The organism is Mesorhizobium sp. B1-1-8, assembly GCF_006442795.2.
Lineage (GTDB): Bacteria > Pseudomonadota > Alphaproteobacteria > Rhizobiales > Rhizobiaceae > Mesorhizobium.
The window spans coordinates 1,922,241-2,034,202 of the sequence record NZ_CP083956.1; the positions used below are offsets into that span (position 1 = coordinate 1,922,241).

The 111,962-nt window shown below is 63.8% G+C and carries 109 protein-coding genes, 1 tRNA gene and 1 pseudogene (1 of these 111 only partly in view); 47 read left to right on the forward strand and 64 right to left on the reverse strand.

The genetic code is table 11. From position 1 onward, the window contains the following. The 8 genes from FJ974_RS09395 to FJ974_RS09430 form a co-directional block, all read left to right on the forward strand. Window positions 1-55, forward strand: partial view of a DUF2126 domain-containing protein gene (locus tag FJ974_RS09395; RefSeq protein ID WP_140529983.1) — the end only. It extends 3,305 nt beyond the left edge of the window; only the last 55 of its 3,360 coding nucleotides appear in the window; the start codon falls outside the window, past its left edge; it ends in the stop codon at window positions 53-55. A gap of 6 nt (window positions 56-61) precedes the next feature. Beyond that, a complete protein-coding gene (locus tag FJ974_RS09400; RefSeq protein ID WP_140529985.1) occupies window positions 62-2,473 on the forward strand; it encodes a circularly permuted type 2 ATP-grasp protein in 2,412 nt (803 codons plus the stop codon). Window positions 2,474-2,593: 120 nt separating this feature from the next. After that, window positions 2,594-3,478 carry a transglutaminase family protein gene (locus FJ974_RS09405; RefSeq protein WP_140529986.1) on the forward strand — a complete coding sequence of 295 codons (885 nt, stop codon included), beginning with the start codon at window positions 2,594-2,596 and terminating at the stop codon, window positions 3,476-3,478. Window positions 3,479-3,575: 97 nt separating this feature from the next. Then, window positions 3,576-4,535: a glycosyltransferase family 2 protein gene (locus tag FJ974_RS09410; protein WP_140529988.1), complete on the forward strand. Its 960-nt coding sequence runs from the start codon at window positions 3,576-3,578 to the stop codon at window positions 4,533-4,535. A gap of 74 nt (window positions 4,536-4,609) precedes the next feature. Further along, window positions 4,610-5,701 carry a DNA topoisomerase IB gene (locus FJ974_RS09415; RefSeq protein WP_140529989.1) on the forward strand — a complete coding sequence of 364 codons (1,092 nt, stop codon included), beginning with the start codon at window positions 4,610-4,612 and terminating at the stop codon, window positions 5,699-5,701. A gap of 109 nt (window positions 5,702-5,810) precedes the next feature. Beyond that, on the forward strand, window positions 5,811-6,185 hold the full coding sequence (locus FJ974_RS09420; protein ID WP_140529991.1) for a YciI family protein: 375 nt from the start codon (window positions 5,811-5,813) through the stop codon (window positions 6,183-6,185). Then, window positions 6,182-7,456, forward strand: a complete 1,275-nt coding sequence (locus tag FJ974_RS09425; RefSeq protein ID WP_140529992.1) for an RNA polymerase sigma factor — start codon at window positions 6,182-6,184, stop codon at window positions 7,454-7,456. Before FJ974_RS09420 ends, FJ974_RS09425 begins: the two co-directional genes overlap by 4 nt. A 173-nt stretch (window positions 7,457-7,629) precedes the next feature. Next, window positions 7,630-9,144: an aldehyde dehydrogenase family protein gene (locus tag FJ974_RS09430; protein ID WP_140529994.1), complete on the forward strand. Its 1,515-nt coding sequence runs from the start codon at window positions 7,630-7,632 to the stop codon at window positions 9,142-9,144. Between the two features lie 46 nt (window positions 9,145-9,190). On the opposite strand, the gene FJ974_RS09435 is transcribed toward FJ974_RS09430, so the two are convergent. The 7 genes from FJ974_RS09435 to FJ974_RS09465 all read right to left on the reverse strand — a co-directional run bounded on the left by FJ974_RS09435 (window position 9,191) and on the right by FJ974_RS09465 (window position 15,415). Continuing rightward, the gene (locus FJ974_RS09435) at window positions 9,191-10,267 is read right to left on the reverse strand and encodes an ABC transporter ATP-binding protein (RefSeq protein ID WP_140529995.1); all 1,077 of its coding nucleotides are present in this window, start codon (window positions 10,265-10,267) and stop codon (window positions 9,191-9,193) included. Beyond that, window positions 10,254-11,192 (reverse strand): PfkB family carbohydrate kinase, encoded by a 939-nt coding sequence (locus tag FJ974_RS09440; RefSeq protein ID WP_140529996.1) that lies wholly within the window; start codon window positions 11,190-11,192, stop codon window positions 10,254-10,256. The genes FJ974_RS09435 and FJ974_RS09440 overlap by 14 nt, the downstream gene beginning before the upstream one ends. After that, window positions 11,192-12,208, reverse strand: a complete 1,017-nt coding sequence (locus FJ974_RS09445) for an SIS domain-containing protein (protein WP_413468337.1) — start codon at window positions 12,206-12,208, stop codon at window positions 11,192-11,194. The genes FJ974_RS09440 and FJ974_RS09445 overlap by 1 nt, the downstream gene beginning before the upstream one ends. Window positions 12,209-12,210: 2 nt before the next feature. Further along, the gene (locus FJ974_RS09450; protein WP_140530000.1) at window positions 12,211-13,056 is read right to left on the reverse strand and encodes a carbohydrate ABC transporter permease; all 846 of its coding nucleotides are present in this window, start codon (window positions 13,054-13,056) and stop codon (window positions 12,211-12,213) included. Beyond that, complete coding sequence (locus FJ974_RS09455) at window positions 13,056-13,940, reverse strand: carbohydrate ABC transporter permease (protein ID WP_140530001.1); 885 nt, start codon at window positions 13,938-13,940, stop codon at window positions 13,056-13,058. The genes FJ974_RS09450 and FJ974_RS09455 overlap by 1 nt, the downstream gene beginning before the upstream one ends. 78 nt (window positions 13,941-14,018) lie before the next feature. After that, window positions 14,019-15,257, reverse strand: coding sequence for an extracellular solute-binding protein (locus FJ974_RS09460; protein ID WP_140530003.1), 1,239 nt, complete (start codon window positions 15,255-15,257; stop codon window positions 14,019-14,021). Further along, window positions 15,257-15,415, reverse strand: a complete 159-nt coding sequence (locus tag FJ974_RS09465) for a hypothetical protein (protein WP_181177011.1) — start codon at window positions 15,413-15,415, stop codon at window positions 15,257-15,259. Before FJ974_RS09465 ends, FJ974_RS09460 begins: the two co-directional genes overlap by 1 nt. A 65-nt stretch (window positions 15,416-15,480) precedes the next feature. On the opposite strand from FJ974_RS09465, the gene FJ974_RS09470 reads away from it, so the two are divergent. Together FJ974_RS09470 and FJ974_RS09475 are read left to right on the forward strand one after the other, a co-directional pair. After that, window positions 15,481-16,683, forward strand: coding sequence for an ROK family transcriptional regulator (locus FJ974_RS09470; protein ID WP_140530005.1), 1,203 nt, complete (start codon window positions 15,481-15,483; stop codon window positions 16,681-16,683). A gap of 245 nt (window positions 16,684-16,928) precedes the next feature. Further along, a complete protein-coding gene (locus tag FJ974_RS09475) occupies window positions 16,929-19,400 on the forward strand; it encodes an EAL domain-containing protein (RefSeq protein WP_140530007.1) in 2,472 nt (823 codons plus the stop codon). Window positions 19,401-19,456: 56 nt separating this feature from the next. On the opposite strand, the gene FJ974_RS09480 is transcribed toward FJ974_RS09475, so the two are convergent. The 3 genes from FJ974_RS09480 to FJ974_RS09490 form a co-directional block, all read right to left on the reverse strand. After that, window positions 19,457-20,323 carry a hypothetical protein gene (locus tag FJ974_RS09480; protein WP_181177012.1) on the reverse strand — a complete coding sequence of 289 codons (867 nt, stop codon included), beginning with the start codon at window positions 20,321-20,323 and terminating at the stop codon, window positions 19,457-19,459. A 235-nt stretch (window positions 20,324-20,558) separates the two neighbouring features. Further along, on the reverse strand, window positions 20,559-21,098 hold the full coding sequence (locus FJ974_RS09485; protein WP_140530010.1) for a DUF2937 family protein: 540 nt from the start codon (window positions 21,096-21,098) through the stop codon (window positions 20,559-20,561). 342 nt (window positions 21,099-21,440) lie between these two features. After that, window positions 21,441-21,517 (reverse strand) — tRNA-Met (locus FJ974_RS09490). A gap of 241 nt (window positions 21,518-21,758) precedes the next feature. Here FJ974_RS09490 and FJ974_RS09495 point away from each other — a divergent pair. Beyond that, complete coding sequence (locus FJ974_RS09495) at window positions 21,759-22,724, forward strand: Gfo/Idh/MocA family protein (protein ID WP_140530012.1); 966 nt, start codon at window positions 21,759-21,761, stop codon at window positions 22,722-22,724. A gap of 33 nt (window positions 22,725-22,757) precedes the next feature. On the opposite strand, the gene mnmA is transcribed toward FJ974_RS09495, so the two are convergent. Continuing rightward, on the reverse strand, window positions 22,758-23,948 hold the full coding sequence (gene mnmA, locus FJ974_RS09500; protein ID WP_140530014.1) for a tRNA 2-thiouridine(34) synthase MnmA: 1,191 nt from the start codon (window positions 23,946-23,948) through the stop codon (window positions 22,758-22,760). Window positions 23,949-24,205: 257 nt separating this feature from the next. Here mnmA and FJ974_RS09505 point away from each other — a divergent pair, with 257 nt between their 5' ends. Further along, window positions 24,206-24,481: a DUF1153 domain-containing protein gene (locus FJ974_RS09505; protein WP_006203587.1), complete on the forward strand. Its 276-nt coding sequence runs from the start codon at window positions 24,206-24,208 to the stop codon at window positions 24,479-24,481. Window positions 24,482-24,544: 63 nt separating this feature from the next. On the opposite strand, the gene FJ974_RS09510 is transcribed toward FJ974_RS09505, so the two are convergent. Continuing rightward, a complete protein-coding gene (locus FJ974_RS09510) occupies window positions 24,545-25,471 on the reverse strand; it encodes an NADP-dependent oxidoreductase (protein ID WP_140530016.1) in 927 nt (308 codons plus the stop codon). Between FJ974_RS09510 and FJ974_RS09515 the strand changes: the two genes are divergently transcribed. Continuing rightward, window positions 25,461-25,748, forward strand: a complete 288-nt coding sequence (locus FJ974_RS09515; RefSeq protein ID WP_226891538.1) for a winged helix-turn-helix transcriptional regulator — start codon at window positions 25,461-25,463, stop codon at window positions 25,746-25,748. The genes FJ974_RS09510 and FJ974_RS09515 overlap by 11 nt on opposite strands. 223 nt (window positions 25,749-25,971) lie before the next feature. On the opposite strand, the gene FJ974_RS09520 is transcribed toward FJ974_RS09515, so the two are convergent. Beyond that, window positions 25,972-26,349 carry a flagellar export protein FliJ gene (locus tag FJ974_RS09520; RefSeq protein WP_140530018.1) on the reverse strand — a complete coding sequence of 126 codons (378 nt, stop codon included), beginning with the start codon at window positions 26,347-26,349 and terminating at the stop codon, window positions 25,972-25,974. Between the two features lie 447 nt (window positions 26,350-26,796). Between FJ974_RS09520 and ctrA the strand changes: the two genes are divergently transcribed. Then, entirely contained in the window at window positions 26,797-27,492 is a 696-nt protein-coding gene (gene ctrA, locus FJ974_RS09525) for a response regulator transcription factor CtrA (RefSeq protein ID WP_006203583.1), read from the forward strand. Window positions 27,493-27,618: 126 nt separating this feature from the next. Here the strand turns inward: ctrA and FJ974_RS09530 are convergent, their stop codons facing one another. Both FJ974_RS09530 and chpT read right to left on the reverse strand, forming a co-directional pair. After that, window positions 27,619-27,987, reverse strand: coding sequence for a response regulator transcription factor (locus FJ974_RS09530; protein ID WP_140530164.1), 369 nt, complete (start codon window positions 27,985-27,987; stop codon window positions 27,619-27,621). Between the two features lie 227 nt (window positions 27,988-28,214). After that, window positions 28,215-28,844, reverse strand: coding sequence for a histidine phosphotransferase ChpT (chpT, locus tag FJ974_RS09535; RefSeq protein WP_140530019.1), 630 nt, complete (start codon window positions 28,842-28,844; stop codon window positions 28,215-28,217). A 335-nt stretch (window positions 28,845-29,179) separates the two neighbouring features. On the opposite strand from chpT, the gene FJ974_RS09540 reads away from it, so the two are divergent. Together FJ974_RS09540 and FJ974_RS09545 are read left to right on the forward strand one after the other, a co-directional pair. Next, window positions 29,180-29,761 carry an EipA family protein gene (locus FJ974_RS09540; RefSeq protein WP_140530021.1) on the forward strand — a complete coding sequence of 194 codons (582 nt, stop codon included), beginning with the start codon at window positions 29,180-29,182 and terminating at the stop codon, window positions 29,759-29,761. Window positions 29,762-29,916: 155 nt separating this feature from the next. Further along, window positions 29,917-31,059 (forward strand): hypothetical protein, encoded by a 1,143-nt coding sequence (locus tag FJ974_RS09545; RefSeq protein ID WP_140530023.1) that lies wholly within the window; start codon window positions 29,917-29,919, stop codon window positions 31,057-31,059. A 33-nt stretch (window positions 31,060-31,092) separates the two neighbouring features. Here FJ974_RS09545 and FJ974_RS09550 read toward each other — a convergent pair whose 3' ends face one another. From FJ974_RS09550 to FJ974_RS09575, 6 genes and pseudogenes are all read right to left on the reverse strand, one after another. Then, a complete protein-coding gene (locus FJ974_RS09550) occupies window positions 31,093-31,890 on the reverse strand; it encodes a TrmH family RNA methyltransferase (protein WP_140530024.1) in 798 nt (265 codons plus the stop codon). Window positions 31,891-31,944: 54 nt separating this feature from the next. Then, complete coding sequence (locus FJ974_RS09555; RefSeq protein WP_140530026.1) at window positions 31,945-32,283, reverse strand: ArsR/SmtB family transcription factor; 339 nt, start codon at window positions 32,281-32,283, stop codon at window positions 31,945-31,947. A 175-nt stretch (window positions 32,284-32,458) separates the two neighbouring features. Beyond that, the gene (locus FJ974_RS09560) at window positions 32,459-33,220 is read right to left on the reverse strand and encodes a HugZ family protein (RefSeq protein ID WP_140530028.1); all 762 of its coding nucleotides are present in this window, start codon (window positions 33,218-33,220) and stop codon (window positions 32,459-32,461) included. A gap of 36 nt (window positions 33,221-33,256) precedes the next feature. After that, window positions 33,257-34,447 (reverse strand): CaiB/BaiF CoA transferase family protein, encoded by a 1,191-nt coding sequence (locus tag FJ974_RS09565; protein WP_140530029.1) that lies wholly within the window; start codon window positions 34,445-34,447, stop codon window positions 33,257-33,259. Between the two features lie 7 nt (window positions 34,448-34,454). Further along, window positions 34,455-35,216 (reverse strand): 3-hydroxyacyl-CoA dehydrogenase, encoded by a 762-nt coding sequence (locus FJ974_RS09570; protein ID WP_140530031.1) that lies wholly within the window; start codon window positions 35,214-35,216, stop codon window positions 34,455-34,457. A 114-nt stretch (window positions 35,217-35,330) separates the two neighbouring features. Beyond that, window positions 35,331-35,852, reverse strand: a pseudogene (locus FJ974_RS09575) (GNAT family N-acetyltransferase); the annotation flags it as partial. Between the two features lie 269 nt (window positions 35,853-36,121). Between FJ974_RS09575 and FJ974_RS09580 the strand changes: the two are divergent. Continuing rightward, window positions 36,122-37,108, forward strand: a complete 987-nt coding sequence (locus tag FJ974_RS09580; protein WP_140530034.1) for a glutathione S-transferase family protein — start codon at window positions 36,122-36,124, stop codon at window positions 37,106-37,108. 19 nt (window positions 37,109-37,127) lie between these two features. Here the strand turns inward: FJ974_RS09580 and FJ974_RS09585 are convergent, their stop codons facing one another. Together FJ974_RS09585 and FJ974_RS09590 are read right to left on the reverse strand one after the other, a co-directional pair. Further along, the gene (locus tag FJ974_RS09585) at window positions 37,128-37,526 is read right to left on the reverse strand and encodes an ABZJ_00895 family protein (protein WP_210240688.1); all 399 of its coding nucleotides are present in this window, start codon (window positions 37,524-37,526) and stop codon (window positions 37,128-37,130) included. 152 nt (window positions 37,527-37,678) lie between these two features. Beyond that, window positions 37,679-38,182 carry an NUDIX domain-containing protein gene (locus FJ974_RS09590; protein WP_140530036.1) on the reverse strand — a complete coding sequence of 168 codons (504 nt, stop codon included), beginning with the start codon at window positions 38,180-38,182 and terminating at the stop codon, window positions 37,679-37,681. Between the two features lie 50 nt (window positions 38,183-38,232). On the opposite strand from FJ974_RS09590, the gene FJ974_RS09595 reads away from it, so the two are divergent. Beyond that, entirely contained in the window at window positions 38,233-39,168 is a 936-nt protein-coding gene (locus tag FJ974_RS09595) for a metallophosphoesterase family protein (RefSeq protein ID WP_140530037.1), read from the forward strand. On the opposite strand, the gene FJ974_RS09600 is transcribed toward FJ974_RS09595, so the two are convergent. The 4 genes from FJ974_RS09600 to leuA form a co-directional block, all read right to left on the reverse strand. After that, window positions 39,158-39,775 (reverse strand): hypothetical protein, encoded by a 618-nt coding sequence (locus FJ974_RS09600; RefSeq protein ID WP_140530166.1) that lies wholly within the window; start codon window positions 39,773-39,775, stop codon window positions 39,158-39,160. The two genes, FJ974_RS09595 and FJ974_RS09600, sit on opposite strands and share 11 nt — an antisense overlap. A gap of 76 nt (window positions 39,776-39,851) precedes the next feature. Beyond that, the gene (locus FJ974_RS09605; RefSeq protein WP_140530167.1) at window positions 39,852-40,649 is read right to left on the reverse strand and encodes an alpha/beta fold hydrolase; all 798 of its coding nucleotides are present in this window, start codon (window positions 40,647-40,649) and stop codon (window positions 39,852-39,854) included. A 218-nt stretch (window positions 40,650-40,867) separates the two neighbouring features. Next, window positions 40,868-42,646, reverse strand: a complete 1,779-nt coding sequence (locus FJ974_RS09610) for a tetratricopeptide repeat protein (RefSeq protein ID WP_140530039.1) — start codon at window positions 42,644-42,646, stop codon at window positions 40,868-40,870. 184 nt (window positions 42,647-42,830) lie between these two features. Beyond that, window positions 42,831-44,507 carry a 2-isopropylmalate synthase gene (gene leuA, locus FJ974_RS09615; RefSeq protein WP_181177018.1) on the reverse strand — a complete coding sequence of 559 codons (1,677 nt, stop codon included), beginning with the start codon at window positions 44,505-44,507 and terminating at the stop codon, window positions 42,831-42,833. A 319-nt stretch (window positions 44,508-44,826) separates the two neighbouring features. On the opposite strand from leuA, the gene FJ974_RS09620 reads away from it, so the two are divergent. From FJ974_RS09620 to FJ974_RS09630, 3 genes are read left to right on the forward strand one after another with little or no spacing between them, the layout of a single operon-like run. Beyond that, complete coding sequence (locus FJ974_RS09620; protein ID WP_226891540.1) at window positions 44,827-46,128, forward strand: ATP-grasp domain-containing protein; 1,302 nt, start codon at window positions 44,827-44,829, stop codon at window positions 46,126-46,128. 4 nt (window positions 46,129-46,132) lie between these two features. Beyond that, entirely contained in the window at window positions 46,133-46,909 is a 777-nt protein-coding gene (locus FJ974_RS09625; protein ID WP_140530042.1) for an esterase family protein, read from the forward strand. Continuing rightward, window positions 46,909-47,223 (forward strand): nuclear transport factor 2 family protein, encoded by a 315-nt coding sequence (locus tag FJ974_RS09630; RefSeq protein WP_140530044.1) that lies wholly within the window; start codon window positions 46,909-46,911, stop codon window positions 47,221-47,223. Before FJ974_RS09625 ends, FJ974_RS09630 begins: the two co-directional genes overlap by 1 nt. An 8-nt stretch (window positions 47,224-47,231) precedes the next feature. Here FJ974_RS09630 and FJ974_RS09635 read toward each other — a convergent pair whose 3' ends face one another. From FJ974_RS09635 to FJ974_RS09660, 6 genes are all read right to left on the reverse strand, one after another. Beyond that, window positions 47,232-47,984: an SDR family NAD(P)-dependent oxidoreductase gene (locus tag FJ974_RS09635; protein ID WP_140530170.1), complete on the reverse strand. Its 753-nt coding sequence runs from the start codon at window positions 47,982-47,984 to the stop codon at window positions 47,232-47,234. 52 nt (window positions 47,985-48,036) lie between these two features. After that, entirely contained in the window at window positions 48,037-49,140 is a 1,104-nt protein-coding gene (locus FJ974_RS09640) for an AbrB family transcriptional regulator (protein WP_140530045.1), read from the reverse strand. 81 nt (window positions 49,141-49,221) lie between these two features. After that, window positions 49,222-49,467, reverse strand: coding sequence for a type II toxin-antitoxin system Phd/YefM family antitoxin (locus FJ974_RS09645; protein ID WP_140530047.1), 246 nt, complete (start codon window positions 49,465-49,467; stop codon window positions 49,222-49,224). A gap of 54 nt (window positions 49,468-49,521) precedes the next feature. After that, window positions 49,522-49,830: a putative quinol monooxygenase gene (locus FJ974_RS09650; RefSeq protein ID WP_140530049.1), complete on the reverse strand. Its 309-nt coding sequence runs from the start codon at window positions 49,828-49,830 to the stop codon at window positions 49,522-49,524. A 38-nt stretch (window positions 49,831-49,868) separates the two neighbouring features. Then, window positions 49,869-50,684, reverse strand: a complete 816-nt coding sequence (locus tag FJ974_RS09655) for an SDR family NAD(P)-dependent oxidoreductase (RefSeq protein WP_226891541.1) — start codon at window positions 50,682-50,684, stop codon at window positions 49,869-49,871. Between the two features lie 41 nt (window positions 50,685-50,725). Then, window positions 50,726-51,160, reverse strand: coding sequence for a DsrE family protein (locus FJ974_RS09660; RefSeq protein WP_140530050.1), 435 nt, complete (start codon window positions 51,158-51,160; stop codon window positions 50,726-50,728). A 98-nt stretch (window positions 51,161-51,258) separates the two neighbouring features. Here FJ974_RS09660 and FJ974_RS09665 point away from each other — a divergent pair, with 98 nt between their 5' ends. Continuing rightward, the gene (locus FJ974_RS09665) at window positions 51,259-52,338 is read left to right on the forward strand and encodes a hypothetical protein (protein WP_140530051.1); all 1,080 of its coding nucleotides are present in this window, start codon (window positions 51,259-51,261) and stop codon (window positions 52,336-52,338) included. Window positions 52,339-52,393: 55 nt separating this feature from the next. Here the strand turns inward: FJ974_RS09665 and FJ974_RS09670 are convergent, their stop codons facing one another. From FJ974_RS09670 to FJ974_RS09690, 5 genes are all read right to left on the reverse strand, one after another. Next, entirely contained in the window at window positions 52,394-53,341 is a 948-nt protein-coding gene (locus tag FJ974_RS09670; protein WP_140530053.1) for a cation diffusion facilitator family transporter, read from the reverse strand. A gap of 5 nt (window positions 53,342-53,346) precedes the next feature. Further along, complete coding sequence (locus FJ974_RS09675; RefSeq protein WP_140530055.1) at window positions 53,347-55,536, reverse strand: anthranilate synthase; 2,190 nt, start codon at window positions 55,534-55,536, stop codon at window positions 53,347-53,349. 229 nt (window positions 55,537-55,765) lie between these two features. Further along, window positions 55,766-56,821: a succinylglutamate desuccinylase/aspartoacylase family protein gene (locus tag FJ974_RS09680; protein WP_140530057.1), complete on the reverse strand. Its 1,056-nt coding sequence runs from the start codon at window positions 56,819-56,821 to the stop codon at window positions 55,766-55,768. A gap of 86 nt (window positions 56,822-56,907) precedes the next feature. Then, window positions 56,908-58,284, reverse strand: coding sequence for an FAD-containing oxidoreductase (locus FJ974_RS09685; RefSeq protein ID WP_140530058.1), 1,377 nt, complete (start codon window positions 58,282-58,284; stop codon window positions 56,908-56,910). Beyond that, window positions 58,281-58,742 (reverse strand): DUF4126 domain-containing protein, encoded by a 462-nt coding sequence (locus tag FJ974_RS09690; RefSeq protein WP_140530060.1) that lies wholly within the window; start codon window positions 58,740-58,742, stop codon window positions 58,281-58,283. The genes FJ974_RS09685 and FJ974_RS09690 overlap by 4 nt, the downstream gene beginning before the upstream one ends. 133 nt (window positions 58,743-58,875) lie before the next feature. Between FJ974_RS09690 and FJ974_RS09695 the strand changes: the two genes are divergently transcribed. Next, window positions 58,876-59,433 carry a sugar O-acetyltransferase gene (locus FJ974_RS09695; RefSeq protein ID WP_140530062.1) on the forward strand — a complete coding sequence of 186 codons (558 nt, stop codon included), beginning with the start codon at window positions 58,876-58,878 and terminating at the stop codon, window positions 59,431-59,433. On the opposite strand, the gene FJ974_RS09700 is transcribed toward FJ974_RS09695, so the two are convergent. Next, entirely contained in the window at window positions 59,420-60,430 is a 1,011-nt protein-coding gene (locus FJ974_RS09700) for a helix-turn-helix domain-containing protein (protein WP_140530063.1), read from the reverse strand. The genes FJ974_RS09695 and FJ974_RS09700 overlap by 14 nt on opposite strands. 123 nt (window positions 60,431-60,553) lie before the next feature. Here FJ974_RS09700 and FJ974_RS09705 point away from each other — a divergent pair, with 123 nt between their 5' ends. Then, on the forward strand, window positions 60,554-61,195 hold the full coding sequence (locus FJ974_RS09705) for a cysteine hydrolase family protein (protein ID WP_140530065.1): 642 nt from the start codon (window positions 60,554-60,556) through the stop codon (window positions 61,193-61,195). Between the two features lie 159 nt (window positions 61,196-61,354). Here the strand turns inward: FJ974_RS09705 and FJ974_RS09710 are convergent, their stop codons facing one another. The 7 genes from FJ974_RS09710 to FJ974_RS09740 all read right to left on the reverse strand — a co-directional run bounded on the left by FJ974_RS09710 (window position 61,355) and on the right by FJ974_RS09740 (window position 71,096). Then, on the reverse strand, window positions 61,355-63,034 hold the full coding sequence (locus tag FJ974_RS09710; RefSeq protein WP_140530067.1) for a formate--tetrahydrofolate ligase: 1,680 nt from the start codon (window positions 63,032-63,034) through the stop codon (window positions 61,355-61,357). A gap of 313 nt (window positions 63,035-63,347) precedes the next feature. Next, entirely contained in the window at window positions 63,348-64,466 is a 1,119-nt protein-coding gene (locus FJ974_RS09715; protein ID WP_140530068.1) for a DUF2333 family protein, read from the reverse strand. A gap of 15 nt (window positions 64,467-64,481) precedes the next feature. Beyond that, window positions 64,482-65,780 (reverse strand): DUF6638 family protein, encoded by a 1,299-nt coding sequence (locus FJ974_RS09720; protein WP_181177014.1) that lies wholly within the window; start codon window positions 65,778-65,780, stop codon window positions 64,482-64,484. A 225-nt stretch (window positions 65,781-66,005) separates the two neighbouring features. After that, complete coding sequence (locus FJ974_RS09725; protein ID WP_140530070.1) at window positions 66,006-67,916, reverse strand: AAA family ATPase; 1,911 nt, start codon at window positions 67,914-67,916, stop codon at window positions 66,006-66,008. A gap of 24 nt (window positions 67,917-67,940) precedes the next feature. After that, window positions 67,941-69,089 carry a hypothetical protein gene (locus FJ974_RS09730; RefSeq protein WP_140530072.1) on the reverse strand — a complete coding sequence of 383 codons (1,149 nt, stop codon included), beginning with the start codon at window positions 69,087-69,089 and terminating at the stop codon, window positions 67,941-67,943. Window positions 69,090-69,113: 24 nt separating this feature from the next. Then, on the reverse strand, window positions 69,114-70,202 hold the full coding sequence (locus tag FJ974_RS09735; RefSeq protein ID WP_140530073.1) for a hypothetical protein: 1,089 nt from the start codon (window positions 70,200-70,202) through the stop codon (window positions 69,114-69,116). Between the two features lie 282 nt (window positions 70,203-70,484). Continuing rightward, entirely contained in the window at window positions 70,485-71,096 is a 612-nt protein-coding gene (locus tag FJ974_RS09740; protein WP_140530075.1) for a thymidine kinase, read from the reverse strand. Window positions 71,097-71,326: 230 nt separating this feature from the next. Here FJ974_RS09740 and FJ974_RS09745 point away from each other — a divergent pair, with 230 nt between their 5' ends. The 5 genes from FJ974_RS09745 to FJ974_RS09765 all read left to right on the forward strand — a co-directional run bounded on the left by FJ974_RS09745 (window position 71,327) and on the right by FJ974_RS09765 (window position 75,980). After that, window positions 71,327-72,262, forward strand: a complete 936-nt coding sequence (locus tag FJ974_RS09745) for a choline ABC transporter substrate-binding protein (protein WP_140530077.1) — start codon at window positions 71,327-71,329, stop codon at window positions 72,260-72,262. A gap of 221 nt (window positions 72,263-72,483) precedes the next feature. After that, the gene (choW, locus tag FJ974_RS09750; RefSeq protein WP_140530078.1) at window positions 72,484-73,338 is read left to right on the forward strand and encodes a choline ABC transporter permease subunit; all 855 of its coding nucleotides are present in this window, start codon (window positions 72,484-72,486) and stop codon (window positions 73,336-73,338) included. Then, the gene (choV, locus tag FJ974_RS09755; RefSeq protein ID WP_140530080.1) at window positions 73,335-74,516 is read left to right on the forward strand and encodes a choline ABC transporter ATP-binding protein; all 1,182 of its coding nucleotides are present in this window, start codon (window positions 73,335-73,337) and stop codon (window positions 74,514-74,516) included. The genes choW and choV overlap by 4 nt, the downstream gene beginning before the upstream one ends. Before the next feature lie 41 nt (window positions 74,517-74,557). Further along, window positions 74,558-74,839 (forward strand): hypothetical protein, encoded by a 282-nt coding sequence (locus FJ974_RS09760; protein ID WP_140530081.1) that lies wholly within the window; start codon window positions 74,558-74,560, stop codon window positions 74,837-74,839. Between the two features lie 103 nt (window positions 74,840-74,942). After that, window positions 74,943-75,980: an MBL fold metallo-hydrolase gene (locus tag FJ974_RS09765; protein WP_140530083.1), complete on the forward strand. Its 1,038-nt coding sequence runs from the start codon at window positions 74,943-74,945 to the stop codon at window positions 75,978-75,980. 63 nt (window positions 75,981-76,043) lie between these two features. On the opposite strand, the gene FJ974_RS09770 is transcribed toward FJ974_RS09765, so the two are convergent. Next, window positions 76,044-78,026 carry a BTAD domain-containing putative transcriptional regulator gene (locus FJ974_RS09770; RefSeq protein ID WP_140530175.1) on the reverse strand — a complete coding sequence of 661 codons (1,983 nt, stop codon included), beginning with the start codon at window positions 78,024-78,026 and terminating at the stop codon, window positions 76,044-76,046. Window positions 78,027-78,269: 243 nt separating this feature from the next. On the opposite strand from FJ974_RS09770, the gene FJ974_RS09775 reads away from it, so the two are divergent. Further along, window positions 78,270-79,355, forward strand: coding sequence for a PLP-dependent cysteine synthase family protein (locus FJ974_RS09775; protein ID WP_140530085.1), 1,086 nt, complete (start codon window positions 78,270-78,272; stop codon window positions 79,353-79,355). Window positions 79,356-79,460: 105 nt separating this feature from the next. Then, the gene (locus FJ974_RS09780; protein WP_140530086.1) at window positions 79,461-80,942 is read left to right on the forward strand and encodes a pyridoxal phosphate-dependent decarboxylase family protein; all 1,482 of its coding nucleotides are present in this window, start codon (window positions 79,461-79,463) and stop codon (window positions 80,940-80,942) included. 14 nt (window positions 80,943-80,956) lie between these two features. On the opposite strand, the gene FJ974_RS09785 is transcribed toward FJ974_RS09780, so the two are convergent. From FJ974_RS09785 to FJ974_RS09795, 3 genes are all read right to left on the reverse strand, one after another. Then, the gene (locus tag FJ974_RS09785; protein WP_140530088.1) at window positions 80,957-81,334 is read right to left on the reverse strand and encodes a YciI family protein; all 378 of its coding nucleotides are present in this window, start codon (window positions 81,332-81,334) and stop codon (window positions 80,957-80,959) included. A 92-nt stretch (window positions 81,335-81,426) separates the two neighbouring features. Beyond that, complete coding sequence (locus FJ974_RS09790; RefSeq protein ID WP_140530089.1) at window positions 81,427-82,836, reverse strand: ATP-binding protein; 1,410 nt, start codon at window positions 82,834-82,836, stop codon at window positions 81,427-81,429. After that, window positions 82,833-83,549 (reverse strand): response regulator, encoded by a 717-nt coding sequence (locus FJ974_RS09795; RefSeq protein WP_140530176.1) that lies wholly within the window; start codon window positions 83,547-83,549, stop codon window positions 82,833-82,835. Before FJ974_RS09795 ends, FJ974_RS09790 begins: the two co-directional genes overlap by 4 nt. Window positions 83,550-83,786: 237 nt before the next feature. Between FJ974_RS09795 and FJ974_RS09800 the strand changes: the two genes are divergently transcribed. From FJ974_RS09800 to clpS, 4 genes are all read left to right on the forward strand, one after another. Next, the gene (locus FJ974_RS09800; protein ID WP_140530091.1) at window positions 83,787-84,089 is read left to right on the forward strand and encodes a hypothetical protein; all 303 of its coding nucleotides are present in this window, start codon (window positions 83,787-83,789) and stop codon (window positions 84,087-84,089) included. Window positions 84,090-84,127: 38 nt separating this feature from the next. Continuing rightward, window positions 84,128-84,400: a hypothetical protein gene (locus FJ974_RS09805; protein WP_140530093.1), complete on the forward strand. Its 273-nt coding sequence runs from the start codon at window positions 84,128-84,130 to the stop codon at window positions 84,398-84,400. A gap of 151 nt (window positions 84,401-84,551) precedes the next feature. After that, window positions 84,552-84,914: a hypothetical protein gene (locus tag FJ974_RS09810; protein ID WP_140530095.1), complete on the forward strand. Its 363-nt coding sequence runs from the start codon at window positions 84,552-84,554 to the stop codon at window positions 84,912-84,914. A gap of 134 nt (window positions 84,915-85,048) precedes the next feature. Beyond that, the gene (gene clpS / locus FJ974_RS09815; RefSeq protein ID WP_140530097.1) at window positions 85,049-85,354 is read left to right on the forward strand and encodes an ATP-dependent Clp protease adapter ClpS; all 306 of its coding nucleotides are present in this window, start codon (window positions 85,049-85,051) and stop codon (window positions 85,352-85,354) included. Between the two features lie 20 nt (window positions 85,355-85,374). Here the strand turns inward: clpS and FJ974_RS09820 are convergent, their stop codons facing one another. Genes FJ974_RS09820 through FJ974_RS09835 form a run of 4 tightly spaced genes read right to left on the reverse strand, consistent with a single transcriptional unit; the run spans window position 85,375 to window position 92,242 of the window. Then, window positions 85,375-87,462 (reverse strand): hypothetical protein, encoded by a 2,088-nt coding sequence (locus FJ974_RS09820; protein WP_140530099.1) that lies wholly within the window; start codon window positions 87,460-87,462, stop codon window positions 85,375-85,377. Window positions 87,463-87,465: 3 nt separating this feature from the next. Next, window positions 87,466-90,294, reverse strand: a complete 2,829-nt coding sequence (locus FJ974_RS09825; protein WP_140530101.1) for a DUF4159 domain-containing protein — start codon at window positions 90,292-90,294, stop codon at window positions 87,466-87,468. Beyond that, window positions 90,291-91,238, reverse strand: a complete 948-nt coding sequence (locus tag FJ974_RS09830; RefSeq protein ID WP_140530102.1) for a DUF58 domain-containing protein — start codon at window positions 91,236-91,238, stop codon at window positions 90,291-90,293. Before FJ974_RS09830 ends, FJ974_RS09825 begins: the two co-directional genes overlap by 4 nt. Then, window positions 91,238-92,242, reverse strand: coding sequence for an AAA family ATPase (locus tag FJ974_RS09835; RefSeq protein ID WP_140530104.1), 1,005 nt, complete (start codon window positions 92,240-92,242; stop codon window positions 91,238-91,240). The genes FJ974_RS09830 and FJ974_RS09835 overlap by 1 nt, the downstream gene beginning before the upstream one ends. 145 nt (window positions 92,243-92,387) lie before the next feature. On the opposite strand from FJ974_RS09835, the gene FJ974_RS09840 reads away from it, so the two are divergent. The 3 genes from FJ974_RS09840 to FJ974_RS09850 are packed head-to-tail and all read left to right on the forward strand — an operon-like array spanning window position 92,388 to window position 94,929. Beyond that, window positions 92,388-93,032, forward strand: a complete 645-nt coding sequence (locus FJ974_RS09840) for a DUF1285 domain-containing protein (protein ID WP_140530106.1) — start codon at window positions 92,388-92,390, stop codon at window positions 93,030-93,032. Further along, window positions 93,032-93,664: a CoA pyrophosphatase gene (locus tag FJ974_RS09845; protein ID WP_140530178.1), complete on the forward strand. Its 633-nt coding sequence runs from the start codon at window positions 93,032-93,034 to the stop codon at window positions 93,662-93,664. Before FJ974_RS09840 ends, FJ974_RS09845 begins: the two co-directional genes overlap by 1 nt. Continuing rightward, entirely contained in the window at window positions 93,661-94,929 is a 1,269-nt protein-coding gene (locus FJ974_RS09850) for a CCA tRNA nucleotidyltransferase (protein ID WP_140530108.1), read from the forward strand. Before FJ974_RS09845 ends, FJ974_RS09850 begins: the two co-directional genes overlap by 4 nt. Before the next feature lie 28 nt (window positions 94,930-94,957). Here the strand turns inward: FJ974_RS09850 and FJ974_RS09855 are convergent, their stop codons facing one another. The 5 genes from FJ974_RS09855 to hemF all read right to left on the reverse strand — a co-directional run bounded on the left by FJ974_RS09855 (window position 94,958) and on the right by hemF (window position 98,758). Next, entirely contained in the window at window positions 94,958-95,938 is a 981-nt protein-coding gene (locus tag FJ974_RS09855) for a S8/S53 family peptidase (RefSeq protein WP_140530109.1), read from the reverse strand. Window positions 95,939-96,015: 77 nt separating this feature from the next. Continuing rightward, window positions 96,016-96,591 (reverse strand): hypothetical protein, encoded by a 576-nt coding sequence (locus tag FJ974_RS09860; protein WP_140530111.1) that lies wholly within the window; start codon window positions 96,589-96,591, stop codon window positions 96,016-96,018. A 296-nt stretch (window positions 96,592-96,887) separates the two neighbouring features. Then, complete coding sequence (locus FJ974_RS09865) at window positions 96,888-97,073, reverse strand: DUF1059 domain-containing protein (protein ID WP_112126764.1); 186 nt, start codon at window positions 97,071-97,073, stop codon at window positions 96,888-96,890. A gap of 262 nt (window positions 97,074-97,335) precedes the next feature. Further along, window positions 97,336-97,596, reverse strand: a complete 261-nt coding sequence (locus FJ974_RS09870) for a DUF1344 domain-containing protein (RefSeq protein WP_140530113.1) — start codon at window positions 97,594-97,596, stop codon at window positions 97,336-97,338. Window positions 97,597-97,843: 247 nt separating this feature from the next. After that, complete coding sequence (gene hemF / locus FJ974_RS09875) at window positions 97,844-98,758, reverse strand: oxygen-dependent coproporphyrinogen oxidase (protein ID WP_140530115.1); 915 nt, start codon at window positions 98,756-98,758, stop codon at window positions 97,844-97,846. A 132-nt stretch (window positions 98,759-98,890) separates the two neighbouring features. On the opposite strand from hemF, the gene FJ974_RS09880 reads away from it, so the two are divergent. Further along, entirely contained in the window at window positions 98,891-99,148 is a 258-nt protein-coding gene (locus FJ974_RS09880; RefSeq protein WP_140530117.1) for a hypothetical protein, read from the forward strand. Between the two features lie 220 nt (window positions 99,149-99,368). Here FJ974_RS09880 and soxR read toward each other — a convergent pair whose 3' ends face one another. Both soxR and FJ974_RS09890 read right to left on the reverse strand, forming a co-directional pair. Next, the gene (soxR, locus tag FJ974_RS09885) at window positions 99,369-99,812 is read right to left on the reverse strand and encodes a redox-sensitive transcriptional activator SoxR (RefSeq protein WP_140530118.1); all 444 of its coding nucleotides are present in this window, start codon (window positions 99,810-99,812) and stop codon (window positions 99,369-99,371) included. A gap of 148 nt (window positions 99,813-99,960) precedes the next feature. Next, on the reverse strand, window positions 99,961-100,419 hold the full coding sequence (locus FJ974_RS09890; RefSeq protein WP_140530120.1) for a tRNA (cytidine(34)-2'-O)-methyltransferase: 459 nt from the start codon (window positions 100,417-100,419) through the stop codon (window positions 99,961-99,963). 445 nt (window positions 100,420-100,864) lie between these two features. Between FJ974_RS09890 and FJ974_RS09895 the strand changes: the two genes are divergently transcribed. The 5 genes from FJ974_RS09895 (at window position 100,865) to FJ974_RS09915 (ending at window position 107,411) form a co-directional block, all read left to right on the forward strand. Beyond that, complete coding sequence (locus FJ974_RS09895; RefSeq protein ID WP_226891543.1) at window positions 100,865-101,263, forward strand: hypothetical protein; 399 nt, start codon at window positions 100,865-100,867, stop codon at window positions 101,261-101,263. Window positions 101,264-101,288: 25 nt separating this feature from the next. Next, window positions 101,289-103,175, forward strand: coding sequence for an ABC transporter ATP-binding protein (locus FJ974_RS09900; protein ID WP_140530121.1), 1,887 nt, complete (start codon window positions 101,289-101,291; stop codon window positions 103,173-103,175). Between the two features lie 141 nt (window positions 103,176-103,316). Continuing rightward, window positions 103,317-105,209 (forward strand): ABC transporter ATP-binding protein, encoded by a 1,893-nt coding sequence (locus FJ974_RS09905; protein ID WP_140530123.1) that lies wholly within the window; start codon window positions 103,317-103,319, stop codon window positions 105,207-105,209. Then, a complete protein-coding gene (locus FJ974_RS09910) occupies window positions 105,206-107,089 on the forward strand; it encodes an ABC transporter ATP-binding protein (protein WP_140530124.1) in 1,884 nt (627 codons plus the stop codon). The genes FJ974_RS09905 and FJ974_RS09910 overlap by 4 nt, the downstream gene beginning before the upstream one ends. 10 nt (window positions 107,090-107,099) lie before the next feature. After that, entirely contained in the window at window positions 107,100-107,411 is a 312-nt protein-coding gene (locus FJ974_RS09915) for a DUF6665 family protein (RefSeq protein WP_140530126.1), read from the forward strand. A gap of 12 nt (window positions 107,412-107,423) precedes the next feature. On the opposite strand, the gene FJ974_RS09920 is transcribed toward FJ974_RS09915, so the two are convergent. From FJ974_RS09920 to FJ974_RS09930, 3 genes are read right to left on the reverse strand one after another with little or no spacing between them, the layout of a single operon-like run. Next, window positions 107,424-107,768: a cupin domain-containing protein gene (locus FJ974_RS09920; protein ID WP_140530128.1), complete on the reverse strand. Its 345-nt coding sequence runs from the start codon at window positions 107,766-107,768 to the stop codon at window positions 107,424-107,426. Next, entirely contained in the window at window positions 107,769-108,188 is a 420-nt protein-coding gene (locus FJ974_RS09925) for a type II toxin-antitoxin system VapC family toxin (RefSeq protein ID WP_140530129.1), read from the reverse strand. It abuts the gene before it with no gap. Further along, window positions 108,188-108,481: a type II toxin-antitoxin system Phd/YefM family antitoxin gene (locus tag FJ974_RS09930; RefSeq protein ID WP_140530131.1), complete on the reverse strand. Its 294-nt coding sequence runs from the start codon at window positions 108,479-108,481 to the stop codon at window positions 108,188-108,190. Before FJ974_RS09930 ends, FJ974_RS09925 begins: the two co-directional genes overlap by 1 nt. 319 nt (window positions 108,482-108,800) lie before the next feature. Here FJ974_RS09930 and petA point away from each other — a divergent pair, with 319 nt between their 5' ends. The 3 genes from petA to FJ974_RS09945 are packed head-to-tail and all read left to right on the forward strand — an operon-like array spanning window position 108,801 to window position 111,537. Beyond that, window positions 108,801-109,301 carry a ubiquinol-cytochrome c reductase iron-sulfur subunit gene (gene petA / locus FJ974_RS09935; RefSeq protein ID WP_264296822.1) on the forward strand — a complete coding sequence of 167 codons (501 nt, stop codon included), beginning with the start codon at window positions 108,801-108,803 and terminating at the stop codon, window positions 109,299-109,301. A 16-nt stretch (window positions 109,302-109,317) separates the two neighbouring features. Next, window positions 109,318-110,658 (forward strand): cytochrome b, encoded by a 1,341-nt coding sequence (locus tag FJ974_RS09940; RefSeq protein ID WP_140530134.1) that lies wholly within the window; start codon window positions 109,318-109,320, stop codon window positions 110,656-110,658. 21 nt (window positions 110,659-110,679) lie between these two features. Further along, the gene (locus FJ974_RS09945; RefSeq protein WP_140530136.1) at window positions 110,680-111,537 is read left to right on the forward strand and encodes a cytochrome c1; all 858 of its coding nucleotides are present in this window, start codon (window positions 110,680-110,682) and stop codon (window positions 111,535-111,537) included. Window positions 111,538-111,962: the final 425 nt, after the last annotated feature.

Below are 111,962 nucleotides of genomic sequence, written 5' to 3' on the forward strand. Positions count from 1 at the left end.
AGCCCCTGAAGAATTCCCCATGACCCTTGACCTCAGGCGGCCGGCAAGACTCTGATCAGCGATGGCAAAAGGGAATCATAAACGGGCGGGCGGAAAGCCGCAGGCGCACAGCCTGCTGCAGCACTATCAGCCGATCGACGGCGTCATCGACGAGATGGTCGACGCCGCCGGCAATCCGCGCCCCGCCTGGCGGCCTTTCATCGAAGCGCTGGACGATCTGGGCGCGGACCAGCTCGGGCAGCGCTTTGCCCGCGCCGACCAGTATCTGCGCGATGCCGGCGTCTATTACCGCGTCTACGACAAGGCCGGCGCCAAGGAACGCGAATGGCCGCTGGCGCACATCCCGCTGCTGATCGAGGAAAAGGAATGGGCCGAGATCAGCGCCGGCCTCGTCCAGCGCGCCGATCTGTTCGAGGCGATCCTGGCCGACATTTACGGGCCGAACCGGCTGATCGAGAAGGGCATCGTGCCGGCCGGGCTTATCGCGGCCAGCCCGGAATTTTTGCGGCCCGTGGCCGGCACCCGACCGGCCAGCGGCCATTTCCTGCATTTCTGCGCCTTCGAGCTTGGCCGCGGTCCGGACGGCCGCTGGTGGGTGCTGGGCGACCGCACCCAGGCGCCGTCGGGCGCCGGCTTCGCGCTGGAGAACCGTGTCGCCACGACGCGCGCGCTTTCCGACATCTATGGCGAGATGCATGTGCATCGGCTTGCCGGCTTCTTCCGCCGCTTCCGCGATGCGCTGAACGGCATGGCGAAGGAGTCCGGCGGCCGCGTCGCCATCCTGACGCCGGGGCCGCTCAACGAGACCTATTACGAGCACGCCTATATCGCCCGCTATCTCGGTATCATGCTGCTCGAGGGCGAGGACCTGACCGTCTCCGGCGGCCGGCTGATGGTGCGCACCGTTTCCGGCCTGATGCCGATCGGCGTGCTGTGGCGGCGGCTCGACGCTGCCTTTGCCGATCCGCTGGAGCTCAGGCCGGAATCGCAGATCGGCACGCCGGGGCTGGTCGAGGCGATCCGGCGCGGCACCGTCTCGGCGGTCAATGCGCTGGGCTCGGGCCTGATGGAGACGCGGGCGCTGCTCTCCTTCCTGCCGCAGATTGCGCGGGAATTGCAGGGCGAGGATCTCAAGCTGCCGAACATCGCGACATGGTGGTGCGGGCAGGAGGCAGAGCGCGCCCATGTGCTCGCCAACATCGACCGCATGGTTATCGGTCCGGCGCTGTCGACGCGGCTCGCCTTCGAGGATGATGGCGCGACGCGCCTGGGCTCGGTGCTTTCAGCCGGCGAGCGGGCGGAACTTATCGCGCGGATCGAAACCGACGGCGCCGGCTTCGTCGGCCAGGAAGCGGTGACGCTCTCGACCACGCCCGTCTTTGTCGACGGCTGGCTGGAGCCGCGGCCGGCCAGCCTGCGCGTCTATCTGGCGCGCACGCCGCAAGGCTGGACGGTGATGCCCGGCGGCTTTGCCCGCGTCGGCCTCTCGCTCGACCCGACGGCGATCGCCATGCAGCGCGGCGGCCAGGCGGCAGACGTCTGGGTGGTCAGCGACAGGCCGGTAGAGCGAGAGACGCTGCTGCCGCAGGAGCATGAGGGCTTCACCCGCACCATGCCGGGCAGCCTGCCAAGCCGGGCAGCGGAAAACTTGACATGGCTTGGACGCTACATCGAACGCTCTGAAGACACGGTGCGCGTGCTGCGCGCCTATCACGTCAGGCTTGCCGAGACCTCCGATCCGGAAATGCCGCTGCTTGCCGACATAGAGGATTATCTCGAGCCGTTCGGCATCGACGTCCATTCGGCGATCCCGTCGGGGCTGATCGGCACGCTGGACAGCGCCGTCTACAGCGCCGGGCAGATCCGCGACCGTTTCTCGCCCGATGGCTGGCTGGCGCTGAAGGATCTGTCGAAGACCATCCATAAATTCGCCGAAACGGTCGCGCCCGGCGATGACGCGACGCGGGCCATGACGGTGATGCTGCGCAAGCTCGCCGGCTTTTCCGGCCTGCTGCACGAGAACATGTACCGCTTCACCGGCTGGCGCTTCCTGGAGATCGGCCGCCGGCTGGAGCGGGGCATCCAGATCGCACGCACGCTTGCCCGGCTGACCGCAAAAGGCGCGCCGGATGGTGCGCTCGACATGATGCTGGAGATCGGCGACAGCGTCATGACCCATCGCCGGCAATATCCGGTGCAGGCCGGGCGGCGCACGGTGATCGACCTCCTGGCGCTCGATCCGCTCAATCCGCGCTCCATCCTGTTCCAACTCGAGCGGCTGAAGGCCGAGATCGGCATGCTGCCTTCGATCGGCGGCGAGGGGCACATGTCGCCGGCCGCCAAGGAAATCCTGCAGCTCAACACCGCGATCGCCATCATGGAGCCGTCGGACATGACCGAGAAGGTGCTCGACGACCTCGCCAACCAGATCGGCGACCTCTACAGCAGCCTCGCCAAAGCCTATTTCGGGTAGAGCATTTCCAGCGAAAAGGGATCGCCTCCAATGCTTTGTCTATTTGCGCAATTCCGGACGCAAGGCTACGGCGAAGCCGCCGAGCCCAACCGCTACGCACTTTTGCTGGAATTGCTGTAGATGCTCTACGACATCAGGCTGCACCTGCACTACGACTACGCCGGCGCCGCCGGCGGCGGCCGGCACCAGGTGCGGGTGCTGCCGCAGACGATCGCCGGCGTGCAGCGGGTGATCGCCGCCTCGCTTTCGTTCGCGCCGATGCCGGCCGAGCGCGCCGATTTTGCCGATTTCTTCGGAAACAACGTCACCGCGATCGCCTTTCGCGAGGCGCATGAGGAGCTCGACATCCGGATGAGCGCGCGCGTGTCGGTCGCGCGGCCGGAGCCCGGCCTCGACGTCTCGCCCGACATCCATAGGCTGACAATGGAAATCGATGCGGTGCGCTCGCTTTCGCCCGCCGCGCCGCATCATTTCCTCGCCGCCAGCGACCATGCCGGCATTGATGCGGCGATCACCGCCTATGCCCGCGACAGCCTCGCCGGTTCGACCGTCGCCACCGCGATCGATCTCTGCAACCGCATCCATCGCGATTTTGCCTATGACAGCAAGGCAACCACCGTGCAGACACGAGCCAGCGATGCCTACGCGCTGAAACGCGGGGTCTGCCAGGATTTTTCCCACATCATGATCGCTGGCTTGCGCGGGCTTGGCATCCCCGCCGGCTATGTCAGCGGCTTCCTGCGCACCATTCCGCCGAAAGGCAAACCGCGGCTCGAAGGGGCGGATGCCATGCATGCCTGGGTCAAGGCCTGGTGCGGCCGCGACGCCGGCTGGCAGGAATTCGACCCGACCAACGGCATGCGGGCCAGCAACGACCATATCACCGTCGGCTATGGCCGCGACTATTCCGACGTGGCGCCGATCGTCGGCGTGCTGAAGACCACCGGCGGCCAGGTCGGCGAGCAAGCGGTCGACGTCATTCCGGCGGCGGCCGAGAAGGTGTGACGCGTCGACAGGCAAGGATTTCTTCTTGCTATACGGCCGATATCCTGACAAATGAAGGTTCTATGCTGCCGCTATATTAGCTGCAGGGGGTTCTTCATTGACAGCAGTCAGCATCATCATTCCGGCACACAACGCGGCTTCGACCATAGTTAGGACGCTGGCATCGCTTGCTTCGGAATCTGAAGTCATCGGCGAGGTGCTTCTGGTTGACGATTCCTCGTCCGACGATACAGCGGCTGTCGCTACGGATGCGGCCTCCCGCCTGGCATTGCCGCTGCGCATCATCAAGTCGAGCTGCCGGGACGCGGGCGGATCCAGGAATCTGGCGCTGGAGCAGGCTCGCTTTCCCTGGATCTACATGATCGATGCCGACGATCTGCATCTGGAAAAAGGCCTGCGGACATTGGTTTCCAGGACCAGGACCCGGCCAGGCGCCGACATGGTGGTCGGCGCTTATTGCCGGCGGACGGATGGCAGGGATCGGCAGGTCAAGACACCCTTTGGTTACACAGACGCCGGGCTGGCCAATGCCTCGGCATATCTCAACGGCCAGATACGGTCGATCGCTGTCGGCAGCGCGCTTGTTTCGCGCGGCGTCATCGGCGAGACGCGATTCCCGACCGGGCTCGCTTATGATGAGGATACGTTGTTCTGGGCGTGTGTGATGAGCAGGGCCTCGCTTGCGGTCGTGACACAGCCGATCCTCATCTATTTCGTATCGGCGGAGCGCTCCGACGACCGCTTCACCATCAGGCCTGCACAGCGCTTCCTCGAATGGCGCCTGGCGCTGCGCGAACTCGAGACCTGCGGCATCGCAAAATCATCCTTGAAGGCCAGGGAAGGGCTCGTCGCCCTGAAGATCGCGCGTGTCCACTATGCGCGAGGCGATTTGCATATGGCCGCGAAATTCCTGGCGGTTGCCGAGGCTGCGCCGAAGGCTCCAGCCGACATCTGGCGCTGTATTCGCTATCGGCTGAAGATCGCGGCGCGGCGCTACTTTTCGATATCGAAGCCGAACGGTGCGCACCTGACCCGTCCCGCGAACCGGCAAGCCTGACAGAGCCGTCGCCTGCGGCACGGAACCAGCGCCGCTTGCGGAGCTTATCTGTGGACGAGTTCCACGGAGCCTTCATGCTGCAGCGATCCCAATCGTCCCTTGACCGTTCGGCGCCCGAGGACGACGCCCAGGAGAACGGTGCGCAAAATTCGGCCGAGCGCGCTTCGCTGACCTATGTCAGCGACGCCGATCCCGGCATCCGTCGGCTGAGGAAAGGCAAGGGCTTTTCCTATCTGGGGGCCAACGGCCGCCCTGTCGATGAGGCGACGCTTGCCCGCATCAAGTCGATCGTCATTCCGCCGGCCTGGACGGATGTGTGGATCTCGCCCGATCCGGACGGCCATATCCAGGCGACCGGCCGCGACCAGCGCGGCCGCAAGCAATATCGCTATCATTCGCAATGGACCGAGGAGCGGGACGGCGCCAAATATTCCAGCCTCGTCGCTTTCGCCGAGGCGCTGCCTGGTCTCAGGCGACAGATCGACGCCGATCTGCGCCGCCACGGGCTGCCGTTCGAGCGCGTCGTCGCCGCGGTCGTCTGGCTGCTCGACAACACCATGATCCGCGTCGGCAATACGGCTTACGCCCATGACAACAAGAGCTTTGGGCTGACCACGCTGCGCGACCGTCACGTCGACATCGAGGGCTCCAGTCTGCGCTTTGCCTTCAAGGGCAAGTCCGGCAAGGAATGGAAGCTGAAGCTCGTCGACCGCCGTATCGCCAGGATCGTGCGCGGAGCGCAGGATCTGCCGGGCCAAAAACTGTTCCAGTATCTCGACGAGGACGCAAACCGGCGGCCGCTGCGCTCCGACGACGTCAACCGCTACATCCACGATGTTGCCGGTCCGATGTTCAGCTCCAAACATTTCCGGACCTGGGGCGGCACCATTCACGCCGCATCGCTGTTTGCCCAGACGGAGCTTCCCGAAAGTGCCGCGCAGCAAAAGCGGGTGGTGAACACCATCATCGACAAGGTCGCCGAACGGCTGGGCAACACGCGCGCCGTCAGCCGCAAATGCTATATCCACCCGCTGGTGTTCGAGGCGTGGTCGCAAGGCCGGCTGCTCGGCGAAATGGCGGAAGCCAGCAGGCGAAAACACCTGATAGAGGGCCTCGACGAGGAGGAGACGCTGGTGCTCAGATGGCTGCAATCGCGCGGCGCCTGACGCGCGGCTGCGTGGACAGGCAAGCCGGTGATCGCCCGGCAAATTTTTTATCGACGTGGTGTCGGGAAGGGTCTTACTGTCTCGTCCTTTGATATGGAAAGGACCCGCCATGCTTTACGCCATCCTCTGCTATGCCTCCGAAGACGTCGTCTGCTCCTGGAGCAAGGAACAGGACGACGAGGTCATGGCAAAGCTTCTCGACGTGCAGGACAAATATGCCAGGGCCGGGCGGCTTGGGCCGGTGGCGCGGCTGTTGCCGACTACCGCCGCGACGACGCTGAGGAAGGTCAAAGGCGAATCGATCGTGCTCGACGGCCCGTTCGCCGAAACCAAGGAACAGTTCCTCGGTTTCTACACGCTAGAATGCAATGATCTCGACGAAGCCGTGGCGTTCGCGCGCGAGCTTTCCGAAGTAAATCCGAGCGGTGGCTCCTACGAGATCAGGCCGATTTCCATCTTCAACCCCGCCAAGGCCGCAGCATGAGCGAACTTGCCTGGATCAGCAACGCGATCAGCACCGCCCGTCCGCAGGCGATGGGCGCGCTGCTGCGCTACTTCCGCGACCTCGACGCCGCGGAAGAGGCTTTCCAGGATGCGTGCCTGAGAGCGCTCAAGAACTGGCCGAAAAACGGCCCGCCGCGCGATCCGGCTGCCTGGCTGATCTTCGTCGGCCGCAACAGCGGCATCGACGCGGTGCGCAAGCGCGCCAAGCAGGCGCCGATGCCGGAAGAAGACCAGATCTCCGATCTCGAAGACGCCGAGAGCGACATCGCCGAGCGGCTGGACGGCGCGCATTATCGCGACGACATCCTGCGGCTCTTGTTCATCTGCTGCCATCCGGACCTGCCGCCGACGCAGCAGATCGCGGTGGCGCTGCGCATCGTCTCCGGCCTCACGGTCAAGCAGATCGCGCGCGCCTTCCTGGTCGGCGAAAGCGCCATGGAACAGCGCATCACCCGCGCCAAGGCGCGCATTGCGGATGCCGGCGTGCCGTTCGAGACGCCGGGCGCGGTCGAGCGCTCGGAGCGGCTCGCCGCGGTCGCCGCCATGGTCTACCTGATCTTCAACGAGGGCTACTCGACCAACAGCGGCGAGGCGCCGGCGCGCGCGCCGCTCTGCGAGGAGGCGATCCGGCTCGCCCGGCTGCTGCTCAGGCTGTTTCAGCAGGAACCGGAGATCATGGGCCTGACCGCGCTGCTTTTGCTGCAGCATGCGCGGGCGCCGGCGCGCTTTGACGAGAATGGCGAAATCATCCTGCTCGAGGACCAGGACCGCAGCCTGTGGAGCCGCAAGATGATCGATGAGGGTCTGGCGCTGGTCGACAAGGCATTGCGCCATCGCAAGCCCGGTCCCTACCAGGTGCAGGCGGCGATCGCGGCACTGCATGCGCGGGCGGCAACCGCCGAGGACACCGACTGGACGGAGATCGACCTGCTTTACGGTTTGCTCGAACAGATGCAGCCATCGCCGGTGGTGACGCTGAACCGCGCCGTCGCGGTCAGCAAGGTGCGTGGTCCGGAGGCGGCACTTGCCATGATCGAGCCGCTGGAAGACAGGCTGTCGGGCTATTTCCATTTCTTCGGCCTGCGGGGCGGCCTGTTGATGCAGCTTGGCCGCAACGAGGAGGCGCGTGTCGCCTTCGACCGTGCGATCGCGCTCGCCAACACCGCTGCCGAGGCGGCGCATATCCGCATGCATATCGACCGGCTGATCAAGGAAAGCACCGAGCGTTCCCTGACTCAAAAGGCACACTGAATCTGCCTGGCCCAATTTCGCGCTTCCGGCTTGGACCATGCCGGGGTGGCGGTTCTTCCCTGAAACGAGTAATGCCACGCCATCAAGGCGCCGCGTGCCGGACGGCAGGACAAGGCATGGCGCAAGGCTTCCACTCTCGCCATATGAATGGCGGAATCCGAAAGGGACAAAATATGACGATAGCGACGGAAACGGCCTCACTTCTGGAAAAACTCGGCGTCGCCAGGGATGCGCTTTCCGGCGGCGATCTCATCGTGCGCAGCCCGGTGACGGGCGAGCAGATCGCGGCGCTGAGGTCGATTTCGCCGGCCGATGCCGGCAAGGCGATCGATGCCGCGCACCAGGCCTTCCAGGCCTGGCGGCTAGTGCCGGGGCCGAAGCGCGGCGAGTTGGTGCGCCTGCTGGGCGAGGAATTGCGGCAGCACAAAGCCGAGCTCGGCCGGCTGGTGTCGATCGAGGTCGGCAAGATCCCGTCCGAAGGCCTTGGCGAAGTGCAAGAGATGATCGACATCTGCGATTTCGCGGTAGGCCTGTCGCGGCAATTGTACGGCCTGACCATCGCCACCGAGCGCCCGGGCCACCGCATGATGGAGACCTGGCATCCGCTGGGCGTCGTCGGCGTCATCTCGGCCTTCAACTTCCCGGTCGCGGTGTGGTCGTGGAATGCAGCACTTGCACTGGTCTGCGGCGACGCCGTGGTGTGGAAGCCGTCGGAGAAGACACCGCTGACCGCGCTTGCCTGCGAGGCGATCTTCAGGCGCGCCGCCAAGCGTTTCGGCGCCGATGCGCCGGAGGGTCTGCTTCAGGTGCTGATCGGCGATCGCGTCGCCGGCGAGGTGCTGGTCGATCATCCGAAGGTGCCGCTGGTCTCGGCCACCGGCTCGACCCGCATGGGCCGCGACGTCGGTCCCAGGCTGGCCAAACGCTTCGCCCGCGCCGTGCTTGAGCTCGGCGGCAACAATGGCGGCATCGTGACGCCCACCGCCGATCTCGATATGGCGCTGCGCGCCATCGCCTTCGGCGCCATGGGCACGGCCGGTCAGCGCTGCACGACGCTCAGGCGCCTGTTCGTGCATGACAGCGTCTATGACGCGCTGCTGCCGCGGCTGAAGAAAGCTTACCAGACCGTCTCGGTCGGCGATCCGCTGGAAGGCAAGGCGTTGGTCGGCCCGCTGATCGACAAGGCAGCCTTCGACAATATGCAGAAGGCGCTCAAGGAAGCCGAGGCGCATGGCGGCAAGGTGACCGGCGGCTCGCGCGTCGAGAACGGCCATCCGGATGCCTATTACGTGCATCCGGCGCTGGTCGAGATGCCGAAGCAGGTTTCGCCGGTTACGGAGGAGACCTTCGCGCCGATCCTCTATGTGATGAAATATTCCGATTTCGATGAGGCGCTCGAATTGCACAATGCGGTCGGCGCCGGACTATCGTCGTCGATCTTCACCCGCGACCTGCAGGAATCGGAGCGCTTCCTCGGCGTCGACGGTTCGGATTGCGGCATCGCCAACGTCAATATCGGCACCTCTGGTGCCGAGATCGGTGGCGCGTTCGGCGGCGAGAAGGAGACCGGCGGCGGCCGCGAGAGCGGCTCGGATGCCTGGAAAGCCTATATGCGCCGGGCCACCAACACGGTGAACTTCTCCAAAGCGCTGCCGCTGGCGCAGGGCGTGTCGTTCGACATCGATTGAGGCGTGCGCATTGCGGCATCTCCCGCGCGTGAGGTGCGCGAGCGGATCAAAGGGCCTTGCCGCTTGCCGGATCGAACAGGCGAAGCGCGTCTTCGTCGAAGGCGAAGCGGCACGGCTCGCCCTTGGCAAGAGGCGTCCGCGGCGGCAGGGTCGCGGTCAGCCGCTGCGCTCCGATCCGGGCGGTTGTGACCAGCTCGGGCCCGGTCAGTTCGATGACGTCGATCTCGACCGGGAACGCCGGTTCAGAAGCGCCGCCGCTTGCCAGGCGCAGCGCTTCGGGCCGCACGCCGACGATGACATCGGCGCCCTCCCGTACGGCGTCTTTGAAACGCACCGGCACCGCCACCCGCGCATCGGAGCCGGCAATGGCGAGTTGGCCTGCGTTGACGGTGGCGTTCAGCATGTTCATCGACGGCGCGCCAACGAAGCCGGCGACGTAGAGCGTCGCCGGATGATCATAGATCTCTTCGGGCGTGCCGAGCTGTTCGATGCGGCCGTCGCGCATGACGGCGATGCGGCTCGCCAGCGTCATGGCTTCGATCTGGTCGTGGGTGACATAGACGACCGTGGTCTGCAGCATCTGGTGCAGGCGCTTGAGCTCGGTGCGCATTTCAAGACGCAGCTTGGCGTCGAGATTGGACAGCGGCTCGTCGAACAGGAACACCTGCGGCTTGCGCACCAGCGCCCTGCCGATGGCGACGCGCTGGCGCTGGCCGCCGGAGAGCTGGCCAGGCTTGCGGTCGAGCAAGGCCTCGATCTGCAGCAATCTCGCCGCCTCGCGCACCGCCTTGTCGCGCTCGCCCGCGGCAACCTTGCGCATCTCCAGCCCGAAGCCGATGTTGCGGTGAACGGTCAGGTTCGGATAGAGCGCGTAGGACTGGAAGACCATGGCGATGTCGCGGTTCTTCGGATGCACGCCAAGCACCGAGCGGCCACCGATCAGCACATCGCCGCTCGTCGCCTCGGCCAGCCCGGCGATGATGTTGAGCAAGGTCGACTTGCCGCAGCCGGATGAGCCGAGCAGCACCAGGAATTCGCCGCTTTCCAAGGCGATGTCGATGCCTTTCAGCGTTTCGACGGCGCCGTAGTTTTTGCGGATATCGCGGATTTCAAGCGCGCTCATTGACGGCGTCCTCGAATTCTATCGGCCCGCCATAGTCGCGGGGCAAGGTTGAGATGGCGCGCGACGCCACCTGGACGGCCGCGGAAAGGCAGCTCATCAGCGGTCGCTCCTGCGCCAGTGCGGCCAGGAAAGCGGCATTGAAAACATCGCCGGCGCCGATTGTGTCGATGACTTTCACGCGCGGCGCCGCCTGTTCAATAAGTCGGCCGTCGCCGCCGATGGCGATCGCGCCCTCCGGCCCCCGCTTTACGACGACGACAGCACCTTTCTTCATGCCGTCACGGATCTTGCGCGCGGCTTGCGCCGGGCTCTCCAGCCCCGCCAGTGCCGTCGTTTCCACCTCATTGAGCAGCGCCAATTCGCAGCGTGACAGCCAACCACGCGCGGCGGCGCAGTTCGCCGCTGTCCAGCCGTCGATCGGCCAGCCGGTATCGAGCGCGACGGCGATATGATGCGCCTCTGCCCAGTCGAAAAACCTGTCGTAGTCGCGGGTGAGATCGTCGGTCAGGAAGGAACCACACAGCAGCGCATACCCGCCGGCAAGCCGCTTGCCGTCCAGCACGGCAAGCACGTCGTCCAGGCTGAAGCGGGGCAGGTGGCCGCGCGTGGTGAAGAAGGTGCGCTCGCCATCGGGATGGGTCATGCCGACCGACAGTGTCGTGCCTTCCGGATGGACCGGCCATTTTTCCGCGCGGGCGCCAAATGCCTCGCGCAGCCAGCGGCCGAACTGGTCGTCGCCGAGATTGGCGGCGATGTCGAAATCGATGCCGAGCGCCTGCCAGGCGAGCGCCGTGTTGCCGGCCTGGCCGCCGACGCGCAAATCGTCGTGGTCGACGACGGTCTCTGTCCCTGCCTTCGGCCAGGGCGCCACCGGGCCGACGATCAGGTCGACATTGACGTTGCCGATCACCGCGAGCGGCCGCATCATTCGCTCCGGGTGATCTTGGTGGTGCGGACCGGCGTGCCGGCATTGTCGACGCGGGCATCGGCAAAGGCGATCATCAGGCGCTGCGCCACCGGCAGCATGGCGAAGATCGCCGCCAGACCGACGGCCGGCTCGAAGGCCAGGGTCACGGCGCCTGCAACCGGCGGCTCGCCGGAGGCATCGAAGACAATCACCGGCGCGCCGGCCTCGACCACGGAAGCGGCCATGGCGGTGACGAGGTCGGCAGTCGCGTCGTTGCCGCGAAAGAGGATAACGCCGATTTTGGGCCCAAGCATTTCCATCGGCCCATGGCGAAGCTGGCCGCCTTCAAGCGAGAAACAGGGCAGCCGCGACAGTTCGGTCAGGCCGAGCGCCAGCGCTTCTGCCAGCCCTTGCAGGCCGCGGCCCGAGGTGACGACAGTCGCAACCTCGTTCAGCGCAGCCAGGGCATCATCGATTTCGACGGTCTCCGGGGCTCTAAGCGCCGCAAGCGCCCCTGCGGGATTCTCGCCGAGCGCCGCCAGGATGGCGAGGTGTAAGGCGAAGCTTACGGTCAGGCTGCGGGTCGCGGCGAAAGCAAGCTCGGTTCCGCCGGCGCCGACGAGGCAAGGAACCGTCCGACCGAGGAAGGAGCCGTCCTCCAGCGTCAGTCCGAAAGTGTCGTCGCGCCGGCCGGTCTCGGCGAACCAGCGCACAACCTCCGCGCTTTCGCCGGACTGCGAAGTGATGAGCACCGTTCGGCCGTCGAGCGGCAATGGCTGGCCGAGCTGCTCAGACAGCGGCAGCGCGACGGCGTCGATGCCATGCGCGCGATAGAGCGGCTCGACGGCGCGCCCAACGGCATGCGAGCCGCCCATGCCGAGCAGCAGCAGCCTGCCGCTCGCCTTGAGCGAGGCGGCGACCTTGCCGGCGATATCCTTGTTCCGGTCGAAGGAGGCAAGCGCATCTTCATGCTGGCGCGCCATTTCGCGGTCGATGGCGGCAAGGCCGGCCGGGCGGTTTTTTGCTTCAGTCATCATCATCCTTTCACGCCGCCGCTGGTCAGGCCCGAAATCAGCGCCCGCTGCATGACCAGGCCGATCAGCACCGGCGGCAACGCAGCGAGCACGCCGGCCGTGGCGATCAGCCCATAGTCGGAGACGCGGCCGCCGGCCAGATCGGCGATGGCGACGGTCAGCGTCTTGGCGCGCTGGTCCGAGGTAAAGAGCAGCGCATAGAAGAACTCGTCCCAGGCCAGCAGCACGGCAAACAGCGCCGATGTCCCGACCACCGGCGCGGCCAGCGGCAAAGTGAGGATGCGCCAGGTCTGGAACAGTCCGGCGCCATCGATCATGGCGGCGGCCTCGATCTCGCGCGGGATGGCGTCGAAGCCCGATTTCATCAGCCAGGTGGTGAAGGGCGCCAGGATTGTCAGATAGATCAGCGCCAGGCCGAAGACGTTGTTGAGCAGGCCGACATGCGACAGGCCCATATAGAGCGGCACCGAGAGCGCCACCGGCGGCAGCATGTAGGTGGCGATCACCATCGACAGCGACCAGCCGACCGAGGGCGTGCGCGACACCGCCCAGCCGGCGGGAACGGCGAGCAGAAGCGCGGCGAGCGTCGCCATGCCGGCGATCTCAAGGCTGTTGCGCAGCGATGCGGTGAAGGCGGCGCCGGCGCTGTTCTCGGCAATCGACAAAAGTTGCGCATAGCGGGAGAAGTCGGCGCTCTGCGGCCACCAGCGCAACGGCTTGGCCGCAAGGTCGGCCGCCGGCGAAATGCTCATGACGAACAGCCAGACCAGCGGCGCCAGGATCACGGAGGCAAGCAGGATGGCGCAGATATAGACGAAGACGGTAAAGGCCGGGTTCTTGCGTTCCATCAGGCCGCACTCCCCGCGGTCTTCCTGACCAGCGCGGCATAGGCGACGGCGAGCACGGTGACCAGCAAGGTGACGATCAGCGCCAGTGAGGCGCCGGAGCCGGCGCGCTGGAACGAAAAGGCCTCCTGGTAGACGAGGATCGACAGCGAGCGGGTGCTGTTGGCCGGCCCGCCGCGCGTCATCACCCAGATGATGTCGAAGACCTTGAAGGCCTCAATGGTGCGCAGCACCAGCGCCACCATCAGCGGCCCGGCGAGATAAGGCAGGACGACGAAGCGGAAACGGGCGAAGGGGCCGGCGCCGTCGACAAGTGCGGCGGCGGTGATGTCGCGCGGCACCGCCTGCAAGGCGGCGAGCGAAATGAGGGCGACCAGCGGAAAGTTCTTCCAGCAATCGGCGACGATCAGCGCCGCCAGCGCCGTGCCCGGCTCCCCAAGCCAGGAGCGGTAGGCGTCGATCGCGTGCAGTTGCGTTAGCGCCGCGTTCAGCGCGCCATATTCGGGATTGTAGATCAGCCGCCAGAGCGTGGCATTGACGACGGTCGGCAGCGCCCAGGGCAGGATCATCAGGCCGCGCAGCGCGGTGCGGCCGCGGAATTCCTGGTTGAGCAGCAATGCCGCAAGCACGCCGATCACCATCTCGGCGGCAACCGAAATGACCGCGAACCAGGTGGTGGTGGTGAGCGTGCGGCTGAAGTTCGAGCTCGACAGCATCTTGGCATAGTTGTCGAGGCCGACGAAATTGCCGGCCGTGCCGACCAGCTTGGCGTCGGTGAAGGAGAGGCCGACCGTATCGACGAGCGGCCAGCCGATGACGGCGACCATGACCACAAGCAGCGGCAGCATCAGCAGCCACGCGCGAGTCGTCATCCAGGTGCCCGACATGAGCAGCCTCTTTCCATCAGCAAAATTTGAGAAATAGCACGGACGGCACTATGCCGCCCGTGCGGGAAGAAGAGGCACTCAGAGTCCGCTGTTTTCGGCGGCCGTCTTCAGCGCGTCCTCAGGCGAGGTCTGGCCAAGCAGCGATTCCTGGATGGCCTGCTGCAGCGCGGTCGACAGTTCCTGATATTTCGGCGTGGTCGGGCGCGGATACATGGCGGCCAACCCGACTTTTGCCGTGGCGATCAGTTCCTCCTGGCCCTTGGTGACCGCCGGATCGTCATAGGAGGACGCCCAGATCGGCAGCGAGAGCTTGGCGTACTGGTTCTGCGTCTTCTGCGAGGTCATGAACTCGATATATTTCCAGGCCTCGTCAGGGTGCTTGCTGACGGCGGTGATGCCGAGACCCATCGAGCCGTTGACGGCCGAGACCTCGCTCTTGCCGGCGACGCCCGGCGCCGGCACCACGCCGACCTTGCCGGCTACCTTCGAGTCCTTCGGGTCGTTGGCCATATTGTACATGTAGGTCCAGTTGAGCGCGAAGGCGGCGTCGCCGTTCTCGAATACCTTACGGACGTCCTCTTCGAGGAATTCCTTGGAATTCGGATTGGTCAGGCCCGACTTGTAGCTCGCCACCATGTATTTCAGCGCATCGAGCCCGCCGCCATTCTGGAAATCGGGCTTGCCGTCCTTGAGGAAATCGCCCTTGTAGGCGCTGACCAGCGTGGCGTAGTCGCAGATCGCGGCTTCGGCCTGTGACCAGCTCCAGGCGATGGGGGTCTTGAGCAGGCCCTTGTCCTGGATCATCTTGGCTTGTTCGTTGAGTTCGTCCCAGGTTTTGGGCGGCGTCTTGATGCCGGCCTTTTCCAGGATTTCCTTGTTGTAGAACAGGTACTTGGTATCGAGAATCCAGGGCATGCCGTAATATTTGCCGTTGTATTGGACGGTGGTCCAGGCGCCGGGCAGCACGCCCTTCTTCATGTCGTCGGTGATCTTCGGCGAGACGTCGATCAGTACCTTGTTGGTCGCGTATTCGGCTGGCCAGATGACATCGAACAGCACGACGTCATAGCCGCCGCCGGAACCTTGCGCGAGCACAGTCTTGTCGTGCAGGCCCTCATAAGGGACGAATTCGAGATTGACCTTGACGTCCGGATTGGCCTTGGTGAAGGCATCCGTCATGGCGCGGACATCGGCCTCGCTGTAGGCGGCCTGCGCCATGAACAGCGCGTTCAATGTCGTTTCGGCGAAGGCGTGGGGGACAAACAGCCCGCCAACGAAGACCGCGCCCAGAAGTGTCTTACCGATTGATTTCAACATTAGTCTTCTCCCATTTTCGACATAGGCGATTTGGCGTCGACGGTAGCCGCCGCCTCCTCGAATTGTTGTCGCGTTGTGACCGGATCTGCCGGAACGGCGGTGGCGGCGAAGTTCGACTGCCCTGCCGTCTTTTTCTGCAACCGTCCCGTCTTCATCATTAAGTCAATTCGCTTGACTTAATTAGTCGATCAATCCTTTAATGGAGTCAAGAGGGGAAACAAAGATGCACGACATCAGCCCGATCCGCGCCAAAAGCGGCACCAACCAGGAAGGGACGAGCGCACATAACCGCCGCGTTATGATCGAGGCGCTGCGGCTCAACGGCGCGCTCTCGCGCGCCGACCTGGCACGGGCGACGCAGCTTACCAAGCAGGCGGTTTCCAACATCATCGAGGATCTCGAACTGGATGGCCTGGTGGTGGCGCTGGACACCGTGCGCAAGGGCAGGGGACAGCCTTTCACCCCATACAGGCTGGTGCCTGGGGGCGCCTTTGCCATCGGACTGCAGATAGACCGGCATTTGACGCGCGTGGTGGTGGTCGACCTTGTCGGCAGCGTGATGGCGCGAGCCGAAGCTAACCTGCCGTTCGACGAACCGTCGCAAGGCGTTGAGATCATCCTCGGTCTCATCGCCCGCGTCAGGCGCGAGCTCGCCGGCATTTCCGCCCAAGCCGAACGACGGCTGGTCGGATTGGGCGTCGCCATGCCGGGCCCGTTCGGGCTGAAGAATTCCGACGACAAATGGATGATGCCGGCCTGGCAGCAATTCCCACTGCTGGAGACGCTTGCGGCCGGCACCGGGCTGAATGTCGGACTTCAGAACGACGCCGCCGCCTGCGCCACGGCCGAGCGCATCGTCGGCGCGGCGCACGGCGTCGATCACGCCGTCTGCCTCTATGTTGGCTACGGTATCGGCGCCGGGCTCATTCTCAACGGCGAGCTCTACAGCGGCGGCAACGGCAATGCCGGCGAAATCGGCATGGCGCTGCTGTCGCCGGCCGGTCCCGGCGCGACGCCGCTGGAGCACCGCGCCTCGCTTGCCTCGCTCTACCAGCATCTCGGCCTGAACGCCGCCGATGAGCACCTCTACCAACGGCTGGACGCGCTGGCGCTCGCAGAGGACCCAAAGGTGATAGGCTGGATCGAGGATGCCGCGCACGATCTGCGCTGGAGCGTGCATCTGATCGAAACGATCTTCGACCCGCAGACAATCATCCTGACCAGCGGCGCGCCGGAAGCGCTCGCGCGGCGTCTGCTGCAGGCTATGCACCCGCTGCTGCCGTCGATCGCCGACCGCCCCGAGCGGAGATTGCCTCGCCTGCAGCTCGGCATCACCGATCCCTGGGCGATCGCCGTGGGCGCCGCGGCCGAGCCGATCAGCCGGGCCTTCGATCCGCGCTTCTCGGCGATCCTGAAGGCGGGATAGGCGGCCTGGCCGGAGTATCAGTTTGCCGGCTGTCCAACGCAGGCGGCGAAGGCCGCATCGGCGAGCTTGACCGCCTGTGCCATAACGTACTCGCCGTAGAGTTCGTTCGAAACCACATGACGGAGCGGCCGTGCAGGCATTTTCGCCGTCTTATCGGTATATCCGCCAAAGCTAATCGTTACGGATAGGTAAGGTTTCCCAAGATAGAAGTATTCCTACTGTTTTTTTCAAACGCGAGACCCAGGATGTCGCGTTCAGAATTTCCAGTCGACCAGTTGGCCAAATCGTTTTCCAACGACGATGCCGACGCCGTGAGGCTGGTGCTGGATGCGGTCCCGCATCCGATATTCCTGAAGGATGACCAATCCCGTTTCGTCGTGCTGAACCGAAGCATGTGCGAGTTCATGGGTCATTCCTATGGGGAGCTGGTCGGTAAGACAGACTATGACTTCGTCCCGAAGGAACATGCCGATGTATTCCGGCGCATCGATCGATTGGTGCTGGACACCGGTGACGTCAACGAAAACGAGGAAATCATTCAGGGGCAGCAGGGCGAGATCCGCACACTTGTAACGCGCAAGGCACGCGCGTTATTGCCGAACGGCGCCCGCTTCGTGGTCGGGTGTATTGCGGACATCACCAAACTGAAGCAGCACGAAGCCTCACTGCATCTCCTATTCGAGGAAAACCCGCTTCCGATGTGGGTGTTCGAAAGAGGCAGCCTGCGCTTCCTGGATGTCAACCAGGCTGCCATCGGGCACTACGGCTACACGCGCGAGCAATTCCTTTCGAAGTCGATACTCGACATCAGGCCTCGGGAGGACGTCGAGAAGGTCCGTCAGGTTGCCGGCACTGGCAAGGGATCGTATGGCACCGGGCGCAGCTGGCGTCATATCAAGGCTGATGGCAGCCTGATCGATATCGTCGCCTATTCGAAGCCGATCGATTACGACGGTCGCGCGGCTTTTATGGTTGCTGTCATCGACATAACCGAGCGCAAGCGGGCCGAGGACGACCGCCGCCGCACCAAGGAATTCCTGGATACGGTGATCGAAAACATACCGGTCATGCTCTTTGCCAAGGAGGCGGATCAGAACCGCTATGTCCTGATCAACCGGGCCGGCGAAGAACTGCTTGGCATCCCGCGTGATGAGTTGATCGGCAAGACGGACTCCGAGCTGTTTTCGGCGGATCAGGCCGGGGCCTTTCTTACGCAGGATCAGGAAGCCCTGCGTTCTGACAATGTTCAAATCTCCGCCGAAGAAAAAGTGCATACGCGGCACAAGGGGGTGCGCGATCTCGTAACCCGACGGTTGGCTATCGAAAGTCACGACGGTAAGTCGAAATACGTACTTGGGGTAGCTGAGGACGTCACCGATCGCAAGCGCGATGCCGAGCGCATCGCCCACATGGCCACGCATGACGCGCTCACTGATCTGCCCAATCGGGCCGCACTCGTCGAGCGCCTCGAATTCACGCTCGAGCGCGCGACGTCTGGCAGGGAAATGTTCGCGCTCATGCGCTTCGATGTCGACGGGTTCAAACAAGTCAATGACATTTATGGACCCGGAGTCGCAGACGCGCTGCTTCACCAGGTGGCGAAGCGCCTTGCTGTCGCCACCGACAAGCACTTCCTCGCGCGGACCGGTAGCGGCGAGTTCACCATAATCATCGGCGAGGGCCCGCATCCGGCGACAGCCGTAGCGCTGGCCGACCGCCTGCTGGCGGCGATCGCCAAAGGTTTCGACGTTGACGGCCATACCCTGCGCGTCGGGCTGAGCATTGGGATTGCCTTTTTCCCTGACGATGCCACCGATGCCACAGCTCTCCTGAGCAACGCTCACGCAGCACTCGATCGTGCCATAACCGATGGCCGTGGCGTTTTCAGGCTGTTCGAGGCGGACATGGATCGCAAGCTACGCGAACGCCGCGCCCTCGAGCAGGGTCTGCGGTCGGCGCTCGCAAGCGGCGCGATGTTCCTCCACTACCAGCCGCAAGCGAACGTATCCGGCGAGATCATCGGATTCGAGGCTCTGGTCCGGTGGTCCCACAAAGAACGGGGGGTGATTCCTCCTGTCGAGTTCATTCCGCTGGCTGAAGAGAGCGGATTGATCGTACCCATCGGGGAATGGGTGCTGCGGGAGGCATGCCGGGAGGCGGCTTCGTGGACGAAGCCGATCCAGATCGGCGTGAACCTGTCTCCGGTACAATTTCGCCAGGGCGATCTTCCGGGCCTTGTGCATTCGGTCCTGCTGGAGACGGGGCTTGATCCAAAGCGACTCGAGCTGGAAATTACGGAGAGCGTCCTGTTCGACGACTTTTCGCGGGCAAGCTCTATCCTCAGGTGCCTGAAATCGCTCGGCGTGAAGATTGCGCTGGACGACTTCGGGACCGGCTATTCGTCGCTTTCGTATCTTCAGTCTTTCCCCTTCGACAAGATTAAGATCGACAAGTCCTTTGTCTGGATGATTCAGAAGAACCCGCAATCAGCGGCCATCATTCGCGCAATCGTTGGGCTGGGCAGAGGCCTCTCGATGCACGTCATCGCAGAAGGTGTCGAGACATTCGAGCAGCTGGATTTTCTTAGCCAAGAGGGCTGCAATGCTTTGCAGGGATATCTGATCGGAAGGCCTTACCCGATTGAGGCATATGCGAATGAGGTCGGCAAAGCTGGAGGAACGTCGGACATGGCGCGTCCTCGCCGCAGGCGGACATAGCCGCCCCACAGAAAACCTGCAGCACAATGCAAACAGGTACCCGGCCGCGTAACACTTCAACTCTCTCCGGGCATAGAAAAACAGGCGTTGAAGGCCGCGTCGACGACGGCGAGCTTGGCAGCCTGGACGGCCATGTATTCCTGGTAGAATTGCCTTGAAACCCACATGACAGAATGTCCGCGCTGGCCGACCCAGCCGATGCTGCCAAGCGCCTCGGCATCATGAAGCTTGCGCGCCAGATGGGTGCGTGAGAGCTTCAGCCAGTTGGCAAATTCGCTGATCGAAATGACGCTGGTCGGTATCCTTTCCAGGCCGGCGTCCTCGGGATCGATGCCGGACATTAACCAGTCCATGACGATGCCGCCATTGTTGAGCCAGATGAACAGCGAAAAGGTCTGTTGCGGTTCGCGCACCGGATCGGAGGCAAGCAGGCCATCGGCGATCAGCGGCTGCAGGATGGACAGCATCCCGGGCCGGGCGAGGAAGGTCGCCAGGCGGTTGCCGCCGTCGATGTTGTCCAGGGTCCTGAGATGAGCGTGGATCCAGCCGGTGAATGTCTCGATGGTGGTTGCGGTCGGCCGCAACGGGTGGGCGCGCGCATCGCCGCTCGTCGAAAGGTATTCGGCGATATTATAGTGCAGCATCTCCTTGAGAAATGCCTCGGCGGTGTTGCGGCTGGCGACGGAATTCCGGCGCACGACCTCGATGAACCGTGCCGTCGTCAGTTCGGTGCGGCGGTCATTCGGGTCGCGCCGGAAATGTATGGCGAGCCCGACATGACCCAGCAGCCAGCGCTGCTGGGTGGCGAAGACGGCGGCCAGGCGCGGGCTTGTTTCATAAATATGGATCAGCGCGCGCGATTGTTCCTGGACACTGCGAAGCGTTGCCGGATGGACAGCAATGTCTTCGGCCTTCAATACCATTTTCTCCGGAACTCCCATCCAATGCCAGGCAACAGGAAGGCAAGATTTCCAGCCTTGGCCGGTTGTGTCCAGTTGCCTATTGGAACAACCGACCGTGGCCACGCGCGTTCCTTGCTAACCCTTTGCATTGGATTGGAAAACCCTCCCACCAATGGCCTGGCCCGCGGCCCAACGCGTCGTTGCGTCGACTTCAGACCGGATCAACCCAGTCGGCGCTGAGGTTGGTGTCGATTCGCTAGCGGCGTCTCGCCGAAATCAGGTTCGAGCGTCGCAACGCCAACATACCTGCACGCCATATCCAGCGGAGCAAAGCCGCAAGCATGTACATGGCGCCAACCCCGAAAAAGAAGCCGAAGGCTGCCCAGAGCAAACCGGCGGATGTTATCGGGACAGCCGGCCGGAAATCCTGCCATGCGCCGGCAAAAACCGCCCGGTCGCTATATCCGAGAACGAGGGGCTGCAGCAGCGGCGAGCGCTCGGCGAAATCCTTCTGTTGTTCAACGAGGTTCTCGTAGCGGGCAATTGCTGCGCTCATGCTGCGGCCACGAGCCTTGAACAGCGGTTCCGTGGCCTGCTGGTGGAGGTCGAGCGCCTGTGCCCGCGACAAGCCCGCGCCGGCGGCGTCCCGGTCAAATTCGGAAACGACATGGCCAAGCTCCTCGACCGCACCGCCCAGGCGCTGTCGATATTGCTGCGCGAATTCGGGCATTTGCGACGCGCTTATGCCCAAAGCCAACGCCATGGCGTAGATCAGATTTTCCTTGAGCATCGCCATGCCTGAAGCCGCCTCATCAAACCATGCCGCTTCCGGCGGGTCTCACCTGGGCCGCCTCGGTCGGTCAACTGCGGGAAGCGCGCTGCCGTTTCTTTTTCGAAGCCGTTCTCAGAACTCCGGGAACTGGCAATTTCACAACGTCCTGACGGGGTCAGACGATCCCGCGAACGTCGCGCCGACAACACGGCATTTGGCTCGTCAGCTTCATGCACTATGATCTCGGACACATCGACTTGGGACAGAGGATCTTGCAGACCGTCGACAACCCGCTCGGCACGAGATTGTCACCCATGTCTTAGGTACGAACTGTCACCTATGTCTCCGGCCCGTACAGGGGATCGATGGTAGCGGGAGAGGGACTTGAACCCCCGACCCCAGGATTATGATTCCCGTGCTCTAACCAACTGAGCTACCCCGCCAGGGCGGCGAAGGGCTCGAAAAACCAACCATAACAGGTGGACAATTCGAGGCGTTCGCCAAGGTCGCGCGGATATAAGGTTCAGAGGGCGAGCCTGTCAAGCTTGGATGCGATCCTCGTGCCGGCATAATCTCGTCCCGGAAAAGCTTTGCCGGGCAGACAATCGAGCGCATGCGCCGGGGTTGAGTTCGACGGGGCACGTCGCTATGTCTCGGCCATGAAATTCTAGAGTTTGAAAACGAATGAAGCCGCGCATCGCAGTCCTCGGTTGCGGATACTGGGGCAGCAACCACATCCGCACCCTCAAGGCGCTTGGCGCGCTCCATGCTGTTTCGGACGTCAACCGCGCCCGCGCCGAAGGCTTTGCCAGCGAGCAGGATTGCCTGGCGATCGAGCCGGACAAATTGTTCGACCGCGCCGATGTCGACGCCGTCGTCATGGCATTGCCGCCGCAGTTCCACGCAGACACGGCGGTGCGGGCCGTCGAGAACGGCAAGGACGTGCTGGTCGAAAAGCCGATCGCGCTGACCGTCGCCGACGCCGAGCGCGCGGTCAGGGCGGCCAAGGACAACGGCCGCGTCTTCATGGTCGGCCATGTGCTGCGCTTCCACCCGGCATTCGAGACGCTGAAGGCGCTGATCGACAATGGCGAACTCGGCGAGGTTCGCTACATCCACTCGCACCGGCTTGGCCTCGGCAAGTTCCATACCGAGAACGACGCGCTGTGGGATCTGGCGCCGCACGATTTGTCGATGATCCTGGCCATCACCGGCACCGAACCGATCGAGGTGAGGGGCGAGGGCGCCGCACTTCTCGATAATCTCAGCGACTTCGCGCATCTGCACATGCGCTTTCCCAACGACCTGCGCGGCCATCTGTTCACGTCGCGCCTCAACCCGTATCGCGAGCGGCGGCTGACCGTGGTCGGCACCAAGGCGATGGCGGTGTTCGATGACGTCGAGCCCTGGGAGCGCAAGCTTGCCGTCTATCGCCACGCCGTTTGGCAGGACAGCGGCCAGTGGGCTTTCACCGCCAACGAGCCGTCCTATGTGGCGGTCGGCGAAGGCATGCCGCTGACGCGCGAGCTCGCCCATTTCATCCAGTGCGTCGAAACGCGGGCCGAGCCGCGCACAGACGGCGAGGAAGCCATCCGGGTGCTGCGCATCCTGACGGCGGGCACTGTGATCCACACGGGTTCGTCCGCGTAAACCTGCCTGAAACCGCAGCAATAGGACTAGAAATTACTCGGCCGGAATCTGCGCCGGCTTGGCCGCCAGCCTGGACAGCATGGCTTCGGCTTCCGCGCCGCGCTCGGAACGCCCGATGAAACCGCCGCCAAACACCCGCGCGTCGTTGGCGTCGTCGGAATAGAGCACGCAGGCCTGTCCGGGCGCGATACCGGACTCGCCGTCGACCAGCTCGACCGAGGTCAAGCCGGCACTATAATGCAGCACGGCCGGGCGCGGCGGCCTGGTGGAGCGGACCTTGGCGAAAAGCTCAAGCCCGCCGGCCGGGATGTCCGACAGCGGGCCGTCGCCCAGCCAGTTCATGTTGCGCAGATAGATCTTGTGCGTCTCCAGCGCCTCGCGCGGGCCGACGACGACGCGCGCCCGATCGGCGTCGAGGTGGACGACATAGAGCGGCTCGCCGGAGGCGATGCCGATGCCGCGGCGCTGGCCGATCGTATAGCGCAGGATGCCTTCATGGCGGCCGAGCACGCGGCCGTCGATATGGACGATGTCGCCCGGATTGGCGGCCGCCGGCTTCAGCTTGGCGATGATATCGGAATACTTGCCCTGCGGCACGAAGCAGATGTCCTGGCTGTCCTGCTTGGCGGCAACGGTCAGCCCCATCTCCTCGGCGATGGCGCGCACCTGCGGCTTCGACAGGCCGCCGAGCGGAAAGCGCAGATAGTCGATCTGCGCCTGGGTGGTGGCGAACAGGAAATAGCTCTGGTCGCGGTCGGCGTCGACCGGCCGGTAGAGCGCGCGATGGGCGCCGTTGGCGCCGGAGCGGATGTAGTGGCCGGTGGCCAGCGCGTCGGCGCCGAGATCCTGCGCGGTGGCCAAAAGATCGGCGAACTTCACCGTCTGGTTGCACGATACGCAAGGGATCGGCGTTTCCCCGGCGACATAGCTCTCGGCGAAGGGGTCGATGACCGCCTTGCGGAAGCGCTCCTCATAGTCGAGCACGTAATGCGGAATGCCGAGCGTCTCGGAGACGCGGCGGGCATCGTCGATGTCCTGGCCGGCGCAGCAGGAGCCTGCCCGATGGGTCGCGGCGCCATGGTCGTAAAGCTGCAGGGTGACGCCGACGACATCATAGCCTTCGCGCTTCAGGAGACCGGCGACAACAGAGGAATCGACGCCGCCCGACATGGCGACGACGACGCGGGTGTTTTCGGGGCGTCCGGGTAGATCGAGGCTGTTCATGGTGCTTTCACTATGCGTGGCGCTTGATGCCAATGGCCGGAATATAGGTCAAGCGCCGCAAGTGCGCCAGCTTCGTCCCGGAAGCGAATTCCTGTCGGCAAATCGGGGCCGGTGGCGCGTTGTTTCAAATGCCGAACAAAACCCTAACGCGACGTTCACGATCCTTACCTAGTCATTAGGGTTCGCTTAGGCAATTTTTAAAGCTGTGGCGGTACTGTGGCGGGGATTGGGTCTTTGAGTTTTTAGTAGAGAGTACGATGACCGATCTGGTTAGACCTAGAGTCAAATATGTTATCGGGCCTGACGGCAGCCCCCTTACGATTGCCGATCTGCCGCCGACGAACACACGTCGCTGGGTTATCCGGCGCAAGGCGGAAGTGGTCGCGGCGGTGCGCGGCGGCCTGCTCAGCCTCGAAGAGGCCTGCCAGCGCTACAAGCTCACCACCGAGGAATTCCTCTCCTGGCAGGCGTCGATCGACGAATACGGCCTTGCCGGGCTGCGCACGACGCGTATCCAGCAATACCGGCACTAGTTCGACCGGCCGGACAGGGCGCGGAAACCTCGCGCCCTTTCGTTTTTCGGCACAACGCTGCGATCAGACCGTAAGCACCACCTTGCCGATCGGCCGGGTGGCGAGAAAGGCGTGGGCGGCGCCGGCCTGATCGAGCGGGAAAGCCTTCGCCACATGGGCCGAAAGCTTCTTTGCATCGACCAACCTGGCGAGCTCGACAAGGCCCTCGCGGTCCGGCGCCACCGACATGCGCTCGACGCGGATGCCGCGTTCCTTCGCCTTTGCCCTGGTGGCGTCGTGGACGTTGAGCAGCGACACCAGCACGCCGCCGTCGCGCAGCACCTTGAGCGAGTCGTCGGCATGGTCGCCGCCGATCGTCTCCAGCACCAGGTCGAGATCGCCGGCGCTGCCGGTGAAATCGCTCCTGGTGTAGTCGACGACCTGGTCGGCGCCGAGCGAGCGGACGAAATCGAGCTTGTCGGAGCTGGCGGTCGAGGCGACGTAGGCGCCGTGCGCCTTGGCGATCTGCACGGCCAGATGGCCGACGCCGCCGGCGCCGGCATGGATCAGCACGCGCTGGCCGGATTTGAGGCCGCCGTGGCGAACGAGGCCCTGCCAGGCGGTGAGGCCGGCCAGCGGAAGTGCCGCCGCATGTGCGTGGTCGATGCCTGCGGGCTTCGCGGCGATCTCCTCCGCCGGCGCAGCGGCAAGCTCCGCATAGGCACCCGCTTGCTTAGGAAAGCGCGGCATGCCGAACACGTCATCACCGGTCTTGAAGGCGGTCACGCCGGCGCCGAGCGCCTCGACAGTGCCCGAAATGTCCCAGCCGAGGATGAAGGGCGGTTCGCCAAGCAATTGATAGCGGCCGGCGCGCACGGTGGCGTCGACCGGGTTGAGGCCCGCCGCCTTGATGCGGACAAGCACCTCTCCGGGCTTGGGCGAGGGATCCGGCTGTTCGGCGATGACGAGGACGTCGGGCCCGCCGAAGGAATTCTGGATAATGGCACGCATGGTAACCTCCTGCTTCATGGGTAGTGTGAAAACCCCATTCGGCCATGATGCGTTCCGGCGCAGTTGTCCGTCGCATACCGTGCTCGACATGCTGGCCAGCAAATGGGTCTATCTCACCGTCTGCGCGCTACGGCGCGGCCGGCTGCGCAATGGCGAACTGGCGCGCAAGCTCGAAGGCATCACGCCGAAAATGCTGACCCAGACACTACGGGTCTCGAGTGCGATGGCCTTGTCCGGCGCGAGGTGTTTGCGTCATCCCGCCGCGCGTCGAATATGAACTGACGGAGCTTGGCCAGACATGGCGGGACTGCTCAGCCAGATCAGATCCTGGGCGCAAGAGCATGCGCCCGACATCAAGAATGCCCGCGCCCGTGTATCGGCGCAATCAGGACGAGATGGGCCATGCTGCCCTGAAAGCGGGGCCGGGATTTCCCGACCCGTGGCTTCGGCGGCGATGCCGGCGGATTTCCGGCAATAAGAGGATGAAGCGTGCTTCGCGCTCAGCCGATCATGGCGCTGCGGCCGCCGACATCGGCCTCGCGGATCTTGCTGTCGCGCGATTCCAGCATCTCAGCCTTGGAAAGCTCCGCTTCAGCTTCGCCGAGTAATGATTCGGCGGTGCTTCGCTGCTGGGCGAGGTCGCCCTGCGAATTCCTGAGGTTGTCGCGGCGCAAGCGTGCCGCCTTGGCGAAGGTCGGATAGGCAAAATGGTTGATGTCGGTGATGCCGGCCTTCTTCTCTTCGGCGGCGATCTGCAGCTCCAATTCGACGGCCATGCGCTCGAACTCGGCGATCATCATGTCCAGCTGCAGCAGCTGGCGCCGCTTCTCATTCACCTGAAACTGCTTCAGCCGAACGAGGTTTTCACGTGACTTCATGACTCGATACTCCCGGAAACGCACACCTGCATATCGTCCAATCCGCCAGGAAAAGTCCAAGCGTCGCCCGTATCCCCCGGCTTTCCCCACGCTATGGGAAACAAAGCCCTAAAGTTTTTTGCCGGCGGTAACCATTCGTTTACGGGCATTGTTAATCATACGGGCGAGGACTTAAGGCCGGGTAAAAATTCCGGCTGCGGCGGGAAGCGCGGCCTGCGAGTCCCTGGAGTCACTTAGGCTGGCTTATTAATGTGGTGCATTAGCGGTTTTGGTCTGTGATTCGTTATTAAATTCAAGTGGGTGTAGAAAGGGGTTAAAAAATCTGCTATCGTGTTCGACACGAAATTAGATTTTGTTAACCAATCGGTGGCACCTTCTGTTCAGGCAATCACTGCTCCGGTCCCGGATGGGTCGTGACCTGGCCCGGCAGCAGAAAAGGGGAATGAAATGCGTGTTCTGCTGATTGAAGATGACAGTGCAACCGCACAGAGCATCGAGCTGATGCTGAAATCGGAAAGTTTCAACGTCTATACAACCGATCTCGGCGAAGAAGGTGTCGATCTCGGCAAGCTTTACGACTACGACATCATTCTTCTCGATCTTAATCTGCCCGATATGTCGGGCTACGAAGTCCTGCGCACACTTCGCCTCTCCAAGGTCAAGACGCCGATCCTGATCCTCTCCGGCATGGCCGGCATCGAGGACAAGGTGCGCGGGCTCGGTTTCGGCGCCGACGACTATATGACCAAGCCATTTCACAAAGATGAGCTGGTGGCGCGCATCCACGCCATCGTGCGCCGTTCCAAGGGCCATGCCCAGTCGGTCATCACCACCGGCGACCTGGTGGTCAATCTCGATGCCAAGACGGTCGAGGTCGGCGGCCAGCGCGTGCACCTGACCGGCAAGGAATATCAGATGCTCGAGCTGCTCTCGCTGCGCAAGGGCACGACGCTGACCAAGGAAATGTTCCTCAACCACCTTTATGGCGGCATGGACGAGCCGGAACTGAAGATCATCGACGTCTTCATCTGCAAGCTGCGCAAGAAGCTCGACGCCGCGTCCGGTGGCCAGAATTACATCGAGACGGTGTGGGGTCGCGGCTATGTGCTGCGCGAGCCGGAAGACATCCGCGTCAGCGCCTGAGCGAATGCTTTTCAACGAAAAGCAAAAACCCGGCTCCGGCCGGGTTTTTTGTGAATCGGATATCTAATATTTTTTAGCGATTCCTGACGGAAAACCGTTCACGCTTTTCTTGGAATTGCTTTCGAATCAGGCGGCGATCTTGAGGACGCGGAAGCGTTCGAGCAATTGCGCCCGGTTGAAGGGCTTCAACAGATAGCCCTGGGCACCGGCGCGCTTGGCGCGCATGATCGAGGCGACGTCGACCTCGACCAGTGAAACCACGATCTGCGGCTTGGTATCGCTTTCGATACCGCGGATGCGGCGAATGAGATCCGCCGCCTGCATGTCCGGCAGGCCACCGTCGACGACGATGATCTCAGGCATGTCGGTGGCGCAAATTTCGATGGCGTCGAGCCCGCTGGCTGCTTCGGCAACCAGGAAGTCCGAGCCGCTAAGGATACGTTTAGCGACCTTTCTGATGACGCTCGAATCGTCCACGAACAGGCAGCGCTTCATTTCCGGGTCCTCTTGGCCAACTGCCGAACCGGCAACTTCCGGGTAATCTGCAGGCACCATAGGACAATCTGGTAAAGAAGCCGAAAAGCCGTTAGGTAAAGTTTTTCCAAAGAGGGCGGACCGCGCAGCTTTTTGTCCGTTACCCATCAGGGCGGTAACGGCAGCCATGCTTCGCCAGCGCTGCAAGTGCCGGCATCAATATAAATATATACTTGAGCAGTTCTGCCTCAGGCAGCCGACAGGACGATCTCGTCGGCGGTCGCGTGGATCGAGATCGTCATATTGGCCTCACGGGCCAAAAGCAACGTGTAATAGGGCTGGACCGAATGGGCGTCGATCGGCTCTTCAGGCTTGTGGCCTGAATGCAGTTCGAGGAATTTCGGCGGCACGCGCAGCATCGGACCGGCCGCCGACAGCGCAAAACGCGGCTCGGTATCGAGATTCTCGAGCGTGACCACCAGCTTGCCGCCGCGCGGTATCGCTGCGTTGGCGACCAGAATGAGGTTGAGCAGCAGCTTGACCTTGTTCTTGGGCAGCAGCGCCCGCACGCCGTTCCACACCAGTTCCGGCTTCTCGTTCTTGAGGAAGGCGATCGCCACGGCCTCTGCGTCGCCGGTGTCGATCATCATGCCGGCGGAACCGGCGGCGCCGAAGGCGATGCGGGCAAACTGCAGCCGCGCCGAGGCGTTCCTGGCGCTCTGGCGGATCAGCTTCATGGCGTCCTCGTCGGCGCCGCCTTCATCGAGCAGTTCAAGGCCGTTGTTTATGGCCCCGACCGGCGAAATGATGTCGTGGCAGACGCGGCTGCACAAAAGCGCGGCCAGGTCGGGGGCGGAAAGGGCGAAAAGCTCGGCCATCGGATATCCCTGCTCAGTTCACATATTCATGGCCAAGCGACTGATTCGCTCCTGCCCACACGAATCACGCTCTTTTCCAAGGCTTTCTGAATACACAGCACCCGCGCGAGCATCAACAAATCCGCGATCGTTAACGGCGAAAATGGTGTGTTCACGCAGGGACGCGGTGGCTGCGAAGGCCATATCAGCCTTCGTAGCGCCATCTTCCTGTGGAAGCTTAATGGTTGAAAAAGGATTACGGCATAGTTTGCCCGTGATAGCCACCTTGAACGGCCGGCAAGAGCCGTAGGGGTGCGAGGCGTCGGCGAAAGTGCTCCCTGACGGAGATTGGAAGCATGTTTTCCCGATTCTATGACCGGACCCTCGTCCGCGTCCTCACCATGACGATCGCTCTCCTGGGTGCTCTCGTCTTCTCAACCTCCGCGCTGCGGGCCCAGGAGTATACCGCTCAGGAGATCATCGATTCCGGTCACAAGTTCTTCGGCGCGACGTCCGGTGGCCTGGCCACGGTCGTCGAGAAGATCTTCGCGTCCTACGGCTTGCCCAACGGCTACCTGCTCGGAGAGGAGGGCTCGGGCGCCCTGATCGGCGGCCTGACCTATGGCGAGGGAACGCTCTACACCAAGAACGCCGGCGACCATAAGGTGTTCTGGCAAGGCCCGTCGCTCGGCTGGGATTTCGGCGGCGAGGGGTCGCGCGTGATGATGCTGGTCTACAATCTCGACGACGTGGGCAGCCTCTACAACCGCTTCGGCGGCGTCGCCGGCTCCGCCTATGTCGTGGCGGGCGTCGGCTTCAACGTGATGCAGAACAACCGGGTTCTGATCGTTCCGATCCGCACCGGTGTCGGTGCCCGGCTCGGCGTCAATCTCGGCTATCTGAAGCTCACGCAACGGCCGACCTGGAACCCATTCTGACCGGACAGGCCGTTCTGACCGACAGGATTGCCACAACCGCTCGGATAAGACCGATCACTCCGCGGCATGCTCTTGCCGCGGCGCTGGATTTCCGCCATGCCAAGGTGGCACAGTCGGGCGTTGGCGTTGCCGCCTCGCATGTTGGGTAGTCCACCTTGGTCCAGTCGATCCTGTTCTTCGCCCTCGGCTTCCTCTGCGCCGTCTTTCTGGTGTCGCTGATCGCGCCGGCCGTCTGGCGACGAGCCGTGGTTTTGACGCGCAGGCGCCTTGAAGCGTCGATGCCGCTGACGCCCGCCGAAATCCACGCCGAAAAGGACCGGGTGCGGGCTGAATACGCGATGACGACGCGCCGGCTCGAAATGTCCGTCAGAAGCCTGCAGGAAAAGGCGGCCGAGCAACTGGTCGAGATCGGCCGCGGACGCGAGGCCCTGAAAGGGCTGGCGGTCGAGAAAAAGGAGAAAGACCAGGCGCTTTCCGATCTGCAGGCCAAGAATGCGGAACTCAAGCAGCGCGAGGAAGACCTGCACAAACTGTCGGAAAAGCTCGCGCAGACGGAACGCACGCTGGAAAAGCGCGCCCTGGAAATGGAAAAGCTGGAGCAGATGTATGACGACGCCAGCTTCTCTTCCTCGAACCGCCAGATCGAACTGGTGGCGCGCGAATCGGAACTGGAAAAACTCGCCAGCGACATCGCGCTGCTGCGCGGCCAGCGCAAGGAAGCGGACCGGCGAAATCAGGGAGTCGCGGCGGAAAGCAAGGCCGCGCGGGACGCGTTGAAGGCAGAGAGGAAAAGAGCCGCCGATCTGGACAAGAAGGTCGAGCGGCTGCTGGCGACGCTTGCCGACCGCGAGGACAAGCTCGACCGGCGCGAGAAGGAACTCGCCCGCATGCGCTCGAAGCAGGAACTTTCGGCCAACGGCGCGGGTCGGCCGGCCGACGGGAGCGAAGACATCGACAAGGCAATCGCCAGGCTTGAAGGCGATCGGGAGCGGCTGGAGGCTAGACTGACGGTGCTTGCCCGCGAGAACAAGCGGCTCAAGACCGATCTTGCCGCGCGCGAAGCGGCAAAGCCCGAGCAGACGGGCGACGCTCGTCGCGCCGGCGCTGTGCTGCGCGAACAGATGAACGATCTGGCGGCGAAGGTCGTCAACCTGACGATGAAGCTCGACGGGCCGGACTCGCCGATCGCCAAGGCGCTCGCAACCCCGCGCGATGGACGACAGGGCGCCGCCGGAGACCGCGGCATCAGCCTTGCCGACCGCGTGAGGGCGCTGCAAAAGGCCGGTTCAACCAACTGAGGCAGGTCGGCAGACCTGCCTGCTGTGCGGCCGCTATCGGCTGGAAAATTGATGCAGGGCGATGGCCGACGCCGCGGCGACGTTCAGGCTGTCAAAGCCGTCCGCCATGCCGATCCGCACCGTGTGCAGACGATGAAGAAGATCTTGCGGGAGGCCTTCGCCTTCCGTGCCGAGATAAAGCGCCAGCCGCGGCGACCGTTCGACGGCGCGGATGTCAATTTCGCCGCGCGGCGAGAGCGCGAATTGGCTGAAGCCCAGCCGATCGAGGGTCGTGGTGAAGCTCTTTGTATCGTCGAAGGATGCAAAGGGGACCTTCAGCGCCGCACCGACCGAAACGCGGATCGCCTTGCGGTAGAGAGGGTCGCAGCAACTCGCGTCGAGAAGCACGGCGTCCGCCCCGAAGGCGGCGGCATTGCGGAAGATCGACCCGATATTGTCGTGGTTGGAGATGCCGATCAGGACGACCACCAAGGCGCGTCCGGGCAAGGTATCCAGCAAGGCCGGCGCGGAGAGCTGGCTGGCGCGAATGCCGACCGCCAATATGCCGCGATGCAGGTGGAAGCCGGCGATGCGGTCCATGACCTCGCCCCTGGCGACATAGACCGGGAAGTCCACCGGGGCTTTGCGCAGTATGGCCTCAATGCCTGCGAGCCTGTTTTCCAGGATAAGCGCCGACTCGGCGGCAAAGCGTCGCGTCGACAGAAGCAGGTCCAGCACCACCTTGCCTTCGGCGACGAAGCGTCCGTGCCTGCCGACGAGGTCGCGCTCGCGGATGTCGAGATAGGCGCCGACGCGCGGATCCTGCGGATCGTCGATGGGGATCAGTTTCATGAATTCTCGCCGGCGAAAGTCGCCAGCAAGGTAACGGGTTATGGATGGCGCGGGTCAAGTCCCGGCGCGGCGTAGCCGATAGGCCATCTGGGACAGGTCGCCGTCGCCGAAAATGCCTTCCAGCATGCGAAGCAGCTCGCGTACCGCCTCGGACTTGCAGGAATAATAGATCATCTGCCGGTCGCGGCGGGTTTCGACGAGATCGAGAGCTCTCAGCTTGGCCAGGTGCTGCGACAGCGCGGACTGGCTCAACCGGACTTTCTCGGCGATGGCGCCGACCGACATTTCGCCGTCGATCAGATGGCTCATGATCAGCAGCCGCTTCTCATTGCCCATGAGCGTCAGAAATGCGGCCGCCGACTCAGCATTGGCGATTAGTTTGCTCGAGATCATCGATCCCCCATGACTTCTGGCTCATCCAGCCGCCATGGGGGCAATGGCGCCTGATTTCAATTTTTTCAGATGACGATATGCGCTGCTGAATCAGCGTCACAATGAAGGGTAGAACATTTCGTCCAAATCTCAAGAGTTGCTTTCGACCTGCGACGATTAACTGTCCCGGCTGTGTCTAGCCGGCTGCACGTGCGGCCCTGGCCATCTCGACCAGCACGGTCCGCAACTCGCTGGCCGCGCCGAGAGGTTGAGGGAAAAAGACCCGGCAGACGGCGTCCGCGGCGGCCAGATCCATGCCGTCGGCATCGAAACCGGTGGCGATCCAGCCGTCGCCTTCGACCCGGGCGAAATGGCGCGCATAGACGCAAATCGCGTCACGATGGTCGGCATTCATGTGGTCGAGCGTCGACTGCTCGCTTGCCGCCAGTTCCTCGACGACAGGACCGTCGGTAATGAAGTCGGCGCGACGCAGAAGATAGGCTTTGCCGAAGCCGCCGTTCAGGCTGGCGCGTTCGGGCTCAAGGCGGAGAATCGAGAAGTCGCCAAGCCCGGCATAGAGCCTTGCCTTCGGATTGCGGTTGAGGTAGCGCCGCTCGGCACGGGCATGATCGGCCGATCCACGCTCCAGCCGCAGCGCCCGGCATGCCAGGGTAATGCGCGGATGCGCGAGCGGATCGCCCTTGCCGGGCTCGCCAACCAGAAGCGAGCAGCGCGGGTCGGCGAGAAGCGCGCCGGTATGGGCCGACAGCATCGACACCAGGATCAGCGGCGCGCCATCGATATCGGTGGCCACCCCGACCCTGCTGGCCAGCGGTGCGCCGGTGCCGGGCTCGATCACCGCAAGCGCGCCGAAGCGAGCAGAGCGGATCAAAGTCTTTGCCAGCCTGATCGCGTCGGCATCGGTCTTGCGGATGACATCCTTCTTCGTTTCGGCCAAAGCGCTCACCGCGATAAGTTGATTTTCGTGCTCCGGTTATCGGTCAAACAGGCCGGCGCTGACAAGGGTCTCGATTTCACTTTCCCCGATGCCGAAACGCCCCAGCACGTCTGCCGGCTGACGGTCGGTGGCCGCAGGCGCCGCGGCGAGGGCCGGCGAGGCATGTGAGAAGCGCGGTGCTGGCGCCGGCCGCTCGAGCCGGCCCGATCTCACGAAGCTCTGCCGGGCGCGGCTGTGCGGGTGGTCGCTTGCCTCGCGCAGCGACAGGACAGGCGCAACGCAGGCATCAGTCGCGGCAAAAAGCGCCTCCCATTCGTCGCGTGTCTTCTCGCTCATTCTGCCGGCGATGGCGGCGCGCATCTCAGGCCACAACGCCAGGTCATACTGGCCGCCGGCAAAACGCTGGTCGAGCGGCAGCAGCCTGGCGAATTCGGCGAAGAAGCGCGGTTCGAGGCAGCCAACGGCGACATGCCGGCCATCCGCTGTCTCATAAATGTCGTAGAAGGGCGCGCCGGAATCGAGCAGGTTTTCGCCACGCCTGTCGCTCCACAGGCCGGCAGCCATGTAAGCGTGGATGGGCGCCGCGAGCATCGCGGCACCTTCGACCATCGCTGCATCGATCACCTGGCCCTTACCGGTGCGCGAGCGCTGGAAAAGCGCGGCCAGCACGCCGGCGATCAGCATCATGGCGCCACCGCCCTGGTCGGCGACGAGGTTGAGCGGCGGCACGGGCGGCGAGCCTTGCCGGCCAATGGCGTGCAGCAGGCCGGCATAGGCGAGATAGGTGATGTCGTGGCCGGCGCGGCCTGACAACGGTCCGTCCTGGCCGAAGCCGGTCAGGCGGCCATAGATCAGCGCCGGGTTGCGCTCAAGCACGACGTCAGGCCCGAGGCCCAGCCGCTCCATCACACCGGGGCGAAAGCCCTCGATGAGCATGTCGGCGTTTTCGGCAAGGCGCAGCAACAGGTCCGTGCTTGCCGGCCGCTTCAGATCGAGCTTGAGGATGGAGCGGCCGTGGCGGTCGAGATCGTACTCTTGCGGCAGCGACAGAGGCGGCTGACCGTCGTCCGCACGCTCGATGCGCAGCACCTCGGCGCCCATTTCGCACAGCATCAGGGCCGCCAGCGGCACCGGACCGAGACCCGCAATCTCGATCACCTTGAGGCCGGCCAGCGGCCCGGCCTTGCCGGCAGCGACAACGCCGGCGCCTGTCGGCGACGCGGTCATCCCGGCGCTATTTCGGCGCCATGCGGATCGCGCCGTCGAGGCGGATCGTCTCGCCGTTCAGCATCTGGTTCTCGACGATGTGGAGCGCGAGTGCTGCATATTCGGAAGGCTCGCCGAGCCGGGACGGGAAGGGCACGGCGGCGCCGAGCGAATCCTGCACCTCCTGCGGCATGCCGGCCATCATCGGCGTCCTGAAGATGCCGGGCGCGATGGTGCAGACGCGAATGCCGGAGCGGGCGAGGTCGCGCGCCACCGGCAGCGTCATGCCGACAACGCCGCTCTTCGAGGCCGAATAGGCGGCCTGGCCGATCTGGCCGTCATAAGCGGCGACCGATGCGGTGTTGACGATAACGCCGCGTTCGCCGCCTTGCAGCGGATCGAGCCTCGACGCCCGGTCGGCGACGAGGCGGATCATGTTGAAGCTGCCGATCAGGTTGATCTCGATCACCTTGCGGAACTGCTCGAGCGGATGCGGGCCGTCCTTGCCGATTGTCTTCACGCCGATGGCAATGCCGGCGCAATTGACAAGAATGCGCGGCTCGCCAAGGTTTTCAGCCACTTCGGCGACTGCGGCCGCGCCGTTGTCGCCGTTGCTGACGTCGCACTGGACGGCGATGCCGCTAATTTCGGCCGCCACCTTCGCCGCACGATCGATGCCGACATCGAGGATGGCCACCATGGCGCCTTTGGCCGCAAGGGCGCGCGCCGTCGCCTCGCCGAGGCCAGAGCCGCCGCCGGTGACGATCGCGATCTGGCCATTCGGGTTCATGCCGACATGCTCCATATGTTAGCCGTCATGCTACGAAGCCCGCTGCTGCGGCGCAACCTGAAGGCCCGGATCAATCGAGGCACGCGGGGCGATCTGGGCCCGGGCCGCGGCCGGAACCTGTTCGGGCAGACGGGCGGTGTCCGCATGACAAACCTCGCCCTGGAGCCTGGCGACCGCACCGGGCGTGATTTCGTGATGGAGCAGCCGGTCGAGATCGACCGGGCGCGGCATGGTGATCTGCCCGCGCGCAAACCGCTTGAAGCCGAGCGGGCCATAGTAAGGCTCGTCGCCGACCAGCATGACGGCAGGCGTGCGGGCCCTGGCCGCGGCCTCCAGCGCGATCGCGACCAGCCGGCGACCGATGCCGAGATTCTTGAAGGCAGGCCGCACGGCGAGCGGCCCGAGCATCAAAGCGCGTCCGGCGCCGGCGGCGATACGTGTCATGCGTACGGATGCAATCACTGCGTCGTCCTTGACCGCGACAAAGGACATCGAGCGGTCATGTCCACCGGCTTCGCGGATTTTGTAGGCGGCGAGCACGAAACGGCCCGGCCCGAAAGCCTCCTCGTTGATGGCTTCGATCTCAGCATCGTGCGCCGGGGTTTCCGGCAGGTATTTCACGTCGGCAAGGTTCATGGTCTTTGCGTTCCGGTATGCGAGGAAAGGTCGCTGCGATCGGCAGCGTTCGCCAGTCAGCGCTTTATCAAGCGCGGGCGTCCTTTCGTCGTCGGTCGAACCGGATCGAGGCAAAGTCGAACATGGGCGCCTCCGCTAGCACCAATTTTCGGCGGCTGCAATCGGCGCTTTGCCCGCCATCCCATCGCTTGACGATCTGTTCAGCGCCTGAGGGGCTTCGGCATTCCGCTCATGCGCCTAGATATTGGTAAAGCTCAAGGAGGTTTCGCATGGGATTGCTGGTCGAAGGCAAATGGCAGGACCGGGCGCTTCGCGCCGACAGCGGCGGCAGATTTGTGCGCGCGGAAGCGCAATGGCGCGACTGGGTCACGCGCAACGGCGCGCCGGCTGAAGGCCGCAAACGCGGCTTCAAGGCAGAGCCCGGGCGCTATCACCTTTATGTGTCGCTGGCTTGCCCGTGGGCGCACCGGACCCTGATCTTCCGCGTGCTGAAGAAGCTGGAAGGCGTCATTTCGGTCTCGGTCGTGCACCATTTCATGGGCGAGAACGGCTGGACCTTCCTGGCCGAGGACGGCGCCACCGGCGACACGCTCTATGGCCTCGACTTCCTGCATCAGATCTACGCAAAGGCCGATCCTGCCTATTCGGGCCGCGCCTCGGTGCCGGTGCTGTGGGACCAGAAGGAACAGACAATCGTCTCCAACGAGTCTTCCGAGATCATCCGGATGCTGAATTCCGCCTTCGACGAATGGGGCGATGCGAGCCTCGATTTCTATCCGGCGGCGCTACGGACAAGGATCGACGAGATCAACGCGCTGATCTATCCGGCCATCAACAACGGCGTCTACCGCGCCGGCTTCGCCACCACGCAAGAGGCCTATGAGGAGGCGTTCGGCGAGCTGTTCGCAGCGCTCGACGCGGTGGAAGAGCGGCTGGCGAAACAGCGCTATCTGGTCGGCGAGCGCATCACCGAGGCGGACTGGCGGCTGTTCACCACGCTGGTGCGCTTCGATCCGGTCTATGTCGGCCACTTCAAATGCAATCTGCGCCGCATCGCCGATTACCCGAACCTGTCGAACTATCTGCGCGACCTCTACCAGGTGCCGGGTGTCTCAGGTACGGTCGATTTGCACCACATCAAGGCGCATTATTACGGCAGCCACAGGTCGATCAACCCGACAGGGATTGTTCCGGTGGGGCCGGAGCTGGACTATGCCGCGCCGCATGATCGCGGCCGGTTCAGGAAGGCAGCCTGACTGCCATCTGCCCAGTCGATCAACGGAAAGGTGTGGTGTCGATCTGCACTTGTTTCTTGCGGTTCGCTTTCAACAAGCGATTCCCGAACCAGCTCGAATAGCCGATGGCGTTGAGGCCGAAAGCAATCAGCGTCGCCAACGCCATGATCACAACCCAGCCACCGACAGGGATGTCTTTCAAATCTCTCGTTGTGGTATCGGCCGCAGTGGCCGAGAGAACGAAAATCAACGAGAGCAAAACAACGGCTACCGTGGAAAAAGTGACTGTTCTCCAATATTCGCCACGCCGGAAAAGCCTTCCGTGCTTTTTAATGAAAAAGGAGTACGATGCTAAAGTCGAAGCAATATTTATACCAACATAACTGCTTTTTCCTACGCTTGCTGCTAGCGAGGGAAAATTATCGAAACAATGATCAATATAAAACTAGCTAAGATGGTGACAAGTATGTAAATGCCAACACACGGCCACACGTTAACAGATCCTGTTCCTTCGATAGCCATTTCATTTCCCCCCTTTGGCAAATTCAGCATAATCGAATTTAACATCAATAGGATAGCCGTATTCATAAATCACCAATAAGCGGATGTCTGCCCGCCTTGGAAAACCTCGGCTATCCGCCGCAGCGTTGCGGGCGTGGTCTCTTCCGGCAAGCGGTCGAGCGGGAAGAAGTCCGCTTCGGCGATCTCGTGGTCCGGGAGCTTTGGCGCCGTCTGGCTGAAGGCCTCGATCAGATAAAGGCCGACATGGTCGCGGTTGCTGGCGCGGCGGTTGAAGTGCATCGATTTCAGCACCGGCGGGGCAGCCAGCGCGATGTTGCCTTCCTCGGCCAATTCGCGCGCCAGCGCTTCGACAAGCGTCTCGCCCACCTCGACGCCGCCGCCCGGCAATTGCCATCCCGGAACATAGGTATGGCGGATGAGGAAGACGGAATTGGAGGCCCGGTCGTATATGAGGCCGCGCACGCCGAGCGTCATCGGGCGCCGCAGCAGGAAATAGAGGTGGAACAGCCTTGCCCGCAGCCCCAGCCAGCCGGTCTGGCGAAACGGCACTTCCGGATCGGGTCCGGCATTCATCCGCGAAACCGTGAGTGGAAAGGCCGGACCGGGTCGCTTAAGAAGGAGCTATGTTCAGGCTCGCACATATTTCCGATATCCATCTGGGGCCATTGCCGGATGTAACCTATCGCGATCTCGCCTCCAAGCGGGTGCTGGGTTACGTCAACTGGCAGCGCAACCGCCGTCGCCATATGCATGATGCCGTCATCGATGCGATCGTCGCCGATATCAAGACAAACACGCCCGACCACCTCGCCATCACCGGCGACCTTGTCAACCTGGCGCTCGACGGCGAGATCGAGATGGCGAAGCACTGGCTGGAGACGCTCGGCTCGCCACATGACGTGTCGGTGGTCCCGGGCAATCACGATGCCTATGTGCCGGGCGCCTTCGACAAGGTCTGCCGCTCATGGGCGCCATGGATGACAGGCGACGGCGTCAACAGTCCGGTCGACCGCAATTCCTTTCCTTATCTGCGGGTGCGCGGCAACGTCGCGCTGATCGGCGTCACGACGGCGCGCGCAACGGCGCCCTTCATGGCCAACGGCTTCTTCATGGAGGGGCAGGCGGAGCGACTCGGCAGGACCCTTGACGCCACAGCAAGAGAAGGCCTGTTCCGCGCCATCATGATCCACCATCCGCCGGTGCGGGGCGCCGTTCCGCAGCACAAGCGGCTGTTCGGCATCGCCCGCTTCCACAGGCTCATTCGCCGGCATGGCGCCGAGCTTGTCCTGCACGGCCATTCGCATCTGCCGTCGCTGTTCACCATCGGCCAGCGCGGCGCCAAGGTGCCGGTGGTCGGCGTTGCCGCCGCGGGTCAGGCTCCCGGCGGCAGGCGCCCGGCGGCGCAGTACAATCTGTTCGACATCGACGGCGAAAAGGGCAACTGGGGCATCCGCCTGACGCGGCGCGGCCTGACCGGCCCCTCCATACCGCCTTCCGAGCTGCAGACGATAGACCTCGGCGCGCTGTCGGAGGCGCCCCGGCAGCTCGTCAGAAGCTGATCTTCATCTGGGCGATGCGGTCCCAGAATAGCACGAGCGACACTGCCAGGCCGACCAGTGCGCCGGCGGCGATCAAGCCGAGGCCGGCAAAGAACGTCGTCCAGCCGTTGCGGCGAGTTGCGGATTGCAGCGGCGGTTCGGCTTCCTCGACCAGGGGGCGATGCAGGCCGGCCGCGGCGCTCTCCACCCCGCCCTCCATCATCCGCTGACGCTCGACGATCCGTTCGGCGACGTAGCGTGTCACGGCATCGGCAACGGGCTTCATCTCGGTCGATTCGGCCAGCACCACCCGGCCGATGCGCGTATCCCTGAGGAAACGATAGGTGCGGCGGTCGCGCCCCATGGCGACATGGCTCACGGCATCGATCCACAGCCGCGGCTGCAGCCCGGAGGAAACGGCAAAGTCGAAATTGTCCATGTCCGCCGGCACGTCGGCGAAAACGGGCGCGAGCTCCGCGGCAAGCAGGTCAAGGCGCATGCGGTGCGCTTCGCGCATGTCGACGACCACGTCATCGCGGTCGGCGAACGCATTCTTGACGTCGCGGATGGTATCCGCCAGCTTCCGCGACGGTTCGATCGGGGTGATTTTGTCGCCTGCGTCCTTCATTGGCGCTGCCTCGCTGTTGGTTAACAGCGAGTTAACACAGTCGCCGGCAAAATGCACCGTGTGATGGCGTTGGCAGTCAGCCTGCCGCCGCGCCAAGCGCCGGCAGCTGTCTCCTGCCACGGCGTCGCGTATTGCGGCGAACGATCTCGGCGATCAGGCCAGGGGCTTCCTCGACCAGCATATGTCCGGCGTCCAGCACATGATGAAGATGGAAATGCGCCGGCAAGCCCTCGGTCTGGTCGACGGGCAGGACCGGGTCCTGCGCCCCCCAAACCACCATCACAGGCATGGCGAGGGTATCGAGCTGTTCGCGCCGGATGACACCTTGCCGGTCATCACTGGTCATCGAAGCTGCCACGTCGACAAGGGTCTGCAATTGGCCCGGTCGGCCGCGCATCTTAAAAAGCACATCCACCACGTGCTCGGGAGGCACGCTCCGCGGCCCCGACATGGCGGCAAGACAAGCGCGAATATCTGTCTTGTCGGCCGCGGCGGCATAGCGGCGCAGCAAGGGGCCGTCAATCTCCGGGCCGAAGCCGCCGGGCGCCAGCAGGGTCAGCGAGGCCACACTTGCGGGATCGGCGAGCGCCATCAATGCCGCCACCGCACCGCCCATGGAATGACCGACGATGTGGACCCTGTCCAGCCGGCGCGTAGCCAAATCCGCCAGTATGGCCATGGCAGCCGTCCTGGCGCCGCCCTGGTGTTCCAACGATCGTCCGTGACCCGGCAGATCGTAGGCCAGCGCCCTGACACCAGAAGCCAGCGCGGCGATCACGTCGCGCCAGATTTCATGGCAGCCGCCGAAACCGTGCAGGAAGACAATCGTCTTGGGGCCGGTGCCGCGTTCGGCGACGTAAGGATGTGGAAGCATGGAAATGTGTGGCTGCAGGAGCAAGACGGGAGCAATTGCAAATTGTGGCTGAATTGCTCCCGGACCAGCTCGATAGCCAGTAAAATTTTTGCGATTGGAAGGAGTTGTGATCCCGTATGCACAAGCAGGTTCCGGCAATCATGCGTTGCGGACCGGGAGTCACAAAATCAAAGCGGATACCGATTTTTCCGGCAAATGCGCCAGCGACGGACGATCGTTCAGCTGGGATTGCCGATCCCGGCGGCGCGCAAGGACTGCACCAGCCGGTCGGTGAGATCGGCGGGGTACTTCCTGTCGACGAATGTCGCGCGCGGGTTGGCGGCGAATTTCGGAAATTCGACGGTGAGCTCGTTGGCAAGCTGATTTGCGAGTTTGTCGCGGCCGGAAATCCTGGCGCCGATCAGGCGCGCGGCCAGGTAATGCGACTTGTTTGCCGTCGTGCGCAGCGATTCGCTGGCAATTGCAGCCTTGCTTGTGTCGCCTTGCATGAAGGCTCCGACGAACAGGCCGTAATCCCACCAGGTCGGATGGCCGCTGAAGGCTTCGACGGCGCGGCCGAGGATCGGCGTTCCCTCCTGATATTTGCCGGCAAAAATCAGCCCGTAGCCATAGGCGGCGGCCATGCCCAGATCGTAGGGATTGAGCTCGTAGGCCTTGCGCATCCAGCGGATCGCTTCCTCCGTATTGCCGAGCCGGCTGTTGAGATAGCCATAGGCGCGATGCGCGTGCGGGCTCATCGGCCCCATCTGAATGGCGCGATGGGCAAGCGACATCGCCTGTTCAATCGACGCGCCGGGTGGATAGGCATAGTGGTCGGTGACGGCTTCCAGCTGCAAGGATGCCAGTTCCGAGTAGACCAGAGACGATTTGGTGCCCTGGCCGACCAACTGCTCCAGGCAGCGATAAGCAGCTTCGTGCGTCCTGGCGCTCTGGTCGAGATAGTAGCGATCGTTGAGGACCAGACATCCGATCTGGCTGGTCTGGACGCCGCTCTGGTCGATGTAGCTGTAGATCGCGCCGGAAGCAGGGATGGTCGAGGTCAGCAGGCCCGCGATGCTGCTTTCGATCGCGGCAGGCGCGCTTTCGGCCGGGGTCAGGTTGCGCGACAGGAGAACGCGTCCGGTCGCGACGCTCTGCAGCTCGACCGTGACGTCGCCGGCGGCGGGGCCGGGAATGACGTCGAAAACGAAACTGATCGGATCGGCCGAAACATCGCGCGTTGCATCGGCGTCGCGCCCGATGAAGTCTATGGTGTCGAAGCCGGCAAGGCCGGCGCGCAGCGAGGCTGCGACACGGGCTGCCTCCTGTCCGTCCGATTTGATGGCAATGTAGATCAGCGGCAGGCCATCGAACGGCTGCGGGGCGGTGCTGCTGGTCGCGCCACTTGCCGTCTCGACGGGTGCTGCGGCACCGTCACCGTCGAGAAAGGCAAGGCCGCCCTGGCGCATGATAAGCACACCCAGCATCGCGATGACTAGGATCATGGCGGCCCAGAAGAGCCGCAGCTGGCGCGTCAGCGACGGGGCGGATGCCGGCGTGGCCGGGGCCGTGATCAGTGCCGCGGCGTCCGCCGGCAAGGGATTCTCGAAATGTTCGGCTGCAGGCGAGGCGGCCTGGCCAGTGTTGGCAGGCCCGCCCCCGGCAGGCAGCCGAATGGCATTCGGCTCGTAGGAAGGGACGTAGCCGCCGCGCGGAATGGCGATGCGCAATGGCTCGGCAACGCCTTCATTGGCGAAATATTGCTGCAGAAGCTCCCGCAGACGCCCGGCCTGAACCCTGACCACGGCATCGGTCGACGGGTCGAAATCACCGTCCTTGCCGAAGACATCCATGGCAATGGAAAGGCCCTTGAGCCTGTCGGCCTCGCCGGCCTGCTCGCGTTCGACCAGATAGCGTAACAGCTCGCGCGCACGCTCGGACCTTCCGAACGTTTCGCTGGCAAGCAGTCGCTCCAATGTCTCGCGCACTGCGGGGGCGGCAGGCGTGGCAGGCTGCAAGTGTCGATCCTTCCGAATTCGGCACAGGTTAGGATGCGATAATATAGCGCCAGCGCCGGCGCACAAGAACGCTTCTGTTACGCTATCGCGTAAGCCACGGGAAATTTTCCCGCCGGTTAATGAATGGCGCAAGCCGACCGCGGCGCGTCGTCGCGACGCGCCGCGGTCGAGAGAGCGCGGGCGGTCAGCCGGCCTTGCGGCCGAGGATGCGGTTGGCGGCCGAAACCACGGCCTCCAGCGAGGCAGCGACGATGTTGGTGTTTATCCCCGCGCCGAACAGCTTGCCGCCAGGATACTCCATCTCGACATAGGAAATGGCCGAGGCATTGGAGCCGCGCTGCAAGGAATGTTCGGAATAGTCGAGCACCGACATCTCGACGCCGACATGGCGCGACAGCGCATCGACGAAGCCGTCGATCGGGCCGGTGCCGGAGCCGGCGATGGTCACTTCCTTGCCGTTGTCGAGGATTACCGCTTCCACCACGCGGCGGCCCTTGACCTCGGCGTCGGGGAAGGTCTGGTGATCGAGGAACTTCAGCCGCGCGCCGGGCTGATCGACATAGGTGTCGAGAAAGCGGTCATGGATGCGCCTGGCGGGCACTTCCTTGCCTTCGGCATCGGTGATCGCCTGGATTTCCTGGCTGAACTCGATCTGCAGATTGCGCGGCAGATTGAGGCCGTAATCGGCCTGCAGCACATAGGCGATGCCGCCCTTGCCGGACTGCGAGTTGATGCGGATGATCGCCTCGTAGCTGCGGCCGACGTCGGCCGGGTCGATCGGCAGATAGGGCACTTCCCACAGGCCGGTATTGGCCTTCTTCAGCGCCTTCATGCCCTTGTTGATGGCGTCCTGATGCGAGCCGGAAAAGGCGGTGTAAACCAGTTCGCCGACGTAAGGATGACGTTCGGGAATCCTGAGCTGGTTTGAATATTCGTAGACGTCCTTCATCCGGTTGATATCGGAGCAGTCGAGTTCGGGATCGACGCCTTGCGTGTACATGTTGAGCGCCAGCGTGACGATGTCGACATTGCCGGTGCGCTCGCCATTGCCGAACAACGTGCCTTCGACGCGGTCGGCGCCGGCCATCAGGCCGAGCTCGGTGGTGGCGATGCCGGTGCCGCGGTCATTATGCGGATGCAGCGAAATGATCAGCTTGTCGCGATTATCGAGATTGCGGCACATCCATTCGATACGGTCGGCGTAGACGTTTGGCGTCGACATCTCGACGGTCGAGGGCAGGTTGATGATGAGCTTGTTGTCGGCCGTCGGCTTGACGATCTCGGTGACGGCGTTGCAGATCTCCAGCGCCACTTCGAGCTCGGTGCCGGTGAAGCTTTCCGGCGAATATTCGAAACGGTAGCCGCCGCCGGCCTTGGCCGCCATATCGGTGATCATCCTGGCGGCGTCGGTGGCGATCCGCTTGATGCCGGCGACGTCCTTTTCGAAGACGACACGGCGCTGCAGCTCGCTGGTCGAATTGTAGAAATGCACGATCGGGTTGTGGGCGCCCTGCAGCGCCTCGAAGGTACGGGTGATCAGCTCGGGCCGGCACTGGACCAGCACCTGCAGCGAGACATCCGCAGGCACGTTGCCTTGCTCGATGCACCAGCGGGCAAAGTCGAAGTCGGTCTGCGAGGCGGACGGAAAGCCGATCTCGATCTCCTTGAAGCCCATGTCGAGGAGCAGCGCGAACATGCGCGCCTTGCGCTCGTGGCCCATCGGATCGATCAGCGCCTGGTTGCCGTCGCGCAGATCGACCGAGCACCAGATCGGCGCCTTTTCGATGACTTTCGACGGCCATGTGCGGTCGGTGAGGCCAACGGTGGGGTAGGGTTGATATTTGCGGGCGGCATCCTGCATATGCCCTGCCGCGCGCGTGGCGGTTTCGGCATCGCCGGCGCGGATTTCTTCTCGTGCGTTCATCGTCTTGTTCTCCCGGCGGCTCGGGTCCGCCTGCGGGCGGATTGGGCTGAGCTTCGCCTTTACCAGAGTTTCGTTCGCTTGATGTGAATTGCCAAGGAGCGTGCGCTTGCGCGGCGGACTCGACCGCCGGGCGCTCCTTCAGCGAACCCGGCGATCGCCGATAAGGCCGAGAAGAAGCAGCGTCGAAGCAAGCGAGCGCGCGCTCTCGCCGGCAGAGCCGGTGCGAGGGGAAGCGACGGAAAAGGCACGCTCGATCATGGCGGCTGTCTTACAGGAGCGGTCATGCGGAGGCAAGGGCCGGCCCGGCCGCACACCGCGCAAGCTCTTCCACACGCAGGACAAATGCGCCAAACTCGCCGCAAGAGGTCATGATCTCAGGGGAGGCGGTGCATTGAATTTCGTGTTCTTCTCGCCGCATTTTCCAGCCAACGGCGCCGATTTCTGCGACCGGCTGAAAAAGGCCGGCGCGACCGTGCTCGGCATCGGCGATGCGCCCTATGAAACGCTCAGCGCCAAGCTGAAGCCGGCGCTTGCAGAATATTACCGCGTCGCGGACATGGAAGACTATGATGTCGTGTTCCGCGCGATGGGCCACTTCATCCACAGATGGGGCCGCATCGACCGTTTCGAATCGCTCAACGAGCACTGGCTCGAGCTCGAAGCCAATATCCGCACCGACTTCAACATCTTCGGCACCAAGCTCGATTTCGTGAAGAATTTGAAGCGCAAGAGCCGCATGCGCGCCTTCTTTCGCAAGAGCGGCGTCGAGACCATTCCGCAGCGCAAATGCTCGGACCGCGCCGGCGCCATGACCTTTATCCGGCGCGTCGGCTATCCGGTGGTGGTCAAGCCGGATTCGGGCTCGGGCGCCTCGAACACCTTCAAGATCTCCAACCCAAAAGAACTCGACCAGTTCTTCAGGGACAAGCCCGAGGGCGTCACCTTCGTCATGGAGCAATTCATCGAGGGGCTGGTGGTGACCTATGACGGGCTGGTCAACCGCGACGGCGAGGTGGTGCTGGCGGCCAGCCACCGCTACGACCAGAGCGTCATGGAGGTGGTCAACCGCGACCGCCATATGAGCTACACCTGCTTTCCCGAGATCAGCCCGGCGGTGGAGGAGGCGGGCCGCAAGATCCTGAAGGCGTTCGACGTGCGCGAGCGCTTCTTCCACATCGAACTGTTCGAGACAAAGGACGACCGCGTCATTGCGCTGGAGGTCAACATGCGGCCGCCCGGCGCCTGGATGACCGACGCCATCAACTACACCTTCGACATCGACGTCTATGCGGCATGGGCCGACATGGTGGTCAAGGACGCCGCCGGCGGTCCCTACAAGGGGAAATATTTCACCGCCTATGCCAGCCGCAAGCGGCACCTCGACTATTTGCACAGCCATGCCGACGTGCTAGCCGCCCACGGCGACAAGATCGTCCATCACCAGGCCATCGAAGAGGTTTTCAGCCGCGCCATGGGAAATTACGCCTACCAGATGCGTTCGAAGGATCCCACGGCGCTGCGCCAGGCGGTCAACTACATCCACGCGGAAAAGGCGTGAGGCGATGGACATTTCCTACCACAAGGCCCAGGCCCGCAATCTCGGCCGCGACATGGAGTACAAGCGCTACGGCCATGCCGGCCGGCCGGTGGTGGTGTTCCCGACCTCGCAAGGGCGGTTCTACCAGTTCGAGGATTCCGGCGGGGTCGGCGCGCTTGGCGAGTTCATCGACACGGGCCGCATCCAGCTGTTCACGCTCGACGGCATCGATTCGGAATCCTTCTTCAACAGGCAGGTCGACCCGGCCCACCGCATCGCCCGCCACGAGGCTTATTTCCGCTATGTACGGGAAGAGGCGCTGCCGGAACTGCAGTCGGTCGCCGCGAAATCCAATAGCGGACGCAATTTGAAGCCGCTGTTCTGCGGCTGCTCGATGGGCGGCTATCACTCGTCGAATTTCGTCTTCCGGTTTCCGGAACTGGCGAGCGGCGTTATTTCACTGTCGGGCGTCTATTCGACCCGCGACTTCTTCGGCAAGGCGCTGGACGGCAGCCTCTTCTTCAACTCGCCGCTCGACTACCTGCCGGGGATCGTCGACCAGAAGCTGCTCGGGCGGCTGCGGGCGCTGCGGCTGATTTTCTGCTGCGGGCAGGGCGCCTGGGAGGAGCGCATGCTGGTCGAGACGCGCGAGCTCGAACAGATCCTGCGCGACAAGTCGATCCCCGCCTGGGTCGACTATTGGGGCGGCGATGTTAGCCATGACTGGCCGTGGTGGCACAAGCAGCTGGTCTATTTCTTCGGCCGCTGGCTGGATGACGACCTGATGCACAGGCTCGACTGATGGTCACGCCCGACCCGATACGCCGTTTTGTCGAGGCAACCAATGCGGGCGATACGAAAGCCTTTCTCGATGCCTTCACGGACGATGCTTTCCTGAGCGACTGGGGCCGCGATTTCCGTGGCCGCGACGGGGTCGCGCGCTGGAACCAGTCGGACAATATCGGCGTGCAATCCAATCTGCGCATCGTGCGCGTCGCGCAACGCGACGGCGTCTATCATGCCCGTGTCGAGGTGACGGGCAACGGCTTCAACGGCGAGGGCGATATGACGTTCGCCCTCGACGGCGACCGGATAGCGAGCCTCGTCATCAGCTGACTGCCGGCTCAATAAGTCGCGCGTCCGCCGGAAAGGTCGAAGGTTGCGCCGGTGGTGAAGGAGTTCTCGTCCGACAGCATGAAGGCGATCATCGCCGCGGCTTCCTCCACCTCGACGAACCGGCCGCGCGGCACCTTGCCCAGCATATAGGTCACCTGGGCCTCGGTAAGCTGTTCGAGAATGCGGGTGCGCGCGGGCGAGGGCGTCAGCGCGTTGACGGCGATGTCATGGCCGGCGAGTTCCTTGCCGAGCGATTTGGTCAGCGCCAGCACGCCGGCCTTCGCCGCCGAATAGGCGGCTGCGTTGGGATTGCCTTCCTTGCCGGCGACCGAGGCGACATTGACGATGCGGCCGTAATTGCGCGCGACCATGCCGGGCACCAGCCGCTTGCAGCAGTAGAAGACGCCGTTGAGGTCGATGTCGATGATCTGCCGCCAGGCTGCCGGATCATAATCCGCCACGGTCGCGGCAGGCCCGGCAATGCCGGCATTGTTGACGAGAAGATCGACCGGTCCGAGCGCCCGCTCGGTCTCGCCGGCCGCAAGGTCTACCGCCTCGATTTGCGATTGGTCGCAGAGGAAGGCCTCGACGCGCCCGATTGGAGCGAGCTGCGCAAGGGCGCCCTTCATCGCAGGCTCGTCGATATCCCAGATCGCGACACTGGCGCCGGACGACAGCAGGCGGCGGGCCACGGCGAGCCCGATGCCTTGGGCGCCGCCCGTGACCACTGCGACGCGGCCGGAAAGGTGGATGACATTCAAGCGGCGGTCCATGGGCATTTTCTTTGTTCTCCCTTGCCTTGGATATCGCGGATCAGTCCCTGACGTTTCGCGCCACCAGCTTGGCTACGCTTGGCCCAATCAAAAGCACGACGAGGAAACGCGCCGACTGCAACGCCATGACGAAGGAGATGTCGACATTCCGCGCTGCGGCGGAGATGATGGCGACGCTGTCCATGCCGCCCGGGCTGGTTGCCAGATAGGCCGTCAGCGGGTCGACGCCGGCCAGACGGCTGAGAACGAAAGCGAGGCCGCCGCAAAAGACGATCAGCGCCACGATCGAGCCGATGATCTGCGGCAGCGCCCGCGTCGCGTGGCGCAGGATCGGCCGGGTGAAGTTCAGCCCGATCGACCAGCCGACCATGGCGTAGCTGACGGCCAGCAGCCAGGGCGGCAATTGCATCGGCACGCCGAGGCCGAGATGGATCACGGCGCCGAAAATGAAGGTGCCGAGAAAGAAGGGCGACGGCAGCCTGACAAGTTTTCCGGCCAGGCCGCCGAAGAGCGCGATGCTGACGGTTGCGGCGAAAGCCTGAGGGTCGATCGGCGGAAACCAGATGATGGGCGGCACTTCGACGCCGGACGTGTCGACCCACATCTTGGCGACGAGTGCTGCCGTCATCGAGACGAAGATGACGCGCAGATATTGCATGAAGGCGACAAGACGCTGGTCGGCGCCGAAAGCGCCGGCCATCAGCACCATGGCGGTGGCGGCACCGGGCGAGGAGCCCCAGACGGCCGTGGTGCCGGGCAGGATGCGCCAGCGGCTGATCAGGCAGCCGAGCAGGCTCGAGGCCGCGACGGTCGCAATCACCACGGCGAGGAAGAGCGGCCAGTCGGCATAGAAGACGGGGAAGATATCGGCCGAGATCGAGCTCGCGACCAGGCAGCCGACCACGGCCTGGGCGGAGCCGAACAGCAGGCGCGGCACCCGCACCGTCGCACCATTGGTGCCGGCGAGGATCGCCGCCAGCATCGGGCCGATCAGCAGCGCCGCCGGCAGGGCGGCGAGTTCCAGCGCGCCGGCGAAGAGCAGCGAGAACGCCAGCAGCACGAGCCACTGCTGTGGCTGACGCAGGCGCGCCATGCGCTCAACGGGCAGTTGGTCTGGCGACGGTTGTTCCGGCGAGGAGTCCATTTTTCCTAGACCCGGGGTGAAAAATGCGAACCTAGCGCATCGGAAGAAATGGTTGAGCGCGTCAGTGTCGATCAACAGGTCTCACATGTTGGTATCGAATAGTCGGCCGATCTCGTCATCGCCCATCCGGTCGAAATCGTCGGGGACAGAAAACTGTCCGGCCATAAAACCAATCCGCTGTATCTGCGTCGAGGCAGGCTGCTCGATCGATACGACCTTGACCAACGGTTTGCCTGCCTTGGCTATGATAAACGGCTCACCCTTGGCGGCCTGGTCAACAAGGTGCGATAAATGAATCTTCGCGTCGTGAATATCTACGATCCGCACCAAAGTTACTCCTGCCCGACTGAACTCACAGTCCGGATAAACCGTCGATTAGAATCAGCCGGCCTGCGTCTCAGGAAGGCCAAAGCCGCCGACCGGATGGGTCTCGATCTGGAATTCGAAACCGGCGATGAAGGGGCGCGCCTTGGCGATCGCCGCCTGGACCTCGGGCAGTTGCAGCGACGCCTTATGGCTTGCCTGGTCGGTCCAGACTTCTGTGACCCAGATCGCGTCGGCATCGGCCGGGTCGGTGGCGATGATGTAGCTCAGGCAGCCGGGCAGGGCGCCGGTGGTCTCGCGCAGCACGTCCATGACCGCGTCGCGCTGGCCGCGCGCCGCCCGCATCTTGCCGATCAGTCCATACATTCGCTTCACCTCCCTTTAAGCGACAAGAGTACGCCGTCTTACGGCATCAACTGGCCGCCATTGACCTCGATCACCTGGCCGGTGATGTAGCCGCTCAACAGGTCTGACGACAAAAAAAGATAGGCGCCGACGCAATCTTCAGGCGTGCCGGCGCGGCCCTGCGGGATGGTGGCGACCATGGCCTTGATCTGCTCGGCGGTCGAATAGCGTTCGTGAAAGGGCGTCAGGATGGTGCCGGGCGCCACGGCGTTGACGCGGATGCCGAAGCCGATCAACTCCTTGGCCATGCCGCGCGTCACGTTGGAGACGAACGCCTTGGCCGAGCCGTAAAGGCCGGCACCGCCGCCGGCGCCATTGCGGGCGGCGATCGAGGAGGTGTTGACGATGAAGCCGCCTTGTTTCTTCAGCCACGGTATCGCCTTGCGCGAGGCGGTCAGCACGGAGCGGGCGTTGAGGTCCATCACCGCGTCATAATGCGCCTCGGTCTGCTCGGCATAGGCAACACGGCCAAGCATGCCGCCGGCATTGTTGACCAGTCCGTCGAGCCGGCCGAAATGCTGGGCACTTTCCTCGACCACGCGCTCTACGTCGGCAGGAACGGAAAAGTCGCCCTGCGTCAGATAAACCTCGCCGCCATCGTCGCGGATAGTCTTGGCAAGCCTTTCGGCGGCGTCGCGGCTTGAATTGTAATGTAGCGCTACGCGGCATTTCTGTCCGGCATAAGCGAGGGCGAGCGCCGCGCCGATACCGGTCGACGCGCCGGTGACCAGCACCGCCTTGCCGGCAAGGTCGGGAATGACAAGTGTCGTCATGTTGGCGTCGTCATGGCGGCTGGCCTCCGAAATCCTTGTCATTCGTAGGCCATTGCCGGCCCGGCGTTCAAGCCCGCATGAATTCAGGGCCTCAGATAGACATAGCCCTGGCGCTGCAGTTCCGCGAGCTTGACGACGCCGCCCTTCTCGGCGACCTGAAAGCCGCCGAGCAGATCGGCAAGCGTGATCTCCATGCCATGCATGGTGTTGCCGCAGGCCTGCGGGGCGAGCCCCTGCTGGACAAGGCCGGCAAACCGGCTGGAAATAGCGCCGGACGCGCCCTTGGTCTTGAAGGCGGCAAGCGCCGGGCCATGCACGACGAGCACGATGTCGACATTGCCGCCGGTGCCCTCATAGTGGTTCTTGATGTTGCCGAGGACGAAATTGACCTTGTCGGCATCGCTGAGGTGATAGGCGACCTTCAGCCTTTCCCCGGCCGGTGCCGCGCTCGCGCGGCGCAAGCCGAAAAGGCCCACGGCTCCGGCCAGGCCGGCACGAAAAATGTCACGGCGCAGCATCGCACCCTCCCTTCGTTCACCCGCTTGCGGAATTTTTTGCGTGGCCCGGGTTGCACTCCTAGACTAGCATATCGCAGTCCTGTCGGCGGGAGGATCACATGACATTGAGGACCTTGGCGGCGTTTGGCGCTGCTCTTTTTGCTTTTGCCGGCGTTGCGCGTGCCGAGCAGCCGCCCAATCTTCCCGAACTTAGCCCGACCGGCGCCGATGCCTGCTTCGGGCGCGTCTATGACGCGGCTCATCTCAAGGCGCATCCGCAACAGAAGGTTGCGCGCATCTTTTTCTTCTATGGCCGCGATCCGGTCAGCCGGCCGAACGAAGAGCCCGCCGCCAACCAGGATACCTCCTATAACGGCTTTCTCACCACTACGGTGCGCGGCGCCAAGAAACCGGAATGGGCGAGCGGCTGGTGCAACAAGGACGACCCCAGCGACGAGGCGAGCGGCATCCGCTGCGGCATGGAGTGCGACCGCACGCTCGCTTCGCTGAAGGTCGACGACGAGGGGAAGCTGATCCTCTCCAACGTACAGCCGGACGTGTATCTCGATGCCGGCGCCGAGGAGGATCTCGGCAAAGCCAAGTACGACGAGCAGGCACTGGGCAGCGAAGACGACAATTTCCGTCTCGATCCGATGCCGGCCGATGCCTGCAAGGCAGAGTTCGCGCGCATCGATCCGATCGACCCGGCGCTTGGCGATCCGTTGCGCGTGCGGCTGAAGCCCGACCAGCCTTTCTGCTATGGCCGCGACTATGATGATGCGCATCTGAAATCGCACCCCGATCAGGTGACGCAGTCGATCCGCGTCTTCCGCGGCTCCATCGAGCTCGCCTCCTTCGCGCAAGGCGGCGACGCCGCGAACTGGCCCGACGGCGCCGATATCGCTGTTTCGGTGACGAGCAGGCAAAAAGGCGCCAAGCTCACGCAGACCTATTCGTGCCAAGGCGAGGCCGACCAGTGGCGTTGCTCGGCAAGCTCGAAGATGAGCAATTTTTCCTGCGACATCTCGCAAAAGGAAATTTTCCTCAAGCGCGGCGCCAATGGCATGATGATGCTGGCTAACCCCAACAACGCGGTGGCGATCGTCGATCTCTGCTCGAAGGCGGCCGAAGGCAAGACGAAGTCGGACGACAAAGTCTATCGGCTGGAGCCGATGCCGCAGTCGGCCTGCGCGCCGTAACCAGTGAAGTTGAGAGGCGCCGGCTAATCTTCCAAATCGCGACGGGAAGTCGCCTTCAGGCGAACGGCACCGCGGTGGTGCCTTTCGGCAGCTTCGCCTCGTCGTCCGGCTCGACATGGATGGTGACGCGCACGGAAGGGATCTCGGCTTTCAGCGCGTCCTCGATGCGGTCGCAGATGACATGGCTGGCGCCGACCGACATATCGGCATCGACGACCAGGTGGAATTCGATGAATGTGGCGCGTCCGGCGATGCGCGTCTTCAGATCATGCACCTCGAGCGCGCCCTTCGAATTGGCCGAGATGATGTCGCGGATCTGCATGTGCTCCTGGTTGTCGACGGCACGGTCCATCAGCCCGTTCATCGACGAGCCGATGACGTGCCAGCCTTGCCACAGGATGTTCAGCGCAACAATGACGGCAAGCGCCGGATCGAGGATCTGCCAGCCGGTGAGCACGGCGCCAACGAGGCCGCCGAATACGCCGACGGAGGTCACCACGTCGGTCATGATGTGCTGGCCGTCGGCGACGAGAGCGGGCGATCTCGCGTTCCGGCCAGCGCGGATCAGCGTCCAGGCCCAGATCGCGTTGATAATCGTCGCCACGCCGTTGACGGCAAGGCCCTCCCAAGGCTGCTCGAGCGGCGCCGGATGCTGCCAGGATCGCCAGACCTCGTTGAGGATCAGCAGCGCTGCAACGACAATCAGCACACCCTCGAGAACAGCCGAGAAATACTCGGCCTTATGGTGGCCGAAGGGATGGTCCTGATCGGCGGGCTTGTAGCTGACCTGGATCGCCCAGAAGGCGGCGACCGACGCGATGACGTTGACGATCGACTCCGCCGCGTCCGAATAGAGCGCGACGGAGCCCGTGATGTACCAGGCGGCGACCTTGAGGGCGAGCACAACGCTGGCGACGACGATCGACCAGAAAGCGAGCTTTGCGACCTTCTGCCTGGTCGCGGCTTTCGCCGCGGCCGTCGTCGTGTCCTGCGTCTCGGTCATCGCCTCTAGGCAGCCTTTTCCTTGGCCTTGCGCGGCAGATGCGCGACGATGTTCTCGATGATGCGCATGCCGGCGTTGTGGCCGAGCGTCATGATCGATTCCGGATGGAACTGCACGGCGGCAACCGGCTCCTTGCGGTGCTCGAAGGCCATGATGATGCCGTCCTCGGTCTCGGCCGTGACCAGGAAATCGTCGGGCAGGCGCACCGGGTCGGCGAAGATCGAATGATAGCGGCCGACCGTCACTTCCTTCGGCAATCCGGAGAAGATGATGCCGGGCTTGGAGACGCGGATGCGCGACGGCTTGCCGTGCATGGGAATGTGCAATTGCCTGAGCTCGCCGCCATAGGCCTCGGCCAGCGCCTGCAGGCCGAGGCAGACGCCGAAGATCGGCAGGTCGCGGCTCCTCGCCTTCTTGATGGTGGCGGCGCAGTCGAAATCCTTCGGCGTGCCCGGGCCGGGCGAGAGCACGACGAGATCCGGCTTCAGCCGGTCAAAAACCTCTTCCGGGACCGGCGAGCGCACGGTGGAGACATTGGCTCCGGTCTGACGGAAATAGTTGGCGAGCGTATGGACGAAAGAGTCCTCATGGTCGACCAACAGGATGTTGACGCCGTCGCCGACGCGCGCGGTGGCGCGCTCGGCGCCCGTGGCGTTGCCGGTCCTGGCGTCGCGAATGGCGGAGAGCATGGCGGATGCCTTCAGTTCGGTTTCGGCTTCTTCTTCCTCGGGAATGCTGTCGAAAAGCAATGTGGCGCCGGCGCGCACCTCGGCGATACCGTCCTTGATGCGGATGGTGCGAAGCGTCAGGCCCGTATTCATGTCGCCGTTGAAATTGACCATGCCGATCGCCCCGCCATACCAGGCGCGCGGGCTCTTCTCGTTCTGCTCGATGAAGCGCATAGCCCATAGTTTCGGCGCGCCGGTGACGGTGACCGCCCAGGCGTGCGACAGGAAGGCATCGAAAGCGTCCATGCCTTCGCGCAGCCGGCCTTCGATATGATCCACGGTGTGGATCAGCCGCGAATACATCTCGATCTGGCGGCGGCCGATGACGCGCACCGAGCCGGGTTCGCAGACGCGCGACTTGTCGTTGCGGTCGACATCCGAGCACATGGTGAGCTCGGATTCGTCCTTCTTCGAGTTGAGCAGCTTCAGGATCTGCTCGCTATCGGAAATGGCGTCGTCACCACGCTTGATCGTGCCGGAGATCGGGCATGTCTCGACCCTGCGGCCATTGACGCGCACGAACATTTCCGGCGAGGCGCCGATCAGATATTCGTTTTCGCCGAGATTGATGAAGAAGGAATAGGGCGAGGGGTTGATGGACTTCAGCTTGCGGGAAATGTCGGAGGGCTGGGTTTCGCAGCGCTCATAGAACATCTGGCCAGGCACCACTTCGAAGAGGTCGCCGCGCTTGAAGCTTTCCATGGCTTTGCGCACCAGGTTGGCATATTCGCCCGGCTCGTGGTCGCCGCGCGGCGGGATGCGGTCGGCGGTCCTGAACGGCTCGGCGTTGGCGTCGCGCGGCAGACCTTCGGTCGAAAAACCCTCGCCGGAATAGTCGTAGCGGTCGGTCCAGGCCTTGGTCGAGTAATGGTCGACGACCAGGATCTCGTCGGGCAGGAATAGCACGAGATCGCGCTGGGTCTGCCTGCGTTCCAGTTTGTAGTCGACCGGATCGAACTGGAAGGCGAGGTCGTAGCCGAAGGCGCCGTAGAGACCGAGATTGGCGTCCTCGTCGGTCCTGAACAACGCGGTGATGGCGCGCAGCACCGTGAAGACGGATGGAACGCGGCTGCGCTCCTCTTCGGTGAAGACACGCCCGGGCTTGGCGACATCGAGGCGGATCAGCCTTTTCGAGGTCTCGGCGATCGTCACCTCGCTCAGGCCCCTGAGTGCCTTGCCGATCACCGGCAGCAGCACCTCGCCGCGGCTGTTCAGCGCCTCGACGCGCATGGACCGGCCTCGCGCGGAGATCACCAGCGGCGGATCGATTATGGCCGTATCCCAGCGCGTGTAGCGGCCGGGATATTCGTAATTCGAGGAAAACACCGCGCCGCGGCGGGAGTTCAGCCCGTCGACATAGGCGTCGATCGCGCCTGCGTAAGGCTGGTCATGGCGCTCGCGGGTGATCGTCACACCGCCTGCGGTGACGAAGCGCTCCGCTCCATTGTCCAGAACTGTTGTCGTCATCGCCGTCTCCATCAGCGTTTTGGGCAACGGACCCGGGAATGGCGTTTAAAAAACAAATGGCCGCCCGGACATTCCGTTGCGGCCACCCTCTCTTTCACGCAAACGCGTTCGAACCGGCCGCTGTCAGCGAGCCCACCACCAAATGGTCTTGTTCGAACGCATGTTCATGCCGACTCCCATAGCGGTGAATAGCCGGCCACGCAACTGGATTTCGTCCGGATGGTGAAGCTCAGTCCTCCAGCGTGCCGGATCGCGCGTCGGCGCTCTTCCTGTCGCCGGCGAGCTTCAGAAGGTCTTCACCGGCACGGATGATGCGGCGTGAACGCCTGGTCAGGATCAGGCCTGACTGCGGGGCGAGCACCTCGGTACGGCCGCCCATTTCGCCAGGCGCGTGGACGATGGTGGCGAGCCGCGCGCCCTTCTCGACGCGATCGCCGGGTTTGACGTCGTAAAGGATCGCGCCGGCCCTGGGCGAGGGCATCATGTCGATGTTTTCGAGCGGGATGACGGCGCCGCCAAAATTACCCGGCCTGGCGACCGATGGGTCCTGAATGACGCCGCGCGCCACCAGCAGGCGGTAAAGGCCTTCGGCATCGGAAGCGGCAAGCGCGCCGTCGACATCGAGAATGCCGCGATATTCGACCGTGGTGACGACGCGCCGGTCGAAGCGCGCGATACTCGCCGGGACGTTCTGGTAGGGCATGATGGAGGCGCCCTCGAAGGTGCCGTCGGTGTCCTCGCTCCACAACACCACGGCATCGGCGCCCATGGCGGCCGCGCAATCGGCCATCGCCGGCCACAGGCTGGTGTGGATGTAGAGATAGGCGAGGCCCTCGTCGTCGCAATGCAAATCGAGCACGATGTCGTGGCCGAGCGAAAGCTGCACCAGCCGCGCCTTCAGCCGCTGATCCGCTCCGCCAAACGTAGTGTCCGGCAGGAGCTTGATATCCGGCGCCGCAAGCAGCGGAAAGCCGCGGTTGAAATTGGTGCGGGTGCCGAGGTGGAAGCGGCCCTGATGCTCACCGAAATGATATTGCGCGCGGCCGATCGGATTGGCCCAGGGCACAATGGTTATTGGGCCTTTGATGCGGCCTTCCGCTTCCGCCCTGGCAAGCATCGGCATCAGCGCGTCGATGGCGACGACGCCCGGCAATTCGCCGGCATGGAGGGCGGCCTGCAGATAGGCCGATGCTGCGGCCTTGTCCGTTCCGTCGAAGCGCAGGACCGGGAATTCGTAAACTGTGCCCTCGCTGTCGCCAGCGATGCGTTCGATCGTCTTTTGCATAAGGTGCCTCCGATGGAGAGGCCAGACATGCATGTTTGTTGCGGGACTGTCGAGTGGTCCAGCCGGGCCGGGCGGCTGATCCGGTCTCAGGTCAGCGGCTTGAGCTCCTGGGCGATGGTCGGCAGCAGTTCCGAGACGTTGGGGTGGATGTGCATTGCCCGCGCGAGCGTCGAGATCGGCGCCTTGGCATACATCAGGTCGAGCACGCAGTGGATCGCCTCATCGCCGCCCGGCCCGAGCACCGAGCAGCCGAGGATCTCGCCGGTATCGGCATCGGCAAGGATCTTCATGAAGCCCTGAGTCTCGCCCTTTTCGACGGCACGGCTGACACGGGTCATAGGCCGCTGGCCGACCAGCGCCCGGCGGCCGGATTTTCTGACCGCCGTTTCCGTCATGCCGCAGCGGCCGAGCGGCGGATCGATGTAGAGCGCATAGGCCTCGATGCGGTCGCTGACCTTGCGCGGATCGTTGTCGAGCAGGTTGGCGGCGACGATCTCGTAGTCGTTGTAGGAGGTGTGGGTGAAGGCGCCCTTGCCGTTGCAGTCGCCCATCGCCCAGATGCCGGGGACGCTGGTGCGCAGCTGGTCGTCGACGGTGATGAAGCCGCGCTGGTCGACCTGAACGCCGGCCTTGTCGAGGCCGAGATCGTCGGTGTTGGGGGTGCGGCCCAGCGCCAGCAGCAGATGCGAGCCGACCGCCGGCGGCTTGCCGGCGGAGAAGGTCACGGCGACGTCGTTGCCTCGCCTTGCGAAAGCGATGTCGTCGGCGCCGAGATGGACCGCGATGCCCTCATTTTCGAAGATAGACAGGATGGCGGCCGAGACGTCTTCGTCCTCTCGGCCGATCAGCCGGGGGGCTTTCTCGATGACCGTGACCTCGGAGCCGAAGCGGCGGAACATCTGCGCGAATTCGAGCGAGATGTAGCTGCCGCCGACGACGACCAGATGGCGCGGCAGCACGTCGAGGTCCATCATCGAGGAGTTGGTGAGATAGGGCACGTCGTTGATGCCGGGCAGGTCCGGCACCGAGGCCCGGCCGCCGGTGTTGAGGAAGATTTTTTCGGCAGTCAGCAGATCGTCGCCGACACGCACGATGTTGGCGGATTCGAAGCGCGCATGGCCGCGATAGAGCGTGCACTTGTCCATTCCGGCAATCCAGTCTTCCAGCCCGGTGCGGGAGGCGCCCGAGACCTTGTCCTTGCGCGCTTTGATCGCCTTATAGTCGACGCCGACGGGCCTGCCGAGCGTCACGCCATAGTCGGCGGCGCGCCGCGCCAGATGCGCGGCGTAGGCGCTTGCCACCATCGTCTTGGTCGGGGTGCAGCCGGTGTTGACGCAAGTGCCGCCGATGAGCTTGCGCTCGACCAGCGCCACGCTCATACCGGCCGCAGTCAGCCGCCCGGCGAGCGGAGTGCCGGCCTGGCCGGCGCCGATGATGATGGCGTCGAAGGTCTTTGCCGTCATGCCACGGCCGCCACGATCAGCAGGCCGCCGACGATCGCCACCGCATCCTCGACAAGGGCTGCGGGCAGATCCTTGCCGAACGCGGCCGCCAGCCGGGCGCGCGCCTCGGCGCCGCCGAGCGTGCCGATCACCGCGCCGATGGCGCTGGCAATCAGGCCGCCGATGGTAGAACCGCCGGCCGCGCCCAGCACCGCGCCGGCGAAGGCGCCGGCAACGATGCGGCCGCCGAATTGCTGCGGCACTTTTCTGCTTGGGGTCGACGGCAATTGGTCGGCGATAAGCTCGACGATCGCCAGGATGGTGAAGATGCCGACGGCGATCCAATGGCCCATGAAGCTCGCCCAGGTGCCGGCGAGCGGCAGCCAGCCGAGCCAGGCGCCCCAGGCGACAACGGCCGGCGCGGTCATGGCGCGCAGGCCGGCGACCATGCCGATCAGCAAAGCAAAAAGATAAAGCATGATCGACCCCTCAATCGCGGACCGGGACAGCCCACACTAAGGCAGGCTAGCATAGGGCCGGCTTTTGACCAGCGGGCTTTTCCATGGAACGAGATTTTGCTTTGGCGCCGCAGGCAGGACGGGAGACGCAGCCATGACCACGAGCGAACGCATGAGGATGGCGGCGGGCGAGTGGTACACTTGTATCGATCCGGAGCTGGAAGCGTTGCGCGTTGTCGCGGGCGATGCTGTGTTCGAGCACAACAGCCTGCCGCCCCGGCAGCGCGGAGACATCGGACCGGCCTTGCGGGCGCTGCTCGGCGGCGTCGGCGAGCGCGCGCGCATCGAGGCGCCATTTCACTGCGCCTACGGCTTCAACCTGTTCCTCGGCGACCGCGTCTTCCTCAATGCCGGCTGCACCATCCTCGACACGGCGCCGGTGCGCGTCGGCAATCGAACGCTGCTTGGCCCCAATGTGCAGATCTATTGCGCCGAGCATCACCGCGAGGCCGCCGGCCGGCGCGCCGGACTGGAGATCGCCAAGCCGGTAACGATCGGCGACGATGCCTGGATCGGCGGCGGCGCGGTGATCCTTGGCGGCATCGGCATCGGCGAGGGCGCCATCGTCGGCGCAGGGTCCGTGGTGACGCGCGATGTGGCCGCGAACACGACGGTGGCCGGCAACCCGGCGCGGGTGATTACGCGCCGTTGAGCGCGTCCGCAGCCGTGTAGGCCCGACCGTTGCCCGGCCGGGCGCTTCTGGAAAACTCGCGCCTGTACTGCACCGGTGAGGTTTTCAGCCGCGCGGCGAAATGCTGGCGCAGCGAGGTGGCGCTGCCGAAGCCGGCCTCGAAGGCCACCATGTCCATCGATTTGTCGGTCGTCTCGAGCAGCCTTTGCGCCAGCGCGATGCGCTGGGCGGCCAGCCAGTCGCCGAAGCTGGTGCCGATCGTCTTCTGGAAGCGGCGCGTGAATGTTCGGCGGGTGAGACCGGCCGCATCGGCGACGCTGTCCAGGCTGTGCGCTTCGCCGAGCGATGCCCGCACCTGGTCGAGGGCGTGCGTGAACCGGTCGGCGTTCGGCGTCGGCTCAAGCGGACGCTCGATGAACTGCGCCTGCCCGCCTTGCCGGTGCGGCGACAGAACGACGTGCCGGGCGAGCCGAAGTGCGGCCTCGGCGCCGTAGCGGGCGCGCACGATATGCAGGCAGCAGTCCAGTCCGGCGGCGACGCCGGCGGAGGTGATGATGTCGCCGTCGTCGACATAGAGCACGCCCGCATCGACGGCGATGTCGGGGTGGAGGTCCTGCAACTGGTCGGTATAGGCCCAGTGCGTCGTCGCCCTTCGCCCGGCAAGAAGCCCGGCAGCGGCGATGGCGAAGGTGCCGAGGCAAAGGCCGACAATCAGCGCGCCGCGCCGATGCGCCCGGCAGAGCGCGTCCTTGAATTGCGCCTCAACTGGAGCATCGAGGTCCTTCCAGCTTGGAATGATGACGATATCCGCATCGTCCAGCGCCGAGAGGTCGTGCGATACTAAAATGCTCAACCCGGCATCGGTCTGGATGGCCCCTTGTTCGGCAGCGCAGACACGGAAGTCGAAGCGGGGCAGGCCGAGCTTGGTGCGGTCCGCGCCGAACACCAGGCAAGGCACGGAAAGATGGAACGGGCTGATGCCATCGAACGCGACGGCGGCGATGATCGGAGCTTTCATGGCAGGCATCCTTTGACTGAGTACAATGTCCCAATTCTTTCGAATGATGTCAATCGGGCCACTTTCTGTCAGTCGGAGAGCAGCTTAGCCTGTGTCCATCAACGCAGCCGAAAGGAACTCACTATGTCAAAACCCGCCAATCAGCCGAGCCGCGCGCTGATCGTCGTCGATGTCCAGAACGACTATGACGGCGGCAACCTCGCCATCCAGCATCCGCCCTTCCGCGACAGCGTCGTCAACGTGGCGCGCGCCATGGATGCCGCCGCCGAGGCCGGCATCAAGATTGTCGTCGTCAAGCAGATGGCGCCTGAGACCTCACCGATCTTCGCCAAAGGCAGCCATGGCGGCGAGTTGCATCCCGAGATCGCCAGGCGTAGCCGCGATCACTACGTGGAGAAAATGCTGCCCTCCGCCTTCACCGGCACCGACTTAGAAGAGTGGCTGCGCGCCAATGCCATCGATACGATCGCGGTGGTCGGCTATATGACGCATAATTGCGATCTTTCGACCATCATCCATGCCGTGCATATGGGCTTCGCGGTCGAGTTCCTGTCCGATGCGAGCGGCTCGGTGCCTTATGCCAACAGCGCCGGCTATGCCTCGGCCGAGGAGATCCACCGCGTGGTGAGCATAGTCCTGCAATCGCGCTTCGCCGCGGTTCTGAAGACGGCCGACTGGATCGATTGCCTGAAGACCGGCGCCTTGCCGGAACGCGACACGATCTATGCCTCGAACCAACGGGCGCTGGCGCGAAGCGCCGCCTAGACCGGAGCTATGTGAACGACAAGAGGCGCCAAAGCGATGCGGCGCCTCTTGTTGTGGTATGAGACAAGTTCGGTTCCTCGGCGGCGGCTTGAGGAATCCGGGCAAGCAAAAGGCGCCGCAGCAGTGCGGCGCCTTGGTCATTCTCAGCTCGAAGAATGTTTAGAACAACCCTTCGATCTGGCCGGCCTCGTTCAAGAAGATCTTTTCCGAAGACGGCGCCTTGGGCAGGCCCGGCATGGTCATGATCTCGCCGCAGATGATGACGACGAAGCCGGCGCCTGCCGAAAGCCTGACTTCCCGCACCGGCACGGTGTGGCCGGTCGGCGCGCCGCGCAGGTTCGGGTCGGTCGAGAAGGAATACTGCGTCTTGGCCATGCACACCGGCAGGTTGCCATAGCCTGCCTCTTCCCAGGCATGCAACTGGTCGCGGACCGACTTGTCAGCGATCGCTTCGTCGCCGCGGTAGATGCGCTTGACGATGGTGTTGACCTTCTCGAACAGTGGCATGGCGTCGGGGTAGAGCGGCGCGAACTGCGAGGCGCCGGATTCGGCCAGCGCCACCACCTTGTTGGCGAGATCCTCGATGCCGGCCGAGCCCTTGGCCCAGTGTTTGCACAGGATCGCCTCTTCGCCCATCGAGGCGACATAGTCCTTCATCGCCTGGATTTCGGCGTCGGTGTCGGAATAGAAGTGGTTGATGGCGACCACCGCCGGCACGCCGAACTGGCGGATGTTTTCGATGTGGCGGCCAAGGTTGGCGCAGCCCTTCTTGACCGCCTCGATGTTCTCCTTGCCGAGATCTTCCTTCTTGACGCCGCCATTCATCTTCATGGCGCGCACGGTGGCGACGATGACGGCCGCTGCCGGCTTCAGGCCGGCCTTGCGGCACTTGATGTCGAAGAATTTTTCAGCTCCAAGGTCGGCACCGAAGCCGGCTTCGGTGACGACGTAATCGGCGAGCTTCAGCGCCGTCGTGGTGGCAACAACCGAGTTGCAGCCATGCGCGATGTTGGCGAACGGGCCGCCATGCACGAAGGCCGGGTTGTTCTCCAGCGTCTGCACCAGATTGGGCTGCATGGCGTCCTTGAGCAGCACCGCCATGGCGCCGTCGGCCTTGAGGTCGCGGGCATAGACCGGCGACTTGTCGCGGCGGTAGGCGACGATGATGTCGCCGAGGCGCTTCTCGAGGTCCTTGAGGTCGGTGGCGAGGCACAGGATCGCCATCACTTCCGAGGCGACGGTGATATCGAAGCCGGCCTCGCGCGGAAAGCCGTTGGCGACACCACCGAGCGAGGCGATGATCTCGCGCAGCGCGCGGTCGTTCATGTCCATGACGCGCCGCCAGACGACACGGCGGGTGTCGATGCCGAGCTCATTGCCCCAGTAAATGTGGTTATCGATCAGCGCCGAGAGCAGGTTATGGGCGGTGGTGATAGCGTGGAAGTCGCCCGTGAAATGGAGGTTCATGTCGTCCATTGGCACGACCTGGGCCAACCCGCCGCCGGCCGCGCCGCCCTTCATGCCGAAATTCGGGCCGAGCGAGGCTTCGCGGATGCACACGATCGCCTTCTTGCCGATGCGGTTCAAACCGTCGCCGAGGCCGACCGTGGTGGTCGTCTTGCCTTCGCCGGCCGGCGTCGGGTTGATGGCGGTGACGAGGATCAGCTTGCCGTCCTTGTTGCCCTTCACAGATTTGATGAACTCGGCCGAGACCTTCGCCTTATCGTGGCCATAGGGCAGCAGGTGCTCGTACGGGATGCCGATCTTGGCGCCGATCTCCTGGATCGGTTTCTTCCTGGCTGCGCGCGCGATCTCGATGTCGGACTTCACTTCGGCCATGACGGCTTTCCTCTGGATTGGGCGGTGGAGGGTTCGATTATTTGTGCATGTTCGAGGCGCCGCGCGGACGCAAGGTCACGTTCTAACCCTGTCGCTGCCGCGGCGTCAACTTTCATGCAACTATGTTTCCTGTTAAGAAAGAATATTGCTGCTTCCCGGTCGAGCCTTCCCGGGTCTTTTTCGCCCGGTTCGTTGCGCCGTATAGAAGCCAGAGCGGATGCCGTTCCGCCGTCTCAAAACAGCCGCTGAATACGCGAAAAACGACAGAAGCGACGGCGCAAATCCACCATTGCCCGACTGCCGGCAGCCGACGCTACTGGCTCAGCACGTTGCTGATCTCGACCATGTTGGAGCGCACGCGCAGCACGTAGAAGCCCATCGTCGTCAGATGCGTCGGCAGCAGCCAGCCGTCCTCGCGGCCATTGGCGATGATGAAGGGCTGGATGCGCAGCGCCGAGACGAATTGCGCATCCATCGTGTCCCACAGATTCTGCAGGTGCTTTTCCTTGATCACGCCCTCAAAGTCGGCCTGAGCGCCCTTCATGAGCCCGTAATAGGCATAGAGCTGGCCGTAGGCGAACCAGAAGCGGTCGTCGGCGCGGAAATCGAACCAGCCGTCATTGTGGTTCTCGGCGCGCTCCTTGAGGATGGCGGATGTCGAGCCGATGTCGCTGGCGATGCGGTCGATATACTGCTTCAGATTGTCGGCGCGGGCGTCGAATGTCGTCTGGCATGCGGCCAACCGGGCGTTGAAGGAACGCAGATTGCCGACCGCGCGACGATACATGCTTGGCGTCGTCGCGGTCATGCCGTTGCGGCTGATGTACCAGATGGATTCGTCGTATTGCAGCTGACCACGGGCATCCTGGAGATTGCTATCGATCTGCGAGGTGGTGCGCACACGGCCGAGATTGTCGGCAAGCTCGGTCGCGGTGCGGCGCACCGCCTGGTTGATGCCGCGCTGGAAGGAGGCCTTGTTGTCCATCCACGGCGTGTTGTCCCAGTCGATACCGAACAGGCCGAGCTTGTAGAGGACCATCGAGGAGACCCAGGCATTCTGGTTGACGTTGAAGTCGGTCAGGTCCGCGGCCACCTGGGCGATGCCGGAATTGCCGCAGGTCCTCGCCGTATTGGTGCTGGCGCCCGCGGAGACCTGCTCGCCGGCAGAAACGTTGCGCTTCTCGAAAGTGTATTTGTCGGGGTAGTTCGGGTCGAAATTGTTCCACCACTGCGTAGCGTAGAAGAAGTTGGCATAGAGGCCGATCAGCACCAGCAAGGCGAGGCCGACCGCCGCCTTGAGGATCCAGCCGCGCTGCCCATACCAGCGGCCGACCCACATGAACGGCCACAGGATGATGCCGACGACGAAGCCGATCCCGCGGCCGATCCATTGGAAAATCCAGGTGAAGAAATTCACGACAGGATCTAGCATGGCTCTCGTCACCCCTCAGTCAGTCAAGCCGTAAAGGCGCGTGCGGAACGCCACCTTGTCCTTCAAATATGTGGTTTTCAGAACGTCCACAACATGCGATCGCCAGGCGTCGCTGTAGCTGTCATAGTCCTTGTAGAAGCCCGGTTTGTTGAAGACGTAGCGCGACACGAAGTCCTGCGGCACGAAATCCGAGATCAACTGGTTGGTCAGCCAGGCGTCGGGATGGTCGGGCTTGCCGCGCACGACCAGGAAGCGCTGGGGCGGCGCTACGTCCTCGATCTTGAGATGGCCATATTGAGCGATTTCGCGCTTGGCGGCGTTGAGGAAGGGGAAATTGCCGTCCCTGGCGATCAGGTCGGCATGGCCAAGGATCCAGGTCTGCAGCCAGACCTTGTCGACGTCGGTCAGGTTGCGGTTCGGTTCGGCATCGCGGATCAGCGCGCGCACCACCATTTCGGCGCGATGTTCGAGATAGCCGGAGGCTTCGATCCAGGAGGCGCGAGGCAGTTCGATGCGGCCGGTAGCGGCGAGGAATTTGAACACCTTGTCGGCATCATTGATCGAGAGATAGCTCACCTGCCAGGGCCGAGAGCGGCGGAAGCCGGGGGCGGCCGGATCGCTGATCACCGTCGTCATGCCGGGATCCACGAACACGTAGAGCCCGCCGAAATGGCTGGTCCAGTAGGCATTGTGGCGAAAGATCACCTGGTCGGGCACCAGCGCGTTCTCACGGATGTCGCCGCAGACCTTGGCGAGATCGACCATGTGCTGCAGCATGGCGCTGTCGCGCCATGCGTCGGGCTCCTGTTTCAGCCGGTCGACCAGCTTGCCGAGCTCGGCCGCCTTGCCGAGCACGTCCTCGGCCGACAGCACCTTGAATTCGACCTGGCTGATCGACAGCAAATCCTCGATGTCGTTGACCTTCGGAACCGAGTCCTCGATCTCGCCGTAGATAACGTCCTTGATGGTCAACGCGTCGATGGCGCGCTGGTTCTTGGACATGAACTCGAACATCAGCTGCGAGGTGTTGGAGAAGGCGGTGTGAACCACCGGCAGGTCGACCTGAGATGGCGTCAGGATGATGAAGCGGCGATTGACTTCGTTCGGATCGAGATAGTCGTAGTCGCCGCACTCCTCGGCGATCTCGGGCGAAAAGCCGGTGCGGTCGATCTGGAAGCTTCTCAACTTGGTGGGATTGAGACCGAAGGCTGCAAGCGCCTTGTTGTAGCGCTGGATGAGATGCGGCTCGTCCACAGTGAGTAGCCGGCCGTAGATCAGCTCGTTGTCGCGCAGAAGGTCGGGTTTTTTAATCACTATTCCTTCTCCCCGTTCACGGGGAGAAGGTGCCCGAAGTGCGGATGAGGGGCGGGGCAGCCTTCCCTTCTCCCCTTGTGGGAGAAGGTGGATCGGCGCGATAGCGCCGAGCCGGATGAGGGGTGTTCCAGCGGAGTGAAACGCTGGAGTTCCCTGGAGCACCCCTCATCCGTCGCCTTCGGCGACACCTTCTCCCGCAAGGGGAGAAGGGAAGGTCGGCGCAGCTCACGCATTCCACAGCCCCTTCTTCTTCAACTCCTCCATTTCGCGCGCCGCACGCTCGCGCAGGCGCGCATCCCGTAGCAGCTTCTCCACGGCTGCGTCATCGGACTTGTCGGAATACCGGAACTCGGAATCGGCGTATCGGTTGATCTCCTGCATGACCATATCCATCGAGAACGGTCCGCGCAGTTCCTCGATCATCGCCTTCTTGTCATCGTAGCTCTTGTGCATGAAGGCGTCCGGCTTCTCGAACCAGTCGTCCGGCAGCTCGACGTCCATGGCGCGCATTTTTATCGCGTCGGTGACATTCTTGATGGCGCGGCCGGTGAAGCGGGGCTCGGCATCCTTGATCATGTGCAGATAGGTGCCAATGTCGGCCATGGTCTTGGGCTGGCCGTTCTCCTTCATGTAGCGCTCATAGACCCTCACCAGGCCGTCTTCCCGCGGCTTCTCGTGCTCTTCATAGGCTTCCGTCACTGCGCGCTGGATCTCCTGCGCGGCGTAAACTGCGTGGTCGCCGAGCGGTATCTTGTGGTTCTTGCCGGCAAGCAGGACGAAGATGTCGATGTAGTCGTCGCGGCTCTGCGGGCCGTCGACCAGCCAGCGGGCACCGGCGCGCTGGCGCAGCGCATCGTCGACGTTTTCGGGGTAATTGGAAAACATGCCGAACGAGCAGTTGCCGCGCACCACGGTGGAAGCGCCGGCGAAGGCGTCCATCAGCACGCCGGTGATCTCCTGCTGGCCGGCGGACGCACGATCGTCCGAACGGCGCGCCGCCACCTGGTCGATGTCGTCGATGGTGCCGAAGCCGATGGCGCGCGGATTGAGCACGTTGTTGATGAACTGGCGGCAGTTCTGGCCGGACTTGCCCTGGTAGGACGAGATCTGGTCGACGCCGAAATTCTCATAGGCGAAGGGATAGCCGGCGACCTGGCAATAGCCGTTGAGGAGGCCGGCGATCATCTGGATCAGCGTCGTCTTGCCGGTGCCTGGCGCGCCGTCGCCGATGAAGGTGAAGAGGAAGCCGCCGAGTTCGACGAATGGGTTCAGCTCGCGCTCGAAATCATAAGCCATCAGCATTTTCGCCAGCTTGATGGACTGGTATTTGGCGATGTGGTTGCCGACCACCTCTTCCGGCGTCTTGAAGGTCATCACCAGCGGCTTGGCGCGCTTGCCGGGCGCGACGTCGAAGCCGTCGAGGGTGAAGTCGTCGACATTGATGCGGATATGGGCGTTCTCGAACGGGCCGATGCCGTCGAAGCGGCCCTTGCGCGCCAACAGCCCGTCGATGGCGACGCGGGCAAAGGCGCGCGCCCTGGTCATCAGGTCGGCGTCGTCTTTCGAACCGGCGATCGCCTTGTCGAGGCCGGCGACGACCGACTTCACCGCATCCTGCGGTGTGTCGAACAGGAAATCGGGCTCGGGGATGTCGTTGGGTGCCTCACCGTCGCTGTCGATCAACTGGAACAGATAGGAGGCGAAGCTGAAGGCGGAAACGTAAGCCGAGGCCGACAAAAGCTTCTTGAAGGTTGCTGCCTCATCGCCTTCGAGCGGAGCACGGACATTCTTCGCCTGCAGGCTTTCGAGGTCCGAGCCCTCGGCAAAGACATCCGAGATCGCCAGCGCGATCGCCAAGCCGCGCCGGGCGCGGAACAAAAGCGTATGCTGCGGAATGCTCATCAGCTGGTCGTCGGGATGGATCGCCGCGACCGTCTTCGTCAGCTCGACCTCGCGGGTGCGGCGCACGGAGCCGACCGAAACGGTCGAGACGAAGCGACGGTTGGTGCCGGCCAGCGCGGTGCCGGATTCGCGTGCCGGATCTTCCACCACGATGATGCGGGTGATGAAGCTCTGCGCAACGGCGCGGTGCTTTTCGATTGCTGCTTCCGAGATCGTGGTCAGGCCGGTATCCATGAAGGATGCTCCGCGGTTTGACGGTCACACATCGCTGATGACCTGCCCCTTGGACAGGATGTGGACCTTGTAGCCGGAAAAGATCTTCTGCGCTTCGCCCTCGGCATAGAGCGCCTGGTAGGCCTCATGCGGGATCAGCGCGTGGTTCTCGTAGCTCGACACACCCTGGCGCGCCGCTTCGAGATCGTCGGTGTTGATGAAGAATTCCTGCGTCGTCTTCTCGCTGGAGAACAGGCCCTTGCGGCCAGGCTTCTCGCTCTTGGAATAGACTTCCTGAATGGTCCAGGTGAGCAGCCAGGCATTCTCCGGCTTGCGCACCTTGGCCAGAACCTCGGTCACCGTCGAATTGTTTTCGGTGATGCCGGCTGAATAGAACGGGCCAAGCACGACGCGGCGAAGCTGTTTCGGGTGCAGCGGCTCGAAATCCTTGTCGAGGTTGACCGCGATGGTCACCGGCGACAGCGTGTAGGCGGAATTCTTCTCCGTGAAATCGTCGAAACGATGCGCAAGCTCGGGATTGAGCAGGCCATCCACTGGGAGCGGGATGTCGACTCGGTCGCTGAGCTTGCCGGTGTTGCCGTCGACGAGCTGGCGCACCATGCTCTCGGAGGAGTCCTCCACCGTCACCATGTAGACGAGCGGCAGGTTGGCGCTGCCGTCGAACGAGGCCCAGTGGACGAGGTAATAAGGTCGCATGGTCTTGGGATTGACCGAGACCTTCGCCGTCTGCGCCAGGATGAAGGGGCCGAAGGTCGCCTCGCTCCTGACGTCTTCCAGATAGAGCCGCTCGGCCATCGACTTCTGCAGCGCGTCGGGAAATTCCTTGTGGCGCAGTATGAAGTCGGCCATCTCCTCGCGCAGTTCATCCGCCTGCGGGATGTTGGCCAGCCGCGCCTCGGCCTGCCGGCGGTCGTTCTCCAGTTCAAGCAGGTTCTGGAACACCGGATAGCCGCTGTCGGCGCGCGATATGCGAAACGTGTCCATGAAGCCGAGACGGTTGCGCCAGCAGGCAAAGGACGTGTCCAGCCGGGCGATGTATTCGGCGACGATCCTGGCGACGATGCCGTGCCGGTAGAGTGGCGAGCGGTCGTCGCGCATGAACACTTCGAGCCCGCTCAGCGCCGCCGTGATGGCGGAAAAATAGCGCACCGCCGCATCGTTTTCGGGGGTCATGCCTATGTGCCCGTGTGCAGCCGTTTACGACTGCACGTAGTTCGCCGAATTATGCTTCTTCATCACCTCGTCGAAGCGGCGCGCGAAGGCGTCGTCGGCAAGCTTCTTGCGGCGCTGGATGTCGGCGCTGGCGACCATGTTCTTCTCGTGCATTTCGAGCAGGTCGCCGATGTGCTTCTGCGAGGCGGCGCCGATGCCGGCCATGGTTTCCTCGGCGGTGTTGTCGACCTGGCTGCCCAGCGTGTTGATCTTGTGGGCGACATCCTGCTGGGCGGCGGTCTTCAGCGAGTCTTCCAGCGCTTTGTAGAGAACGATGCGCTGCTCGGTGTCGATGGTCAGCTTGTTGATCAGCGTCGATTGCGCGGCGATCTGGTTGTTGAGCGAATCGACGAACGTCTGGAACATCGAGGTGTAGCGCTCCAGCGTCTGGCTTTCGGCCAGCAATTCCTGCTCCTTGGCCTGTTTCTCGTTGTATTCGGTCGCCATTTTCGAGCGCTGGCCTTCGAGCTCGGTGCGCTCCTTCTGGGTGGTCGAGGCGGCGATCCTGTTCTCGATGTCGAGCAGCTGCGGGTTGAGTTCCTCGATGCGCTTCTGCACGGCTTCGAGGTTGGACATGGTCGCTTTGCGCCGTTCGATGACCTGCGACAGGCTGGCCTCAGAGGTCTTGTAGCGCTGGTCGAGGATCTGCTTTTGCGCTTTGAGGATGCCGACGATGGTGTCGGATTTCGCCAGGAGCTCCTGCAGATTGCCGGCCAGCGACATGTTGCGCACGCGATCGGTGCGCATGCGCTGCTTGCGTTGCGCCGAAAAGACGCCGACGAAGTTTTCCCAGCCGGTATAGTTCTTCATGCTCTCGAATTCGGCGCCGAAGACGTTGGTGGCGTCCTCAAGCCCGATGATAAGGTCGGCGATGTTGCCTTCCATCACCTTCTGCTGCTTCAGCACGTCCTCGATGCGGGCGTTCTCGATGTCGAAATTGGCGTCGCCGATCTTCTTGTCGGCCTGGGCGAGCGTGTCGAGCACGGTACCGGACTGCTCGATCTTGGTGCGCATATCCTGCACAACCTGCCTGGTCTTGGCAATTTCGGCATCGAAATTCTGCAATGTCGCCATAGGGGCCTCCCGCATCGGCATCCGGTTTCGTCGCACGTGGCGGGGAATATATGTGGGGCTTCAAGGGATTGAAAGACGGAAGACAAGAGCGGACGCCAAAACAAAAGAATTGGCTGGGCTCTTGAAAGTCGAGCGAACCATACTCACGGCGTGAATAAAGCGCATTGCATTTAAAGATCTTTAGGCAACAACCCTTAAGCTCTTGTTTTTGCGCATCCTATCGCTCGGAGCGGCCGCAGATTAGAACAGGCGAAGCTTGCCAGGCGGGCGAGGGTTCCTGTCTCAGGCGCGGACAAAACCGATAAAGTCATCGGGCGCGGCCCTGCCCATTTCCTCCTCCCAGTGCTGGCGGCAGAGCGAGACATAGACGTCCTTGCCGATCGCCACCTGCTCGCCCTGCCGCGCGACCTTGCCGTCGGGACCGAGGCGCACCACCATCGTGGCCTTGCGGCCGCAGCGGCAGATGGTGCGCACCTCGCGCAGGTCGTCGGCAATGGCGAGCAGCGCGCGCGAGCCTGGAAACAGCTTGCCCTGGAAATCGGTGCGCAGGCCGTAGCACATCACCGGTATGTTCAGCCGGTCGGCGATGCGGGCAAGCTGCCAGACCTGCTCTTCTTCTAGGAACTGCGCCTCGTCGACGAAAATGCAATGCACGGTCTGGTGCCGATGGTGCTCGGCGACGCGGGCGAAGAGGTCGTCGCCGTCGCGAAACATCTCGGCCTCGGAGCTCAGGCCGATGCGCGACGAGATCAGCCCCTTGTCGCCCCTGCGGTAGTGGCCGGCCACGAACAGCATCGTCGTCATGCCGCGTTCGCGATAATTGTAGGACGCCTGCAACAGCATCGTCGTCTTGCCGGCGTTCATTGTCGCGTAGTTGAAGTATAGCTTGGCCATGGCCCTTTAAGCCGACTTGCAGAGGCGCGGGAAAGGGGGCGCAGGCTCCGTCCACTAGAAAAGCGGTCCAGCTTAAAAGCGGCGGCATGTCGCTGAATGGCCAGTGCGCGCCGTTGATCGTGATGGGGAACCGCTTGAAACCACATCAAAATGGTGTTTGGCTCACGAAACAAGGCGGGCGCAAGAACCGTGACTTCGCTTTGCCGCAAAATTGAAATGGGAGAAAGTTCATGTCGCGTATCAATACCTTCGTCGCCGGCCTCGGCCTGGCGGCGTTTCTGTCGACGAGCGCCGCCTATGCCGGCGATCCGGCGAGCTGCAAGGCGGTGCGCCTGTCGGACGTCGGCTGGACCGACATCCAGGCCACAACGGGCCTGGCTTCGGTGCTGCTCACCGCGCTCGGCTACCAGCCGCAGGTGATCCAGCTTTCGGTGCCGGTGACCTATGCGTCGCTGAAGAACAAGGATCTCGACGTGTTCCTCGGCAACTGGATGCCGTCGATGACCAACGACATCAAGGACTATACCGCCGACGGCTCGGTCGAGACGGTGAGCCAGAACCTCGCCGGCGCCGGCTACGGCATCGTCGTGCCGACCTATGTCGCCGATGCCGGCGTCAAGTCGCTGACCGATCTCGGCAAGTTCAAGGACAAATTCAATGGCAAGATCTACGGCATCGAGGCCGGCAATGACGGCAACCGCATCATCCTCGACATGATCAAGAACCCGGCCGACAACCTCTCGGGCTTCGAACTGGTCGAGTCCTCCGAGGCCGGCATGCTGACGCAGGCCGAGCAGTCGATGAAGAACAATGAATGGATCGCCTTCCTCGGCTGGACACCGCATCCGGTGATGGGCGCCATGAAGATCACCTATCTCGGCGGCATGGGCGACAGCGGCTTCGGCGCCGCCACCGTCTCGACAAACGTGCGCAAGGGCTACATGACCGAGTGCCCGAATGCCGGCAAGTTCGTCGCCAACCTCAAATTCAATCTCGACATGGAAGGCGAGATGATGGACGCCATCCTCAAGGGCGGCGATCCGCAAACAGTCGCCACCGACTGGCTGAAGAAGCATCCGGATGCAGTGAAGCCCTGGATCGCCGGGGTCACCACTTTCGATGGCGGCGATGCTGCTGCGGCCGTCAAGACCGCGCTCGGAAGCTGACCCGGCTTGGATTACGCATGACCTCAAAAAGGGGCGGCCACTGGAAAAGGCTGCCCCTTTTTCTTAAAGTTCGCCGCGCTGAACGGGCTCAAGCGGCGCGCTTTAAGTCTCTGTTTTTACGCATTTCATTTTCCCAAAACCGCTGCACACTTTTGCGTGACATGCGTTAAGCTGCCAGAAGATGACCGTGCGGCAGCGCGGCGAGGCCGAGAGGGGGCAAGATGGATCCGATTTCGAAATTCCTTGTTGACCACAAAATCCCCATCGGGCCATGGGGCAAGGCCTTCTTCGGCTTCCTCACCGACAATTTCGATACCATCTTCCGGGCCTTCTCCAACGGCCTGAACTTCATCCTCGACGGTCTGGTCGACCTGTTGCTGATGGTGCCGCCGGTATTGCTGGCGCTGGTTATCGCCGGCCTCGCCTGGCTGCTGCAGCGCTCGCGCGGGCTCGCCATCGGCGTCTTCCTCGGCCTGGTCTTCATCATTAACCAGAATTTGTGGAAGCAGACGGTGCAGACGCTTGTCCTGGTGGTTGCAGCCGCCGCCATGGCGATGGCGATCGGCGTGCCGCTCGGCATCTGGGCCGCGCACAAGCCGAAGGTCTATCGCGTCATGCTGCCGGTGCTCGACCTGATGCAGACGCTGCCGACCTTCGTCTACCTGATCCCGGTGCTGACGCTGTTCGGCCTCGGCAACGCGCCCGGCCTGATCGTCACCATCATCTTCGTCATCCCGACCGCGGTCAGGCTCACCCATCTCGGCGTGGTCTCGGTGCCCAAGGCGATCATCGAGGCCGGCGAGGCCTTCGGCGCCACCAGGCAACAGCTGCTGTGGAAAGTGGAGCTGCCTTCGGCGCTGCCCACCATCATGGCGGGCCTGACGCAATCGATCATGCTGTCACTGTCGATGGTCGTGTTCGCGGCGCTGATCGGCGCCGGCGGGCTCGGCACGGAAATCAACCGCGCACTCGGCTCGCGCCGCATCGACCTCGGACTTGAGGCTGGCCTCGCCATCGTCGTGCTCGCCATCGTGCTCGACCGTATGACCCGCATCGGCGTTGGAGGCAAGAAATGACCGTCGCGGTTGATTTCAAGGACGTAGACATCGTCTTCGGCGCCGATCAGGCCGGTTCGCTGGCACTGATCGACAAGGGCGCCACGCGCGCCGAAATCCTCGAAAAGACCGGCAATGTGCTGGGCTGCGCCGGGGCCAGCCTCACCGTGCATGAAGGCGAGATATCGGTGCTGATGGGCCTGTCGGGCTCCGGCAAGTCGACGCTGCTTCGGGCCGTCAACCGGCTCAATGTCGTGTCGCGCGGCCAGGTGCTGGTCAAGGACGGCGACCGCACCGTCGACGTCGTCACCTGTGACGAACCGACTTTGCGGCGGCTGCGGCAAAAGCAGGTCGCCATGGTGTTCCAGCAGTTCGGCCTGCTGCCGTGGCGCACGGTGGAAGAAAATGTCGGCTTCGGCCTCGAGCTTGCCGGCGTGCCGGAAGCCGAGCGCAAGGAGCGGGTGAAGAAGCAGCTCGAACTCGTCCATCTCGACCAATGGTCGAAGAAATACGCGCATGAGCTTTCGGGCGGCATGCAGCAGCGCGTCGGCCTGGCGCGGGCCTTCGCCACCGAGGCGCCGATCCTGTTGATGGACGAGCCGTTCTCGGCGCTCGATCCGCTGATCCGCACCAAGCTGCAGGACGAGCTGCTGCAGCTGCAGGCGGAACTGAAGAAGACCATCATCTTCGTCAGCCACGACCTCGAGGAGGCGCTGAAGATCGGCAGCCATATCACCATCATGGAGGGCGGCCGCATCGTCCAGACCGGCGCGCCGGAAGATATCGTGCTCAGGCCCGCCAACGACTATGTCCGCGACTTCATCGCCAATGTGAACCCGCTGTCGGTGCTGACGGCATGGAACGTCATGCGCGACCGCCGCGACCTGGAGCAGGGCGACAACGGCTGGGTGTGGCTCGACCGTCGCAAGACGACGCGCTTCAAGATCGACGAGCACGGCCTGGTGGCGGCGGCCGAACGCGACGGCAAGCCGGCTGTGTGGGTCTCCTGCGCCGACGTCGAGGCCCAACCGGAGGAGACGGCGCAAGTGTTCTGGGCCAATCCGGGCACCTCGCTGAAGACCGTGATGCTGGCCATGCACCGTTCGCAGACAGCACCGGTGGCGCTGTTCGACGATCAGTCGCGCTTCGTCGGCGCCATCGGCATCCGCGACGTGCTGAGCGCGGTGCTGCGGCGGTAGGGGATCACGCGGGCGACGTCAGGCAGGTGACTGTGAGGCGGATGTGGAACTGGCTGTCCGAACCGCGAGCCGCGCAAATCGCTCTTGGCCTGCTGCTGGTCATCGCAGTGCGGTCGATCCTGGAATTCTTCAGGATCGGCGGTGCGGCCGGCGCGCCCCTCAGTAACGATGAAATCTTCTATATCGAAGGGGCGCTCGCGGCCGTTTGTGCCGGGCTCGCCGTCCTTGCGCTGCATGCCATTGGCCGGCACGGCTGGGCAACGCTTTTCACTGCGGCGGCGATAGTCGCCCTGCTTGCGTGGAAAATCGCTGTCATCGGCTGACGATAGGCGCTTGGTCGCAGAGCGTCATAATCCTATACTGGCATCGCAGCCGCGCGAACATCGCGTTCGCGAAGGCCTGCGCATGCAGCGGGGCATTGGCAAAATGATTTTCCGTCAGCTCTTCGATTCCGTTTCGGGCACTTATTCCTATCTGCTGGCCAGCCGCCGGGGCGGCGAGGCGCTGATCATCGATCCGGTGCTGGAGAAGGTCGAGCGCTATCTGCAGCTGGTCAATGAGCTCGATCTCAGGCTGGTCAAGGCGGTGGATACGCATCTCCATGCCGACCACATCACCGGTCTCGGCGCGCTGCGCGACAAAACGCATTGCGTCACCGTGATGGGCGAGCAGACCAAGGCCGACGTCGTCTCGATGCGGCTTGCGGACGGCGACAAGCTCGCCATCGAAGGGCTGGCGCTCGACGTCATCTACACGCCCGGCCACACCGACGATTCCTACAGCTTCATCCTGCCGGACCGCGTCTTCACCGGCGATACGCTGCTCATCCGCGGCACCGGGCGCACCGATTTCCAGAACGGCGACCCGCGCATGCAGTACGAGTCGATCTTCGGCCGCTTGCTCAAGCTTCCCGACGAGACGCTTATCTTTCCGGCTCATGACTATAAAGGCGAGACCGTGTCGACAATCGGCGAGGAAAAGGCCTTCAATCCGCGCCTGCAGGTGAAGTCGGTCGACGAGTATGTCGAGATCATGAACAATCTGAAGCTGTCCAATCCGAAGATGATGGACGTCGCCGTGCCGGCCAATATGAGGGTCGGCCTGCATCAGGACGAGATCGCCAGCCGGGGCTGGTCGGTGAGCGCCGAACAGGCGCTGGCGCTGGTCGGACGACCCGACGTGGCGTTGATCGACCTGCGCGAGCAATCCGAGCGGGAACGCCACGGCATCATACTCGGGGCGATCCATCTGCCCTATGCGCGGCTTCAGGAAAACATCGCCGCCGGCGGCATGCTGCACGAGCTGGCGAAGTCGACCAGCAAGCAGCTCCTGTTCTACTGCGCCTTCGGCGAGCGCTCGGCGATGGCGGTGCAGGCGGCGCAGGACGTCGGCATTGCCAGCGCCCGCCACATCCAGGGCGGCATCGACGCGTGGCGGAAGGCGAGCGGACCGCTCGTGCATTAGGGTCTGTTGATATTCAGGTGAGGCCGGCCTGGCTGAATCTGAAGCACCCCGACCCGAGTCTATTCAGTTCAGGCCGATGCGCTTGGCGCCGTTGCGGAACAGGGCTTCCGCTTCCGGATCAAAACGGAAAGTCGCGATGAAATCATCGGCGCTGTAATCCGGCAGCGTCTTGCGGATCGCGGCGGCGAAATTTCGCGCCTCATCCTGGCGGCCGGCCAGCGCCAGGCAGTGCGCGGCGATCGCCAGGATGATGACATGGGCGTTGGGGCGGGCAGCGGCCTTGAGCGCCCATTCCGCGGCTGCGTCGAATTCTCCCAGCCGCGCATGCGCCATCGCACGCGCCCCCATCATGCCGAACAGCAGCGGATCGAAGGGGCTGAGATGGCGCGAATGGTCGGAGGAGCCGATCGCCGATTGGGGATCGCCCGACTGCGAGTGCACGAAGGACAGCGCATAATGGCCTAGCGCGAAGTTCGGGCTGAGGTCGACGGCCTTGGTCAGTTCGAGCAGCGAGCCGTCCTGCTCGCCACGTAGCCACAATGCCCGGCCCATCGCCCAGTGCGCGGCAGGATTGCGGTCGTCGACCAGCAGGCTGTGGCCGGCGCTTTCGAAGGCAAGCGCCGTCTCGCGGTCGCGATCGCCCCAGCGCTGGAAGGCGCTCTGCCAATGGGTGAAGGAGAGGCCGGCATAGGCGCGGGCGAAAGTGGGGTCGAGCTTCAAGGCCTCGCCGAAGAAGTGCTGCGCCAGTTCGTTCTCCTGGCGGGTGAAGCGGTACATATGCCAGAGCCCGCGATGATAGGCTTCCCAGGCGTTGAGCGAATTGGGCGCCTTGAGCAGCGCGCGGTTGCGCTCGACCGTCGCGATCTCGGCGGCGATGGAGGAAACGATGCTGTCGCCGATATCGTCAAGCACGATGAAGATGTCATCCGGCTTGCGTTCGAAGGTCTCGGCCCAGACGATTCGCGCCGTGCGCACCTCGACGAGCTCGACCGAAACGACCACACGGCCGGCAAGGTTGCGGACCGAGCCGGTCGCGACATAGTCGACGTTCAGTCGGCGCCCGGCGTCCTCCGGCGCGATGTCCTTCTCGGCCAGCGCAAAGACCGAACCGCGGGCGATGACGAAGAAATCGCGCAGCTTGGCGAGGCGCGTGATGATGTCGTGGGTCAAGCCGTCGGCCAACCCGCCGCGAAAATTGCCGCCGGCGTCCTCGGCAAACGGCGTCACCGCAAGCGAGGCCCGGCGCGTCGCTGCTGTATCATTGGACTCGGCCAGGGCGATCGGCGCCTGCGGCAGGCCCGGCACCGGACGGGCGCATGGCGTGGCGCTGGATTGCCGCTGCCGGGATCTGATCTCGCGCCAGGCGTCGCGTATGGATGTGAAATCCAATTCCTCGGATTCGAAGAGCTGTGCCGCAGTGGCAAGATGCTCCTCGCCTGCGCCGATCTGTCCACGCCGCGCCAGATTCTCCAGCAGCGCCACATGGGCACGCCCGTCGAAGGGCGCAAGCTCCAGCCATTCGTCGATATAGGCGGCCGCCTCATCGGCCTCGGGCGGGAGAAGGCCGATGAGGTGTTCCAGCACCGCGACATGACATGAGTTGAAACGGCGGCGTTGCGCGGTCAGCCAATTGCCGAAATGCGGGCTGCGATCCAGCTCCAGGCCATCGAGGAAGTCGCCGGCGAAAAGCTGCGAAAGCGCCCGCAACCGCTCGAGGCTCAGCGTCTCGATGCCTTCCGCCACCCCCGCGGCGGCTTCCACCGCATCGACGCGCATATCGGCAAGGCGAAGCGCCACCGCGTCGCCTTCGGTCTCGACCCTGCGCAGGTCCGGCTCGTCAAGCGCGCCGCGGAGCTTGCTGAGGCACCAGCGAAGCTCGCCGCGCGGATCGTTCGGCACGTCCCAGAGAAGCTCGCACAGGCGGCTGCGGCCGACAGGGTGCGGCGCGAGCGCCAGATAGGCCAGCAGCGCGCGCAGCTTGCGCGATGCGGGCAGGGGGACGGGAACGCCGTCGCGGGTGATCGCCAGCGGCCCGAGCAGGCGCATGGAAAGGCCGGCCGTCTTGCCGTTCAGGCCCGATCGGACGGATTCCACGTGCTTTTCCACGCTGGCTCCCACGCTGAACAGTTGCTCCATATCGTATCACCAAAGCCGACAGGGCGCATCCGGCCGCGCGTTTCCGTGCCGGCCGCGGCCGCGGCCGAAGCAATTAACGCGGCCAGGTGTCGGAACCGCGCCGCCCGAACCGCCGGCCTGTAACCGGCGTGTGAGCACATAAGGAGCAAAACGATGCTGCATCAGTTGAAAATCAGAACCACGTCCGGTCGCGGCCGGCTGTTCGACAGCATTCTCGATACGGTCGGCGACACGCCGGTCATCCGCATCAACAAGCTCGGGCCGGCGCATGCGACGATCTACGCGAAGGCCGAGTTCTTCAACCCGGCCGCGTCGGTGAAGGACCGGCTGGCGCTCAACATCATCGAGGAGGGCGAGCGCAGCGGCGCGCTGAAGCCGGGCCAGACCGTGATCGAGGCGACCAGCGGCAACACCGGCATCGGGCTTGCCATGGTCTGCGCGCAGAAGGGTTATCCGCTGGTGGTGACGATGGCGGACTCCTTCTCCGTCGAGCGCCGCAAGCTGATGCGCATGCTGGGCGCCAAGGTGGTGCTGACGCCGCGCGCCCAAAAGGGTTTCGGCATGTACAAGAAGGCGGTGGAACTCGCCGAGGCCAATGGCTGGTTCCTGGCCCGCCAGTTCGAGACCGAGGCCAATGCCGCCATCCACGAGGCGACCACGGCGCGCGAGATCATCAATGACTTCGCAGGCTCCAGGCTCGACGTCCTGGTCACCGGCTACGGCACCGGCGGCACGGTTGCCGGCGTCGGCCGGGTGCTGCGCCGGGAGCGGCCGGAGGTCAGGATCGTGCTTGCCGAGCCAGCCAATGCGCAGCTGATTGGCAGCGGCAAGGCGCAGCAGCGCGGCGCCGGCGGCGCGCCGGCCGCCAGCCATCCGGCCTTCGAGCCGCATCCGATCCAGGGCTGGACGCCGGACTTCATTCCCAATGTGCTGCAGGAGGCGATCGACCAGCGCTACTATGACGAGGTGGTGCCGATCCCGGGACCGGAAGGCATCAAATGGGCGAAGGCGCTGGCGCAGCAGGAAGGCATCTTCACCGGCATCTCCGGCGGCGCAACCTTTGCCGTGGCGCGCCAGATCGCCGGCACGGCTGCAGCCGGCTCGGTGATCCTGTGCATACTGCCCGACACCGGCGAACGCTACATGTCGACGCCGCTGTTCGACGGCATCGAGGCCGAGATGGACGCCGAGGAGACCGCGCTGTCTCGCTCGACGCCGAGCTGTCAGTTCGATGCATAGGACAAATGGTGGCGGCGCCCTTGCGGACGGCGGCGCCGCGCAGCAGCTCAGCGCGCATGTGACGCCGATCCGGGGACCGGGCACGTGCCTTGCGGGAGAAACCGGATGGACACCTTGCAGGATGCGATGGCCACGCACGAAACACTGGACCCGCCGGACTGGGCTGACGTGCAGGCATTGTCGCATCGCGTCATAGACGACGCGGTCGGTTATCTGCGGGATGTCCGAGACCGTCCGGTGTGGCGCGAGATGCCGCCCGAGGTGCGGACGTTCTTCGACGCGCCCATGCCGCGCGCGCCGGCGTCGCTCCCCGATGTTTATGGCGAGGTCACCGACAATTTGATGGCCTATCCGATGGGCAACATCCATCCGCGCTTCTGGTCCTGGTATATGGGATCAAGCAATTTCACCGGCGCGCTCGGCGATTTCCTGGCGGCGATCCAGGGCTCGAATCTCGGCGGCGGCAACCATGCCGCCGGGCTGATGGACAGCCAGGTGGTGAACTGGTGCAAGGAGATGGTCGGCTTTCCGGCCGCCGCCAGCGGCACGCTGGTCAGCGGCGGCTCGATGGCCAACATCATCGGGCTGACCGTCGCGCGCAACGCCAAGGCAGGCGTCGACGTTCGCGAGAGGGGCGTCGGCGCCATCCCGAGGCCGCTGCGTTTCTATGCCTCGGACCAGGTCCACTCGTGCCATCGCAAGGCGATGGAGGCGCTCGGGCTCGGCAACCGGGCGCTGCGCCGCATTCCTACGGACACCGGGCTGCGCATCGACGTCGATGCGCTCAAGGCGGCAATCGCCGAGGATCGCGATGCAAGCTTCAAGCCGGCCTGCGTCATCGGCACCGCCGGCACGGTCAACACCGGGGCGGTCGATGATCTCCAGGCGCTGGCTGCCCTGGCGGAGGCGGAGGATCTGTGGTTCCACGTCGACGGCTGCATCGGCGCGCTGATCGCCGTCGCGCCTCAAAACGCAGCGCTCGTCGCCGGCATCGAGCAGGCCCATTCGATCGCGCTCGATCCGCACAAATGGCTGCACGCGCCGTTCGAGGCGGGCTGTGCGCTGGTCCGCGACGCGTCCGCCCATCGCAACAGCTTTGCCGTCACGCCCGAATACCTGGAATCGACGCCGCGCGGCCTGGCTTCAGGGCAATGGCTGAACGACTACGGATTGCAGACGACGCGTGGTTTCCGCGCGTTGAAAATCTGGATGGCGCTGAAGGAGCACGGCATCGAAAAGTTCGGCCGGCTGATCGACCAGAACATCGCCCAGGCCCGCCATCTCGCCAGGCTGATCGAGGACGAACCGGTGCTCGAACTGACGGCGGCCACCACGGTCAACATCGTCTGCTTCCGCCATCGCCTCGACGGCGCGCCCGAAGACCGTCTCAAGGCGTTCAACACCGAGATCATGCTGAGGCTGCAGGAAGAGGGCATCGCTGTCCTGTCCGACACCACCGTGCGTGGCCGGCATTGCTTGAGGGTCGCGATCACCAACCACCGCACCCGGCGCGAGGATCTCGACCTCTTGGTGCGCGAGACGCTTCGGTTGGGTCAGGAGATCAAGTCCGGTATGGAATATGCCTGACGCTTAGCGATCACTCAGCCGGCCGGAGCCAGCGGCGCGCCAGGAAGGTAACGCAGGATCGGCCGGATCTCGTAGACGGCGGTGGGATTGACGCGCTTGAGGTCGCGCGCCGTCGCGATCGCTTCTTCCTGGCTGGCGCAATCGACGACATAGAGACCCAGCAATTGCTCCTTGGTTTCGGCAAAGGGACCGTCGAGCACCATGCCGTCCCCCGGACCGCGGAGAGTGACCGCTTCCGCGGTCGCGCCCAGCCTTGCCGCCGGTCCAAGCCTGCCCTCGCGCGTCAGCCTGGCGTTGACCTCAAGCAGGTCTTTCATCAGCGCCGCGTCCTCATCGGGCGTCCAGGACTGGACGGCGGCTTCGACGTGATAGGCCAGGATGGCGTAGAACATGGGAATGGCTCCTCGTGCCGGGGAGGACGCACTATCACAAGGATGGTGTGGCCGATCCAGTCCCGCGGCCGTTCAAGCGGCCGCCTGCTGACTCAAGCTGCCACCGGCAGGCGCAGTTCCGTCAGCAGGCCGCCTCCCGGATGATTGGACAGGCTGATCTCGCCGCCGACGCCGCGCGCGATGTTGCGGGCGATGGTCAGGCCAAGGCCGAGGCCACCGGTCTCGCGGTTGCGCGACTGTTCGAGGCGAACGAAGGAGCCGAAGACCGTGTCCAGCTTGGCCTGCGGAATGCCGGGGCCTTCGTCGCGGATGCTTAGCGTGATCATGTCGCCAGAGCGCCGCACGGCGATATGCGCCTTCTTGCCGTAGGTCACCGCATTCTGGATAAGATTGGTGATGCAGCGGCGTAGCGCGACCGGCCGCGCGATGCAGACCAGGCCGCGCGAGCGCGTGGCATCGTCCTCGAAGGAGACGTCGTCGAAACCGTCGGCGACCGACTCCACCAGGGACCAGAAATCGATCCGCTCGTCCTTTTCCTCGGTGACCTCGAATTTGGCGAAGTCGATCACCGAGCTGGCGATGCTTTCGATGTCGGCAAGGTCGCGCGCGAGGGCCTCGCGCGCCGATGATTTGCGCAGCAGTTCGAGGCGCAGCCGCATCCTGGTCAGCGGCGTGCGCAAATCATGCGCCAGAGCCGCCGCGAGATGCTCGCGGTCCTCGACATAGTCGCGCAGCCGCATCTGCATGGCGTTCACGGCCTTTGCCGCGGCGCGGATCTCGCGGCTGCCGGTCTCGGCGATCGGCGGGCTTTTCAGGTCGTTGCCGATGCGGTTCACCGCGGTTTCCATCATCCGGTAGGGCGCCGTCAGCCGGCGCAGCGACCAGATCGACATCACCACCACAAGACCTGCGATCAGTGCGTATAGCGGCAGGCTGTCAATGCTGAGGATCGGCCCTGGCGGTGTGATCGGCTCGGTGAAGTTCAGCCACTGGCCGTCGGAAAAGCGCAGCGATGCGGTGAGCTTGTCGCTCTGGGCGAAATCGGCGGCCAGCACCAAAAGGTCGCGCTCGACCTGGCCGACGTCCTTTCTCGTGACCTCGCCGTCCGGAGTGTCGGCTTCCTGTGTCGCCGGATCGCGCCGCACGCGTGCGTCGGTGATGCCGAATTTGGTCAAGCGCCCGACCAGAATGTCTTCCAGCTCGGCGAGCTGGTCGTCGCCGGCGATCGAGGAGGTGACGGCGGGGGTGTCAGACACGGTCAGCGCGTAGGTGGCGTTGAACAGCCCGGACGCGGTCGCCTTGCGCTCCTCGGGCGTGGCGTTATGCATCAGCTGCACCAGCGAATAGGCGCGGTCGTTCAATCGGTAGAGATCGACCACGCCATTGGTGGCGGCGCGGTCACGCGAAACGATGTAGAGCGTCGCGACCTGGCTGATCATCAGGCCGGCAATGACGATGAGCAGCACCCAGACCGGCAGGGTTTGCGGCAGGAAGCGTCTCATTCGGATGTCGTTTCGGGCAAGAACTGATAACCGCCGCTGCGCACGGTGAGGATCAGCTTCGGCGTCTTCGGGTCGTCCTCCATCTTGCGGCGCAGGCGGCTGACCAGAATATCGACGCTGCGGTCGAAACTGTAGCCGGTGTCGCCACCCGACAGCTCGATGAGCTGCTCGCGGGTGAGCACGCGCTGCGCGCTCTTGACGAAGGTCTGCAGCAGGTTGAATTCCGCCATCGTCAATTCCACCCGGACGTCGTCGGGCGCGGTCAGCCGGCGGCGCGAGCAATCCATCGTCCAGCCGGCGAAACGGTAGACCTGCCTGGCGGCGGGCCGGCGCGGCTCGCTCGAGCCGTTGCGCCGCAGCACCGCGCGGATGCGCGCCAGAAGCTCGCGCGGATCGAAAGGTTTCGGCACATAGTCATCGGCGCCCATTTCGAGACCGACGACGCGGTCCGTCGTTTCGGTGACCGCCGTCAGCATGATGATCGGGGTGGTGTAGTTGGCGCGGATCTCGCGGCAGAGTTCGAGGCCGCTCCTGCCGGGCAGCATTACGTCGAGGACAATGAGGTCGACCTGCGTGCGCCGCAGGATCGCCTCCATCTCGGTGCCGTCGGCGGCCACCGTCGTGTGCAGCCCCCGCTTCTGGAAGAACTCCTGAAGCAGGTCGCGGATGCCCTTGTCGTCGTCGACGATCAGTATGTGTGCGTCGGATTTCACGAGAACCCTGTCATTGCTGGTGGCCAAGCCGCCTTCTCAAATCACCCACACGATAGAATTCGGGCCACATCTTGGCCAGTGGCGGTAATAGGCGACCGGTCGGCTTGCGCAGAAACAATCCAGAAACAAAATTCTACAGTCGGGAAAAACTCGTGAAAAATTTCAAGGGCATAACCGGTGTCGTGGCGGTCAGGTCATCGGCTGCGACGCGAGTTTCCGGAGTAACGGGCAAGACCAATGCAGAGGTTCTGGATCAGCGTGACGGGTGCTTTGCTCAGCATATCGCTCATCACGGCAGCGGCCGGCGCCTCCAGCCCAAAGGTCGCGCCGCTCACCCGGACCGAGCGCTGCACCAATCTTAGCCGTCAAGTTGACGAAGCCCTCGAAACCCATGCCGCGGCAACGCAGGTCACCGCGGCGAAAGCACTGCAAAGAAAGGGAAACCGGTTCTGCGCCAACAAGAAACAGGCGCAGGGAATCCGGATGCTCGCAAACGCTTTGAAGCTGCTTGGAGTGACACCGATCGATCCGGCTCAGTGACACTCATCATCGACCCGCATGAAGAAGGAAATGAAGCCATGAAGAAGTCCCTCCTCTCCGCCCTCGGCCTTGCTGTTGCTCTGGCTTTCTCGATGCCGGCCCTCGGCAACGCCGCTGCCACGACGACCACTGCTCCGGCTGCTTCGACGACCACCACGACGACCGCTCCGGCCGCCACCACGCCAATGAAGGCTGCGCCGAAGAAGGCTGCCGCCAAGAAGACCTGCAAGCCGACCAAGAAGCACAAATGCCCGGTGAAGAAGTCTGCGAAGATGGCCCCGGCGAAGGCTCCGGCGAAGAAGAAGCCCTGATCCAGGCTTTTGAACCCGACCTTTTCAAAGCCGCTCCAGCCGGTTTCGGCTGGAGCGGTTTTCTGGCGGTTACAATCTGAGACCGGCAGTTTCCGCCGCGACAACCTCATCCTTAACCCGATCGCAATGCCGGTACCGTAGGACAATCCGCATGAAGAGGCGGCTTTCGTCCCTGATGCGCTTGCTGACCCTCGGCAGCCTGATTGCCACCGCGGCGGCAAGAGCGTTGATCATCTTCACAGCCAGCCCGGTGCCGGACCCTGCCAGCGGCAGGACCGAGCCTGAGCTTTTCGCGCCGGTGATCTCATCGAGCTTCGACTACATCACGCCGGCACAGAGTTGGATCCTGATCGTGCTGACCGGCACGACGCTGATCGGTTTTGCCGCCTGGATGTTCTTTGCGTTCATGGAGCGCGGGTCCGATTCCGGCGACGATGGCTCCGGCGCCGAAAGATCCGCCACGGCGGCGCGGCAAATGCCTGGCCGCCGCACGATCGGGCGCCAAGGCCGTTGAACGGCAACCGACAGTCCCCCACATAACGTTTTGTCGCACGCGCGGCCCGCAACTCTCGACGCGGATAAATGGACGTGTGCTTCCCCGCATGACAAAATGGAAGCGAGAACCCAGTTCGCTGCTGGTGGATTCCAATGCCTGAGACCGTCGTCAAACCCCGCGTCAAGACGCAGCCCAAAACCGAACGCCCCAAGCTCTACAAAGTCATCCTGATCAATGACGACTTCACGCCGCGCGAATTCGTGGTGACGGTGCTCAAGGCCGAGTTCAAGCTCAGCGAGGACCAGGCGCATCGCGTCATGATCACCGCGCACCGGCGCGGCGTCTGCGTGGTCGCCGTCTTCACCCGCGATATCGCCGAAACCAAGGCCGCGCGGGCGACCGACGCCGGCAAGGCCAAGGGCTATCCGCTGCTGTTCACGACCGAGCCGGAAGAGTGAGAGCGGAGAAGGAAAAGGCTCTACCGCCCCTCGCGATACCACATCGAGCCTATCGCCAAAAGCAGCAGGCCGAGGCCGAGGAAGCCGCCGAACAGCGGCACCCGCGAAACGGCCTTGAGCGCGCTGTCGTCGGTGGTGCGCAGCCCGATCCAGTCACTGCCGGAGGCGGCGCCCGAGGAGCGGACCGGCACGATCGACGGCAAGGCCACGTTGCCGGCGAGGCTGCCGAGCGTGGACGACGGCGCCAGCCGGCGCACGCTGCCGCCGGTCGCCTCTGCCGGCGCCTTCAGCCTGTCTTGCGTGGAGACGACGTCGGCGAATTCCGGTGCGTTGATGGGACCGACATGGGCAAGCGCGGTCAGGTTGCCATTGCCGACCTGATAAAGGCCGATCTCGCTGGTCTGCAGGCTGCCCGTGAAAATGCCGGGCTCGGACTTTTCGAGCTTGACCGCCACCGCCTTGCCGGAGGGCGTGATGATTTGAGCGGGGCCGGGATCGTCGCTCATCGTCTGGCGGCGGATTTCCAGCACCATGCCGCGGCCGTCGGCGGTCAGTCGCTCCTCTTCAAGTTCGGGTTCCTTCATCAGCCAGTGGGCGATGCGGCGATAGAGCTGGATATGCGGTCCGCCGCCTTCGAAGCCGCGCGCCCACAGCCAGCCCTGGTCGGAAAGCAGCATGCCGACACGGCCTTCGCCCTTGCGGTCGAGCACCAGCAGCGGCCGGTCGTCGGCCCCTTTCATCACCACTTCGCCCTCCGGATTCTTGACACCGATGGTGCGGAACCAGCGGCTCCAATGCGGTGGCTCGCTTGCCGAGCCGTCGAGCCCGCGCGTCACCGGATGACGCTGACCGAGATCGGTGAGGCGCGGATAGAAGGCCTTGTCGACGACCTCGCCGCTCGGCATCGCCGGCAGGGCCGACATCAGCGGCGTGCGGGCAATGGAGCTTTCGCCGGCATATTCGGGCCCGGCGGCGATCAGCAGCGCGCCGCCCTTTTCGACATATTCGGAAATGTAGTCGTAGTAGAGGATCGGCAGCACGTCGCGGTGCTGGTAGCGGTCGAAGATGATGAGGTCGAAATCCTTGATCTTCTCGACGAACAGTTCACGCGTCGGGAAGGCGATCAGCGACAGTTCGTTGATCGGCGTGCCGTCCTGCTTTTCCGGCGGCCGCAAAATGGTGAAATGGACGAGGTCGACCGACGCGTCCGATTTCAACAGATTGCGCCAGGTGCGCTCGCCGGCATGCGGCTCGCCGGAAACCAGGAGCACCCGCAGGTTCTCGCGGATGCCGTCGACGAGCGCTATGGCGCGGTTGTTGGCATCGGTCAGTTCGCCGGGCTCATGGTCGATGCCGAGCTGGACGATGTTGCGGCCGGCGTTGGGAATGGTGACCTGAAGCTTCATCGGCTGGCCGACGGTCGCATGCTCGACCGAGACCTGCTCGCCATTGACCGAGACCCGTACGTCGACCGAACCGCCCTGGCCTTCGGTGGAAATGACCCGGTAGCTCATGTCGAGCGGCTTGCCGACGAGGCCGAAGCGCGGCGCGTTCTCGAACCTTATGCGGCGGTCCTTCTCATGCTCGTTGCCGGTGATCAGCGCATGCAGCGGCGCACTGAACTCCGGCGTGCCGGCCGGCGCATCATGCACCTCGCCGTCGGTGATCATGATGGCGCCGCCGATGCGCGAAGGCGGCACGTCGCGGAAGGCGCTTTCGAGCGCGCCGAACAGCCTGGTCTCGGTGCGCTCGTCGGCGGCTTCCGACTTGCCGGCCTCGACCACGCGGACATCGAACTGCTTGAAGCGGCCGAGGCGCTGCTGAAGGCCGGCCAGCGCCTCGTCGGTCTGCTTGTTGCGTTCGCCGATGTCCTGGCTCTGGCTGCGGTCGACGATGACGGCAACGACGCTCTTCAGCGCCTCGCGTTCCTCGTCAAGGAAGACCGGATTGAGAAGTGCCGCTCCAAGCGCCAGCAAGGCGATGAAACGCAGCGCCGAGCCGCGCTGGCGGAACCACAGGCCGGCCAGCGCCAGAAGCAGCAGCGGCACGAAGACCAGACCGAACAGCGGCCAGGAGACAAGCGGCTCGACGGAAATCGACCAGTTCATGACCTACTGCCCCAGCCGTTCGAGCAGGACCGGGACATGGACCTGGTCGGATTTGTAATTGCCGGTCAGCATGTACATCATGATGTTGACGCCGGCGCGCAACGCATAGACGCGCTGCATCGGGTCATTCGGCACGGTCGGCAGCAGCGGATCGCCATTTTGGTCGATGGCCCAGGCGCCGGCGAAGTCGTTGGCGGTGATCATGATCGGCGAGACGCCGTCTCCGACACGCACCGGACGGTTTTCGGCATTGCTGGCGTCGAGCGAGGCCTCGACCCAGAGCGGGCTGCCGTTGAAGCGGCCCGGGAACTCGGGAAGGATGAAGAAGGATTTGGTCAGCACATGGTCCGCCGGCACCGGCTCCAGCGGCGGCACGTTGAGGTTGGCGAGGATGTCGCGCAGCCGCTCGGTCGCCGGGCTGGTCGAATCGGCGCCGATGCCGGTGGCGAACTGGTCGCGCGTGTCGAACAGCACCGTGCCGCCCTGCTGCATATAGGCGTCGATGCGGGCGATCGCCGCTTCGCTGGGCATCGGGGCGGTGGCGTCGATCGGCCAGTAGATCAGCGGATAGAAGGACAGTTCGTCCTTGGAGATGTCGACGCCTGCCGGCGGGCCGGGCTCCAGCGCCGTCTTCTCGATCAGATAGCGGGTCAGGCCCTCGATGCCGGCGCGGCTGATCGAATCGACGCCAGGCTCGCCGGTCAAAACGTAGGCGATGCGGGTTTTCGAAATGTCGCCGATCGCCTGAGCATCGCCAGGCTTTGAATCGTCGGCCCGCGCAAGATCGGCATGAGCGAAAAGCCCGCCGAGCACGATCAACACCGCTGCGCCGGCAGTGGCAGCTGTAGCTGCCGCGCGGCGCGGCCGGCGCGAGAACAGGCCGCCCATCCAGAACACGGCGAGCGTGTCGAGCACCATCAAAAGCAGCGCCATCGCAACCAGCGGACCCTTGAGGTTTTCCGACTCGTCGAAGGCGTAGGGAATCGCGGTCACCGGCAGGGAGACCTGCGGACGGACGATGGGGGCGAATGCGCTTGAAGCGTTGAGCAGATTGTGCGCGAACACGCCGGTCTCCGAGCCGTAGAGGCCGGGCGGATTTTCCATCGTCACCGGCAGCGGGCCGGCGCCCGGCACCAGCGGCCGCGCATCGGGCGTCGGCGGCACCAGCATGCCGTCGGCGCCGATCATGCGGTAAGGCGCAAGCGAGGTGGCCGCGGCTTCCGCATTGGCGACGGCAGCGCCCTGGTTGCGCGACAATTGCACGATGCGCCGCAACATCTCGACGAAGGTGCCGGAGATCGGCAGGTTCGACCAGGTCGCTTCCGGCGTGACATGGAAGAGCACGAGCGTGCCCTTACCCTTCTTCATTCCGGTGACCAGAGGCGTGCCGTCGGCGAGCGTCGCCCAGGTGCGCTCGGCAATGTCGGGCGTCGGCTCGGCCAGCACCTGCCTGCTCACCGTCACTTCGGTCGGCGGCGCGAGATCGGCGAAGGGTCCGCTCTTGGGGAATTCCGTGACCGGCTGCGGTGTCGTCCACGACAGCGCGCCGCCCAGCGCGCGTTCGCCGCTGCGCAGCCGGACCGGCAGGAGATCATCGTCATTGGCGGCCGCAGCCAGCCTGGAACCGGCAAAGCGCACCAGCGTGCCGCCCTTGTCGACCCAGTCGACCAGCTTTTGCTTGACCTGCTCGGGAATGGTGCCGACATCGGCCATGACGATCATAGCGGGCTTCTGGTCCAGAAGCTGCGGGATGGCGTCGGCGAGGTCGACGCTCGACGGCTCGACCAGGTCGGCGAAGGGCTGCAAGGCGCGGCGAATGTAATAGAGCGGCGACAGCAGCGGCTGCGCCTGGTCGGCTTCGGCCTGCGAGATCAGCCCGACACGGCGGCGCTTGGAGCTTTCGTCCAGCACGCGCACGCCGCCGGCCTGATGCTCGCCATCGAGCGCGATCGAGGCGAAGTCGTTGCGCAATTCGAACGGCACCGCCATCGTCCCGGTGGCGGTGGCCTCGCCGGGCGCGAAGGTCAGCGTCGCATCGGCGATGCGGCGGCCCTTGTCGTCGAAGGCGCCCGCCGTGACCTGCGCCGGCGCCGGATCGCCCGGCGCGCGGATGGCGGTCAGCGCGAAGCCGTCGACCTGGTTGTCGGCGCCGGTCAGGCCGGTCAGCGACGGCCGGTCGGGATTGGCCCAGACGAGGCGGGAGGCGTTCTTTTCCAAAAGATTCTTGAAAGCGGCCTCGTCGCCATCGGCTGCAAGGCCGTCGGCAAGCACGGCGACGCTGGCGCCGGGCAAGCGCTCCAGGGCAGCGGCGACGCGGGCATAGACGGCGGGGCGGTCGGTTGGGATCGGCCGCGGTTTTGCCGCCCGCAGGCGGTCGAGCGCGGCCGCGGCATCGAAGGGACCGATCTCGGCATTGGGCTTCTCGGCGGTGAAGGCGATGACGACCGGAACGCCGTTCGAGCCGGCATCGGCGATCAGCCGCTCGGCCGTGGCGACGCGCTTGCCCCAGTCCGCCGCACTTGCCCAGCCGTTGTCGATGACCAGCGCCAGGGCCGCGCCTTCGGCCGGCAGTTTTTCGCGCGGATTGAACACCGGCTCGGCAAGCGCGATGACGACCAGCGCCGCCATCAGCAGCCGAAGCAGCGTCAGCCACCACGGGCTTTGCTGCGGCGTCTCCTCGCGCCTCAGGACGCGGGCGAGGATCCTCAGCGGCGGAAACACCTCCGTCTGCGGCTTTGGCGGGGTCAATCTCAGCAGCCACCAGATCACCGGCAGCGCCAGCAGGCCCCACAGCACCATCGGTGCGCCGAAGGAAAGCGGCAACCAGCTCATGCGACCGCCTTTCCGGCAATCAGCCCTGCATGACCTGCGGTCAGCCCTGCATGACCGCTATCGGCGGTCATCGCCAGGTGGACGCGCACCAGCGCTTCCGATGCCAGGCGGTCGGTATGGTTGACGGTAAAGCTCCAGCCGAGACGCTTGCACCAGCCGGCGAGTTCCTCGCGGCGGGCTCTGTAGAGAAGGCGATACTCCTCAGCCAGCATTTCGGCGCGGCCGGCGGTCAGCTTGTCGCCGGTCTCGGGATCGGTGAATTCGGTGCGGCCGGCATAGGGAAAGTTTTCCTCCGCCGGGTCGGCGACCTCGATCAGATGGGCGCGCACGCCGTGACGGGCGAGCACGTCGAGCCAGGCCACAGTCTCCTCGACCGGATCGAGGAAATCGCTAACGATGACGATGTCGCAGAAGCGGCGGATCGCGGAGAGATCGGGCTTGGCCGGCAGCGCGCCGGCATGGGCGAGCTGCGCTGCAATGCGCTCGGCGCCGTTGCGGGCGGTGAAGGGGTCGCTGAGGCCCGGCCAGGCGATGCGCTCGCCGCTGCGCGACAGAAGCTCGGCCAAAGCGAGCGCCAGCACCAGCGCGCGCGATTCTTTGGAAACACTGGCACCCGCCGATTTGTAGAGCATCGAGGGCGAGGGATCGGCCCAGAGCCAGACGGTGTGGGCTGCCTCCCACTCGCGGTCGCGCACATAGGTGTGGTCGTCGCGGGCCGAGCGGCGCCAGTCGATGCGCGAGGAATCGCCTTCGACATAGGGCCGGAACTGCCAGAAATTCTCGCCGATGCCGCGCTTGCGGCGACCGTGCCAGCCGGCGATCACCGTGTTGACGATGCGGCGCGCCTCGACCAGCAGGTCCGGCACTAAAGAGGCCCGCAACCGGCCACGGGCGAGCGCGTCGCGCGTCGCAACCGGTGCCTGGACCTCGCCAATTCGACCCATCAGATGCCTTTTGCCAGTTTCGCCACCACGTCGCGCACGGATGTGCCTTCAGCGCGGGCGGCGAAAGTCAGCGCCATGCGATGCTGCAGCACCGGCTCGGCGAGCGCCCGGATATCGTCCACCGACGGTGCCAGCCTTCCATCATATAGGGCGCGGGCGCGGGCGCACAGGGTCAGCGCCTGGCTGGCGCGCGGACCCGGGCCCCAGGCGACGTGCCTGTCGGTCTCGGCATTGCCCTGGCCTGGGCGTGCCGAGCGCACCAGCTTGAGGATCGCCTCGACGACGGTCTCCGGCACCGGCATGCGGCGGATCAGCGTCTGGATCTCCTTGAGCCTGGCCGCCTGCAGCACGTTGTCGGCCCTGGCCTCCTCGACGCCGGTGGTCTCGAGCAGGATGCGGCGTTCGGCCTCGATCTCCGGATAGAGGATGTCGACCTGCATCAGGAAGCGATCGAGCTGCGCCTCGGGCAGCGGATAGGTGCCTTCCTGCTCCAGCGGGTTCTGCGTCGCCAGTACGTGGAAGGGCAGGGGCAGGTCGTGGCGGGCGCCGGCGATGGTGACGTGATATTCCTGCATCGCCTGCAGCAGCGCCGACTGGGTGCGCGGCGAAGCGCGGTTGATCTCGTCGGCCATCAAAAGCTGCGCGAAGATCGGCCCGGAGATAAAGCGGAAGGAGCGCTTGCCTGTCTCGTCCTGCTCCATCACTTCGGAGCCGAGGATATCGGATGGCATCAGGTCGGGCGTGAACTGGATGCGGCGCGAATCGAGGCCCAGCACGATGCCCAACGTTTCGACCAGCTTGGTCTTGGCGAGACCCGGCACGCCGACCAGCAGCGCATGGCCGCCGGCCAGCAGCGCCACCAGCGCCCGCTCGACGACGGCCTCCTGGCCGAAGATCACCCGGCCGACGGCGTCGCGGACCTTCGAGATGTCGGCCAACGCCTTCTCGGCCTCCTCGATCATGGCCGTTTCGCTCACCGGGCTTTCCTTGATCATCACGCTCATGCCGTTCGATCCTTGTGGTTGGAAATACCGGCCTGCATTCTCAAAGTCGTTGAATGCCGCGATTCGGCCTCGCCGGGCGCCTGCATTCGAACTTAAATCACAGACTTAGGCTGACAAGCGGAACAACAGTGACTATTTCGTGACCATGACGCAGCCCACGGAACATCGTGAACAGGGCCTGAGCAAACAGAGCCTGACCGGCGCCACCGAGGCGCGCGGGCTGGAAGCGCTGATCTCGCGAGCGGCGCGAGCGGGAAAGGGGCCGGCGCCGGTGGAGCGCTGGAATCCCGACTTCTGCGGCGATCTCGACATGGAGATCAAGGCGGACGGCACCTGGTTCTATCTCGGCACGCCGATCGGGCGCATGCCGCTGGTGCAACTGTTTTCCAGCGTGCTGCGCAAGGACGCCGACGGAAAGACCTATCTGGTGACGCCGGCCGAGCGGGTGGGGATCCGCGTTGCCGACGCGCCCTTTATCGCCGTCGAGATGAATGTTTGCGGGGCCGGGGATGACCAGGTCATCACCTTCCGCACCAATGTCGGCGACGTCGTCACCGCCGGTCCCGGCCATCCGCTGCGCTTCGTCGACGAGGACGCGACCGGCGGGCTGAAGCCCTATGTGCTGGTGCGCGGGCGACTGGAGGCGCTGGTGGCGCGGCCGGTGATGTACGAACTGATCGAGCATGGCGAGGAGATCGAGATCGGCGGCAAGGCAATGTTTGCCGTCCGCTCCGGCGGCGAGGTCTATCCGATCATGCCGGCCGAGAAGCTGAAGCGGCTGAGCGCATGATGGACCAGGTGGCGCCGGCGCCGTTCTCGATCTCGGATTTTCGCGCCCGCGTCGCGGCGCAGGCCGAGATAAGACCCGGCGAAGACTTTGGCGACCATCGCTTCAATCCCGGCCATCTGAGGCTGAAGCACATAAAGCCGCTGCGCGACGCCGCCGTGCTGATCCCGGTGATCGACCACGCCGACAGCGCTACCGTGCTGCTCACCAAGCGGGCCGAAAGGCTGCGCAGCCATTCGGGCCAGGTGGCTTTCCCTGGCGGCACGATCGATCCGACAGATCCCGGCCCCGAGGCCACGGCGCTGCGCGAGACCTTCGAGGAGATCGGCCTTGATAGCGACCACATCGAGATCATCGGCAGGATGCCGGATTATGTCGCCGGCAGCGGCTACCGCATCGTTCCGGTGCTCGCCGTGGTGCGGCCAGGCTTCACGCTGACGCTCAACGCCGACGAGGTCGATGCGGCCTTCGAAGTGCCGTTGCGCTTCCTTATGGACCCGGCCAACCACAAACGCGACAGCCGCATGTGGAACGACCTCGAATGGTTCTTCTATGACATGCCTTACGGTGACCAGCGCATCTGGGGCGTCACCGCCGGCATCGTTCGCACGCTTTATGAAAGGCTTTATGCGTGAGTGCCGGGGTCTCCCTTGCGGGCAAAGCCGATTGGCTCGGCGAAAAGCATCTGCAGAAGCTGCTTGCCGCGCTGAAGGAGGGCGGCGAGGAGGCGCGCGTGGCCGGTGGCGCGGTGCGCAATGCGCTGATCGGCCAGCCGGTCGCCGACATCGACATCGCCGCCACGACCGTGCCGGAAGAAAGCATCCGGCGCGCCGAGAAAGCTGGCTTCAAGACGGTACCGACCGGCATCGAGCACGGCACGATCACGGCGATCGCCGGCGGCAAGGCCTATGAGGTGACGACGCTCAGGGCCGACATCGAGACCGACGGCCGGCGGGCGAAGGTCATCTTCGGGCGCGACTGGAAGCTTGACGCCCAGCGGCGCGACTTCACCATCAACGCGCTCTACTCGGAGGCCGACGGGACCGTCGTCGACCTCGTCGGCGGCATCGCCGATATCGAGGCGCGCCGGCTGCGCTTCATCGGCGATGCGGAAGCGCGCATCCGCGAGGACTATCTGCGTATCCTGCGCTTCTTCCGCTTCTTTGCCTGGTATGGCGATGGCCGGCCCGACGCCGACGGCCTGAAGGCCTGCGCCAGGCTGAAGGATGGGCTCGCCCAGCTCTCGGCCGAGCGCGTTTGGTCCGAGCTGAAGAAGCTGCTTTCGGCTTCCGATCCGTCGCGCGCCTTGCTGTGGATGCGCCAGGCTGGCGTTCTCACCGCCGTTCTGCCGGAGAGCGAGAAATGGGGCATCGACGCCATTCACGGGCTGGTCAGGGCCGAGAAGGACCTCGGCTGGGCGGCAGATCCGCTGCTCAGGCTGGAGGCCGTCGTCCCGCCGGACGCTGCGCGGATGAAGGGGCTTGCCGACAGGCTGAGATTTTCGACTGGCGAAGGCGGGCGCCTCCGGCACTGGGCGCTGACCGCCCCGCCAGATTCCAAGACCACCGAGACCGAGCTGGCGAAAAAGCTCTATTTCGGCGACCGGAACGGATTTCTGGACCGGCTGCGGCTCGCTCTCGCCGCCGCGCGGACACGTGCCGTCGAGGACAATCAGGCCATGGTGGAAGCCGGCGGCTTCTCGCGCCTGCTGAACGTTACCCGAAAATGGGAACGACCTGTTTTTCCGGTCAAGGGCGCCGACCTGACCAAGCTCGGCGCGTCGCCCGGCCCGAAAGTCGGCGCTACGCTGAAAAACCTCGAGAAGGAATGGGTCGAGTCGGGTTTTGTCCTGGATCGCGGCGCGCTGCTCGAACGCGCCGCGAAGGCTCTCGAGGCTTAGAGCGGCACGCCGGACCGAGCGGTGCCGGTCAATGTATCGCCACGGGGGCCAGGGCGCGCGAGAGGCTTGCCTCGCCCTTGCCGTAGATCGACGCGTCATAATTGACCAGCGTGTCGGTACGAGCCGTATTGAGCAGGTCATTGGTGATCTGAACCGGTGTCGCGCTGGTAAATTTGCTGCCGATAATCGCGGCGTATCCGGAGATGATGGGTGCGGCGAAGGACGTGCCGTAAAGGCCGGTCTTGTTCCCTTCGACGCCGACTACGAGGAAGTGGCTCTGCACCGCTGTATTGGAACCGGCATAGTTGGAATACCAGGCAAGCTCAGCCTTGCTGGACGTCGTGCCGTTCGTCGACAACGCGCCAACGAAGATCGCCGTCGGCTTGCCGATCAGCGCAAGGTCGAGATAGTCCTGCTCGCCGCCGGTGACCCCGCCTATGGCGACCGAGTCGTTGCCAGCCGCCTTCGAGACAATGGCCGATCCCTTGGTGGCATAGGAGATGATCGAGGACTCCTCCGGAGCCCACCCGATCTGGTTCACGCTGTAGCCGGCGCTGGCATACATGCCGTAACTAAGGTTCAGCACGTTGCGGCCGCTCGCCAGCGAGACGGCCGAGCCCGTCGAGAAGTCCTTGGAGCGTATGGTCGCCGCGGGCGCGATCATGCTGGCCTCTTCGCGCGTCCATTCACCGTGCCGCTGGTATTGCGTGCCGATGCCGAAATTGCCTGAAAAGCGTGAGGAACTGCTGAAGTCGTCGACGATGGTGATGGTCACCCCCTTGCCCTTGTAACCCGCCGCCCATGCGGCGCCGACGTCGGGGCTCATCCAGCTCTGCACCGCTTGCGTGCTGCGCGCAGCCGGGATCTTCGCGCTGACGCATATGGATCCGCCGCCGTAGCACAGCGCGGCCATCTCGTCCGCGTCGAGGGCTTCCTGCGCCGCCGCCATGGATGCCGGCAGCAGGGCAAGGGCTGCGGCAAAACCGAACTTCCAAAGGCTAACTGACATGTGCTTACTCCGGGTCAAACTGGAACAGGACGGACGATCGTGAACTTCGGGAAATTCTCACACTTGGTCTGCGGCAATCAGAAAGTAACACGGTAATTCAGCCACAGATGGAGCCTCTCCGGTGTAGCGTTAACCAGATCTTTCAGCGTCTCCTCCGGTGCCGTTTCGCCAGCGGCGAGCCGACAGTTGACACTGTAGGTGCCCAACTCCCCGTAATCGGCCACGCACGGCTTTTCCGTGAGGTTGCCGCCTACGATCGAAGTGAGCGAAAAGGATAGGGTGGTGTTCGGGTTAGGATGTGTCTGGGTGAGGAAGCCGAGCTTGAGGCTGGGCGCGATGCGGTACTTCTCGCCCTGCTCTCCGGTCCCGAACCCCCACAGGATGCCGCTGTTTTCCGTAAGCTGGGTAAGCAGGTCGACATGCATGTCGACCCAGTTGGTGTGGTACCATTGACCGAACGATACCCGGCTCCCGTTCTGGAGTTCATAGCCTCCATTGCCAAGCGCTCGCGCCTGATCGCTCAGCGGCGAGCCTTGATGAATGTCCACCAGCGATGTCGTTATCTCCTGGGCTATCGCCGGCGACGTGCCGAGCCACGCGCATAACAGGAGCGCAATGGGGGAACTGCCTCGACTGTCAGACCATTCGCGCATGCGCGAAACACCTCGCCTCACCAATTCCGGCAAGCGCCCAGTGGCGAGGGGTTCTCGGACAGCCCTTGTTCCGGATTATGCGTCGTATGCTGGCATGACGATCGTTACCGGGGAGTTATCTAAGCTGTTAGGAATATAAGTTTCTGCTTGAATTCAATGTGACGTGGAAGCAACGCAACTTGCCGGCAGATTGGCAAACCGCCACAACCGGCGGGATGCGGTGAGATGTCGGCATTCCGCTTTCTGCCTGTCGACCGCATCTGCGCGCTTGGCAAATCCAGGTCCCGCTGAATAGCTCAGGCCGCGTCGCGGACCTTCTGGATGCGCGAGCGGATCGCTTCGATCATCGTCTCGCGGATGATCGTCTCGCCATGCGTTTCACGCATGTGCTCGACGGCGCGGCGCATGACCTCCGCCTCTTCTTCGGCGCGCGTATGCCACTCACAGCCCGGGACGAGCGACCCGCATTGGAATTCCTTCATCGGGTTTCTCCTTTTCCTCATGGGAAGCACCGCGCCGGCTCGGACACGGAAGCTCCGCCGTCTTCATTGTTTCGCGATCTTTTTCGAAAACGTTGCGTTTCTCAGATCACATGCGGAAGGCAAGCATAACACGGTCAAACGGATTTGGTTGCCATGGATGCCAGTTCCGCGCCGAAAAAGGCGGAGCATCGCTGCTCCGCCCTGTTGGCATTACCTCGGAGCAAGACAGACATGATCTCGACTTGCTCTGGGGAGCAGGACGTCACTTCATGATCTTGACTGCCTCGGCAACTTTTTTCTTGCCGCTCATGTCCCAGGAAACGCGGACCTTCTCGCCGGCCTGGATGCCGGGATCCTTGAAGGCCTTGGACAGGGTGAAGGTCGATCCGTCGTCCAGAACAAGGCTCATGGCCGTTCCGTCAAAGCTCTTGACCGTGCCCGTGGTGTGCTTGACCGCGGCGAACGCGGCGCCACCGGAGGCGAGAAAAGCGACGGCTGCCGCCGTCACAATAAGCTTGCGCATGGCATGTTCTCCTGGAAATGCGGGCACCCGTTTGGCAAGGCACCCCTCTCGATCAGGGCCGTCCGGTCGCGTCGGGTCGCGGCCCGCGAGGAGAGACGGACCGCCGGCGCTTCCCGGCCCGGCGACGTTAAATAGCTCAATTCTTTCAAAAGGATATTAGACGAAAAAGAAATCGCCGCTGCCACATTGTCCGCCAAGATTCAGCGAATGGGACAGCAATGCGGCTCCTCTTTCGCTCACCGGATTTTTACGGCCATTTTACCTCGGGCGGCAGGCTGGAGAGGATCGAGGCGACGTTGCCGCCGGTTTTCAGGCCGAAGATGGTGCCGCGATCGTGAAGCAAATTGAATTCGACGTAGCGGCCGCGGCGGATGAGCTGTTCGTCGCGGTCGCCATCGGTCCAGTTGTCGTTGAAATTGCCGCGCACGAGATGCGCGTAGACGACGAGGAAAGAGCGCCCGACGTCCTGGACGAAATTGAAATCGGCGTTCCAGCCGCCCTTGTCGTCGCCCGAATGCAGCCAGTCGAAGAAGATGCCGCCGACACCGCGCGGCTCGTTGCGGTGCGGCAGGAAGAAGTACTCGTCGCACCAGGCCTTGAACTTTGCATAGTCGGCGACCGCGGCGTTCTTCTCGCAGGCGAACTGCATGGCGCGATGGAAGGCAATGGTATCGGGGTCGTCCTGGGTGCGGCGACGCTCGAGCACCGGCGTCAGGTCGGCGCCGCCGCCGAACCATTGGCGCGTGGTCACAACCATGCGCGTGTTCATGTGCACCGCCGGCACGTTGGGGTTCCAGGGGTGGGCGATCAGGGAGATGCCGCTTGCCCAGAAGCGCGGGTCCTCGTCGGCGCCGGGCATCTGCTGCCTGAATTCGGGCGAGAAATCGCCGTAGACGGTCGAGGTGTGGACGCCGACCTTCTCGAAGACGCGGCCGCGCATCATGGACATGGTGCCGCCGCCGCCTTTGCCCTGATCGCGCTCCCATGGCGTCCTCTCGAAACGGCCGGGCGACCATGACGATTGCGGTCCGGCCAGTTCCTGCTCGATCTGCTCGAAGGTGCCGCAGATGCGCTCTCGCAATGCCTCGAACCAGAGGCGGGCCCTCATCTTCTTCTGCTCGATATCGGCCGGCAGCCCCACCGGAATTTCAGGTCGTTCCAAATTCCGTCTCCAGTCGCGGGCTTGCTTGCCCGATAATGACTCGTCTTTTGACTCGTCTTTTCCGGGCGCGATCCCTAATCTCTTAAGGGAATGGGTCAAGTCCCGTCTGACCAAGGTGCAAGGAGTTCCTTCGTGCGCACCCCGGCAAGACCGCCGCTGGATGGCTTGAAGAGAAGGCTGGAGCGCTCGCGAGCCGAGCGCGAGAAACAGCCGCGCGACGGCTTTCTGCGCGAGACGTTCGTGCTGCCGCGTCCTGACGCGCGCCTCAAGGCCAAGGAATGGTTCGAGCGCTTTCCCAAGCAGGCCTATTGGACCGAGATCGAAAGCTGGTTCGAACGCCCGGGCGACGTCATCGAATTCACGATGCGGCGGCTGCCGGCGGCGGATTAAGGTGCATTGATATTCAGGTGAGGCCGGCCTGCAAATGGCGGCTTCCTGCGCTTCCGGTGCTCACGTACTTTAAGTACGCTCCGCTCCGGCCTACGCCGGCCGTAGCCTGCATAGACGCAAGCATTTATGAGGGCTTCGGCCGGCGAAGGCCGGTTCTCGGAAACCACCATTTTCGGCTCGGCCTGACCTGAATCTCAACGCACCTTTGGAGCGAAATCCGCTAGCTTACAACCAACCGCCTTGCGCCCGTACCTTCCTTGGCCAACCGATCCTCCCTGTTCCGGAGCGGGCATTTGTCGATCGACATGCAGCCGCAGCCGATGCAGTCGGTCAGGCCGTCGCGCAATTTCTTCAGCTGGCTAATCTTCTGGTCGAGCCCGTCGCGCCAAGCCGTTGAAAGCAGATTCCAATCCTCGCGCGTCGGCGTGCGGCCCTCGGGCAGGGATTGAAAGGCCGCTGCGATCTCGGCCAGCGAGATGCCGACCTCCTGGGCGACGCGGATGATCGCCACCCGACGCAGCACGTCGCGGCTGTAGCGCCGCTGGTTGCCAGATGTGCGGTGGCTGCGGATCAGTCCGCGCGCCTCGTAGAAATGCAGCGCCGACACCGCCACGCCGCTGCGCATCGCCACCTGGCCGACCGTCAATTCCCTTACCGGAGCCATCTCGCACTTTCCGCTTGACCTCAAGTTAAGTTGAGCTTGTAGCGAAGAACCGTTGACAGAGCAAATGCAGGAGAAGGCGATGTGCGCCTGGGTGAGAATGACGCCGCAAGCGGCGGTCGTCGGCAACGGGAACGAGGGGCTGAGAGTCCTATCCGAGCTGGCGGAGCGCTTCGCCGGCGACCATGGCGACGGAAAGCGCGACATTAATGCTGCGCGCGCCGGCTCGCATCGGGATGGTCAGTCGCGCGTCCGCCGCCTCGTGGACATGATCAGGCACGCCCGCGGATTCGCGGCCGAACAGAAGGATGTCGCCAGCGGCGAAAGCAAACTCCGTGTAGGCGGTCGCGGCCCTGGTGGTGAGCAGCACAAGGCGGCGCGCATGCGCCAGACGCCATTCCTCGAAGGCGTGCCAGTCGGCATGCCGGGTCAGCGCCGCCATTTCAAGGTAATCCATGCCAGCCCGTTTCAGCGCCCGGTCGGAGAGCGGGAAGCCGGCCGGCTCGACGATATCGACGCCAAGGCCAAGGCAAGCGGCGAGGCGCAGGATTGTCCCGGTGTTGCCGGCGATATCCGGCTGGTAGAGCGCGATGCGGAGACCGTCGTTCATTTCCGCATCCTGCTAATAAGTGGCAGATCGGCCACAGGCATCGCCAGCTTTTGGCGATTTCTGGGCTGGCGGGTGGTCATTTTCTGCGAAGTCGAGTATACCAACAACATCGTCAACCCGAACCGATGGAGGGGGAATTCATGATGACCATGCACATCCAGCGCCCCTCTCGTGGGCTTACCAGCCTGACGGCGGTTTCGGTACGACGATTCTCCTGACACTTTAAGACTTCATCGCACCGATTCCCGCCGAACCCAGTTTTCGGCTTTCAAAGGAATCCTGCGATGTTTTCAAACTGCCAAAGGGCCCCAACGCCCCACCTGAACGTGTCAAGACCGACGCTTGTAGTCGTGTCTCGACCGACGCATTTCGTGTCTCCGGCCGGATGCCGGAGATCGAATTCGTATCACCGTTTTTAACGCATTTGCATATGGAGGATGGGCCGATGTTCGATCCCTATAAAATACCGGGTTCACGAAACCTGCACGAACGCAAGATGGCGACCTGGGCGCTGCTGATCGGGGAGACCTACTCGTCGGCGGTGCACGCAGAGGCGCGGAAACGGCCGCATCGCGGCATGCTGCCGGACGTCGACTTCTCGCGCGCCGTGCCCGATCCCAGCCGGCCTTCGCTGGTGCGCCATATCGCAAGGCTGTTCCGGCCGGGCGAGAAAGCGCGGGCTGGTTCCAGCATGCCGTCAGGATCGCCAAACGAGCCCGTCGGCGAAAAGTCCACGACACCCTATATTGCGCGAAGCAGGGCCGGCGGTGCGGATCAATCCGTATCGCCGGCCCGTCGCGCCGCGCGGCCGAAAGGCCTTGCCCATCAATCCCGCGCCGCGTGAGCGCATAGACAGTCGAGTGCCCGGAATGTTCCGCTGGTTTGAAAAAAGGCTCGATCCGTTTCCCGCCGCGGAGCCGGTCGAGCCGCCGAAGACGCTGATCGCCTTTTGCGTGCATTATACGCGCGGCGCCTGGCCCTACATCATCATCGACGCGATCCTGGTGACGGCGATTGCCTTTGCGGAAGTGTGGATGTTCGGCTTCCTCGGCCGCATCGTCGACTGGCTGTCGGGACAGAACCGCGAGACCTTCCTGCAGACCGAGAGCTGGAAGCTCGCCGGCATGGCTTTCATCGTGCTGTTCGCGCTGCCTGGCACGGTATGGCTGCATTCGCTGCTCAACCAGCAGACGCTGATGGGCAATTATCCGATGCGCATCCGCTGGCAGGTGCACCGCTATCTGCTCAAGCAGTCGATGGCCTTCTACCAAGACGAGTTCGCCGGCCGCATCGCCACCAAGCTGATGCAGACGGCGCTCGCGGTTCGCGAATGCGTCATCAAGCTGATCGACATGCTCAACTACGTCGTCGTCTATTTCCTCGGCATGCTGTTCATCGTCGGCTCGGCGGACTTGAGGCTGGCGGCGCCGTTGGCCGTCTGGCTGGTCGGCTATGTCGGGCTGTTACGCTATTTCATCCCGCGGCTGGGCAAGGTCGGCGAGGAGCAGGCCAATGCGCGCTCGACCATGACCGGCCGCGTCGTCGACAGCTACACCAACATACAGACGGTCAAGCTGTTCAGCCACGCCCGCCGCGAGGCCAGCTTCGCGAGGGAAGGCATGGCCAGCTTTCTCGACACCGTCTATCGGTCGATGCGGCTGGTGACGGTGCTCTACGGCCTGCTCTACATCCTGAATTCGCTGCTTCTGTTCGCTGTCACCGCCATCTCCTTGTGGCTGTGGCTGGGTCAGGCGGTGACGATCGGCGCGGTTGCCGTGGTCATCGGCCTGGTGCTCCGGATGTGGGGCATGTCGCAATGGATCATGTGGGAAATGTCCGGCCTGTTCGAGAACATCGGCACGGTGCAGGATGGCATTGCCTCGATCTCGCTGCCGCGCCTCGTCGAGGACAGGCCGGGTGCGAAGGACATCGCCGTCTCGAAGGGCGAGATCCGCTTCGAGGACATCCGCTTCCATTACGGCAAGCAGAAGGGCGTCATCGAGAACCTGTCGCTGACCGTCAAGCCCGGCGAGAAGGTCGGCATTGTCGGCCGCTCCGGCGCCGGCAAGTCGACGCTGGTCAATTTGTTGCTGCGCTTTTATGACCTGGAGAGCGGCAGGATCCTGATCGACGGCCAGGAGATCGCGGCGGTGACGCAGGATTCGCTGCGCGCCCAGATCGGCATGGTGACGCAGGACACCTCGCTGCTGCACCGTTCGGTGCGCGAGAACATCCTCTACGGACGGCCCGATGCCACCAACGAGATGCTGATCGAGGCGGCGGGGCGGGCCGAGGCGCTGGATTTCATCGGCGGGCTCATCGACGCCAACGGCCGCACGGGTTTCGACGCCCATGTCGGCGATCGCGGCGTCAAGCTGTCGGGCGGCCAGCGGCAACGCATCGCCATCGCTCGCGTCATGCTGAAGGACGCGCCGATCCTCATTCTCGACGAGGCAACATCGGCGCTGGATTCGGAAGCAGAGGCGGCCATCCAGGAGAACCTTTACAAACTCATGGAAGGCAAGACCGTCATCGCCATCGCGCACCGGCTGTCGACGATTGCGGCGATGGACAGGCTGATCGTCATGGATATGGGCCGAGTCATCGAGGAAGGTTCGCACGAGGAACTGGTCACCAACGGTGGGCTTTACGCGCAGCTCTGGCAGCGCCAGTCGGGCGGGTTCCTGCTCGACGACGGTCCGGCTGACGCCGACGCCAGAGCATTGCTGACCAAATCCGAACTGGCGGCCGAATAACATCCTTGCGCCTCTCGCGCACGGTCCACAACAACGATGATTGCTGGCGCAACCGCCGCCCGCAATTGCACCACAGTCGAGCCACAAACGAGGTTGGCACCGAACCAGGGTGCAGCCTATCGTGGCGCCCACGAGAGAAAAATGTTCGATCGCATATTCGCCTGGTTTGAAAGCCGTTACTCGCCGGTGGCGCTCGCCGACGAGCGGCAGCCGCCAATGGGGCTCTGGAAGTTCTACGGCTATTTCATCAGGCAGTTCCGCGCCGCCTACGTCTTGCGCATCGTGATCGTTGCCATCGCCGCCGTCGCCGACGCGATGCTGCCGATTTTCGTCGGCCTGATCGTGGGCATGCTCACCGACGCAAAGCCCGGCAATTTTTTTGCCGCGCATGGGCCACTGCTCGCCGTGATGGCGATCGTGGTGCTGCTGCGGCCGCTCTCGATGATTGTCGACGCGCTCATTCGCAATCATGCCATCGCGCCGAATCTTATCGATCTCATACGCTGGCAGAGCCATTGGCATGTCGCGCGCCAGGACTGGTCTTTCTTCCAGAACGACTTCGCCGGCCGCATCGGAACCAAGGTCATGCAAAGCGGCGACTCGGTGGAGATGAGCGTCAACCTTACGGTCGACGCCGTCTGGTATGCGTTGGTCTTCGTCGCCGTGGCCATCGTGGTGCTGGCACGGCTCGACCCGGTGCTTTTGGCCGTGGTCACCGTCTGGCTGGCGTTCTATTGCCTGCTGTTCTGGTTTTCGATGCCGCGCATCACCCGGTGGTCGACCGCATTGTCAGAGCGGTGGTCGGTGGTGAGCGGCCGCATGGTCGACAGCTACACCAATATCTTGACGCTCAAGACATTCTCGACCGGCGAGCATGAAGACAAATATGTCTCCCAGGCGGTGATCGAGCACGCCGACACCTTCTACCAGCTGATGCGCGTTTTCACGCTGATGTGGTCGAGCTTGTTCGTGCTGAACGCAGCGCTGCTGGTCGCCATAAGCTGGCTGGCGCTTGCCGGCTGGAACGCCGGCCAGATGACGACCGCGGCCGTGGCAACGGCCATACCATTCGCGCTGCAGATCGCCAACATCTCCGGCCGGATCCTCGACGTCGGCGCCAACGTTTTCCGGCAGATCGGCGTCGCCGGCAATTCGATGACGACGGTCGCGCGCCCGATCACCATGCAGGACAGGCCCGGCGCGCCGGCCCTTGTCGTCACCGCCGGCGGCATCGAATTCGACCAAGTGAACTTCAACTACTGGCGCAAGGACGGCAAAGGCGGCGTCATCGACAATTTGTCGCTGAAGATCGCACCGGGCGAGCGCGTGGGCCTGATCGGCCGTTCCGGCGCCGGCAAGTCGACGCTGGTCAATCTCGCCTTGCGGCTGTTCGACGTACAAGAAGGCAAGGTGCTGATCGACGGGCAGGACATTCGCAACGTTTCGCAAGAGAGCGTTCGCGCCGCCATCGGCTTCGTCAATCAGGACACGTCGCTGCTGCACCGCTCCGTTCGCGAGAACCTTAAATACGGGCGCCAGTCCGCCAGCGATGAAGCCATGGTCGGCGCCGCGAAGGCCGCCCAGATCGACGACGTGATTGCGGGTCTGACCGACCTCCATGGCCGAAGCGGCTATGACGCGCTGGTCGGCGAACGGGGCGTAAAACTGTCCGGCGGCCAGCGGCAACGCATCGCTATTGCCCGCGTTATGCTGAAGGACGCGCCGATCCTCATTCTCGACGAGGCGACTTCCGCGCTCGATTCGGAAGTGGAAGCCGCCATCCAGGAGAACCTCTATAAGCTCATGCAAGGCAAGACGGTCATCGCCATCGCCCACCGGCTGTCGACCATCGCGGCGATGGACAGGCTGGTGGTGATGGACAAGGGTCGCATCGTCGAGGATGGCTCCCATGCGGAGCTGATCGCCAAAGGCGGACTCTATGCCCAGCTCTGGCAACGCCAGTCTGGCGGGTTCCTGCTCGAGGAAAAGCCGGCCGCCGACGGCCTGCTGACAAAAGGTGAAGCCGCCGAATGATGACAGCCATCTATCGCTGGTTCGAGCATTGGGTCTATCCGTTCCGAGAGCCCGCCAATCTTCGGCCACCCGCCAGCGTCGGTGGCTTCCTCTGGCATTATGTCGGGCAGGCCAAGCTCGCCTTCTTCGCGATGCTGATCATCGGCGGCATCGCGCCGCTGGTGGAGGCCGGGCTGTTCTACTTCGTCGGGCGGCTGGTCGACATCCTCGACCAGTTGCCCGGCGAGCGCAGCTGGCATGCGTTGTGGACCGCCGCCGGCCCTGAACTTCTGTTCATGGGCGCGGTCGTGCTTATCGTTCGCACGGCAGTCGTCGGACTGGCCGCGTTGGTCGACGAACAGACGATCACGCCCGGTTTCTATAATCTGGTGCGCTGGCAGGCGCACCGGCATGTTTCGCGACAGTCCTACGCCTTCTTCCAGAACGATTTCGCCGGCCGCATTGCCACCAAGGTCTGGCAGGCGGGACAGGCGACCGGGGACCTGATGGAAAGCTTCATCGAGGTCGTCTGGTTCATGATCGTCTACACGGTGACGACGCTGGCGCTGGTGGCGGGCCTCGATCTGAGGCTGGCGGCGCTGGTGGTGCTGTGGATCGCGGCCTTCGGCTGGCTGGCCAGGCTTTATCTGCCGGCGATCCGCAAGCATGCCGAGGCGACGGCCGAGGCTGGGTCGATGATCAACGGCCGCATCGTCGATTCCTATTCGAACGTGCAGACGCTGAAGCTGTTCGCCGCCGATGGCGACGACCGCTATATCCGCAACGGTTTCGACATCTATCTCGATGCGCTGCGGCCGTTCACGCGCCGGCTGACCGGCGTGCGCATGGCGCTGACGACGCTTTCGGGGATCATGATCACGGCGATCGCCAGCTTTGCGATCTATCTCTGGGTGGAACGTTCGATCACCGTCGGCGCCGTCGCCTTCACGCTGTCGCTTGTCTTGCGGCTCAACATGCTGCTCGGCCGGCTGATGATGCAGATGAACGGCATATTGCGAAATCTTGGCGTGCTGGAGAATTCCAAGGCGCTGATCTCGCAGCCGCTCGGTCTGACCGATGCGCCCGACGCCAAGGAACTCATCGTCGCCGGTGGCCGCATCGACGTCAAAAATGTCATCTTCCACTACGGCAAGGGGTCAGGCGTGCTCGACGGCATCGACCTCGTCGTACGTCCTGGCGAAAAGGTCGGGCTGATCGGCCCCTCGGGCGCCGGCAAGACGACCCTGGCCAATCTGATCCTGCGCCTCTACGACCTCGAGGGCGGCAAGATCCTGATCGACGGCCAGGACATCTCGCAGGTGACGCAGAACTCGCTGCGCACCAATATCGGCGTCGTCAGCCAGGACACGGCACTTTTCCACCGCTCGCTGCGCGACAACATCAAGCTCGGCATGCCGGATGCGACCGACGCTGAAGTGATTTCAGCGGCGAGGAAGGCCGAGGCGCATGAGTTCATTCTCGGCCTGCGCGACAACCGCGAGCGCGCCGGCTACGAAGCCTATGTCGGCGAGCGCGGGGTCAAGCTGTCCGGCGGCCAGCGGCAGCGCGTGGCGATTGCCCGCGTCTTCCTCAAGGACGCGCCGATCCTGATTCTCGACGAGGCGACTTCGGCGCTCGATTCCGACATCGAGGCGGCCATCCAGGAGAATCTGGTGCGGCTGATGGAGGACAAGACCGTGATCGCCATCGCCCACCGGCTATCGACGATCGCCGCACTCGACCGGCTGGTGGTGCTCGATGGCGGCCGCATCATCGAAGAAGGCACGCATGACGAGTTGGTAGCGCTGGACGGGCTCTATGCGCGGCTGTGGAAACGGCAGTCGGGCGGCTTCCTGTTCCACGAGGAAAGCGTGCTGGCAGAGACGCGGCCGGCGGAGTAGAACGCAAATCATGTCGGTCAGAATGCCTGCGAATTTCGGACGGGCGGGCGCGCAGGAGAGCGCGCTCGATTTGCTCGGCCGCGAAGTCCTCGCCGAAAAGGCGGCGGCCCTTGGCCGCGCCGGGAAGCGTGTTGAAGAGACACTGGCCAGGCTGCGGCAAGACGGCGAGGGCGAAAATCGCGCCCGGCTGCTCAAGGAAGCGGCGGCGGCCGTCCACGCCTATTTCATCCAGCGCGAGCTGTGCGGGTTGCGCAGGCACGACCCGGTGATCCGGGAATACAACATTCCGAGGGCCGTGCTGGTCAGGCTCGGCGCAAGCTGAGAGAGGGACGGTTTATTCCAGCCATTCGGTGATGAAGTGGCCGTTCTCGTGGATGTCGGTAGTCTCCAGGGGACCAGGGCCAAGGTTGGTGAACTTGTGTGGCGTGTCGGGCGGCACGATGAGAATCTGGCCGGCGGAGGCTGTGATCTCCTGGTCGCCGACCGTGAACAGGCCGGTGCCGGCGCGGATGATGAAGATCTCCGCATAGGGGTGCTTGTGCAGGCGCGGGCCGCCGCCGATGTCTGGCTGATAGTTGAAAATCAGGCAGGAGTTGGAGCCAAAGGCACCGCATTGCAGCTCGCCCTTCCAGCGGTCGGAGCGAGTGGCCCATGTGTCGCGGTCTATGACAATAGCCATCTAATCCTTCGCCGATATCCAAGGGTTGAACAGTTTCACACCGGTGCTCTCAAAATCCCTGATGTTGCGGGTCACAACCGTCAAGTTGTTCACCAGGGCGGTCGCAGCGATATAGGCGTCGCGGTCGGGCTTGGGATCCGGGACGTGGAGCGGCGCGCAACGCAGCACGACAACAAGGTCCACGGGCAATATGCGCTCCGCGATTTCGGCGGCCAATCCGTCCACCCAGGCGCGCAGAACCGCCCCTTTTTTCTTGTCCTTGCGCTCCGCTCTCAGGGCGCCGATCTGGGCTTCAAGAATACTGACGGCCGAAACATGAAACTCGCCTGGATTTCGGCTCTCTGCCCAGGCCCGAACGTTCGGGTCGCATCGGTCTCTCCGTCTGAGTTCAGAGATGACATTGGTATCGAGCAGATACATCAGTCGAACTCGGGCGGGCGTAGGGATAAGCTCTTGAGTTCCGGAATATCGAAATCAAAATCTGCTTCCGGCCTGTCATCGGCCAGAACATCCGCAAGGCTTCGGAACTTTTCCTGACTGCCGCCCGGTTTTTTTAGTTTCTCATAGTCCTCCATCGACATCAGCACATGAGAAGGCTCGCCACGGTCGGTGATGATGACCGGACCGTTTCTGGCCGCCCGCTTGGCACGCGCCGTGTCCTGGTTGAATTCACGGCTCGACATGATGGTGATCGTCTTCGTCGAGATGGTCATTTCAGCACCTCAGCCGGCAAGATGTAGACATATTGCTACATTCGTCCAAGCCCGTCAAATTTCTCTCTATCAGGAAGGCCCGCGACAATCTGCCCTTGGGCCTTTACTGCGCTGGACAAAAACGGGCTTCACGCATAAACCGAACTCCAAATGCCGGAGGAATTCGCTAGCCTGTCCGCCATGCGCTGTCGGGCCGGAGCGATTGAGCGGGGACAAGACTCGGCCGCCGGCACGGAAGAGGCGAAAGGATCAGGCACCCGTGAGCGCAACCGAAATCCACGATCCCAACCGTCGCGATTTTCTCTATATAGCCACCGGCATGGCCGCTGTTGTCGGCGCTGGCGCGGTTGCCTGGCCGTTCATCGACCAGATGCAGCCGGACGCTTCGACGCTGGCGCTGGCTTCGGTCGAGGTCGACGTCTCATCGTTGCAGCCCGGCAGTTCGCTGGTCGTCAAATGGCGCGGCAAGCCGGTCGTGGTGCGCAACCGCACCGACAAGGAGATGAAGGACGGCGAGGCCGTCAATCTTGCCGATCTCAAGGACCCGATCGCCCGCAACGCTAATCTGCCTGCCGACGCGCCGGCGACCGACGCCAACCGCACCACGCCCGGCAAGGAAGCCTGGATGGTGATGGTGCAGGTGTGCACCCATCTCGGCTGCATCCCGCTTGGCCAGGAAGGCGATTTCGGCGGCTGGTTCTGCCCCTGCCACGGCTCGCAATACGATACGGCCGGCCGCATCCGCAAAGGCCCGGCGCCCGAGAACATGGCGATCCCGGTATTCAAGTTCGTTTCCGATACCAAGATCCTTATCGGTTGAGGCAGGGGATATTTCGATGAGCGAGGGACACTCCACCTACACGCCGAAGACCGGTATCGAGCGCTGGTTCGATGCGCGCATGCCGTTGCCGCGGCTGGTCTATGACAGCTTCGTCGCCTACCCGGTGCCGCGCAACCTCAACTACATGTGGACGTTCGGCGGCATCCTGTCGATCATGCTGGTCGCGCAGATCCTGACCGGCATCGTGCTGGCCATGCACTACACGTCCGACACCAATCTCGCCTTCGATTCGGTCGAGAAGATCATGCGCGACGTGAATTCGGGGTGGCTCTTGCGCTATCTCCATTCCAACGGCGCCTCGTTCTTCTTCGTCGCGGTCTATATCCACATCTTCCGTGGCCTGTTCTACGGCTCCTACAAGGCGCCGCGCGAGCTTTTGTGGATCCTCGGCTGCATCATCTATCTCTTGATGATGGCAACCGGCTTCATGGGCTACGTGCTGCCCTGGGGGCAGATGAGCTTCTGGGGCGCCACGGTCATCACCGGCTTCTTCAGCGCCATCCCGCTGGTCGGCAACTGGATCCAGGAGCTGCTGCTCGGTGGTTTCGCCGTAGACAATCCGACGCTGAACCGCTTCTTCGCCCTGCATTACCTGCTGCCGTTCATGATCGCCGGTGTCGTCGTGCTGCACATCTGGGCGCTGCATGTCGTGGGCCAGTCGAACCCGACCGGCATCGAGGTCAAGTCGAAGACCGATACCGTCGCCTTCACGCCATACGCCACCATCAAGGACGCGTTCGGCATGATCGTGTTCCTGTTCGTCTTCGCCTATTTCGTCTTCTACCTGCCGAACTTTCTTGGCCATCCGGACAACTACACGGTCGCCAACCCGCTGAAGACCCCGGCCCACATCGTTCCGGAATGGTACTTCCTGCCGTTCTACGCGATCCTGCGCGCCATCACCTTCAACATCGGGCCGATCAACTCCAAGCTCGGCGGTGTGCTGTGCATGTTCGGCGCCATCGCCATGCTGTTCCTGGTGCCGTGGCTCGACACCTCAAAGGTGCGCTCGGCGGTCTACCGTCCATGGTACAAGCTGTTCTTCTGGCTGTTCGTGGCCGACGCCGTCCTGCTCGGATGGCTGGGCTCGCAGCCGGCGGAAGGCGGCGGTCTGTTGAGCCTCCTGACAGGCGAGTTCGGGGGCAACTATGTTGGTTACGCTCAAGGCGCGACGCTGTTCTACTTCGCCTTCTTCCTGATCATCATGCCGGTGCTCGGCCTGATCGAGACGCCGCGGCGGCTGCCGAACTCGATCACCGAGGCCGTGCTTGAAAAGAACAAGGGCGGCAGCGGACATCCGGCAGGCGCGACGGCCGCGCCGGAAACCAAGGGCTGAGAATCTGAGGGGATTTTGGGTATGAAGAAGATTCTCACCTCGCTGGCGCTGCTTGGCCTGGTGGTAGCGGGCACCGCTGCCATCGCCGCCGAAGAGGAACACAACGCGGCCGCTCCGACACATTTCCCGATCAACGAACCGAAGGAAATGAGCTGGAGCTTCGCCGGTCCGTTCGGCACCTACGACAAGGCCCAGCTGCAGCGCGGCCTCAAGGTTTACAAGGAGGTCTGCTCGGCCTGCCATTCGATGAACCTGGTGGCCTTCCGTACGCTGGAAGGGCTCGGCTATTCGGAAGCGCAGATCAAGACGCTGGCCGCCGGATACACCATCCATGACGGTCCGAACGATGCCGGCGATATGTTCGATCGCCCCGGTAAGCCGTCGGATCACTTCCCGGCGCCGTTCCCGAACACAGAGGCCGCTGCTGCCGCCAATGGCGGCGCCCCGCCGCCCGACATGTCGCTGCTGGCCAAGGCCCGCGGCGTCGAGCGCGGCTTCCCGCGCTTCATCTTCGACATCTTCACGCAGTATGCGCAAGGCGGGCCGGACTACATCCACTCGCTCCTGACGGGCTACGACCAGACTCCGCCGGCCGGCATGGTGATCCCGGAAGGCACGCACTACAATCCGTACTTCATTTCTGCCGTCTCGCTGAAGATGCCGAAGCCGCTGTCGGACGGCCAGGTGACCTATGACGACGGCTCGCCGCAGACGGTCGACCAATATGCCCGCGACGTGGCTGCTTTCCTGATGTGGGCGGCGGAGCCGCACCTAGAAGACCGCAAGAAGACCGGCTTTCGCGTGCTGGTGTTCCTGCTCGTGTTCGGCGCGCTCGTCTACATGACCAAGCGCAAGGTCTGGGCCGACGTGGCGCACTGAGCCGCGATCAGATCGAAAGGTTCAAAGGCGCCGCAAGGCGCCTTTTTCATGTGTGCCGAGCATGATCGACAGCTTGGAGGTGTGAGTCCTCTACCCAGCCTGATGACGGCGAAGGGTTAGCGAAGCGCAAGGGCGTCGTCGTGAGGCGGGGTCTGAAGGAAGCGTGGAGCAAACCCGCGACCCGATGGACAAGAACCGGATATGAGGCCTACCCGGCCGGACGAGCGGGCACGTGACCGCGAAGTCCATGGTCATCAAGGACCGGGGTGGTAAATCCGGCGGGTGTGCGGGGAAGGCGGTCGATCTTACCTCGGGAGATCTGCGCCGTGTCCGGAATTCCGGACTGAGCCCGCCGTGAGGCGTGCCGATCGCGGCGCAGAAGTCAGCAGAGGGCATAGTAGCCGCCGGGCTTGCCCGGAGGCGAA

Coding starts and splice junctions, on each gene's coding strand:
- FJ974_RS09695 (WP_140530062.1), top strand. CDS start 58,876: ATGACCACGAGCGAACGCATGAGGATGGCGGCGGGCGAGTGGTACACT.
- FJ974_RS09785 (WP_140530088.1), bottom strand. CDS start 81,334: ATGTTCTACGCCATCCTGGCCTATCACGTCGAAGCCGCCGTCCAGTCC.
- FJ974_RS09660 (WP_140530050.1), bottom strand. CDS start 51,160: ATGCTGCGCCGTGACATTTTTCGTGCCGGCCTGGCCGGAGCCGTGGGC.
- FJ974_RS09580 (WP_140530034.1), top strand. CDS start 36,122: ATGGGATTGCTGGTCGAAGGCAAATGGCAGGACCGGGCGCTTCGCGCC.
- FJ974_RS09665 (WP_140530051.1), top strand. CDS start 51,259: ATGACATTGAGGACCTTGGCGGCGTTTGGCGCTGCTCTTTTTGCTTTT.
- FJ974_RS09895 (WP_226891543.1), top strand. CDS start 100,865: ATGTTCGATCCCTATAAAATACCGGGTTCACGAAACCTGCACGAACGC.
- FJ974_RS09855 (WP_140530109.1), bottom strand. CDS start 95,938: ATGTCAGTTAGCCTTTGGAAGTTCGGTTTTGCCGCAGCCCTTGCCCTG.
- FJ974_RS09825 (WP_140530101.1), bottom strand. CDS start 90,294: ATGAGCTGGTTGCCGCTTTCCTTCGGCGCACCGATGGTGCTGTGGGGC.
- FJ974_RS09655 (WP_226891541.1), bottom strand. CDS start 50,684: ATGACAAGGATTTCGGAGGCCAGCCGCCATGACGACGCCAACATGACG.
- FJ974_RS09845 (WP_140530178.1), top strand. CDS start 93,032: ATGGACCAGGTGGCGCCGGCGCCGTTCTCGATCTCGGATTTTCGCGCC.
- FJ974_RS09605 (WP_140530167.1), bottom strand. CDS start 40,649: ATGCTTCCACATCCTTACGTCGCCGAACGCGGCACCGGCCCCAAGACG.
- FJ974_RS09520 (WP_140530018.1), bottom strand. CDS start 26,349: ATGAAGTCACGTGAAAACCTCGTTCGGCTGAAGCAGTTTCAGGTGAAT.
- FJ974_RS09915 (WP_140530126.1), top strand. CDS start 107,100: ATGTCGGTCAGAATGCCTGCGAATTTCGGACGGGCGGGCGCGCAGGAG.
- FJ974_RS09865 (WP_112126764.1), bottom strand. CDS start 97,073: ATGAAGGAATTCCAATGCGGGTCGCTCGTCCCGGGCTGTGAGTGGCAT.
- FJ974_RS09415 (WP_140529989.1), top strand. CDS start 4,610: ATGCTGCAGCGATCCCAATCGTCCCTTGACCGTTCGGCGCCCGAGGAC.
- FJ974_RS09630 (WP_140530044.1), top strand. CDS start 46,909: ATGGTCACGCCCGACCCGATACGCCGTTTTGTCGAGGCAACCAATGCG.
- FJ974_RS09670 (WP_140530053.1), bottom strand. CDS start 53,341: ATGACCGAGACGCAGGACACGACGACGGCCGCGGCGAAAGCCGCGACC.
- FJ974_RS09425 (WP_140529992.1), top strand. CDS start 6,182: ATGAGCGAACTTGCCTGGATCAGCAACGCGATCAGCACCGCCCGTCCG.
- FJ974_RS09640 (WP_140530045.1), bottom strand. CDS start 49,140: ATGGACTCCTCGCCGGAACAACCGTCGCCAGACCAACTGCCCGTTGAG.
- FJ974_RS09550 (WP_140530024.1), bottom strand. CDS start 31,890: ATGAAACTGATCCCCATCGACGATCCGCAGGATCCGCGCGTCGGCGCC.
- FJ974_RS09440 (WP_140529996.1), bottom strand. CDS start 11,192: ATGCGGCCGCTCGCGGTGATCGGCAACGTCAATGTCGACCTGATCGTC.
- mnmA (WP_140530014.1), bottom strand. CDS start 23,948: ATGAACAGCCTCGATCTACCCGGACGCCCCGAAAACACCCGCGTCGTC.
- FJ974_RS09810 (WP_140530095.1), top strand. CDS start 84,552: ATGAAGAGGCGGCTTTCGTCCCTGATGCGCTTGCTGACCCTCGGCAGC.
- FJ974_RS09920 (WP_140530128.1), bottom strand. CDS start 107,768: ATGGCTATTGTCATAGACCGCGACACATGGGCCACTCGCTCCGACCGC.
- FJ974_RS09400 (WP_140529985.1), top strand. CDS start 62: ATGGCAAAAGGGAATCATAAACGGGCGGGCGGAAAGCCGCAGGCGCAC.
- FJ974_RS09800 (WP_140530091.1), top strand. CDS start 83,787: ATGCAGAGGTTCTGGATCAGCGTGACGGGTGCTTTGCTCAGCATATCG.
- FJ974_RS09735 (WP_140530073.1), bottom strand. CDS start 70,202: ATGGCGACATTGCAGAATTTCGATGCCGAAATTGCCAAGACCAGGCAG.
- FJ974_RS09820 (WP_140530099.1), bottom strand. CDS start 87,462: ATGAACTGGTCGATTTCCGTCGAGCCGCTTGTCTCCTGGCCGCTGTTC.
- FJ974_RS09515 (WP_226891538.1), top strand. CDS start 25,461: ATGGCACGCATGGTAACCTCCTGCTTCATGGGTAGTGTGAAAACCCCA.
- FJ974_RS09620 (WP_226891540.1), top strand. CDS start 44,827: ATGGCGGCTGTCTTACAGGAGCGGTCATGCGGAGGCAAGGGCCGGCCC.
- FJ974_RS09930 (WP_140530131.1), bottom strand. CDS start 108,481: ATGACCATCTCGACGAAGACGATCACCATCATGTCGAGCCGTGAATTC.
- FJ974_RS09570 (WP_140530031.1), bottom strand. CDS start 35,216: ATGAACCCGAATGGCCAGATCGCGATCGTCACCGGCGGCGGCTCTGGC.
- FJ974_RS09680 (WP_140530057.1), bottom strand. CDS start 56,821: ATGCAAAAGACGATCGAACGCATCGCTGGCGACAGCGAGGGCACAGTT.
- FJ974_RS09710 (WP_140530067.1), bottom strand. CDS start 63,034: ATGGCCGAAGTGAAGTCCGACATCGAGATCGCGCGCGCAGCCAGGAAG.
- FJ974_RS09775 (WP_140530085.1), top strand. CDS start 78,270: ATGCTGCATCAGTTGAAAATCAGAACCACGTCCGGTCGCGGCCGGCTG.
- FJ974_RS09510 (WP_140530016.1), bottom strand. CDS start 25,471: ATGCGTGCCATTATCCAGAATTCCTTCGGCGGGCCCGACGTCCTCGTC.
- FJ974_RS09460 (WP_140530003.1), bottom strand. CDS start 15,257: ATGTTGAAATCAATCGGTAAGACACTTCTGGGCGCGGTCTTCGTTGGC.
- petA (WP_264296822.1), top strand. CDS start 108,801: ATGGCCGCTGTTGTCGGCGCTGGCGCGGTTGCCTGGCCGTTCATCGAC.
- FJ974_RS09715 (WP_140530068.1), bottom strand. CDS start 64,466: ATGCTAGATCCTGTCGTGAATTTCTTCACCTGGATTTTCCAATGGATC.
- FJ974_RS09530 (WP_140530164.1), bottom strand. CDS start 27,987: ATGAAGCGCTGCCTGTTCGTGGACGATTCGAGCGTCATCAGAAAGGTC.
- FJ974_RS09745 (WP_140530077.1), top strand. CDS start 71,327: ATGTCGCGTATCAATACCTTCGTCGCCGGCCTCGGCCTGGCGGCGTTT.
- FJ974_RS09565 (WP_140530029.1), bottom strand. CDS start 34,447: ATGACCGCGTCGCCGACAGGCGCCGGCGTTGTCGCTGCCGGCAAGGCC.
- clpS (WP_140530097.1), top strand. CDS start 85,049: ATGCCTGAGACCGTCGTCAAACCCCGCGTCAAGACGCAGCCCAAAACC.
- FJ974_RS09470 (WP_140530005.1), top strand. CDS start 15,481: ATGCACGACATCAGCCCGATCCGCGCCAAAAGCGGCACCAACCAGGAA.
- FJ974_RS09505 (WP_006203587.1), top strand. CDS start 24,206: ATGACCGATCTGGTTAGACCTAGAGTCAAATATGTTATCGGGCCTGAC.
- choW (WP_140530078.1), top strand. CDS start 72,484: ATGGATCCGATTTCGAAATTCCTTGTTGACCACAAAATCCCCATCGGG.
- FJ974_RS09840 (WP_140530106.1), top strand. CDS start 92,388: ATGACGCAGCCCACGGAACATCGTGAACAGGGCCTGAGCAAACAGAGC.
- FJ974_RS09590 (WP_140530036.1), bottom strand. CDS start 38,182: ATGAATGCCGGACCCGATCCGGAAGTGCCGTTTCGCCAGACCGGCTGG.
- FJ974_RS09600 (WP_140530166.1), bottom strand. CDS start 39,775: ATGAAGGACGCAGGCGACAAAATCACCCCGATCGAACCGTCGCGGAAG.
- FJ974_RS09685 (WP_140530058.1), bottom strand. CDS start 58,284: ATGACGGCAAAGACCTTCGACGCCATCATCATCGGCGCCGGCCAGGCC.
- FJ974_RS09430 (WP_140529994.1), top strand. CDS start 7,630: ATGACGATAGCGACGGAAACGGCCTCACTTCTGGAAAAACTCGGCGTC.
- FJ974_RS09455 (WP_140530001.1), bottom strand. CDS start 13,940: ATGTCGGGCACCTGGATGACGACTCGCGCGTGGCTGCTGATGCTGCCG.
- choV (WP_140530080.1), top strand. CDS start 73,335: ATGACCGTCGCGGTTGATTTCAAGGACGTAGACATCGTCTTCGGCGCC.
- FJ974_RS09860 (WP_140530111.1), bottom strand. CDS start 96,591: ATGCGCGAATGGTCTGACAGTCGAGGCAGTTCCCCCATTGCGCTCCTG.
- FJ974_RS09475 (WP_140530007.1), top strand. CDS start 16,929: ATGTCGCGTTCAGAATTTCCAGTCGACCAGTTGGCCAAATCGTTTTCC.
- FJ974_RS09760 (WP_140530081.1), top strand. CDS start 74,558: ATGTGGAACTGGCTGTCCGAACCGCGAGCCGCGCAAATCGCTCTTGGC.
- FJ974_RS09450 (WP_140530000.1), bottom strand. CDS start 13,056: ATGGAACGCAAGAACCCGGCCTTTACCGTCTTCGTCTATATCTGCGCC.
- FJ974_RS09705 (WP_140530065.1), top strand. CDS start 60,554: ATGTCAAAACCCGCCAATCAGCCGAGCCGCGCGCTGATCGTCGTCGAT.
- ctrA (WP_006203583.1), top strand. CDS start 26,797: ATGCGTGTTCTGCTGATTGAAGATGACAGTGCAACCGCACAGAGCATC.
- FJ974_RS09910 (WP_140530124.1), top strand. CDS start 105,206: ATGATGACAGCCATCTATCGCTGGTTCGAGCATTGGGTCTATCCGTTC.
- FJ974_RS09905 (WP_140530123.1), top strand. CDS start 103,317: ATGTTCGATCGCATATTCGCCTGGTTTGAAAGCCGTTACTCGCCGGTG.
- FJ974_RS09405 (WP_140529986.1), top strand. CDS start 2,594: ATGCTCTACGACATCAGGCTGCACCTGCACTACGACTACGCCGGCGCC.
- FJ974_RS09480 (WP_181177012.1), bottom strand. CDS start 20,323: ATGGTATTGAAGGCCGAAGACATTGCTGTCCATCCGGCAACGCTTCGC.
- FJ974_RS09495 (WP_140530012.1), top strand. CDS start 21,759: ATGAAGCCGCGCATCGCAGTCCTCGGTTGCGGATACTGGGGCAGCAAC.
- FJ974_RS09870 (WP_140530113.1), bottom strand. CDS start 97,596: ATGCGCAAGCTTATTGTGACGGCGGCAGCCGTCGCTTTTCTCGCCTCC.
- FJ974_RS09700 (WP_140530063.1), bottom strand. CDS start 60,430: ATGAAAGCTCCGATCATCGCCGCCGTCGCGTTCGATGGCATCAGCCCG.
- FJ974_RS09790 (WP_140530089.1), bottom strand. CDS start 82,836: ATGAGACGCTTCCTGCCGCAAACCCTGCCGGTCTGGGTGCTGCTCATC.
- FJ974_RS09465 (WP_181177011.1), bottom strand. CDS start 15,415: ATGATGAAGACGGGACGGTTGCAGAAAAAGACGGCAGGGCAGTCGAAC.
- FJ974_RS09925 (WP_140530129.1), bottom strand. CDS start 108,188: ATGTATCTGCTCGATACCAATGTCATCTCTGAACTCAGACGGAGAGAC.
- FJ974_RS09780 (WP_140530086.1), top strand. CDS start 79,461: ATGGACACCTTGCAGGATGCGATGGCCACGCACGAAACACTGGACCCG.
- FJ974_RS09650 (WP_140530049.1), bottom strand. CDS start 49,830: ATGTATGGACTGATCGGCAAGATGCGGGCGGCGCGCGGCCAGCGCGAC.
- FJ974_RS09690 (WP_140530060.1), bottom strand. CDS start 58,742: ATGCTTTATCTTTTTGCTTTGCTGATCGGCATGGTCGCCGGCCTGCGC.
- FJ974_RS09675 (WP_140530055.1), bottom strand. CDS start 55,536: ATGACGACAACAGTTCTGGACAATGGAGCGGAGCGCTTCGTCACCGCA.
- FJ974_RS09730 (WP_140530072.1), bottom strand. CDS start 69,089: ATGACCCCCGAAAACGATGCGGCGGTGCGCTATTTTTCCGCCATCACG.
- soxR (WP_140530118.1), bottom strand. CDS start 99,812: ATGGCTCCGGTAAGGGAATTGACGGTCGGCCAGGTGGCGATGCGCAGC.
- FJ974_RS09485 (WP_140530010.1), bottom strand. CDS start 21,098: ATGGCGATGCTCAAGGAAAATCTGATCTACGCCATGGCGTTGGCTTTG.
- FJ974_RS09555 (WP_140530026.1), bottom strand. CDS start 32,283: ATGATCTCGAGCAAACTAATCGCCAATGCTGAGTCGGCGGCCGCATTT.
- FJ974_RS09835 (WP_140530104.1), bottom strand. CDS start 92,242: ATGAGCGTGATGATCAAGGAAAGCCCGGTGAGCGAAACGGCCATGATC.
- FJ974_RS09900 (WP_140530121.1), top strand. CDS start 101,289: ATGTTCCGCTGGTTTGAAAAAAGGCTCGATCCGTTTCCCGCCGCGGAG.
- leuA (WP_181177018.1), bottom strand. CDS start 44,507: ATGCAGGATGCCGCCCGCAAATATCAACCCTACCCCACCGTTGGCCTC.
- FJ974_RS09830 (WP_140530102.1), bottom strand. CDS start 91,238: ATGGGTCGAATTGGCGAGGTCCAGGCACCGGTTGCGACGCGCGACGCG.
- FJ974_RS09765 (WP_140530083.1), top strand. CDS start 74,943: ATGATTTTCCGTCAGCTCTTCGATTCCGTTTCGGGCACTTATTCCTAT.
- chpT (WP_140530019.1), bottom strand. CDS start 28,844: ATGGCCGAGCTTTTCGCCCTTTCCGCCCCCGACCTGGCCGCGCTTTTG.
- FJ974_RS09890 (WP_140530120.1), bottom strand. CDS start 100,419: ATGAACGACGGTCTCCGCATCGCGCTCTACCAGCCGGATATCGCCGGC.
- FJ974_RS09740 (WP_140530075.1), bottom strand. CDS start 71,096: ATGGCCAAGCTATACTTCAACTACGCGACAATGAACGCCGGCAAGACG.
- FJ974_RS09625 (WP_140530042.1), top strand. CDS start 46,133: ATGGACATTTCCTACCACAAGGCCCAGGCCCGCAATCTCGGCCGCGAC.
- FJ974_RS09940 (WP_140530134.1), top strand. CDS start 109,318: ATGAGCGAGGGACACTCCACCTACACGCCGAAGACCGGTATCGAGCGC.
- FJ974_RS09445 (WP_413468337.1), bottom strand. CDS start 12,208: ATGACTGAAGCAAAAAACCGCCCGGCCGGCCTTGCCGCCATCGACCGC.
- FJ974_RS09945 (WP_140530136.1), top strand. CDS start 110,680: ATGAAGAAGATTCTCACCTCGCTGGCGCTGCTTGGCCTGGTGGTAGCG.
- FJ974_RS09770 (WP_140530175.1), bottom strand. CDS start 78,026: ATGCGCCTGCTCGGGCCGCTGGCGATCACCCGCGACGGCGTTCCCGTC.
- FJ974_RS09725 (WP_140530070.1), bottom strand. CDS start 67,916: ATGGATACCGGCCTGACCACGATCTCGGAAGCAGCAATCGAAAAGCAC.
- FJ974_RS09435 (WP_140529995.1), bottom strand. CDS start 10,267: ATGAGCGCGCTTGAAATCCGCGATATCCGCAAAAACTACGGCGCCGTC.
- FJ974_RS09805 (WP_140530093.1), top strand. CDS start 84,128: ATGAAGAAGTCCCTCCTCTCCGCCCTCGGCCTTGCTGTTGCTCTGGCT.
- FJ974_RS09540 (WP_140530021.1), top strand. CDS start 29,180: ATGTTTTCCCGATTCTATGACCGGACCCTCGTCCGCGTCCTCACCATG.
- FJ974_RS09420 (WP_140529991.1), top strand. CDS start 5,811: ATGCTTTACGCCATCCTCTGCTATGCCTCCGAAGACGTCGTCTGCTCC.
- FJ974_RS09595 (WP_140530037.1), top strand. CDS start 38,233: ATGTTCAGGCTCGCACATATTTCCGATATCCATCTGGGGCCATTGCCG.